The sequence below is a fragment of the Nocardioides sp. genome, from assembly GCA_037045645.1.
Taxonomy (GTDB): Bacteria; Actinomycetota; Actinomycetes; order Propionibacteriales; family Nocardioidaceae; genus Nocardioides.
In genome coordinates, this window is sequence record JBAOIH010000001.1 from 1,200,612 (window position 1) to 1,315,954 (window position 115,343).

Genomic DNA, 115,343 nt, shown 5'->3' on the forward strand with positions numbered 1-115,343 from the left:
GCGAGATCGTGCAGGCGCACGCTGATCTGACGGACTCCGAAGTGGCCCGGGCCCTGCTCGACGACTGGGAGTCCACCATCGCGCGCTTCACGTTGGTGATGCCGCGTGACTACCGACGTGTCCTCGAGGCACGAGCCGAGGCCCTCGCCGAGGGTCTCGACGAAGACCAGGCTGCGGCCCGCATCATGGAGGTGCTTCATGGCTGACCCGAAGGGTTTCCTCAACCACGGTCGCGAGCACGCCGCGCGGCGACCCGTGGACGAGCGCGTACGGGACTGGGACGAGGTCTATCCCGACGGCATCGGCCGTGCGCTGCTGCCGATCATCAACACCCAGGCCTCGCGCTGCATGGACTGCGGCATCCCGTTCTGTCACCAGGGCTGCCCGCTCGGCAACATCATCCCGGAGTGGAACGACCTGGTCTGGCGCGACGACTGGGACGGTGCGATGGATCGCCTGCACGCGACCAACAACTTCCCGGAGTTCACCGGGCGGCTGTGCCCGGCGCCGTGTGAGACCGCCTGCGTGCTGGGCATCAACCAGGACCCGGTGACGATCAAGAACGTCGAGGTGTCGATCATCGACCGCGCCTGGGGTTCGGGATACGTACGCCCGCAGCCCCCGGAGTGGCTCTCCGGCAAGACCGTGGCCGTGATCGGCTCCGGACCTGCCGGTCTCGCAGCCGCACAGCAGCTCACCCGCGCCGGTCACACGGTCGCGGTCTACGAGCGAGCCGACAAGATCGGCGGGCTGCTGCGCTATGGCATCCCGGAGTTCAAGATGGAGAAGAAGCACCTCGACCGGCGCCTGGACCAGATGCGTCGCGAGGGCACGGTCTTTCGAGCCGGCGTCGAGGTGGGCGAGGGCGAGATCACCGGGGACTCTCTGCGGGAACGTTACGACGCGGTCGTGCTGGCGATGGGGTCGACGATCGCGCGCGATCTCCCCGTGCCGGGCCGCGAGTTGTCCGGCATCCACCAGGCGATGGACTTCCTGCCCCAGGCCAACCGGGTCTCGCTCGGCGAACAGGTGGCCGACCAGATCGTGGCGACCGGCAAGCACGTCGTGATCATCGGCGGTGGTGACACCGGTGCCGACTGTCTGGGCACGTCCATCCGGCAAGGGGCGGCGTCGATCACGCAGTTGGAGATCCTGGCGCAGCCGCCCCTCGACCGACCGGCGGGTCAACCGTGGCCGACCTATCCGATGACCTTCCGGATCTCCTCGGCGCACGAGGAAGGGGGGGACCGCATGTACGCGGTGTCGACCCAGGAGTTCGTGGGTGACGACGAGGGACACGTACGCGCGCTGCGCCTGGTCGAGGTGGACGCGAAGTTCCAGCCCGTCGCCGGGACCGAACGCGAGATCCCGGCGGATCTGGTCCTGCTCGCGATGGGCTTCACCGGGCCGCAGACGGCCGGGCTCGTCGACCAACTCGGCGTGGCGCTCGACGAGCGCGGCAACATCGCGCGCGACGGGTCGTACGCCACCGACGTTCAGGGCGTGTTCGCGGCCGGGGACGCCGGTCGGGGTCAGTCGCTGATCGTCTGGGCGATCGCCGAGGGACGTGCGGCTGCCGCGGCTGTGGATGCCTATCTGACCGGCTCGACCGCACTGCCGTCGCCCATCCCACCGACGGCGCGGCCACTGGTGGTGTGAGCCCGGCGCCCCGCCCTGGGCACTTGGATCGTTCCAAGAATGGGCCTAGGGTTGGCGGGTGCGAAGAGCCAAGATCGTCTGCACCCTCGGGCCGGCAGTCGCAACCCCGGACAAGATTCGCGACCTCGTCGATGCGGGCATGAACGTCGCTCGGATGAACATGAGCCACGGCACGCACGACGATCACGACCAGATGTATCGCCTCGTACGCGCAGCCTCGGACGAGAGCGGGCATGGGGTCGGCATCTTCGCGGACCTGCAGGGCCCCAAGATCCGGTTGGAGACCTTCGCCAACGGTCCGGTCGTCTTGCGACCCGGTGCCGAATGGACCATCACCACCCGTGACGTTCCCGGCGACGACGTCCAGTGCGGCACCACGTACAAGGGACTTCCCGGTGACGTCGGCCCCGGCGACCCGATCCTGATCGATGACGGCAAGGTGCGACTGATCGTGCTGGAGGTCGACGAGACCGACGTGCGTACGCAGGTGGTCGTGGGCGGTCGGGTCAGTGACCACAAGGGCATCAATCTCCCCGGAGTGCCCGTCTCGGTCCCGGCGTTGTCTGACAAGGACGTCGAGGACCTGCGTTTCGCCTTGCGGCTGGGCGTCGACTTCATCGCCTTGTCGTTCGTACGCAATGCCACGGATGCGGATGACGTACGCGCGATCATGGCTGAGGAGGGCATCACCGTGCCTGTGATCGCCAAGATCGAGAAGCCGCAGGCATTGGACAACATCGACGCGATCATGGAGGCCTTCGACGGCATCATGGTCGCGCGCGGAGACCTCGGCGTGGAGTGCCCGCTCGAGGACGTGCCGGTGCATCAGAAATTGTTGATCGACAAGGCCCGGGCCAACGCCAAGCCGGTGATCGTCGCGACGCAGATGCTGGAGTCGATGGTGAGCAACCCGGCGCCGACACGTGCCGAAGCCAGCGACGTCGCCAACGCCGTACTCGACGGCGCCGACGCCGTGATGTTGTCGGGCGAGACCAGTGTCGGCGACTACCCGATCATCACGGTCCAGACCATGGCGCGGATCATCGAGTCCACGGAGGACCACGGACTCATGCACATGGCCGCGGTCACCTGGGTGCCCAAGACGCCGGCCGGCGTGGTTGCCAAGGCCGCGGCCGAGGTCGCGACCGCGGTCAAGGCGAAGTACCTGGTCGCGTTTACTCAAAGCGGCGACTCGGCCAGGCGGTTGGCCCGCTATCGCGGCCACATCCCCGTGCTCGCCTTCACCCCGTTGGACAGCACCCGCTCGCAGTTGTCGATGACCTGGGGCGTCGAGACGTTCAAGGTGAAGCCCGCCCAGCACACCGACGACATGGTGCGTCAGGTCGACGAGGCACTGCTGGAGATCGGGCGTCTGGAGGAAGGGGAGACCGTGGTGATCATCGCGGGTACGCCTCCGGGTATCCCCGGTTCGACCAACGCACTGCGGATCCACCAGATCGGCGACGCGATCAACGAGGTCGCTCCCGCCTACCGGCGCGCCTGATTGCGGTGCCCGGTTCCCGTCCCTGATCCCCGACTGCGGCAGGCGCCGCTCGTCCAGGGGGACGTGGGGCATGGACTGACACCATGCCCCACGTCACCGACAGGGGTACCGGGTGTGGGATTCGAACCCACAAGCCCTTTCGGGCAGTGGTGTTTGAGACCACCGCGTATGCCGTTCCGCCAACCCGGCCGGACCGTGGACAACCGTACCCGACGTCCCGATGCGATCGCACCACGTGGTCGCGTTAGCCTTTCGGGGTGACCGATTCAGTTCAGCGCCGTGTCGTGATCGCCGAGGACGAGGCGCTGATCCGGATGGATCTGGCCGAAATGCTCGCCGAGGAGGGGTACGACGTGGTCGGCCAGGCCGGCGACGGTGCCCGGGCGGTGGCGTTGGCGGAAGAACTGCGCCCCGACCTGGTGATCCTCGACGTGAAGATGCCGGTTCTCGACGGGATTGCCGCCGCCGAACAGATCGCCCGTGCGCGGATCGCGCCCGTGGTGATGTTGACCGCGTTCTCCCAACGAGACCTCGTCGAGCGAGCCCGCGACGCCGGCGCGATGGCCTATCTGGTCAAGCCGTTCTCCAAGACCGACGTGGTGCCGGCCATCGAGATGGCCGTAAGCAGGTTCGCCGAGATCGCGGTGCTGGAGGAGGAACTCACCGACCTGAAGGAGTCGCTGGCCACCCGCAAGGTCGTGGACCGGGCCAAGGGAGTGCTCCAGGAGAGCCTCAGCCTGACCGAGCCCGAGGCGTTTCGGTGGATCCAGAAGACCGCGATGGACCTGCGACTGTCGATGCGCCAGGTGGCCGAGGGTGTGGTCGAGCACGGACCGGGTCTGGCGTCGGGTCCGGCTACGCACTGAACCGAAAGCGATAACAGTTACGCAACGGTCGGCGTGACATGCACGCGGTGGTCCAGACGTGTGAAGCATGATTCGGCGTGCTTATTGCACGGGGAACCCCTAGAGGCTTAGGTGTCCCGCAGACGTTTCAACCTTCTCCAACGACTCGTTGGAACAAAACCCGGAGGAATCACCCATGGCTTCAATCTCCAAGTCCGCTCGGTTCGCGGCCGTCTTCGCGGCTGCCAGCCTGGCGCTCACCGCCTGCGGCGGCTCGTCCGACAACGAGGCGGACGGCGACAACGGCAGCGACAACTCGGCCTGCGGCAAGAACATCGCGTTCCTCGGTGCGCTCACCGGTGACGCCGGTGCGCTCGGCCAGAACATGGTCGGTGGCGTGAAGCTGGCGCTGGACGAATACAACAAGGACAACGCCGACTGCAAGATCGGCATCAAGGAGTTCGACTCCCAGGGAAGCCCCGACAAGGCACCCGCGCTCGCCACCCAGATCGTCAACGACGACACCATCATCGGCCTGGTCGGACCGGGCTTCTCCGGCGAGTCCCTGGCCACCGGCAAGACCTTCTTCGAGGCCGGCCTCCCGGTGATCTCCCCGTCGGCCACCAACGTCACCATCACCGAGCAGGGCTGGACCACCTGGCACCGCGTGATCGGCAACGACGCGGCGCAGGGCGCTGCTGACGCCAAGTACCTGATGGAGACCGTGGGCGCCAAGAAGATCTACGTGGTCGACGACGCCCAGGACTACAGCAAGGGTCTTGCCGGTGTGGTCAAGGAAGCGCTGGGCGACACTTCCGCCGGTTCCGACCAGATCCAGGTCGGCCAGACCGACATGTCGGCCGTGGTCACCAAGATCAAGGACTCCGGTGCGGACGCCCTGTTCTACGCGGGCTACTACACCGAGGCCGGTCTGATGGCCAAGCAGCTGCGCCAGGGCGGCTGGGAGGGCACGTTCATGTCCGGTGACGGCTCGCAGGACCCGGCGTTCGTCAAGGCTGCCGGTGCTGCCGCTGCCAACGGTGCCCTGCTGTCTGCCCCGGCCGCCCCGGCCCCGGCTGACTTCAACGACAAGTACAAGGCCGTCAACGGTGCCGACGCGGGTCTGTACTCCACGCAGTCCTACGACGCGGCCAACATCTTCCTCGACGCCGTCTCCGAGGGCGAGGCCGGCGACCCGGAGTCGTTGAACGACTTCATCGGTTCGTACGACTCCGAGGGTGCCAGCGGCCCGGTGTCGTTCGACGACAAGGGTGACATCAACGGCGGCACGATCTACGTGTACGAGGTCAAGGACGGCGCCCTCGACCTGGAGAACCCGACCCCGGTCGAGTGATCTAGCCGAGTGATCTAACCGATCAGAACAACGGGTTGGCCGTGGTGTCCTGCTGGATGCCGCGGCCGACCCCCTGATGAAGGGGACGTCCCTTGGACTTCGCGTTCCTGTTCAACAACTTCGCCGAGTTGACCATCACCGGCCTTGCGATCGGTGGCATCTACGCCCTGGTCGCGCTGGGCTACACGATGGTGTACGGCGTCCTGCAACTCATCAACTTCGCCCACTCCGAAGTGTTCATGTACGGCACCTTCGCGGTGGCGTGGACCTTCGTGTTCTTCGAGGGCACCGCATCTCAGTCCTGGACCCTCGGGCAGGCACTGCCCCTGCTGGCACTCTCGTGCATCGCCGCCATGGCGATGTCGGCGTGTGTGGCGTTGCTCCTGGAGCGGGTGGCGTACCGCCCGCTGCTGGCCCGTGGCGCACCCCGCCTGATCGCGCTGATCTCGGCGATCGGCGCCTCCTTCTCTCTCGCCGAGATGATGGGTCTTCGTGACCGCTTCGCCGGTTGGGTGGGTCTGGATGACAACCTGACCAACTACGTCAGCAAGGCGCGTGACCTCTACTCCAACCCGGTCACGATCAATCCCCAAGGCCTGTTCTCCATCGGCGACTACCAGGTCAACGACGTCGATCTGCTGATCATCTCCGCCGCGCTGATCATGATGGTCTTCCTCGACCAGTTCGTGCGCCGCACCCGTCTCGGCCGCGGTATCCGCGCCACTGCCCAAGACCCCGAGTCGGCATCGCTGATGGGTGTCAACTCGACCCGAGTCATCCAGGTCACCTTCCTCATCGGCGGACTGATGGCCGGTGTCGCGGCCACGCTCTACATGCTCAAGATCGGCTCGACGCGTCAGAACGCCGGGTTCATCCTCGGTGTCAAGGCGTTCACCGCGGCCGTCATGGGCGGCATCGGCAACCTGCGGGGCGCACTGCTCGGCGGTCTGCTGCTCGGCGTGATGGAGAACTACGGCGCGGCCGTCTTCGGCACGCAGTGGAAGGACGTCTTCGCGTTCATCCTCCTGGTCTTCATCCTCCTGGTGCGACCCTCCGGTCTGCTGGGTGAGGCGCTCGGAAAGGCACGCGCATGACCACGTCAGCCACGTATTGGAAGATCGTCCACAAGTGGGACGCAGTGGTGGACCGCTTCAAGGGACTGCCCAAGCCCGCCCAGATGGCGTTGGTCACGCTCTTCGCGCTGTTCTTCTACGCACTGCCGATCATCCGCCCGCCCTTCATCACCACCCAGCAGATCGACTTCGGCGGGGTGCTCTTCTCCTCGGCCGCGTTCGCTCTCGTGGCGCTCGGCCTCAACATCGTGATCGGGTACGCCGGTCTACTCGACCTGGGGTATGTCGGCTTCTACTGCGTGGGTGCGTACACGACCGGGCTGCTCACCTCGTACCACTGGCAATGGCCGTTCTTCCTGGCCCTGCCCATCGCGATCGCCGTCACCATGATCAGCGGTGTGCTTCTGGGTGCCCCGACGCTGCGCGTACGCGGTGACTACCTGGCGATCGTGACGTTGGGCTTCGGCGAGATCATCCGCATCGCCGTGACCAACCTGGAATGGGTCGGCGCGGCAGCGGGTATCAAGAACATCCCGCACCCGCCCAACGTCGGGCCCGCAGCCAAGCCCCCCTTCGATCCAGGCGGGCTCTTCACCATCCCGCACCTGCAATGGGACGGATTGATCCCGTCGATCGACCACAACCGGCCCACCCCGTTCCTGGTGTTCGGGGCCGTGGATGCGGTGCCCTACTACTGGCTGCTTCTGACCGTCATCATCTTGGTCCTGTTCGCGGACAAGCTGGTGAAGAACAGCCGGGTCGGTCGGGCCTGGGAGGCGACCCGCGAGGACGAGGACGCCGCCGAACTCATGGGCGTGCCGACCTTCCGCTTCAAGCTGCTCGCGTTCGCTACGGGTGCTGCCATCGGTGGCCTGTCCGGATCGCTGTATGCCAGCGGCCAGGGTGGCTACATCAACCCCTTGAGCTTCCCGCTGCTGCTGTCGATCCTGTTCGTCGCAGCCGTGATCGTCGGCGGTTCCGGCAACCGCTGGGGTGCCATCTTCGGTGGAGTCCTGGTGGCATACCTGCCCGAACGATTCCGGTCGGTCAACGACTACCGGCTCTTGCTGTTCGGACTCGCGCTGATGCTGCTGGCCATCTGGCGACCGCAAGGACTCTTGCCGCCTCGTCGGACGCGTCGGGTCAACGAGCTGAAACAGGAGATCGAGGCACTCGAAGAGGGCGAACTAGACGCAGAGGAGTTGGCCGACTCGTCGGTCGCGACCTCGAAGAAGGACGGAGCCGGCGATGTCTGAGCCGACCAAGATCTTGGAACTGGACAACGTCGTGATGAGGTTCGGTGGCCTGACGGCCCTGAGCGAGGTCGCCTTCGACATCCGCGAGGGTGAGATCCTCGGGTTGATCGGGCCCAACGGTGCCGGGAAGACCACCTGCTTCAACGTGATGACGGGTGTGTATCAGGCCACTTCGGGCCAGGTGCGCTTCATGGGCGAGCCGCTGGGCAAGCGCAAGCGGCACCAGATCACCCAGCTGGGCATTGCGCGTACGTTCCAGAACATTCGGCTTTTCCCGTCCATGACGGCGTTGGAGAACGTGCTGGTCGGGGCCGACGCGCACAGCAAGGTCGGGATCCTCAACTCGCTGTTCCGCACCCCGCGGCACCGCAAGACCGAGGCCGAGGCCCAGGCGATCGCACGTGAACTCCTGGAGTTCGTGGGCGTGGCCAAGCATGCCGACGAGTTGGCGGCCAACCTGTCGTACGGCGACCAGCGCCGCCTGGAGATCGCGCGCGCGATGGCGACGCGACCCAAGTTGCTGTGCCTGGACGAACCCGCAGCCGGCTTCAACCCTGCCGAGAAGGAAAAGCTCATGGAGCTGATCCGCAAGGTACGTGACCAGGGCATGACGGTGCTGCTGATCGAGCACGACATGCGATTGGTGATGGGAGTCACCGACCGGATCGTCGTGCTGGAATTCGGCAAGCAGATCGCTGAGGGCACTCCGGCGGAGATCCGTGACAACCCTGCCGTGATCGCGGCCTACCTCGGAGTGGAGGAGCCCGATGCTTCTTGAGATCGAAGGGCTGTGCGTCAACTACGGCCACATCGAGGCGATCCGCGACATCACGTTCGGCGTGGAGGAAGGCCAGATCGTCAGTCTGATCGGGGCCAATGGTGCTGGCAAGACCACCACCTTGAAGACCATCTCCGGGCTGCGCAAGGTGCGGGAGGGCAAGATCGTCTTCGACGGCACGGACATCACCCACATGAAACCCGAGGCCCGGGTGAAGTTGGGTCTGTCGCAGTCGCCGGAAGGTCGCGGCGTGTTCCCGGGCATGACGGTGCGCGAGAACCTGGACATGGGGGCGTACGTCCGCAAGGACAAGGCCGCTATCGCCCAGGATCTCGATCGGGTGTTGGGACTCTTCCCGCGCCTTGAGGAACGGATCGCTCAGGTGGCCGGCACCTTGTCGGGAGGCGAGCAGCAGATGGTGGCGATGGGCCGTGCGCTCATGGCCCGCCCGCGCGTCGTCCTGCTCGACGAGCCGTCCATGGGTCTGGCGCCCAAACTGATCGCGCAGATCTTCGACATCATCACCGAGATCAACGAGCAGGGCACGACCGTGCTGCTGGTCGAGCAGAATGCTGCGCAGGCTCTCAAGCGGGCTGACACGGCGTACGTCCTGGAGACCGGCGAGATCGTCCGATCCGGCACGGGCGCCGAGTTGGCGGGCGACCCTTCGGTCAAGGCTGCCTACCTCGGTGGAGACCTCTGACCTCGACCTGCCCGGCACCGACATTCGGCCCAGGGTCCGTACGACTTTGGTCACCGTTTGGGAGTAGCCTGATTCCTCGCTGCCCCGATTCGTGGCAGCGAGGTGCAGAGAAGGAGGGTGGCTGTGGCTCGTGTCCAGGTGTCTCGTCGCGATGCAACGCTCGACGACGTCGCGGTGCTGTCGCAGATCTGGGCCGGTGCGGTGCGCTCGGGCGACCCCTCCAGCGTCCAGTCGGACATGGCAGGCGTGCTGCGGCGCGTCGCCGCCGCCCCTGACGAGCGGATCGTCGTGGCCGAGATCGACGGCCACGTCGTCGGCGCGGTCCATCTGCAGGCCACCACGTTGACGGCAATCAACGTCGAGCCGGTCGTACGCATCGTGTCGCCGCACGTCTTGGCGCGTTATCGCCGACTCGGCATCGGCTACGCGCTGATGGAGGCGGGCGTGATCTGGGCCGAAGAACTCGGCATCGCGCACGTGGGCAGTGCCGCAGAATCGAGTGGTCGAGAGGCCAACCGCTTCATGGCTCGGCTCTCGCTCGCGCCGATGGCGATGCTGCGCGTCGCGCCCACGTCGGCCATCCGCGCGCGCCTGGACGCGCGTCGACCGGTCCACGGCAACGAGGCGGCATTGTCGCGTCACATCGAACGCGTCCTGGCTTCTCGGCGTACCCGCCGCGAACAGGTGCGTGCACAGGGCTGATCTCGGCCTCTCGAAACCCGCGTTCCGTGGTGGGTGGCTCGTTCCTGCGGCGGCGCCTCGAAACCACGTTTGCGGGGGCGGTGGCGGGTCGTTCCGGTGGTTGAGGAGCCGCCGAGGGCGGCGTCTCGAATCAAGGTCTCGTGCGTTGTGGCCGGTGGTTGAGGAGCCGCCAGTGGCGGCGTCTCGAATCAAGGTCTCGTGCGTTGTGGCCGGTGGTTGAGGAGCCGCCAGTGGCGGCGTCTCGAAACCATGCCGTCGCTCAGTCCCGCTGCGTCGGCAGCAGCGCGCAGGTGATGCGCGACGTGCAGAGCCGGCGGCCTTCCTCGTCGCTGATCACGACGTCCCAGGTCGCCATCTTGCGACCCACGTGCAGTGGCGTGGCCACCCCCGTGACGGTGCCGGCCGTGGCGGAGCGGTGATGGGTGGCGTTGATGTCGACGCCGACCGCGAACCGGTCCGGCCAGGCGTGCAACTGTGACCCGAGAGATCCCAGCGACTCCGCGAGGACGACGGACGCGCCGCCGTGCAGCAGGCCGTACGGCTGGGTATTGCCCTCGACGGGCATCGTGCCGACGACGCGGTCCTTGGAGACCTCGGTCAGTTGTACGCCCATCCGTTCGTTGAGCGCTCCCATGTGGTCGGACATCTGGCTGAGGAAGTCGTCGAGGGTTGCGGCGTCGTCGGTCATGGGCCACATTCTGCTGTCCGTGCCGCCGACTAGAGTCGCCGGGGTGAGCACTCCCGCCAAGTCACGCCTGCTGCTCCTCGACGGGCACTCCCTGGCCTACCGCGCCTTCTTCGCGCTGCCCGTGGACAACTTCTCCACCGCGACGGGCCAGCACACCAACGCCGTCTACGGCTTCACCTCGATGCTGGTCAACGTGTTGCGTGATGAGCAGCCCACCCACGTCGGCGTGGCGTTCGACCGCAGCCGCCAGACCTTCCGGCTGGCCGAATACTCCGAATACAAGGCCAAGCGCAACAAGACGCCCGACGAGTTCAAGTCGCAACTGCCGTTGATCCAACAGATGCTCGACGCCTTCGCGATCCGGCACCTCGATCTGGAGGGCTATGAGGCCGACGACATCATCGCCACCCTGACCGCCCGCGCCGAGGAGGACGGCTTGGAGGTGCTGATCCTCACCGGCGATCGTGACTCGTTGCAGTTGGTGTCGCCCGACGTCACCGTGCTCTATCCCACCCGAGGTGTCTCCGAGTTGGCCCGGATGACCCCGGCCGCAGTGGAGGAGAAATACGGTGTGCCGCCCGGTCGCTACCCCGAACTCGCTGCGCTCGTGGGAGAGGATTCCGACAACCTCCCCGGCATCCCCGGGGTCGGCCCCAAGACGGCCGCCAAGTGGCTCCAGCAGTACGACGGCCTCGACAACCTGATCACCCGCGCCGACGAGGTGGGCGGCAAGGCAGGCGACAACCTGCGTAGGCACCTGGCCGACGTGATGCGCAACCGGCGCCTCAACGCGCTGGTGCGCGACCTCGCGCTCGAAATCTCCCCGGCCGACCTCGGTCGCTCCGAGTGGCAGCGCCAGGAGGCGCTCGAGCTGCTCGACCTGCTGGAGTTCCGCGGCGAACTGCGCACCCGGATCTTCGACGTGATCGACCCGACCCCCGAGGAGCCGATCGACGAGTCCGGCTTCGGCCTGGACACGACCCGACTGGCACCCGGAGACCTGGCCGGCTGGCTCGACCAGCATGCCCAGGGACGTACGGGTGTCGCCGTGCAGGGCAGTTGGCGAGCCGGCACCGGCGAGGTGCGTTCGGTCGCGCTCGCTGCGGCCGATGACGCGGCGGCGTGGTTCGACGCGACCGAGATGAGCCCGGATGACGATGCGGCCTTCCTGACCTGGTTGGGCGATCCGGATCGCCCCAAGGTGATGCACGACGCCAAGGGACCGAGCCTGGCATTGGAGGCCCGCGGCTGGACCGTCCGCGGTCTGGTTAGCGACACGGCGCTGGCTGCTTACCTCGTGCAGCCGGACCAGCGGTCGTACGACCTGGCGGACCTGACGTTGCGCTATCTCAAGCGCGAGCTCAAGCAGGACTCGGGTGACGCCGACCAGGGCGAGTTGCTCTTCGACGACGACTCCGCGAGCGGGGCGGCCGAAACGGCGATGCTGCACGCTCGCGCGACGCTCGATCTGGCGCAGGCACTCGACGAGGCCGTCGAGCAGCAAGGCGGCACCCAACTGCTTGCCGAGGTCGAGTTGCCGCTGATCGACGCACTCGTCGACATGGAGCAGGCGGGGATCGCGGTCGACGTGGACTACTTGGAGGCGCTGGCCTCGGAATTCGACCAAGGCGTTCGGGACGCGGCGCAGGATGCGTACGAGGTGATCGGTCGCGAGATCAACCTGGGCTCGCCCAAGCAACTGCAGACGGTGCTCTTCGACGAACTCGCGATGCCCAAGACCAAGCGCACCAAGACCGGCTACACCACCGACGCCGACGCGCTGCAGGGGCTGCTGGAGAAGACCGAGCACCCGTTCCTGCAGCACCTGCTGCGCCATCGCGACGTGATCCGGCTGCGACAGACCGTGGAGGGACTGCTGAAGACCGTGGCGTCGGATGGCCGCATCCACACCACGTTCAATCAGATGATCGCCGCCACCGGCCGGCTGTCCAGCACCGACCCCAATCTGCAGAACATCCCGATCCGCACCAGTGCCGGTCGCCGGATCCGCGAAGCCTTCGTCGTCGGCCCCGGACACGACAGCCTGATGACGGCCGACTACAGCCAGATCGAGATGCGGATCATGGCGCACCTGTCGGGTGACGAACAGCTGATCGAGGCGTTCCGGTCCGGTCAGGACTTCCACTCGATCACGGCCGCCAAGGTCTTCGAGGTGCCCGCCGACCAGGTCGGTGTCGAAGAACGCGCCAAGATCAAGGCGATGAACTACGGCCTGGCGTATGGCTTGTCGGCGTTCGGGCTGTCGCAGCAATTGCGGATCGAACCGTCCGAAGCGCGCGTCTTGATGGACGACTACTTCGAGACCTTCGGCGGCATCCGTGACTACCTCGCCGGAGTGGTGGACGAGGCTCGCCGCTCGGGTTTCACCGAGACGATCTTGGGGCGTCGGCGTTATCTGCCCGACCTGACCAGCGACAACCGCCAGCGCCGCGAGATGGCCGAACGGATGGCCCTCAACGCGCCCATCCAGGGCTCGGCCGCCGACCTGATCAAGGTGGCCATGCTCGGCGTCGACGCCGGCATCGCCGAGAGCGGTCTCGCCTCTCGGATGTTGTTGCAGGTGCACGACGAACTCGTCTTCGAGGTCGCACCCGGTGAGCGCGAGGCGCTGGAGGCATTGGTGCGCGATCGGATGGGCGCGGCGGCCGACCTGACCGTGCCCCTCGACGTGTCGGTCGGCTTCGGCGGCTCGTGGCATGAGGCCGCACACTGAGCTCGGCCATTTCGGGGGTTGAGCGGACCACGGTCCGCTCAACCCCCGGCGAGCCGGGTGCTGAGCGGACAATCTGGGTGCTTAGTGGCGGTCATCTGAGCCCGGGTGGCCTTAGGGTGTTTCGTGGTGCCACCTGGTGACACCTGCAACCACCGGAAGGATCTGCGGGCTACGCCAGGCTCAGGGCGGAGGCCTCCTGAGCGGTGCGCAGGGTTGCCCCCTCCCGACGGATCAGTGAGATCCCGAGCAACACCATGAGCAGCAGCGCCTCGATGAGCGCCACGCCGCGTACGAGCGAGCCCAGGCTGCTCACTTGCGTGGCCAGCGCGCAGATCGCTGCGACCGTGAGCCAGAAGAGCCACACGGTGGCACGCAGTTGCCGGGCGACCACGTGATAGACCATCAACTGCAACATCGCCAGCAGCGTGCCGATGGTGGCGAACCACGGCAGCAGGGCCCTGATCTCCACGAACTCCTGGCCGCCCGCGAAGACCAGCACCAGGTCGGGCAGCAGCCAGGTCCCTGCGATCGCCGCGCCACCGACCGCGCCGACGGCCGCCAGTGCCTGCAGGTGCACCCTGCTGCCGTCCTCGGTTCGCGCCATCGACGGGAAGGCGAGCACGACGATGAAAGACGGGAGGAACATCACCATCTTCGCCACGATCGCGCCGCCCGCATAGAGGCCGGCCGTGTGGGCATCGAAGGTTGCGCGCGCCAGCAGCACGTCGACGGTCGACAACAGGAAGAACACGACCAGGGCGTGGGAGTTGTGCATGATCTCGGACAACATCCCGAGTTCGGTGGTGGCGACCTCGGGGTCCTCACCGATGGTGGCGGTACGCACCTGGGTCGTCGTACGCAGGACCAGCGAACCGACCAGCACCGGAACCCAGGCGGCGACAGCTACGCCTGCCATGCTCATCACCGCAGTGGGGGACAAGGCGATGAAGGCTGCGCCGATGACGAGTCGCGGGATCCCGGTCGCCAGATAGACCAACGCCAACCCCGACCAGTGCCGACCGCCTTGCAGCACTCCGGCCTGGCCTCCGACGACGGTCAACGGCGCCACCGCGAACCCGACCAGCAGGACGGCGACCGGGTCGCCGATACGCAGGAAGCGATCGGCAAGCGGGATCACGGCGCAGCAGAGCGCGAAGACCAACAGCGCACACCACCATGACAGTGCGTGCACCTTGTGTTCGAGGTGTCGCCGTTCGGCGGTCGCCGCCGCGACATGGCGCGCCGCGGTTGCCTGTAGGCCCAGCGACAACACGCTGGCCACGGTGAACATGCCCATCAGGCTGGCCGTGATGCCGTACTCGCGTGGTCCGAGAAGATAGACCGCGACGAACGTGAATCCGTACGTCGTCACGTTCATGACGACCATCGCCAACGCCACCCCCGCGCTACCGCGAAGCGACGCCAGCAGCGTCGAGGGGCGCGGGCTCATCGGGCCACCCTAAGTCAAGGATCAGTAGGGATCAGCACTGTCGTGGTGCCCGAGTCGCCGCGCGAGCGCACGAAGGCGCAACCGCAGCAGCACCTTGACGATCAGGTTGCGGCCGAACCACGAGAGCTCCGCCCAGCACCCGACGCCGGTCTCGCCAGCCGGGGCGGCGCAATTCGAGGCGCGCGAGGCTTCCCGTGCGGTCGAGGTAGGTGAGTTCGCCAGACAGCAGCAGCGCGCGCAGCAAAGCCAAGGTGACGCCGAGCGAGGAGAACGCGTCGTGAACCAGGATCCGGTCGCCGGGGCGCAGCCAGGCGGCCCACCGCAGGTCGTCCAGACATGACCAATAGTCGTGCTTGCCGTCGACATAGACCAGTCGCACCGGCTGCGCCCAATCGTCGCGTGCCGCCCGGCTCGTTGCTACGCGTACGTCCACCATCTCTTCGACCCCAGCAGCCGCGAGGTGCCCACGCATGCGCGTCTCGGTGTCGCCTCGGCCATAGCGCCAGTCGCTGCCGAAAGGGTCGATCGCGGTGACGCTCGCCCCCGACGCGCCCAGCACCACCGTGGAGCGGCCCAGGTGGCTGCCGATCTCGACCACGCGCCCCGGGGCGATGCGTCTGGCCTCGTCGAAGAGCACCCGCGCCTGTGCGGGCGTGAGCCACCCGTCGATCGATTCGGCGTGCCTGAACGCCTCGACGAACTCGGCGTCGGCGTGGGTCACTATGGTCCTCGGGTGGCGCGGCCGCGGCGGCCGGATCGTCTGGTGGTCACCAGCATAGGGAGGAGCAGGCGTGTCTGCTGCTCGTGGTCGCCTCTGGCCGGCCGACCTCGCCGCCGCGCTCGCCGTGCTGGTGTTGAGCTGGCCGATGTGGACCGCGCGTGGGTACGGGTTGGCGCGCGACCTGGTCTTCACGCCCGAACGGCCGTGGACACTTGAGACACTCGGGCTGGGTGTGGCCCTGCCGCGGGCGGTGCCGCTGGACTCCTTCCTCGTCGCATTCACCTCCACGGTGGGGGGTGAGGTCGCCTTCCGCGCGTGTGTGGCGGGCGTCCTGTTCGCGGCGGGCTTGGGTGCCTCGCGAGCGCTGTCCACGTTGCTGCCGCAGGCTCCGACGGTGGCCCGCGTCAGCGTGGCCGTCCTTGCCGTGTGGAATCCCATGGTCGTCGAACGTCTCGCGATGGGGCAGTGGGCGCTGCTTGCCGGCTACGCCGCGCTGTGGTGGCTGCTGCCCTCGTGGTGTCGGGTGTGGGCGGGTGCGAGCCGGCGTACGGACTGGGGGGTGATCTGCGCCGGCAGCGCGCTGGCCTCACTGACGCCGACCGGTGGCTGCGTGGTGACTCTGGTGGCCTTGACCGGGGCATTCGTGCATCGTCGTCGGGCCTCCTGGCTCGCCTTCGGAGTCGCCGCGCTCGCTCAGGCTCCCTGGGTGTCGGCGTCGCTCCTGGGGGGACATGCGCTGACAAGTGACGCATTGGGCCTGGAGGCCTTCTCCGCGCGCGGAGGTTCCGTCGCCGAGATCGCGTCGCTCGTCGCGGGGGGTGGCATCTGGAACTCCGTCACCGTCCCCGGCAGTCACGAAGGCGCCTATGCGGTCGTGGGTGCGCTGTGCTGCCTGGGCGCCCTGATCTGGAGCGCGCGTTGGTTGTGGCACGAGGTGCCGGCTCTCGTCCTCGCCGCCGGACTGGGCGTGCTGCTGGCGGTGCTGCCACTGCTGCCGGGCGGTGACGCGCTGTTGGCGTACGCACTCGAAACCATCCCGGGAGCCGGCCTGCTGCGCGACAGCCAGAAGTGGCTGATCCCGTATGTCGTGGTGCTCGGACTGGCGTGGGGACGTGCCTGCTCGACAGTGTTGACCCGGCTTCGCGATATCGAGATCGCTCCGATCCTCGCCGGGGTCGCCGTCACGTTGCCGGTGCTGGTCCTGCCCGATGCCGCGAGTGCGACCTGGGAGGTGACCCGTCCGGTCACGTTCCCGCCGGATCTGGCGCAGGCCGTCGAGCGCCTCGACGCGACACCCGGGGACTCGGGCGCAGTGGTGACGCTGCCGTGGGCTTCCTACCGCCGGTTCGACTGGGGACTCGATCTCAGTGCCCCCGACCCGGTCGCACGATGGAGTGCGCATCCGACGGTGGTATCCGATGCCCTGGCAACCCGTGGCGGTGAGGTCGCCGGGGAGGACCCGCGTACGGCTGAGATCGGCGCCGCCTTGGCAGGACCTGCCGCCGGGCTTGGGGCCCGACTGGCACGACTGGGAGTCGGGTGGGTCCTGGTCTATCGCGACGCCGAACCCGGCGAGGACGTGGATCTGGCTGAATTGGAGATGATCCAGGAGGGGGAGTCGACCCAGCTGTGGCGAGTGCGTGAGGCAGCGGTTCCTCCCCAGGATGCGCCTGGTGGCCGGGTCGCAATGGTGGCACTTGCTCACGGCATCTGGGCGTTGCTTGCCCTGCTCGGGCTAGCCGCAGTGGTGCTTCGTCCACGACGCGCCTCGGATTTGTGAGCAATCGGCTTACCTGCTGGTAGCATCTGCGCGTCCACGACTTATAGGGGAGTCTGCATGTTCGGTTTCAACGCGGGTGCCGTTGCTGCACCGGTGATCGGCGCGGGTCTGGCGTTCCTTGCCATGTTCGGCCTGGTTTCTAGCCAGACGGCCCCCCCGGACAAGAACCCTGCCGCTGAGCGCCCGCTGGTCTACGGCGACTGATCGAGGCCGGCAACGGCCTCGAAGCGTTCGACCGCGCGGTCCCATGTGAAGGTCCGGGCATGTGCCCGGGCCTTTTCGGCGTGCTCTGACCCGGGGCCGGTCGTCAAGATCTCCCGGACGCGGTCACGCAGTTCCGGATAACTGTCGACGAGCCACCCGGTCTCACCGTCCACGATCGATTCTCGCGGCCCTCCGGCCGCGCGATACGCGATTGCCGGGGTACCGACCTGGGCGGCTTCCATGATCGCCAGGCACCACCCTTCTTTCACCGACGGCACCACCAACAGCCAGGCGCCGGCCAGCAGGTCGCTGCGCTGCTGTTGGCTGACGTGGCCGTGGCAGGTGGCGTACGACTGGGCGCCCCGCCGCGCGATGTGTGCCTGGATCTGCTCTGCCCACCAGCCGTCGCCGATGACGTCCAGGACGAGATCGGGGAACTCGCGGCGCAACTCGACCGTGAGGTCCACCGCCTCCTCGATCCGCTTGTGGGGTACGAGTCGAGCCAGCACCGCCAGCCGCGGTGACGGCGAGCGTGGCGTCAGCGGAGCCGGTGCCGGTGCCGTGCCGTTGTGCACCACGTGCAGGCGCTCCGGTGCGAAACCGAGGCTGACCAGGTCGTCTCGGCTCGCGCCGGAGACGGTCACCACAGGAGTACGTCGATACAGCCTCGGCACGATCCAGGACTCGACGAACCACCCCAGCCGCCCGCCGAGGCCGGGATAGATGATGCGCCACTGCTCGCGGTGCACATGGTGGATCAGCCCGATCACCCGCGGGTGCGGCAACAGGGGCGTTGCGAAGGGCAGCGCATTGATCACGTCGAGCACCACGTCCAGGCGACGGCCCTGCCGCCAGGCCCACAGCAGCGCGCGCGGATAGACGGTCAGGCGCCCACCCATTCGCCGGATCTCGAAGCCGTCGCGACGTTCGAGCCGGGCGGCGTCGCCGTGGCGTGCGCAGACCAGCGTGACCTGATGGCCACGCTCTGCCAGACCTGACGCCAGCGACTCGACATAGACCTCGCTGCCGCCGCCGTCGGGGTGGGTGAGGTCGCGCCATGACAAGATCGCGACCCGAGATGTTGTCACGGCAGTGCGATGTCGTTGTCGGCCGCGAGTGCGGGGCACAACGTCGGCGCGACGCCGACTCCGGGGCGTACGGACACGAGCGTCTGCTCGTCGACTCCCGCCTCGGTCCACGGACTGGTGAACGTCCGGTGCTGCACCAGCCAGTCGTCGGACCATTCCTGGGCCGGCAGGTAGCCGACGAAACCGCCCGGTGCCGAGGAGAGTTCCAGCACGCCCAGGGAAGGCTCACCGCGCAAGCCGACCCGCATCACCTGTTCGGGTGCGGGCTGGAAGGGGGCGCCGTTGATGCGGCCGTCCTCGTTGGCGAACACCAGCCAGGCGAATCCGTCGCGACGCGTACGCAAGAGCACCTCGCGCTGCTCGGGACCGTCTGACTCGAAGAGCAGCGTCTCGCCATCCTTCAAGGGATCGGGGAAGCGCACCTCCAGCACCTGGTTGCGCTGCTCCACGACCGACCACGCCTCATCCTCGCGCCCGGTGCCGAGGTAGAGGGCATCGCAGTCGCCCACGATCAGCAGTTCGTCGGCACGGCCGGTCTCGGGAAGTTCCTCGGCGGTCGTGATGATGCGCGACAGGCCACTCTCCCGACCGCCGCTGATGTCGTTTTGCCACGACACATAACGGGCCAGTTTCTCGCCCTGATACTGCGTCGCGGCTTCGGTGAGTCCGACCGCGCTGTTGGCGACCATGCCGAAGGCGACGCCCGCCGCCACGACGCCACCGAGGCCGACCGCGCGGGCGCGAGAACGGCGCGCCAGCGGCGCGACCCAGGCCCAGAGCGCGATCAGCGTCCCCAGGGCCAGGGCGGGCACGAACTCACTGGTGTAGCGGTAGGCGAAGTAGCCGTACGCCATCACGCCGCCGGTCATCAGGAAACCGGCCAGCGCGGGAGCACGCAGTGACCGCAGTGCCTCACCGCGCGGATGCGAGCCGGTCGGACGCAAGATCACCGGCAGCGCGGTGAGAGCGAGCAGCAAGAACAGCGGCATGAACATGGTGACGCTGCCGGTGCGATAGGCCTGGTCGATGAAGGCGCCGTATCCGTCGGGGGCGTGGGCGGGCAGCGTGATCCACGGGAAGTAGTCCACGAACCTGATCCCGAGACCGAAGTACGCCACCAGTGCGGGCACGAAGAACTGCAGTCCGGTGATCGAACCACCGTTGACGCGCAAGGCCTCTCGGCGGTGCTCGTTGACCTCGGTCCAGACCTGGTTCTCCAGCGGGAACATGAAGGGGTGACCGAACTTCATCATGTTCACCGCGATTCCGGCGGCCAGGGGGATCAACGCGGCCGCCAGCGCCCAGGGGGCCCAGGAGCGCAGGTGCGTGTTCGTGCGTCCCCACCGCATCCACGCGGCGAGCAGCAGCACTGCCAGGCAGACGCCCCAGCCCCCGGTCGTACGCGTCCAGGCAGCGCCGAGCGCGCAGGCGCCGAGCCAGGCGAAATGCCTGGGGTCGGGCTCGCGGACGACTCGGATCATCCAGTACATCGCGGCGACCACGAGCGCGCTCTGCCACAGGTAGACCTCGTGATAGACCCAGGGCAGGGCGGCGTCGAAGGTCAAGACGGTGCCGCCGGTCAGTCCGGCGATGATCAAGAAGGCCAGCGCAGCGTCGGTGCGGGTGACCGGCTCGTCACCTCGCAACAGGTCGCGGATCAGCCAGCACAGCCGCGAGACGAAGACCGCCAGCACCAGCCAGGCCAAGAACATCGACGTCACCGTCAGTTGGCCGTTGAATTGATCGGTCACGAGCAGCATCGGGATCCGCAGTAGCGCCGGGAACGGCCCGAAATACATGTACGTGTGGCCGTCGGGCTGGACGAATCCTTCGATGCTCAGTGAGCCGTCGGGCACCCAGAGATGGCCGTCGAGGAACGCCTTGGCCTGGGTCTCGAAGAAATTGGCCGCATACCCGATCGCGGTCGGACTGCGTCCGACGTCTCGGGTGTAGTTGAGCAGCGCGCCGACGAAGACGAGTCCACCGAGCAACGCGCCGCCCACACTGCTCAGGGTGATCAGCCGTGGGGGCGTCTGGCTGGAGCTCAAATGCGCTCCAGCCGGTAGAGGAACTGATAGCCGAACATGGTCGGCCATACCTGGGTCGCGCCGCGATCGGCCACCCCGATACCGCGAGCGATCTTGCTCAGCGCGGTCTGGCCGCCTCGATCCAAGACGTCGACGGGGGAACCTACGACGTCGCGTTCGGCGATGTGCAGACCGCACGAGTTGACCAGGCGCTCGAAGGTGCGACGGGTGAAGAACCGGACGTGGGTGTGGTCGAGCGGTCCGCGCTGGTCGTAGTCGAAGCGCCCGAGTGCCACCTTCCCGCGCGGATACCAGTGCGCGAAGTTCGGCACCGAGACCAGGATCTCGCCGTCGTCACGCAGGTGGTCGCGAAGGTCGCGCAGCAGCAGTTCGGGGTCGACGACGTGCTCGAGGATGTCGCCGGCCACGATCAGGTCGTACGTCCCGGTGCCGTCGGGCAGGCCGTGGGTCAGGTCGGCCTCGAGGAACCCGTCGAGCAGGCGGGTGGCGTCGGGGTGGGCGATCAGGTCGATGCCGTCGACATGGTGACCGAGTTGCTTGGCCAGGGCGCCGAAGTGGCCGTCGGAGCACCCCACGTCGAGCACCCGACCCGACTTGGCCTGCCCCAGCCAGTGCAGCAACTTGCCGTGTGAGGAGTGCGGCGACGGCTTGATCTCGTACGGATTCACGTCCGCGGCCATCGTCGACCCGCTCGGACCGGTGCCGAAGCCCATCCGCTTGGCTTTGAAGCGCAGCACGTCGGCGGTGACGTCCTTGGCGTACTTCAAGCCGTTGACGTGGCAGATCTCGTCGCCGTAGTAGGTGGGGATCGGCACCTCCAGGATCCGCTGTCCTGCCCCATGCAGACCCAAGATGATCTCGGTGTCGAAGTCGAAGTCGTTGCTGAACGAGTCCAGCTCGATTGCGCGAAGCGCGTCGACCCGGTAGGCGCGATAGCCGCTGTGCCACTCGCTGAGCGTCAGTCCGACCAGACGGTTCTGCATCGTGGACAGGATGCGGTTGCCGACGTACTTGTACAGCGGCATCCCGCCTTCGCGGGCGCGCCCCTGCTCCATCATCCGCGAGCCGAAGACGGCGTCGGCACGTCCCTCGACCAGTGGCTGGACCAACGTCTCGATGACCTCGGGGGCGTACTGGCCGTCGCCGTGCAGCAGCACGACCACGTCGAGTCCGTGCTCCATCGCCCAGTGATAACCGGCCTTCTGGTTGCCGCCGTAGCCGAGATTCTCCGGGTGCTTGACCACGGTGATCGGAAGTTGCGAACCGGAGCGGTACGCGAGCCCGATCTCGTAGGTGTCGTCGCTGCTGGCGTCGTCGCAGACCATGATGTGGTCGACGGTCTGCGCGAAGCTGGCCGGCAGCCGATCGAGGGTCGCGGCGAGCGTGGACGCGGCGTTGTACGCGACCACGAGTACGCCGACTCGCGGGGCGCCGGACACGGCAGATGACACGAAGACTTACCTCCCTGAAGGCGCCGGCCCATGTTCCCCCGCGCGCCCGGAGCATCGTACGCGATGCCTGTGGCTCACGTAGGATTCGCTCCATGACTTCGTCCCCGGCAGCCGAGAGCACAGCCCGCTCCACCCTCGTGGACTACGACCGGCTCACCGCTGACCTCGATCGCAAGCGCGCGGAGTACGCGGCGGCGCAGCCGTTTCCCCACATGGTCTTCGACGACGTGCTCTTCCCCGAGGTGTTCCAACAGGCGTCGGGGGAGTTCCCCGGCATCAAGGACGAGTTCTGGAAGGGCTACCTGCACGTCAACGAGACGAAGTACTCCAACACCGTGCCCGACAGTTGGGGGCCGGAACTCCAGGCCGTCGCACGCGAATTGTGCTCCGACCGCTTCGTGAAGTTCCTCGGTGACCTGACCGGGATCGACAACATGATGGCCGACTGGTCGATGGACGGCGGGGGCCTGCACCAGACGTTGCGTGGCGGACACCTCAACATCCACGCGGACTTCTCGACGCACCACGACCACGAGGATTGGGCTCGCCGGGTCAACATCCTGCTCTACCTCAACCGCGAGTGGCACGACGACTGGGGCGGCAAGTTGGAGTTGTGGGACAAGGACATGACCGCCTGCCAGGGCACCGTGACACCGGCGGGCAACCGGATGCTGGTCTTCACCACCACGCTCGACAGTTTCCACGGCCACCCCGACGGGCTCACCTGCCCGCCGGAGGAGGCCCGTCGCTCGATGGCGCTGTACTACTTCACCCAGGAGCAGCAGGCCGTACGCCGCTCCACCAACTACCGCGCTCGGCCGCAGGACGGCATGAAGAAGGTCGCGATCGGCGCCGATCGGATCGCCGTCGACGTGTACGACCGGATGAAGCGCAAGCTGGGTGTCAGCGACGAGAGCGTGCAGAAGGTGCTCGCTCGCGTCGACAAGTTGCGTCGCCGCAAGGGCTGACCCTTCAGCGGCGCGGGTCTCCCGCGCCGTCCGGGGGCACCTCGGCGGTGAGATCCTCGGCGTCCAACTCCAAGTAGTCGTCGTCGGAGGCCGCGGCCTTCGTGCGCTTCGCGCGCGCTGCCTTGAGCCGACCCGTCGCGAGCGTGCGCAGACCCGGCAGCAGCCCGGCCGAGAACACCGACCACGAGTCCGAGGACAACCACTTCACGAGCGGTCGCTCGATAAGCCGCTGCACGATCAGCGCCAGCACCGCCATGACCAGGTAGCCCACGATCACGCGGGTCGTGTCGGACCAGTCGGGGTAGTTGCGCGAGATGTACCAGAACACCGGGTAGTGCCACACGTACAGCGCGAAGGAGTACTCGCCCAGCCGCACCAGCCACCGGTTGGTGAGCAGCCCATTGATCAGCATCGGTGGCTCACCGAGCGCGATCATGGCGACCAAGGCGGCCAACAGCACGGCGAGCACCAGACTCCAGATGGTGAAGAAGCCGGTCTTGTTCACACCCCACATCAGCGGGATCAGCGCCACGAAACAGGCCAGGGCGATCTCTCGCGCGTACGGGCGAAGGCGCTCCAGCCACGGCATCGCCACGGCTGCTGCGGCTCCCCACAGCAGCCCGTCGGCGCGGGTGTGGATGCGGATCAGGGCGGCTGACTCGGACTCGGTCACGAAGACATCGCGGCGGAAGATGTAGACCACGATCGCGGCTGCGGTGAACAGCACGAACAGGGGAACTCGCCGACCACGGAGCAAAAAGACGGCCAGCGCGATCATGCCCACGACCCAGATGTCGGTGCAGACGTACCAGAGATGGCCCAGGTCGGGGCGCGCGAAGAAGGCCTGCTCGCGCAGATAGCCGTTCCAGGTGTAGGTCACGATGTGCCAGGCAGATGCGCGGGTATCGCTTTGCCGGTAGGTCTCCATGTTGGCGTCAATGGCGGTGAGCACCAGCACGAAGATGACCAGGGGATAGACCTGGCCGGAGATCCGGATCCAGCGGCGGACGAAGAAGATCGCCGGGCGTACCTGACCACGTGATTCGACCTCGCGCAGCAGCGCCCGCGTGGCCAAGAAACCGCCGATGGCGAAGAAGTACGCCACCGCATAGTTGCCACTGGTCATCAGGACCCGACCAGGACCCTCGTCGGGCATCTGCGTCAACACCCACGTATGCGAGAGCACGACCAGCGCGATCGCGATGCCCCTCAACCCGTCGAGCGCAAGCAGCCTGGGCCGAGTGGCTGGAGCAGCCGAAGTGGTCGTGGAACTCATGGGCGCACTCTAGAACGACGCGTGTCACAAGGTTGCTACTCGTGCGTCAAGGTGCTGCTACTGTTCGCGCACGCGCACCACATACTGGGAGGTCAGCAGTGCGGAAGTTGGGTATGTTCCTCGGGTTGCTCGGGGGATTCCTCGTCATGCTCGCCCTGTTGGCGAAGTTCTATGCGACCGATCAGTTGATGAAGACGCCGCTAAACGTCGACACCACCACTCGTCTGTCCGGTGAGGCGGCTCTCGGCAGCGATGCACCGATGCCGGTCAAGGTCACCAGCATCACCCGCACCGACTCGGAGAAGTCCACGGACAAGGTAGTCGTCTGGACCAACTCGTCGTGCGTCGTGCGTGACGAGGGCGATGTTCCCGACTGTGTCTCGGCCGACGACCCGCAGGACCGGTTGATCACCGCCAGCGAGGATGATTTCGCCTCCGACCGGATCACCGGCATGGCCGTCAATGATCCGAAACTGGTCCCGGCCAGTGCCGGCGAGAAGTCCGGACTGGTCAACAAGTGGCCCTTCAACTCGGAGAAGAAGACCTACCCCTACTGGGACGCCAGCGTGGGCGAGGCGGTTGACGCCAAGTTCGACGGCGAGGCCACGATGGACGGGTTGAAGGTCTACAAGTACAAGGTCACCGTCGACAAGGCGCCGATCGAAGTGACCGACGGCGTGAACGGCTTCTACACCACCGAGAAGATCATCACGGTGGAGCCGCTGACCGGCTCGATCATCAACCAGCAGGAGCACCAGGTCCGCGTCGACACCGAGGGCAACAACTTCATCACCCTCGACATCGCGTTCACCGATGACCAGTTGAAGACCAGCCTCAAGGACACCAAGGCCAACGTCTCCAGCCTCAACATCATCCGCCAGAAGGTCCCGCTCTTCGGGCTGATCCTGGGCATCCCCGCGTTGCTGGCCGGTGTCTTCTTGGCGACGCGCCGCAAGGACGAGGATGACGACTACGACGAGACGGATGTGTGAGCGACTCCGCTCACCCTCCTCGCTCGGCCCTCACCGCTCTGCGTGAGCGGGGGAGTCGCAGCACCTGGATCCGCAACTGGCGAGCGTGGCTGCCTGCAGCCATGCTCGCCGTTGCTGTGCTGGCGCAGGGCATCTTCTTGGGTCGCATCGCCAACACGCTCTACTTCTTGTGGGGCGATGACGATGACTTCCTGCTGGAGCGCGGCACCGTCACCGGTGTCGACAAGGGTTGGTGGGCCCCGCACGACGACCACTGGTCGACCGGCACGATCCTGATCTACCGGGCCTTGTTCGCGGTGTTCGGCCTACGGACCTACCTGCCCTACGGTCTGGTGCCGATCCTGATGCACCTGGCGCTGGGTGTCGTGTTGTATCTGCTGCTCGTACGCCTGGGGACGGCCCGCTGGCAGGCGTTGGGCCCCGCTCTGATCGTGGTCACGCTCGGCGCGGGTGGCGGCGCCATCTTGTGGAGCGTCACGATGGGCAGCATCGGTGCCGTCCTGCTGGGCTTCCTCGCGGTCTATGTCGCCGCCGGGCGTGACACGGTCGACTCCGCGCTGCGTCCGATGTGGATCCTCCTGGTCATCGCCTTGACCCTGTCAGGGGTCGGCATCACAGCGGTCGCGTTCGCCACCGCGTTCGCCACCTTCCGCTGGGGGTGGCGCGCGGGGGCACGCGTCATGTCCGTGCCGCTGGTCATCTTCGTGGTGTGGTTCGTCTTCTTCGGCTGGGGCGGAGTCAAGGAGAAACTCGACACCTGGGCGTACGCCGACGTGCCCGACATGCTGGCCGAGGCGATGACGACGCATCTGCAGCGACTCTTCGTCTTCCCCGGTTCGGGGTTGGTCGCGCTGCTGGTGCTGGTGGGCGTGGTGTTGTTCGTACGCGAAACACCATGGCCGCTGCGGCAATTAGGACTTGCGGGCGTGCTGACCGCGTTCTTCCAGATCACGCTCGCCGGCATCACTCGCCCCTCGTTCGGGATCAGCAACTTCGAGTTGTCGCGCTACGGCTACTTCACCTGCGTCTTCCTGGCGCCGGCGATGGCGATCCTGATCGGGCTGATCTGGCCGCGGATCGCGCAACCGCGCTGGGTGGCGGCGGTGCTGGCCGTGTGGTTGCTCGCCGCGATCATGATCAACGGCCAGCGCCTCTTCCACCAGGAGCAGTCCACCCGGGAACTGATCTCCGGGCAGAACCCCGGCCTGCTCAAGGGCATCCGCAAGGCGGCCCAGCAGGGCCAGCCCGTGCTCACCCAAGCCGGCTGCGACTTCTTGACCTTCCGGTTCCGAGCCGATCTCATCGCCCGCGAAGAGATGTGGTCCAAGCTGCCCGCAGGCGAGCCCACCGAGCAGGACCTGGTCAACGCCGAAGGGTGGTACTTCGTCGGCGTCGACCAGGAGCAGCAACTCCCGGTCGAGATGGCGCCCCGCCTGGAGTTCGGCGACGGATGGAGCCGCGACACCAGGCTCAAGAAGGGCTGCGCCACGTACAAGGCACTGGGGGACAAGCCCGAGCTGGCACTGGCGGCGTACGGCGCGGGCGCGCAGACCGGCATCCTCGGCCCGACCGCAAAGATGACCACGGTGCTGGAGCGCGACGGTGTAGTGGGCCCTTCGCGTGATTGGGAAGTCGATCCACGCACCACGACGTTCGTCGGCACGTCCGCGCACGAGGCGACCTTGCGCGTCACCCTGCACGCGCCAGGTGACTACTACATCTGCACCTGAGTCAGCCGCGCGCCAGATCGGCGACGTAGATCGCCGATCCCGGCGTCAGGAGCCCGCGCGTACGCGACCAGCCGCCCCAGTCCCGGTCGAGCGCCTCCGGCCATTCGGGTTCCACGAGATCACGCAGCAGGAACCCCGCCGCGGCGAGAGCGCGTACCCAATCGCCGAGGGTGCGGTGATGCTCGACGTACGACACCAGGCCGGTCGCCTCATCGACCTCGACATAGGGATTGCGGTCCCAATAGGACTGGCTCGCCGTCAGACCCTCCTCGCCCGGGTCGTCGGGGAACATCCAGCGCGTCGGGTGGGTGATGGAGAAGGCGAAGCGTCCTCCTGGTGTGAGCACGCGCGCGACCTCACGTACGAGCGCGTCGGCGTCGGCGACGAACTGCAGTGCGCCGAACGCGGAGAAGACGACGTCGAAGGCGTCCTCGGCGAATGGAAGTTGCGCCGCGGTGCCCAGCACGGCGGGCACCGTCACGCTCGTGGCGTCGTCGAGTCGCAGACTGTGCTGGAGTTGGCGATGCGACAAGTCGAGCCCGACGGCGAAGGCACCGCGCGCGGTCAACCAGCGGGCGCACTGCCCCGCGCCGGAGCCGATCTCCAAGATGCTGCGACCGCGTGGGTCACCCAGGACGCCCAGGTCGTCCTCGCGAGTCCCCTCGGGTCCCCACAGGAAGCCGACATCGCCGAGGAACTCGCCGTGCGTGGACTGGTATTCGTCGGCGTAACGATCCCAGTCGGGGCCGTTGGCGCGACGTGACTCGTCTTCGGACACGGGACGACGCTCGACCCTGAGAGCCGGCTGCTCTTGCACGGACCGAACCTACTCGGTCGAGGATCGATGCCCCCTACGATGTGCGCATGTCGATCAGCGCACCCGACCACACCGCCACGCTCGGGCAGTCGGAGGTCCAGGCTTTTGCGAGTGCGTTCGAGCAGATGTCCACCACCATCGAGCAGGCGCTGCTCGGCAAACGTACGGTGATCAGGCTCGCGCTGACATGCCTGATGAGCGAGGGCCACCTGCTGCTCGAAGACCTGCCCGGCACCGGAAAAACCATGCTGGCGCGCGCCATGGCCCGCGCGGTCGAGGGCTCGCACGCGCGCATCCAGTTCACCCCGGATCTGCTGCCCTCCGACGTCACCGGCGTCACCGTCTATGACCAACACCGCGGCTCGTTCGACTTCCACCCCGGTCCGATCTTCCACAACCTGGTGCTCGCCGACGAGATCAACCGCGCGTCACCCAAGACACAGGCCGCGCTGCTGGAGGTGATGGAGGAGGGCCATGTCACGGTCGACGGCGTCACGCATGACGTCGAACCCCCGTTCATGGTCATCGCCACGCAGAACCCCGTGGAACAGGCCGGCACCTACAAGTTGCCCGAGGCCCAACTCGACCGCTTCCTGATGAAGACGGCGGTCGGGCATCCCAACGCGGAGTCGACGGAGGAGTTGCTGCTCAACTCCGGACTGCGGGATCGGGCCTCGATGATCCAGCCCGTCGCCACGACCGGCGACATCTTGGCGTTGCGGGGACTGGCGGCGCGGGTCCACCTCGACCCGGCGATCGCGACGTACGTGCGCAAGCTCGCAGAGGCATCCCGCGAGTTGCAGGATCTCAAGCTCGGCCTGTCCGCGCGCGGCTGCTTGGCGATGATCCGGGTCGCGAAGACCTGGGCGATCGCCGACGGACGCAACCACGTCGTGCCCGACGACATCCAGTCGTTGGCTCACCCGGTGTTGTGCCACCGACTGCTGCTCGACGGCCATGCTCAGTTCACCGGGGTGACCATCGACGACGTGATCGACCGCCTCCTCGACAGCGTGACGCCCCCGACCACGCGCGCATGACCTCACTTCGCCGGTTCTTCGGCGCGATCACACCGCTCGCCTGGAGCACCTTCGCTCTCGGCGTGGGCTGTCTGGTCGTGTCCAGGTGGATCGGGTCGTCGGTCTTCGGCGCGTTGGGCGCCTCGGTGTTGCTCGTGCTGGTCCTCTCGGCGGCGCTGGTCCTGCTGCCCACCCGCGCCGACGTCCGAGTCGTGATGCGCCCCTATCGAGCCGTCGTGGGCGCAGGTTCCTGGGCGCACGTGGACGTACGCAACCGGGGTGCGCTGCCGATGGCCCAACCGATCGTGCATCTGCCGGCGTTCGGGCGGATCTATCGCCGCGTGCTGAGCCACCTTCCCCGTGGCGGGGCGACTCAGGTCGAGATCGAGGTCCCGGGTGCGCGGCGCGGCGTACACGAGATCGGGCCCGCCGAGGTCCTGCGCCAAGACCCGCTCGGGCTGTTTCGACGCGTCTGCGGCGAGGCCGCCTCGGTGGAGTTCTACGTACGCCCGCGCACGGTGCGCGTGGAAAGCCTGGGCGTCGGGCAGGCCAGCGATCTGGAGGGCGTGGTCAGTGACGAGATCTCGATGAGCGACCTGTCGTTCCACGCGTTGCGCGAATACGTCCCGGGCGACGACCTGCGTCATGTCCACTGGCGCTCGTCGGCGAAGGCCGACCGGCTGCTCGTACGCCAGTATCACGACACGCGACGCAGCCAGATCACGCTGCTGGTCGACACCGAACGTGCGGCCTACCGGCGCGGTCGCGAGTTCGAGCTGGCTCTGTCGATGGCGGCCTCGTTGGCCACGCGTGCGGCCACCGACGACCTGGAGGTCTCGTTCCACTGCGGCAAGGAGCACCTGCGCAACAGCACCGCCGAAGCGGTCCTGGACGCGACCTGCCGCGCCGAACCCGGCGCCGCTGCCCTCGAAGAGTTGGTCTTCCGCGCACACGCGGAGGCGCAGGGCGCCGATCCGGGACTCCTGGTGTTGATGACCGGGTCTCGTCGGCTGACCGAGGACGCCAGCCGGCTGCTGAGCAACTTCTCCTCGCAGGCTCGCATCCTGCTGTTGCGTGCCGAGGCCGACGGCATGCCGGGACTGCTCAACATCGGCACCCTGGTCGAGGGCCGCATCAGCGACCTCGACCAACTGCCGCGCGTGATGGACCAGTTCCTGTGGGGGCCCGCGTGAGTACGGGCGTACGCGCACCACAAGTCGGTCAGCCTCAACTGCGCGGGATCGGCGCCGACATGCTGGCGGTCTGCGCGATCGGGATCTTGGCCCTGCTGCCACTGTGGACGACCTTCGCCGAGTACGCCTGGTTCGTCGTGGGCGTCACCGCGGTCGTCGTCGGCGCCTTCCTGGTCGGGCAGTGGCGAGCGCGGTCGTGGCCGGTCTGGGCGCTGCCCTTTGCGGGCATCGCGGCGTACGTCGTCTCGGCCCAGGCGTTCGTCTCCCGTCACGAGGGGCTGGGGCGGCTGATCATCGACGACCGTTCGTGGCGCGCCCTCGTGCGTGGCTCCGTGGACTCCTGGGCCCTGGTGTACGAGACCCTGCCGCGCGTCGACGCCACCGGCAAGGTGCTTCTGGTCCCTCTCATCCTGGGCCTGGTGCCGGCGTTCGTGTCGGCTGCGCTTGCCTGCTACACCCGCAGCGCCCTCCTGCCCGTGACGCCGCTGCTCGCGGGCATGGCCGTCGCGCTGACGTTGGGCCGAGGGGACACCGAGTTGGTATGGGTGGGGCTCGCGGTCGCCGCGATAGCTCTGCTGTGGAGCGCGGACCGCAACGCCCGCAACGACAGAGCCACCTCGCGCTCGCGGATCACCTTCCTGGCCCGTGCGTTCCTGGCGCTCCTCGCGTTGGGCGGCGGCTCCGTGCTGCACGGCGTCGCGCTCGGCGGCGCCGAGCCGACGCTGCTGCGTGAGACCGTTGCCAAGGGCCTCGACACCAGCCCCGTACCCACCTTGCTCGACGGGTTTCGGCGCTATCGACCGCAGGACCCTGCGATCCTCGACAACGTCAACAAGGCCGAACTCTTGCGGGTCAGCGACGGCGCTCAGGGGATGCGACTGCGTTTCGCGGCGCTGGACTGGTATGACGGCAACAACTGGCGGCCCAACCCCGACACCTCCCCGTCGGAGTCGCAGGATCGCTATCTGAAGATGGGCCACAAGCTCGACAACCCGGCGTCCGGCCGTCTAGCCATGGTCCAGGTCGAGATCGGTGACGGCTACCGCGGCAACTGGGTGCCGCTGGCGGGTCAATTGCAGGAGTTGGGCTTCTATACGACCTTCGACCGGATCTACTACAACGTCGCGACCGGCACCGCGGTGCTGCGCCGCTGGGTGAAGCCGGGGGAGAGTTACTACTTCGTCTCGCGGATGGCCGATGCGACCCTCAAGCCCTCGATGAAGGCCGCCCAAGACGTCGATCCTGATCTCTACGAGCGCGCGGGCTTCGTCGATCCGCTGGCGCAGGGCTTCCTGAAGGCCACCGGCACCCCCATGGAGGCGTTCTTCGCGGCAGCGGAGAAGCTTAAACGGGAGGGGGCCTATAGCGACGGCGCGTTCGGCTGGGAGACCCGTTTCCTGCCTGGGCACGGTGCCGAGCGACTCGGAACCCTGTTTCTCGACGCACCGCAGGTGGTGGGCAACGACGAGCAGTACGCCGCCGCGCTCGCCCTGCTGGGCATCCGGATGAAGATCCCCACGCGCGTGGTCGTGGGTGCGGTCGTGCCCGACCACCGGGTCGTCACCGGCGCCGACGTGCGTGCCTGGGTCGAGGTGCAACTGGCCGACGGCACCTGGCGCACTATGCCAACCGAACGGTTCCTGGGCACCAAGGAGCCCAAGCCGACCGACCCGCCGAAGACCCGACGCGGCACGTTGATGCCCAAGAAGGGTGAGATCAAGCGGCAGCAGGAGATCCGGCAGGAACGCAAGGAGAAGGAGCAGAAGCCGGAGAAGATCACCGTCGACCTCACGGACGAGCAGACACAGTGGTGGCCGTACGCGCTCGCCCTGCTGGCCCTGCTCGCCGGGGTGCCGCTGGCCAAGCTGGTCAGGCGCCGACGCAGGCGCACCGACCGGCGTACTCCCTATCGCTTCGCCCGCGGCTGGCAGGAGTTGATCGACACCGGCCGAGACCTGGGCCATGACATCCCCAAGACGCACAGTCGACCACGCCAGGCTGAGGCGTTGGGCCAGCCCCGGGCCCTGGCCGTGCTGGCCGACGAGGGGACGTTCGGTGATCGTGAACCGACGGAGGAGGAAGCCACCCGTTTCTGGGAGGAGATCGCCTCCCTGCAACGCGAACTGCGTACGAAGGCGCCGTGGTGGCACACGATCCTGGGCTGGCTCAACCCGACCAGCTTCTGGCGACGCTGACCCCGGCACCCCCGATTGGCCGCTGACTGCCCACCCGCGTAGGCTGGCGCTCGCGCGAAGAGTCTGCCCCGTCCCGACATGGAGTGGACCACGAGCTCGCTATCACGCGGCGACACCCTTTCAGGTCCGCAGCGCAGCACCACCGGTAGTGAAACCGGCTCCTCGCGTGCCCGCACAACTTCTATCCATCCGAAGGTTCCCACACACCTCATGACGAGCACGTACGCATTCCCGGACACCGACGCCCCGCAGGTAGCGGTCAACGACATCGGGTCCGAAGAGGACTTCCTCGCGGCGATCGACGCCACCATCAAATACTTCAACGACGGCGACATCGTCGACGGCACCATCGTCAAGGTGGACCGTGACGAGGTCCTCCTCGACATCGGCTACAAGACCGAGGGCGTCATCCCCTCGCGCGAGCTGTCCATCAAGCACGACGTCGACCCCAACGAGGTCGTCAAGGTCGGCGACCAGGTCGAAGCCCTCGTTCTCCAGAAGGAGGACAAGGAAGGCCGCCTCATCCTGTCCAAGAAGCGTGCGCAGTACGAGCGCGCCTGGGGCACGATCGAGAAGGTCAAGGAAGAGGACGGCGTCGTCGAGGGCACCGTGATCGAGGTCGTCAAGGGCGGCCTGATCCTGGACATCGGCCTGCGCGGCTTCCTGCCCGCGTCCCTGGTCGAGATGCGCCGCGTGCGCGACCTGCAGCCGTACGTCGGCCAGACGCTCGAGGCCAAGATCATCGAGCTCGACAAGAACCGCAACAACGTCGTGCTGTCGCGTCGCTCGTGGCTCGAGCAGACCCAGTCCGAGGTCCGTCACGGATTCCTCACCCAGTTGCAGAAGGGCCAGATCCGCAAGGGTGTCGTGTCCTCCATCGTCAACTTCGGTGCCTTCGTGGACCTCGGTGGCGTCGACGGCCTCGTGCACGTCTCGGAGCTGTCCTGGAAGCACATCGACCACCCCAACGAGGTCGTCAACGTCGGTGACGAGGTCACCGTCGAGGTGCTGGACGTCGACATGGACCGCGAGCGCGTCTCGCTGTCGCTGAAGGCGACCCAGGAAGACCCGTGGCAGCACTTCGCTCGCACCCACCAGATCGGTCAGATCGTGCCGGGCAAGGTCACCAAGCTGGTGCCCTTCGGTGCCTTCGTCCGCGTCGAGGAGGGCATCGAGGGTCTGGTGCACATCTCCGAGCTCGCCGAGCGTCACGTCGAGATCCCCGAGCAGGTCGTCCAGGTCAACGACGACGTCATGGTCAAGATCATCGACATCGACCTGGAGCGTCGCCGGATCTCCTTGTCGCTCAAGCAGGCCAACGAGACCGCCACCGCCTCGGACGTCGAGGAGTTCGACCCGACGCTCTATGGCATGGCGGCGACCTACGACGAGCAGGGCAACTACATCTACCCCGAGGGCTTCGACCCCGACACGGGTGAGTGGCTCGAGGGCTTCGAGGACCAGCGCGCCGCGTGGGAAGAGCAGTACGCCCAGGCGCACGCCCGCTGGGAGGCGCACGTCAAGCAGCAGGAAGAGGCCAAGCAGGCCGAGGTCGAGGCCGGCGAAGCTACGTCCTACTCCTCGGAGGCTCCGGCTGCCGACTCCGGTTCGCTGGCGTCCGACGAGGCCCTGCAGGCCCTGCGCGACAAGCTCACCGGCGGCAACTGAGCGACTCGGGTTCACCGAGCCCGCCCACAGCCGAGCACACCATGAGAAGAGCCTGTCCGGATTCGTCCGGGCGGGCTCTTCTCGTTCTGCTGGCCGCACTGCTCCTGATCACGACCGGTTGCGGAACCAAGGAGGAGCCCACCCGCGTCATGCTGGTGGGTGACTCGCTCACCCAAGGCCGGGTCGGGGACTGGACCTGGCGCTATTGGGCCTGGCAGGAACTCGAGCGCGACGACGCCAACGTCGACTTCGTCGGGCCGACCCGCGGGCTCTACGAGTTGGCCACCCAGGACTACGACAAGCCCGGCTACCGCGACTCCGACTTCGACCAGGACCACGCCTCGCGCTGGGGAGCGTCCTACCAGGATCTCGGGCGTACGATCGGGTCGCTGGCCGAAGAGTTCGAGCCGGATGTGATCGTCGACCTGCTCGGGACCAACGACCTCGGCTGGTGGGGTCGTTCGGTGGCAGCGACCGAGACCGAGGCGCGTACCTTCATCGAATCGGCTCGCAAGTCGGCTCCCGAGACCGACATCGTCTTGCTGCACCTGGTCAACGACAGCGAGAAGGCCCGGGCCTTCAATGCACGCCTCGACGCGATCGCGACCGAGCTCGACCAGCCCGACAGCCGGGTGATCATCGCCGACATCGGCGGCTACTTCGAAGCCGAGGACGTCTACGACGGGCTGCATCCCACGGAGTCGGGGGAGCGACGGATTGCGCGCGCCGTGGTCGAGGCATTGGACGAACTGCACGACTAGCGGTCTAGACCGCTGCGGTGTCCTCGGCAAAAATATCTGCGTTCTTGCGCACCGTGACCTAACGCGCGTTCCATCTCTACGAATGCCATTCGGGTCGGCCAGGGGAGAGCGTCCATGAAATCCAACGTCAGACACTTCCGGGCAGCGCACCTGCACGTGCTGGCTGCAGTCTTCGCACTGGTCGCCACGATGCTCGTCTTCACGGCCGCCAGCAGTTCGCAAGCCACGCCAGGCGGACCGAGCGCAGCCGCAGCCTCGTTGAGTCTGAAGGCGCAGGCCGGCAACGCGCGCCCAGGCAAGGCGGTGATCACCGGACGGGTGACCAGTCGCTCTGGCAAGCCATTGGGCGGCGTGACCGTCGTGGCGTACGGCACCCGCAAAGGGGCGCAACACTGGTCCGAGAAAGTCGCCGCCGCCACGGATGCCCAGGGCAATTACCGCCTGACCGGCTTGCAGAGCGGGTCGTACGAGATCCGCTTCACTGACGGCACCTAAGGCGAAGAACTGCGGCCGCAGGGCCGGTCGGCGCGAGTCGGCTGGCCCTCCCGGCCGCAGTTCTTCGCGAATTCAGGGGTGGCCGAGGTCCGTACGCCGCACCTTCCCGGTCGCCGTCCGGGGCAGATCGGGGACGAACAGATAGTCCTTGGGGCGCTTGGCTGGCGCGAGATGCGTACGCGCGTACGAGCGCAGCGACTCCTCGCTGACGTCCCCGACCACTGCAGCACACACGCGTTGCCCCCACTCGGGATCCGGGGTGCCGAAGACCGCGATGTCGACGAGCCCCGGGACCTCGTGGAGCACCTGCTCCACTTCGAGGGGATAGACGTTGACCCCGCCGGAGATGATCAGGTCGACGCGGCGACCGTCGAGCCAGACATACCCGTCCTCGTCGATCCGGCCGAGGTCTCCGACGGTGAATGCCGAGCCGCGCCAGGCGTCAGCGGTCTTCTCGGGCGCGTTCCAATAGCGAAACCGTGCGTGTTCGGGCACCTCGCACCACAGATGGCCGTCCCCGTCGACCGTCATCGACCGCCCGGGGCGAGCGCGTCCTACGGTGCCGGGGCGCTCCAGCCATTCCTCGGACCTGCAGGCGGTGAACTGCCCTTCGGTCGAACCGTAGAACTCCCAGGTCGAGCCCGCGGGGAATCGCTCGATCAGCCGCGCCTTGACCGCGACCGGGCACGGCGCACCGGCATGTGCCACCAGCCGGAAAGACGAAAGATCGGGCCAGCCCACCTCGTCCCAATGGGCGAACAGACGCTGGAGATGAGTCGGCACCACGAACATCGTGGTCGGGCGTTCGCGCACGATCGCGTCGGTCAGTCGTACGACGTCGAAGGGACCCGGCACCACCAGCCGCCCACCGGCCAACAGCGTGCCCATCGCAAACCGCAACGGCGCGGAGTGGTGCAGGGGGCTCACCACGAGATTCACGTCGGTCGCGCAGAACTCCCACAGGTCGCGCTCTTCGGTCACCAACGCGGTCGCGTGGTCCTCGGACAGCAACCCCGAGAAGACTGCCTTGGGTCGGCCGGTCGTACCGCTGGTGACGTGCATCGGTCGGCCGCGGGGGAGCAGGTCGCGGCGACTGGCGACGAGGCCATCGAGTTCGACCGGGTCCGTCACGACGTGAACCGGATCGACGTCCGCCAGGATCGCGTCGCGTTCGTACGCCGTGAGCTTGGGGTCCAGCGGCACCGGAAAGACACCGCAGTCCAGGAGAGCCAGGCAGGCTTGCGCGTACGTCGCGCTCCCGGGCACCAACAGCGCGACCCGATCGCCCGGGTGCAGACTCGGCAAACTCACGCGGGCTAGTATCCCCGGCGTGCGGAAGCGGATCGGACTCACCGGTGGCATCGCGTCCGGCAAGAGCACGGTCTCGAAACTCTTGTCCGACCTCGGTGCGGTGATCATCGACTCCGACCAACTGGCCCGCGACGTGGTCGCGAGGGGTACGCCGGGCCTGGCCCAGGTGGTGGAGGCGTTCGGACCCGTGGTGCTGACGGCCGAGGGTGACCTCGATCGACCGGCGGTAGGTGCGCTCGTGTTCCGCGACGAGCAGGCCCGGCGACGGTTGGAAGCGATCATTCATCCGCTCGTACGCGAACTCAGCGCCGAGATCGAAGCCGAGGCGCCCGCCCACGCTCTGATCGTCCACGACATCCCCCTGCTGGCCGAAGCCGGGATGGCCGAGGCTTTCGATGCCGTGGTCGTGGTCGACACCCCGACCGAGCAGCAGATCCAGCGGATGGTCCACGACCGCGGCTGGAGCGTCGACGAGGCGCTGGCCCGGATCGCCGCCCAGGCGACGCGCGAGCAGCGGCTGGCGATCGCGACCCATGTCATCGAGAACTCCGGCACACTGGATGAGCTCGCCGCGCGCGTACGCGCAGTCTGGTCCGAGCTGGCGCCTACTTCATGAGGGGACGTCACTCGGGAGGCCGCGCACCGCGCAGCCGATTGCCCCTGGTCTTGGGCCTGGTCCTGCTGCTCGGCTTCGGCTTGCTGCTGGCGTGGCCGACGATCAGTGGGTCGGGCGCGAGCGGTGAGAGTACGAGATCGGCAGAGCCAACCCACGACGCAGCACGAACCCCCGAAGAACCCTCCGAGACTTCTGAGCCGTCGGTGGATCGCGACGAGGTGCTCTCCTGGGGCCCGACGGTCGGTGAACTGGCGGACGCGCAGGCACTCGTCAAGACCTGGACGCCCGAGCAGTTGGCCGGCCAGGTGATCGTCGGGCGCTATGCCGGCTCCGACCCCAGCATCCCTGCGCAACTGGTCGAGGACCTGCACCTGGCCGGGGTCAGCGTCACCAACGGCAACGTCGTTGACGACGCGCAGGTGCGCGCCACCACGGTAGCCGTCAGCGCCGCGATGAAAGCCGACGGGCGTGACTTCCCGGCCGTCCTCGGAGTCGACCAGGAGGGTGGTTCCGTCGAGCATCTGCGCGGCATCGCCACCGTCTTCCCGGCGTACGTCTATGCCGGTGCCGGCGTCGCGCGTGATCGCGAGGCCGGCGCGAAGATCGTCGATCGAGCGGCGTTCACCACGGGTCTCGAACTTCGAGACTTCGGCTTTACCTGGGTCTTCGCGCCCGTGGGTGACGTGACCATCGGCGACGCCGACGTGACCATCGGGACCCGGTCGCCATCGGAGGACCCGGAGGTCGCAGCCGCCACGGTCGCGGCGTCGGTCGAGGGCTTCAATCGAGCGGGCATCGTCTCGACGACCAAGCACTTCCCCGGCCACGGCCAGGTGACCGCCGATTCGCACGAACAGTTGCCGGTCCTGGAGTCCTCGCTCCAGGAGATCCGCGACCATGACCTGCCACCTTTCGAGGCAGCGATCGCCGCAAAGGCTCCCTCGATCATGACCGCTCACGTGGACGTCGAGGCGATCGCGCCGGGGCGGGCGGGAAGCATGGACGAGCGGATGTACGACTTCCTACGCGACGACCTCGGCTTCGAGGGAGTCACGATCACCGACTCCCTCGGCATGGGGGGTGCGCTCTCAGAGCCGTTCCCGGCGGTCAACGCGCTCAACGCCGGCGCCGACCTGTTGCTGATGCCGGTCGACACCGCCCAGACACATCGCACGCTGACCGCGGCGATCAAGGACGGCCGGGTCACCCGGGAACGGGTGGAGGAGGCGGCTGCCAAAGTGATCGCCGTGCAGCGGTGGCAGGCACGTATCGCCCGGTCGACGCCGGTGCCCGACGACGTGACCGAGCAGGCGCAGGCTGCCGCCCAAGCACTCACCGTCGGCCCCTAACATTGGTCCGTGACCCACTCGCCCTTGTCGCAACTGTCCGCGGACGACCTGGCCGGCCTGCGCGCCGACCTCGACCAGCGCTATACGGACTTGAAGAACCGCGGTCTCAAACTCGACCTCACCCGAGGCAAGCCCTCTGCTGCGCAACTCGATCTGTCCGACGAGTTGTTGTCACTGCCCCGGGGATTCCTGGATGCGTCCGGGACCGACGTACGCAACTACGGCGGGCTCGAAGGCCTGCGCGAGCTTCGCGAGATGTTCGCGGATCTGTTGTGGGTCGAGCCGGAGCAGGTCGTCGCGGGCGGCAACTCGTCGTTGTCGATGATGCGGGACTGCCTGGTCGACCTGCTGCTCTTCGGCGGCGTCGACAGCGAGCGACCGTGGAGCCGTGAAGAGTCGCTGAAGTTCATCTGCCCCGTGCCCGGATACGATCGCCACTTCGCCTTGCTGGCCGAACTCGGCATCGAGATGGTGACGGTGCCCATGCACGACGACGGGCCTGACGTCGCGGCCTGCGCTGCCCTGGCCAAGGACGACCCGAGCATCAAGGGGATCTGGGTGGTGCCGACGTACGCCAACCCCAGCGGCGCCGTGGTCTCGCAGGAGGTCGCCTCCCAACTCGTGGCGATGCCTACGGCCGCGCCCGACTTCAAGATCTTCTGGGACAACGCCTACGGCCTGCACCACTTGACCGAGGAGGAGGCCAAGAGCGCGGACGTCATCACGCTCGCGTCGGCTGCCGGGCACCCGCACCGCCCGCTGATGTTCGCCTCGACCTCGAAGATCACCTACGCCGGTGCGGGTGTCGGTTTCCTCGCCGCCTCGGTGGAGCAGATCGCGTGGTATCTCCAGCATCTCGGCAAGGGCTCCATCGGCCCCGACAAGGTCAACCACCTGCGCCACGTGCAGTTCTTCGGCACACCCGACGGCGTCCGCCAGCACATGCGCAAGCACCGCGAGATCATCGCGCCCAAGTTCGACGCGGTCGACGCGGTGCTCAGCGGTCGCCTGGGCGGCATGGAAGTCGCGACCTGGAACAAGCCCGCGGGCGGATACTTCGTGAACCTCGACGTGGTGCCCGGAACGGCCTCGCGAGTGGTCGAACTCGCTAAGGCAGCGGGCATCGCCTTGACCCCGGCCGGGGCTTCGTTCCCGTACGGGCGCGACCCCGAGGACCAGAACATCCGGCTCGCGCCGACCATGCCGCCCGTGGACGAGGTCACCGCAGCCATGGACGGCCTGGCGACATGCGTACTCCTCGCGGCGGTCGAGAAACTCGGAGGCTGAAGCAGGAATTCAGAAGACCTGCCGAAGCGGTGACCCATGGGTTGGTCACTTTCGCTCCGGCAGGTCTTCGGAAGGCGCAGGTCATGTGGGGTGACCCGCGCGGGCCTCGTGGCTCGGTCCACCTCCGGCGGTGGCGCTTTGCTCAAGCAGCGAGGTCGGGGTCTCCCAAGCGGCGCAACTTCTGCAGCGCTTCGCGCTCGAGCTGTCGTACGCGCTCTGCCGAGATGCCGTGCTTGACGCCGATGTCGGCGAGCTTGTGCTGGCGGCCGTCGACCAGGCCATAGCGCGCCCGGATGATGTCGGCGGCCCGCTCGTCGAGCTGGCCGACCAGGCTGTCGAGTCGCTCGCGCGCCTCGACCGAGAGCACCGTCGCGTCGGGACCGGGCGCGCTCTCCTGGGCCATCAAGTCGCCCAGCGAGGTGTCCCCGTCCTCGTCGACGGGGGTGTCGAGCGAGACGTGATCGCGTCCCCAGGCGAGCAGGTCGAGCACGCGCTCGACCTCCATGCCCAACTCGGTCGCGATCTCCTCGGGCTCCGGGTCACGGCCGAGCTGACGCTCCAGGGTGCGTCGCGCGCTGCTGACCTGGTTGAGCTCCTCGACCACGTGCACAGGCAGGCGTACGACTCGGGCCTGCTGGGCGATGCCGCGCGTGATGGCCTGACGGACCCACCAGGTCGCGTACGTGGAGAACTTGTAGCCCTTGGTGTAGTCGAACTTCTCGACTGCACGGATCAGCCCGGTATTGCCCTCCTGGATCAGGTCGAGCATCGGCATCGCGGAGCGGCCGTACTTGCGCGCGATCGACACGACCAGGCGCAGGTTGGATTCGATGAACGTGTCGACGGCCTTGCGGCCCTCTTCGGCCAGCCACTCAAGCTCCTCCTGGGTGGCACGGCCCGGGGCACCGCCCTTGCGGCGACCGACGCGGCCTTCGCGCAGCAGGTGTTCGGCCATCAGGCCGGCTTCGATCGTCTTGGAGAGTTCGACCTCGAGAGCCGCGTCCAGCAATGGGTTGCGGGCGATCTCGTCGAGGTAGAGACCGACGCTGTCGCGACCTTCGATCTCGCGGGTGGTCGGTCGCGTGGCGGTGGTGGTCATCAGGGCCCTCCTCCTGCATGCCCGGCCCGAGCCGGGGAAGTACTACGGATAGTGACAACGTCGAAAGCGTGCAGGTTGTTCCGCCGCTCACTTCGTCGTCACCCGAGAAGACGTGTGGGAAACCCCCAGAGTTGCCGCACGGCAGGAATCTCAGGGAACTCTTGGATTCACCCCGGACAGGCCCATCCGCTCCAGGATCCAGGCCAGCGTCCGAGCCCGGTCGTGCCAGGACTTGTAGCGCCCACTCACCCCACCGTGACCGGCGGACATCTCCGTACGCAAGAGGAAGTCGCGCCTGCCGACAGCAGTCGCGCGCAGCCTGGCGATCCACTTGGCAGGTTCGACGTAGAGGACGCGGGTGTCGTGCAGCGACGTCTCGGCCAGGATCGGCGGGTAGTCGAGCGAAGCCACGTTGTCGTAGGGCGCATAGCTCGCGATCAGGTCGTACGCCTCGACGTCGTCGGTGGGGTTGCCCCATTCCTCGTATTCGGTGATGGTCAAAGGCAACGTCGGATCGAGCATCGACGTGAGCGTGTCGACGAACGGCACCTGGGCGACCAGGCCGCCACACAGGTCGGGTGCGAGGTTGGCGACCGCACCGATCAGCAGTCCGCCCGCCGACCCACCTTCGGCCACGAGGTGCTCGCGCGTGGTCCACCCGGTCTCGACCAGATGCTCGCCGCAGGCGATGAAGTCGGTGAAGGTATGGGATTTGTGCGCGAGTTTGCCGTCGTCGTACCACCGGCGACCCATTTCCCCGCCGCCTCGGATGTGAGCGATCGCGAAGGCCCCGCCGCGGTCGAGCAGGGACAGCCGCGCCACCGAGAAGTAGGGATCGATCGAGGCCTCGTACGCGCCGTAGCCGTAGAGCAGCAGCGGCACCGGACGTGCCTGTGCTCGGGCATCTCGATGACAGACCAGCGAGATCGGCACCTGCTCACCGTCCGGGGCGGTAGCCCACAGGCGATGCTGCTCGTACGCGTCGGGGTCGTAGTCACCCAGCACTGGCGACTGTTTGCGCAGCGTCAGCGAGCGGTCGCGCACGTCGTAGTCGTAGATCGACGGCGGCGTTGCCATGGTCGTGTAGCCCAAACGGACGATCGGTTGGTGAAAGTCGGGGCTCCCGCCCGAACCGATCGTGTAGACCTCGTCCTCGAACGCGACCAGATAGTCCTCGCCCAGAGCGTCCTCGCCCAGAGCGTCGTCGGCCAGCTCGATAATGCGCAACTGGGTCAGTCCGGCGCTGCGCTGGTGGATCACCAGGTGACCGGCGAACGCGTCGACGTCCTCAAGGCGCACCGTGGGGTCGTACGCCACCAGGGGAGTCCAGTCGGCCCGAGGCGTCGGCAGGCAGGCAGTGCGCCCGATCTCGAAGTCGGCTCCCGCACTGTTGTGTAGCACCAAGAAGACGTCATCGCCGCCGATGACAGCGTGTTCGAGGGAGTATTCGACGCCCTCGCTGCGCGGCTCGAAGACCCGCCAGCCCTCGTCTGGCGCATCCTGGTCGAGGAAGCGATATTCCGACGTGGTCTTGGAGCCCGCGGCGATCACCAGGAAGCGGTTGCTGCGCGTACGGCCGACGCCGACCCAGAAGCGACCGTCCGGCTCGTGGAACACCAACTCGTCCTCGGATGCAGCGGTGCCGAGCACGTGTCTCCAGACCTTGTCGCTGCGCCAGGAGTCGTCGACGGTCGTGTAGTAGCACGACCCGTCGCGCGCCCAGGTGACTCCGCCCAGCACGCCGGTAATGGTGTCGTCGAGGAGTTCGCCCGTCTGGAGCTGTGTGAAACGGACGGTGAAGCGTTCATCACCGGTCGTGTCGGTGGAGTACGCCAGGATCCTTCCGTCCAGGCTCAGAGACGAGCCGCCCATCGAGAAGAACTCGTGCCCCTCCGCTAGTTCGTTGAGATCGAGCAGCACCTCCTCGCCCGGCAGCGCGGGCCGGTCGGGGGCGGCGTCCTCCGCCGGCGACGGCGGGGTCCAGTCGTCCGGGTCGGTGACCGGCACCCGGCATGAGGCGCCGTATTCCTTGCCCTCGAAGGAGCGTGAATACCACCAGTAGCCGCGGTTGCGCACCGGGACGGAGAGGTCGGTCTCCTGGGTGCGGGCCTTGATCTCGTCGAAGATCCGCCCCCGCAGGTCGGCCAGGTGGGCGGTGCGTTCCTCGGTGTACACGTTCTCGGCTTCGAGGTAGGCCAACACGGCGGGATCGTCCTTGGCGCGCAACCAGTCGTACGCGTCGATGCGCTCGCGACCGTGATGGGTGGTGGTGACGGGCTTCGGCTCGGCGACGGGAGGCTGCACGCCGGTGACGTTAGCGTGCTCTCTGTGGAGCCTGGATCTCAGCGGGTAGACCTCAACGCCGACCTCGGCGAGGAGATCACCGACGACGCCGCGCTCCTGCAGGTCGTGACGTCGGCCAATGTCGCGTGCGGCGCCCACGCGGGCACGGTGAGCATCATGCGAACGGTCTGCGCCTTGGCGGTCGAGCGCGGAGTCGCGATCGGTGCGCAGGTGTCCTATGTCGATCGCGAGAACTTCGGCCGGGTCGCGCGCGACGTGGCCCCGGACGTGCTGCGCGAGCAGATCGCCGACCAGGTCGAGATGCTCTCAGCCCTGGCGGTGCAAGCCGGGGGAGCGGTGGCGTACGTCAAACCACACGGCGCGCTGTATCACCGGGTGGCGCGAGATCCGGACCAGGCGGCGGCGGTGCTGGCGGGTTCGGGCCTGTTGCCGGTGTTGGGCATGCCGGGGGCTCGGATCCTGAGCCTGGCGCGCGAACAGGGACGAGTCACCCGGCTGGAAGGCTTTCCCGACAGGGCGTACGACGGCCACGGCGGGCTGGTGTCGCGCGATCAGCCGGGCGCGGTGATCAGCGTTGCCGAGGAGATCGTCGGGCAGGCGCTGCGACTGGCGGGCCGGGTCGACTCTTTGTGCGTACACGGTGACAATCCCGGGGCGGTGGAGCATGCTCGGCTCATTCGCGACGCGCTGACCTCGCGGGGTATCGGTCTGGAGACGTGCTGGTGACACCCCTCGTGTGGCGACCGGCCGGACCCGACGCTGTCCTGCTCGAAGTGGACGACACGGCGAGTGCGCTCGCGCTCGCGCGCGGGCTGCGTACGTCCGGAGCGGCACGTGACGTCGTCTCTGGTGCCAGGACCGTCCTGTTATCGGGGTTGTTGCTCTCGCGTGAGGAGATCGGCGCACTGGCGGAGGCTGGCGCCGCGTCGACCGATTGGCCATCACCTGCCCCTCTGGAGCGGATCGAGGTGGTGTGGGACGGCGCCGATCTGGACTGGGTGGCGCACCGATGGGGCCTCACCGTTCAAGCCGCGATCGCCCGCTTGGAGAGTGTGGAACTGGTGAGTGCCTTCTGCGGATTTGCTCCCGGCTTCGCCTACCTCTCCGGACTCGCGGACGGGTGGGCAGTGCCGCGGCTGGCGCGACCGCGCACCAAGGTGCCGGCCGGCTCCGTCGCGGTGGCCGACCGGTGGTGCGGGATCTATCCACGCTCATCGCCTGGCGGCTGGAGACTCCTTGGGCACACGACCGCCGTCTTGTGGGACGCGGACCGCTCCACCCCGGCGTTGTTGGCCCCCGGCACCCGGGTACGACTGTGCGGGGCGTCGTGATCACTGTCCTTGCCACCGGGCTGCTGACGACCGTCCAGGACCTGGGGCGCCACGGCTACGCGCATCTGGGTGTCCCCACGGCCGGACCGGTCGACGCGCCCGCCGCAGCACTGGCCAACCGCCTGGTCGGCAACGCCGAGACCGCCGCCCTGCTGGAGACGACGCTTGGTGGCCTGCGGTTCCGCGTCGACCGCGCGGTCACGGTGGCGGTCACCGGAGCCCCCTGCGCGGTGCAGGTCGACGGCAGAGCGCGCGCCAACGCCCTGCCGATCACACTGCCTGCCGGGGTCGAGGTCTCGCTCGGCACGCCCACGTCGGGGATGCGTTCGTACGTTGCCTTCGCCGGCGGGATCGTCGTGCCAGCCGTGCTCGGCTCACGCGCCACCGACACGCTCTCGTGGACCGGGCCACCGGTGCCGCAACCCGGAACCCGGCTGCCCCTCGGCCCGTCCGGGCATCCCCGCGCCGTCGACGCGGCGCCGCTCTCGGTGCCCAAGTTCGCCCGCCTTCACCCCGGCCCGCGCGAAGGCTGGTGTGTCGACCCGATCGGCGCACTCGTGACGGGGACGTACGTCGTGTCGCACGACTCTGATCGGATCGGGGTCCGCCTCGACGGTCCGGCGCTCGTACGTGCCCACACTCGTGAACTGGCCAGCGAGGGAGTGATCCTGGGCGGCATCCAGGTGCCTCCCGACGGACACCCGCTGATCTTCCTGCACGACCATCCCGTCACCGGCGGCTACCCGGTCGTCGCGGTGGTGGATCCACGAGACCTGGCACTGTGCGCGCAGACTCGGCCGGGTGAGCGGCTGTTATTCGCCCGGGCCTGACTCGTCCTTCCACGCGAACAGATGCAGGCTCGGATCCTCGACCGGGAACGAGCGGACCGGGCCGGGTGGGGTGTCTCGGGTCTCGAAACGTACGGTCACGACGCCTCGACCGGAGCCCCAGACCCAGCCGCGGCCGTGCTCGTCGTGCACCACATCCACGCCAGGCGCCCAGGTCACGAGGCGTCGCGGCAACTCGACGGGCTCGGGCTCCTCCTCGGGGGCCTGCTCGTCGGCGAAGAGTTCCTCCTGGATCCAGTCGGCCAGTCCGGACACCCCGACCCCGAGGAGGCGTACCCCTCCCGAGGTGTCGACGTCCGCCAGGAGGGTGCGCGCCTGGCGGGCGATCACCGGGCCGTGGTCGGTGGGAGCGGGCAGGGTGACCGAACGGCTCAAGGTGGTGAAGTCGTGCAGACGCACCTTCAAGGTCACGGTGCGCCCCGACAGCGCACTCTTGCGCAGCCGCCCTGCCACCTGCTCGGCCTGTCGCGTCAGCAGGCCCTCCATCACGCGACGGTCGGTCAGATCCGTCTCATAGGTGCCTTCGACGCTGACGGACTTGGTCTCGCGTTCGGGCACCACGGGGCGGTCGTCGCGCGCGTGCGCGAGTTGGTGCAGGCCGTGGCCGTGGGCGTTGCCGAGCAGGCGTACGAGTTCCTGCTCGCTGACCGCCTGGAGGTCGTCCACGTGGTGCAGTCCGGCCCGGCGCAGGCGCTCCACTGTTGCGGGTCCGACGCCTGGGATCACGCTGACGTGCATCGGGCGCAGGAGGTCCAACTCCGTGCCGGGCTCCACCACGACCAGACCGTCGGGCTTCTCCAGTTCGCTGGCGACCTTGGCCAGGAACTTCGAACTCGCCAGTCCGACCGACGCGGTGAGTCCGCCGGTGATCCGGGACACGTCGGCGCGGACCTGGTCGGCCAACGCACGTACGGTCGCGGTCGACAGGTCGGGCAGGTCGGCACCTTCCAGGTCGACGAACGCCTCGTCCAGCGAGAGTGGCTCGACCAAAGGCGAGATCGAGCGCAGCAGGCCCATCACGAGTTCGCTGGTCTCGCGGTAGGCGTGGAAGCGCCCGGTCAGGTACGCGGCATGCGGACAGCGTGAGCGAGCCTCCCGGGTCGACATCGCCGAGCGCACCCCGTAGTGGCGGGCTTCGTAGGACGCGGTGGCCACGACACCTCGGCCTCCGACACCGCCGACGACGACCGGCTTGCCACGCAGCGAGGGCTTGTCTCGCTGTTCCACGGCGGCGAAGAAGGCATCGAGGTCCAGGTGCATCACCGACGCCTGCGACCTCACGGGTCGAAACTAGCCGCAATTCGCCACTTGTCGTCCACAGGCGCGACCTCGCGCCACGTTATGCACAGGGCCGTCGCTCCCAGGCGGATAACGTCCGTGGGCCGGGCAAGCCTCGGCTCATGATCAATTCACTCACTGTCCGCACTCCCGAAGACGTCCTGGCGCTGATCCCGATGACCCTCGGGTTCGCGCCGCAAGAATCGTTGATCCTGCTGTCCTTGCGGGGGCCGGATTCCTTCCACGCACGGATCACCCTGCCGGACCTGAGCGTTCCCAACTCCGGCCCGCCCACAGAGTTCGTCCAGGCGCTCGTGGGTCCGGTCCTGCAGCACGGCCTGATCGAGGTCATCCTGGTGGCGATCACGTCCAGACCTGGGGCCGGGGAGTCGTGTGTCCTGGCCGTGGGGAGGGCACTGGAGTCGCACGGCGTACTCGTCCGGGATTCCCTGCTTGCCGACGGTCAGCACTGGTGGCCGCTGTCGGTCGACCACGGGCGCGGGTCTGCGCGACGCTACGACCTCTCCGACCACCCGTTCCACGCCGCAGCCGTGCTTCGCGGAAAGGTCATTCACGCGTCACGCGAGGAGATGGAGCAGACCCTTTCTCCGGATCCGCAGCGGATGGAGGTCGTCGATGCCAAGTTGGCGTCACGAGTCGATTCGATCCAGAACACGGCGCAGGTCGCGCTCGAGCACTGGAGTCTCGCGCTGGTCGCTGAGTGCACCGCCCGACGTCGGGTGCCCACGCCAGAGGAGGTCGCCCGACTCCTCCTCGCGTTGCGTGACCTGCGGATCCGCGACGCCGCACTCGTACGCTTGACACGCGCCGATGCGCGCGACCAGGTCGACTTCTGGCGCCATGTCGCCACCAGCGCGCCACCCGAGGTGCGCGCAGCACCCGCTGCCCTGACCGGGTTCGCGGCGTGGCTCAATGGCGATGGCGCCCTGGCCTGGGCAGCGGTGAAGGTCGCCGAGCAGGCAGAGTCGGGCTACTCGCTGGCTGTGCTACTCACCGACGCTCTCGAGCATGCGATCAATCCGTCCGTCTGGGATGACCTGCGCACCCAGGGGCTGCCCGCGCAGCCGGCCTGAGCAGGTCGCCGTTCGGGGCGGCTCGACCGCACTGAGACGAGGGCTGGCGTACGCGTGAGAGCACTAGGGTGCATGCATGGGAGAAGAAGTCGACGCCCAGCAGTTCACTCGCGCTGACCGAACCCGCCACCGGGAGAAGGTGCGACGGTGTCTCGATGTCTTCGCGCGGATGTTGCGCGAAAGTCGATTCGACACCGACGACCCGATGACCGGACTCGAGGTCGAACTCAACCTCGTCGACGACGCGGGTGACCCGGCGCTGAAGAACGCCGAGGCGCTCGAGGCGATCGCCTCACCGGCCTTCCAGACCGAGTTGGGGCAGTTCAACATCGAGATGAATGCGGAGCCGGCCAAACTGAGAGAGGGCGGGCTGACCACTTTCGAAGACAGCCTCAGACAGAGCCTCAATCATGCCGAGGAACGCTCGGCCGAGGTGGGGGCACACCTGGTGATGATCGGGATCCTCCCGACCCTGGCCGAGGGACATATGGCGCCGTCGAGCATCAGTGCGAATCCACGCTACAAGTTGCTCAGCGAGCAGATCCTGAATGCGCGCGGGGAGGACATCGAGATCTCGATCAGCGGGACAGACCGGCTCCAGGCCACGGCCGACTCGATCCTTCCGGAAGCGGCCTGCACGTCCACTCAGTTCCACGTGCAGACCTCGCCCGAGGACTTTGCCGACTATTGGAACGCTTCGCAGGTCATCGCCGGGGTCCAGGTCGCGCTGGCGGCGAATGCCCCCTACCTGCTCGGCAAGCAGTTGTGGCGTGAGACGCGGATCCCGCTGTTCGAGCAGGCCGCGGACACCCGCAGCGAGGAACTCAAGGCTCAGGGCGTACGCCCTCGGGTGTGGTTCGGCGAACGCTGGATCACTTCGGTGTTCGACCTCTTCGAGGAGAACGTGCGCTACTTCCCAGCGTTGCTGCCCATCACCGACGAGGAGGATCCCCTCGAGGTGTTGGAATCCGGCGGCACCCCGCAGTTGCATGAGTTGCGGCTGCACAACGGCACCATCTATCGCTGGAACCGACCGGTGTACGACATTTCCGACGGTGTCCCGCACCTTCGCGTCGAGAACCGCATCCTCGCGGCCGGCCCGACTTGTGTCGACATGATTGCCAACGCGGCGTTCTATTTCGGCCTGGTGCGTGCGCTTGCCGAGGGGGAGCGGCCGGTCTGGTCGCAGATGTCATTCAGCGCCGCGGAGGAGAACTTCCATGTCGCCGCGCAACAGGGCATCGAGGCCCAGTTGTATTGGCCGGGCATCGGTCAGGTGCGCGCCACAGAACTGGTGCTGCGCAGGCTGCTGCCGCTGGCGCACGAGGGCCTGGAGAAGTGGGGCGCCACTGCCCAGGAGCGAGATCGCTACCTGGGAGTCATCGAGCAACGCTGCCTGACCGGGAAGAACGGGGCAGAGTGGTTCGTGGACAAGATGGCCACCCACACAGACCTGGAGACCTACGACGCTCTGCGTGCGACCTTGGAGGAATACCGCCAGAACATGCATACCAACGAGCCGGTGCACACCTGGGCCTGACTCACGCGCGTAGCCGTCGCCATCGCCGACCGTCACCACTGGCCAGGTGCGTCCATGAGTGGCGGGTCACCACGAAGAACTCACACCGGCGAGATACCTCCCGCGAGGCCATCAGCGTGGCCGCCGCCCAGGCAGCGTCCAGGGACGTCGGAACCTGTTCCCCCGGCCGGGTCAGCCACACGGCGACCGACTCCTCGTCGCCGAGGGCCAGCAGGAGTCCGACGAGCACGTCGGTACGGCTGGCGAGGTCATGCAGCGGGTGTTCGGCGGGTGCGCTGAGCCAGGTATGCGCGGGGTGTCCCACGCTGACCACGGCGGGGGCCCGACGACGCCCGGCGAGGTAGGCCGCCCGAACCCGGGCGTGCCACGCCGACCTGCTGGGCCAGTGATAGATCCGCCGTTTCATGTGTCCACCCTGCCCGCAGCACCGGCGACGGCGTTTCGTTCTCCACAACCTCCCCGGCGAGGCGTGGCTTCGGCTAGGTTTGACGAGAGGCCAGACCGGCTCAGGACCAGGAGGAGTTCACATGGGAGCGATCGTTGTCGGCTATGTCGCCAAGCCCGAGGGTGAGGCTGCCTTGGCCCGCGGCATCGAGGAGGCCAAGCTGCGCAACTCCAAGCTCATCGTGGCCAACAGCCACCGGGGTGGGACCTCCTTCGACGGTGGGGCGTCTACGGCAGCCGATGCCGAGATGGAACGGGTCGAGTCTCAGCTCAAGGCTTCCGGCGTCGAATACGAAGTGCGCCAACTCGTCCGCGGCTTCGAGCCCAGTGAGGACTTGATCGCGCTGGCCGACGCCGGTGAGGCCGACCTGATCGTCATCGGCCTGCGTCGGCGATCACCGGTCGGCAAGCTGATTCTGGGTTCCAACGCGCAGCGGATTCTGCTCGACGCCGAGTGTCCCGTGCTCGCAGTCAAGGCCTGAACCGAGCGCTGACCTCACGACCTGTGCTGGGTGGGCGCGAGCCTGCCGAACGTTCGCGTACCGCGATGTTCGAACCGTTGGGCAGGCGTGGCATGATTGCGACGCGGCTCTTGACGTCACCGGGCCCTGCCGCGCCCCAAAGTCCTCACGAGAGGTGTTCGTGACTTCGCACGTGCGCACAGAACTTCCCGCCTCGGCGCTGCAGCACCAGGCAATCGAGGGGCTTCTTGCCCTAGGAGCCGAGAAGGGCTCACTCACTCCGGCGCAGTTGCGCGCGGCTGCCGACGAGGCCCAGTTGGCACCTCGCCAACTGCGTGCGTTGATGGACCTCGTGACTGCGCAGGGCATCGAGGTTGCGCTGCCGCCGGGAGACGAGCGCGCCGTGGCCGCGACGAGCGCCAAGAAGGCCGCGGCGACCACCAAGGCGACCACCGCCAAGAAGGCCCCGGCCGCGAAGGCCCCGGCCGCGAAGGCCCCGGCCGCGAAGGCTCCGGCCAAGAAGGCTCCGGCCAAGGCTGCCGCTGAGTCGGCGCCGGCGGCGAAGAAGGCAGCGGAGAAGAAGGCAGCGGCGAACGCCACCGCTACTCCGGCCAAGAAGGCCCCGGCGAAGAAAGCCCCGGCCAAGAAAGCCCCGGCCAAGAAGACCGCTGCTGCCGAACCAGCCGTGGACGAGGCCACCGTGCAGGTGGGCCCGGACGGCAAGAAGGTGCTGCCCGACATCCCCGACGAGCAGTTCGAGAAGGACGTCAAGGCCGATCCGACGATCAAGGAGGACGAGAAGGAGGCCTCCTTCATCGTCTCCGCGAGCGACGACACCGGCGAGCCCGAGCAGCAGGTCATGGTCGCCGGCGCGACCGCCGACCCGGTCAAGGACTACTTGAAGCAGATCGGCAAGGTGCCGCTGCTCAACGCCGAACTCGAGGTCGAGCTGGCCACCCGGATCGAGGCCGGCCTGTTCGCCGAGGAGAAGATCGGCAAGGGCGGCAAGATCGCGGCCAAGACGCTCGAAGAGTACGAGTGGATCGCCGAGGACGGCCGCCGCGCCAAGAACCACCTGCTCGAAGCCAACCTGCGCCTCGTGGTCTCGCTGGCCAAGCGTTACACCGGTCGCGGCATGCTCTTTCTCGACCTGATCCAGGAGGGCAATCTCGGCCTGATCCGTGCGGTCGAGAAGTTCGACTACACCAAGGGCTACAAGTTCTCGACGTACGCCACCTGGTGGATTCGTCAGGCCATCACCCGTGCGATGGCCGACCAGGCACGCACCATCCGCATCCCGGTCCACATGGTCGAGGTGATCAACAAGCTGGCCCGCGTGCAGCGCCAGATGCTGCAAGACCTGGGTCGCGAGCCCACGCCGGAGGAGTTGGCCAAGGAACTCGACATGACCCCTGAGAAGGTCATCGAGGTGCAGAAGTACGGTCGCGAGCCGATCTCGCTGCACACCCCGTTGGGCGAGGACGGCGACTCGGAATTCGGGGACCTGATCGAGGACTCCGAGGCGATCGTGCCCGCCGATGCGGTGTCGTTCACCCTGCTGCAGGAGCAACTGCACGCCGTACTCGACACCTTGTCGGAGCGTGAAGCGGGAGTGGTCAGCATGCGCTTCGGGCTGACCGACGGACAGCCGAAGACTCTCGACGAGATCGGCAAGGTCTACGGCGTCACCCGCGAGCGGATCCGCCAGATCGAGTCCAAGACGATGTCGAAGTTGCGCCACCCGAGCCGCTCTCAAGTCCTGCGCGACTACCTGGACTAAAGGCAGACCATGTCGCGACTCGTGGCCGCCCTGCTCTGTGCAGTGGCGGCCACGAACGCGTGTGGGGGAGAGACCCCGGAGAGCAACACGCCGGCGCCGTCCTCCTCGCCGAGCGCACGGGGCTCGGTCGCGACGTCGGACCCGTCTCCTGACTCGCCCCCGTCCGAGGCTTCGACGAGCCCACCGGCGGCGGTCCGATCCGAGGACTTCGATGCGGGAGTGGCGTACGCACTGGTGCGGACGCTGGCGGTCGAGATCGGCCCACGTGAGGCGACGAGTCCGGCGTACGACCGCGCGGCCGAGTTGGTGAGTCGGCGCCTCTCACGTGCGGGGTACGCCGTGCGCCGCCAGCAGGTGCGAGTCCCGGCCGGGAACTCGTGGGGCGTGCCGGTGCCGGCTGGTCACAGCGAGAATGTCATCGCAGAGCCGCCCGGGTTCGACCCGGATAGGCCGTACCTGGTTGTGGGGGCGCATCTCGACACCGTGCCGACGGCACCGGGGGCCGAGGACAACGCGTCGGGCATCGGGGTGCTCGTGGCGGCTGCCGAAGCGGTGGTTGCCGCGCGTACTCGTCTGCCGGTCGTCTGGGTCGCCTTCGGCGCAGAGGAACCCCGTGGCGCGGGTGACGAGGCGCATCACTACGGTTCACGCGCCTATGTCGGCGCGCTCGTCGGTCTGCAACGCGACTCGGTACGCGCCATGGTCTCGCTCGATCGCGTCGGTGTGGGCAACGCGGTGCCGGTGGGTTCGGCCGGCGAGACCGACCCCGTGCAGCGTCGCCTGCTAAGGCTGGCGGACCGGATCGGGGTGTCGGCCGCGGCCGAGAGTGGTCAGCGCAGCAGCGACCATTGGTCCTTCGTGCGCGCCGGATTGCCGGGCGTACGTCTGGGCGGCACGTCGTACGCGGGCTATCACTCCGCTGAGGACCTGCCGCACGTGGTCAGCAGGGCTCAGCTCGATCGCGTCGGTCGACTGCTGCTGGCCTGGCTGCGCTGACCCGGTCGGTCTTGGTCAACGCAGGCCCGCGCCCGTGGCGAACCAACCCCGGCTGTGCCGACGGACGTCGCCCAAGATGCGAGCGCGGTCCGGCCCGGTCGCGATCCGCGGGGCGAATCGTTCATCGAGGAGATAGGGAGTCAGACGGACGCCGCGCAGTCGGGCACCGGTGAATGTCGCGGTCAAGGTGATGCCCTCCATGGTCTGCGACATGAAATCCATGTCGAAGACGAGGTTGCCCAGCGAATGTGCCAACACCGCGTGCCCAGAGGACTCGATGCCTTGCACCCAGTGCGGATGCCCGCCCACGACCAGATCCGCACCGGCAGCGATGAGCCGGCGCCCGACCACGCGTTGGATCGGCTCCGCCGAGTGGGTGTATTGCGTGCCCCAATGCGGCAGCACCAGCACGATGTCGGCGCGTCGGTCGAGGCGTCGGACGAGCCGCACCATGTGCCGCAGGTCGCCTCGATGCAGCGGGCCGGTGCGCGGTGGCATCCGTACGGACAGGGCACCGGGGGAGTTCGCAGTCGCACGCGGCGTCTCCCCTATGGCGTTGAAGCCGGTGATGCCGACCCGCACACCCTTGACCGTGACGATCACCGGTCGACTCGCGCTGCGTAGGTCGCGACCGGCCCCGAAGGCGCGTACGGGCCCCTTGTCGAATGCGTCGACCGTGTCCATCAGGGCTCGGCGGCCGTAGTCGCCGGTGTGATTGTTGGCGAGCGAGACGACATCGATCCCCACGTCAGCCAGGCCGTCGATGGCGGAGGCAGGCACCGCGAACGAGTCGCCACCCTGGGTCGGGGTGCCGCGGGTGGACAGTGTGCTCTCCAGGTTGCCGATGGTCAGATCTGCCGAGCGCAGGTGTCTGGCCATGGGGCGCAACGCCGCGACGGGGTCGTCACCGGAGACGGCCGCGACGCCGCGGCCCAGCATGATGTCGCCGACGACCCGCAGGGTGATCCGCGGTGGAGGGGTGGGGGACTTCTCCGGTGCTGCCTGGGTGCTCGCACGTGCGGGGGAGGTGGTCTGGGGAGGATCCTCGACGGCGGGCGCAGCAGAGGGAGCACTCGCGACCAACCCGACGCACAGCGCGCAGAGCAGCAGACCGTACGCCTGACCTCGGTGCACGTGTTCGCGCAGCACCGACATCGCAAGCAGCACCGTCACCGCTGGATACAACGAGGTGATCACCGCGGTGATGCTCAGCATCCCGCTATGGGTGGCGAAGAGGAACGCCACGGTCGCAGCCGTCGCCAGGGTGCCCGCGACGACCCCGAAGAGACTGGCTGCGTCTCGCGGAATCCAGGCGGAGCCTACGATCTGGGCGACCGCCACTATGGCGAGGCCGGCCACGGCCTGGTTGAGCGCCAGGGGCAGCAGGCCCGCGTCCTCACCGATGCGTGAGAGGAAGACGAACAGCAGGCCGAAACCCGTGCCTGCCAGGAGCCCGTCCACGACCGCCGTACCGGTCGACTCCGTGACGGTCTCGGAGTCGACCGGCTCACGCGAGACCAGCCAGATCGCCGGAACTGCGACCGCCATGCCGACCCAGGCCAGCGCCGTGGGTCGCTCGCCCAAGGCGAAGCCGACGACGATCGGGATCAGCGCGGCGCTCACGCCCGAGAGCGGCGCGACCACGCCCATCCTCCCCGAGGCGAGGCCTCGGTAGAGGAAGGCGGTTCCGACGCCGTTGGCGACACCGGCGGCCACGCCCCAGGCGTGATCGGCCGTCGTCGGGTCGCCGCCCAGCACCAGCGCCACCGCGAGGAGTCCGACGGAGCCGACGAGTTGCGCGACGAATGCCACAGACCAGGCGGACGTACGCCGGGCGCCGACGCCGCCGCAGAAGTCACCGAGACCGTAGGCGAAGGCGGCAGACAGGGCGAGGAGGACGGCGGTCATCAGTGGGAGTTCATCGCACGAGGACGACGCCGATGATCCAGGTGACAGTGGCGAGCACCGCGAAGATCAGTTCGATCAGGATGCTCACGCCCACAGCCTTGAGCGCGGCCTTGGTGGATGGCCACGCCTGTTCAGCGCCGACACGCACCCGCTCGGCGACATAGACGCCGAGCGGGAACCCGACGAACAGGCCCACGACCGGGATGACGAAGAAGCCGGCGATCGCGAAGATCGCGCCGATCAGCAGCGTCTTGTTCGGTACGGCTGCCTTCATGGCGCGCCCCGGGATCAGGAACTTCACGACGGTGCCGATGACCAACAGTGCGAGGCCAAGGCCCATCACGGTCCACCCCGTGGCGGTCTGGACTTCGAGTGCCCAGGCGATCAGAGCCGCGCCGATCAGGACCGTGCCGGGCAGCACCGGGACGATGATGCCGACGATGCCGACCAGGATGGCAAGGCCGACACCGAGGTCCGTGAGAGTCACGCTGCACACCCTCCCATACGCACCCCCGGAGCAGCGTGAGGCACAAATGCGTCCGGCCCCGGAGATTTCCGGGGCCGGGAAGCGTTGGCCGAAGGTCCGGCCAGGATGGGGATCAGCTCTCGGGCTGACCCGCCAACTTGTGCGTCTCGTCGTGCACGCGGATCGCGACCTGGCGCAACTTGTCGCCGTGCTCGCGGGCGTGGTGGGCGCAGAAGAGCAACTCGGCTCCGGCGTCGAGTTCGACGCGCAGGTAGGCCTGGGCTCCGCAACGGTCGCAACGGTCGCCCGCGTTGAGGGCTGCTGCGCTTGGGGCAACTGCAGTGGTCACGTCGGCCTCACTTTCATCTCGTTCTGTCGTCCACAACGTAGTCCTCGGGTCAAAGATTCCCTCCCCGACCCTCGTGTGCTGTGCTGCGAGCCACAAGGTGCTCATCCAATCACGTCGAAGGTTCCCCGCCATGTGTTTTCCACACCCCGGGACCCGTCGTCGCCTCCTGGTCCGTTCACGGTAGGCCAGCGATGTCATCGCAGCGCGCTGGCGCATGTCGGGCGTGTCGCGTGCCGTACGCAGTTCCGTGGCCGCCCACGGGTAGATTCGGAGCCTGTTCCACACGTCTGCACCGCACGCGGTTTCACCTGGGAGTTTCGTCATCGCCGACAACAGCTATAACGCCGCCCATCTGCTGGTTCTGGAGGGTCTGGAGGCCGTACGCAAGCGGCCGGGCATGTACATCGGTTCGACGGACACCCGCGGCCTGATGCACTGCGTCTGGGAGATCATCGACAACGGCGTGGACGAGGCGCTCGCGGGTTCGGCGGACCGGGTCGAGGTGATCGTGCACGCGGACGACTCGATCGAGGTGCACGACAACGGCCGAGGCATCCCGACCGACAAAGAACCCAAGACCGGACTTCCGGGCGTGGAGGTCGTGGCGACGAAACTGCACGCGGGCGGCAAGTTCGGTGGTGGCTCCTATGTCGCGACCGGTGGTCTGCACGGGGTCGGGCTCTCGGTCGTCAACGCGCTGTCCGCACGGATGGATATCGACGTCGAACGTTCGCCCGCGGTGCAGGGCATCTCGTTTCGGCGCGGTGTCTCGGGAGTGTTCGCAGGGGAGGGGCCGGCGGCAGACTTCGAAGCGCGAAACGGCCTGTCGCGCAAGGGCGCACGGGTCGCCAAGACGCGCTCGGGGACCCGGGTGCGGTTCTGGCCCGATCGACAGATCTTCACCAAGGACGCCAAGATCGAGATCGAAGGACTGTTGGGACGCGCTCGGCAGACCTCGTTCATCGTGCCGGGTCTGGAGATCGTGATCCGCGACGAACGCGGTCCGGAGGTCTTCGAGGAGTCATTTCGACACGCGGGTGGCATCGCCGAGTTCGTGGAGTTCCTCGCCCACGACGAGCCGGTGACCGACATCGTGCGCCTGCAAGGCAACGACACCTTCGCCGAGACGGTCCCCGTGCTGGACGCCGAGGGGCAGATGACGCCTCAGGAGGTCGAGCGCGAACTGTCGGTGGATGTCGCGGTGCGATGGGGCAGCGGCTACGACACCGAGTTGCGTTCGTTCGTGAACGTGATCGCGACGCCGAAGGGCGGCACTCACGTCGCGGGCTTCGAGGCCGCACTCACCAAGACGTTCAACGACGCGATGCGGGCCAGCAAGGCCCTCAAAGCCGGTGATTCCGATGTCATCAAGGACGACGTCCTGGAGGGGTTGACGGCGGTCGTCACCGTACGTCTGGCGGAGCCGCAGTTCGAGGGTCAGACCAAGGAGATCCTGGGCACGCCCGCCGTACGAGCAGGCGTACGCAAGGTGGTCGCAGGTGAACTCAAGGGCTTCCTCACCTCCACCAAGCGGGCCGAGAAGGCGCAAGCCAAACTGCTGATGGAGAAGGTGGCAGGTGCTGCCAAGACGCGGTTGGCCGCACGTCAGCACCGGGAGACGCAGCGCCGCAAGAACGCGCTGGAGTCGTCGTCGCTGCCCTCGAAGCTGGCCGACTGTCGCTCGACCGACACCGATCGGTCCGAACTGTTCATCGTCGAGGGGGACTCGGCGTTGGGCACGGCGAAGTTGGCGCGCGACTCCGAGTATCAGGCGCTGCTGCCGATCCGAGGCAAGATCCTCAACGTCCAGAAGGCGTCGGTCGGCGACATGCTCAAGAACGTCGAATGTGCCTCGATCATCCAGGTCGTCGGCGCTGGCTCGGGTCGTACGTTCGATGTCGACGCCGCCCGCTACGGCCGGGTTATCTTCATGGCCGATGCCGACTCCGACGGCGCGCACATCCGCTGCCTGCTGGCCACACTGTTCTTCAAGTACATGCCGGACCTGGTGGCCGCCGGTCGGGTGTTCTCGGCTGTGCCGCCGCTGCATCGCATCGAACTGATCAACCCCAAGAAGGGGATGGACAAGTACGTCTACACCTACTCAGACGACGAGTTGCAGCGTCGACTGGCCGAGTTGAAGCGCAAGAACCAGCGCTGGAAGGACCCCATCCAGCGTTATAAGGGACTGGGGGAGATGGATGCCGACCAGTTGGCCGAGACGACCATGGATCCGCGCCAGCGCACCCTGCGCCGGCTGACGGTCGATGACGGAGCCGCGGCGGCCGAGGTGTTCGAACTGCTGATGGGCTCGGAAGTAGCGCCACGCAAGGAGTTCATCGTGCAGGGTGCCTACGAGGTCGACATGGAGTCGTTGGACGCCTGACCGGAGTCGTGGGCGACGAACACGTCGTTGCGCACGGAGCGCACCCGGGGCTGTCGGTGCTGCCGGTGCTGTCGGGGCTGTCGGGGCTCAGGCGTGCTCGGTGAGGAGCCCCGTGTCCACGTCGTAGAGGAACCCGCCCACGGTGGCACGACCGCTGATGAGGGGGTGGGTGCTGACCTTGCGTACATCATCGGTGAGCGTCTGGAGTTGGTCGTCGACCACGTCGAAGGGCTGCCAGGAGGCATCGACACCTGCCGACTCGGAGACTCGCTGACGCAGTTGTGCCTCGGTCGAACTGGCCATGGCGCAGCGGGTGTGCGGCACGATCAGGATGCGATCCACTCCCAGGAGGTGAACGGCCAGGACCAGCGCCTCGAAGGCCTGGGGAGTGACGCGACCACCCGGGTTGCGAAACATCTTGGCGTCGCCGTGTTGGAGGCCGAGCATCCGGAGCGGATCGATCCGCGAGTCCATGCAGGTCACGATGGCGACGCCCGCGTGGGCTACGCCGTCGAAGTCACCGCCCGTGAACGTCGCGGCGTACTCCCGGTTTGCTTCGAGCAGGTCGTCGAACGCTGACATGTCTGCAAATTTAGCCCGTCGCGTCGAGCGACCGGCGACGGACCCTGCCGGTGTCAGGGTTCGATCTCGCGGCGCTGGATTGCGCGTACCTCGTCCACCAGGATGGTCGAGAGGGCGGGACTGGTTTCGCGATGCGACCACGCGGTGTCGAGGAGCGCGTCGAACATCTCAGGAGTCGCCTGCGAGCGCTTCTGGAACCCTTCGATCTGGGCGATCAGGGCGGCGGCCAGATCGGGTTCGAGTTCGCGGTGACTCCAGGCGAGTTCCTTGACGTCGGACAACCGCGAGCGCAGCGCGCGCTGACGGGCCTGCGCGGCGCGGAACGTGACGAGGATCGTTGCCACGAGACCCACCGCGACCAGCCCGAGCGAGAGCGGGATCAAGTACGCCACGTCGAGGATTCTCTCAGACGCACCGTCAACCGCCCGCGCGCAGCACCTGGGACGTCGACACTCCCTTGGTGTCGGCGTGCCGGAAGACGATCAGGGCCAGCACACCGGCGATCAGCGCGCAGCCGGCCGCGCCGAGGAACACGGTCTGCTCCTGGGCGATGCCCGCGACCTTGAGCATGCGGGTGAACTCGTCGCACTTGCTCTTGCCGTCGCACACCTCGCGTACGGGCGGGATGTCGCCCTGCTCGGCGTAGTAGCGGCGCAGCCCGAGGGTGGTGAGAGCAGAGATTCCGACCAACATGCCCACCATCCGCGCGACCACGACCAAGGCGGTGGACACCCCGTGGACGTCTGCTCGGGTGGCGGCCAGGACTGCGGCGTTGACCGGGGCGAGCGCCAGCCCGAAGCCCAGGCCGCCGAGGACCAGCGCGATGTTCGCGCTCGGCTCGTGCAGGGACTCCAGGCCCCACCTGCTCATCAACAAGAAGCCAGCCGCCGCGCACACCATGCCGACACAGGTGATCACGCCCGCGCTGAGACGGCGAGTCAGATAGCCACCCAGCACTGCCCCGACCGGCAAGGCGACCAGGAAGCGTACGAGCACCAGCGCGGCCATCAACTGGGAGTCCGGGTAGATCGTGGTGCGGGCGAAGAGGGGAATGTCGATCAGGGCCGCGATCAGGGCCGCACCGATGAAGAAGGACACCACCATTGAGCCCCACGCGGCGGTCTCGCGCAGGGCGTCGTGGGGGATCAGCGGGTTGGCGGTGCGAGCCAGGTGCCAGGCCAGCAGTCCGCTGGCGATCGCCGCGACGGCCAGGTAGTACAGACCCTTGTCGCTGAACACCTCGATCTTGGGGTCGGCTGTCGCGAAGGCCAAGATCACGCCACTCAGCGCGGCCGCGAGCAGGAGTGCACCGAGAAGGTCGGCGTCACGCGCGGAGCGAGACCACGCGCGCAGGTCGACCAAGGGGTGACGCGCGGTCGAACATCGCACCAGGAACAGCACGGCGCAGGCGATGGCGACCGCGCCGACCGGCGTCAGCCAACGGCCGTCGCCGACGAACGGGATGAAGATCTGACCCCACGTGATGTCTCGCACGATCGGTGCGGGTCGCACCATCACCAGCGCCGCAGCGGAGACGGCGAGCCCGGCCAGGAGGAGTCCGACCAGGTCGAAGTGGCCTCGATGGCGCTCGACCGACGCGGAACCCTCGACCGATGGTGGGTGCTCGGACGGCGTGGCTTCGCGTGCCGAGAGCATTCGGATCGCCGCCGCCAGCACCAGTCCGACGGCCACGTTGATCAAGAAGATGGCCGGCCAGGGCGCAACGGCGAGCACCAACGCTCCGAAGAGCGGGCCGATCACCGAGCCGAGTTCCTGGACGGCCGACACGATGCCCAGGGGGACACCGCGACGCTGCACCGGGTAGATGTCGGCGACCAGAGCCAGCGTCGCCGGCACGAGCCCGCCACCCCCGAGCCCTTGCAGGAAGCGACCCACGACCATGCTGGACATGTCGTACGCGAGTGCGGTGAGCAGCGAGCCGACGGCGAAGATCACCAGAGCCGCCACCAGCACGGGGACCCGACCTCGCAGATCGGCGATCCGACCGATCAGCGGCAACATCGCCACATAGCCGAGCAGGAACCCGGAGATGATCGGCGCGGCGCGCTGCAGTTCGGCGATCGGGATCCCGGCGCTGGCCATCATGTCGGGCAGCGCCAGGACGACGACATAGGTGTCGGCTGCGGCGAACGCGACCGCGATGGAGGCCGCTGTCAGCAGCGCTCGGGCGCTGCGATGGGGCGACTCGGTGTCGGTCGCGGTCACGACGGGGTCACTTCGCGCCGGCTGGCTTCTCGATCGATTTGGTCGTGCCGTAGTCCTCGAACTCCACGACGTAGGTCATCGGGTCGGACTTGGCATAGAAGACACCCTTGAACGTGGCTTCACGCAACTCGCCCTCGTCGGTGATCAGATAACTGGCCGCGAAGTCCTGGCCCGCTGCGGAGGGGATCACCTTATTCATCGCCGCACCCGGCACGGTGCCGGTGAAGGTGGTGAGGACCTCCTTGTTGTTGACACCGCCTCGTACGCTCTTGCCTTCCTTGACCTCCTGGGTCGCGGGGAGCAGCGACGAGAAGCCGTTGGAGGCAGAGATCAGGGCGGCCGGATCGGGAGCGCCGTACTCCTTCGGGTTCACCGCCTGGTAGCCGCTGGTGAAGGGCAACTGGGCATAGACGACGCCGCCGGTGGACACGACGGGCACGTCGACCAGGAGTCCGCCGTACTTCACGCTGAGGTCGCCCTCGAAGGCGGGTGCGTTGGTCACGATGCCGGTGGCCTTGTTGATCCCGTTCTCGACGCTGTCCGGCAGGCCGGGAGTGCTGAGCGTGATCTTGAGTCCGCTCGTGTCGTCGAGGGTCTGCTGAGCTTCGGCGAGCCGGGCCGCGGGGTCGGCATCGGCGTCGTCGCCGCTCTTGCAGCCGGTCGTCGCGCCGAGCGCGAGTACGAGAAGGGCCGCCGCGCCGGCCCGCCGAAGGCCCGGGGTGATCTGCATGGCGTCAGCCTTCCACAGACTCGGTCGAACCGAGGCAGGACAAAGCAGCGACGGGTCCCGCGATCGCCGCGATCGGTTGGCTCCCCGGCAGGCCGGATCCGTCTCGACGACCGTCCGGTGCAGGCAGTTCCACCGGTGAGCCACTGCTCGCGGCGGCTCGGGCCGGGGCGGTGCCCGCCCACGCCGTCAGCGAGAGCGTCCTCGCCCTTGAGGAAGCGGTGGCACCGCACTCCGCCCGTGGCGCGCCCCTTGCCCGGATACTGCGAGAACGCGGTGACCTTCACGGCGCCGGGCTCGGTGCCCGGCAGGGCGGTGGAGGATCCCGACGCCGTCACCACGACCGCGTCGACACCGTGGTCGAGTGCGCCGAACCACAGGACCCGCGCGTCAGCTCCCAACTTGATGCCGGCCATACCGCCCCCCAAACGCCCCTGCGGGCGTACGGATGAGGCACCGAAGTGCAGCAACTGTGCGTCGGAGGTGATGAAGCACAACTCCTCCGCCCCGGTGGCGAGTTCGACGGCGCCGACGACCTCGTCGCCGTCCTTGAGCCCGATCACGTCCCACTCGTCGCGGTTGAGCACCTCGGGGTTGACGCGCTTGACCACGCCGGCGCGGGTGCCGAGCGCCAGGCCGGGACCATCCGTGCGCAGCGAGGTCAATGCCAGGATCCGCTCGCCGGGGTCGAGGGACAGGATCTCGGTCGCGAGGATGCCACCGGCCAGGTGCGGATCGTTGGCCGATGCCGGAAGTACGGCGGTGATGTCGAGGGCCTGGAACCTGCGGATCCGACCCGCCGACGTGATCGCGCCCAGGTCGGAGCGGGCGGTCGTACGCACCGCGGAGACCACGACATCGTGCTTGGCCCGGCCGCCGCCCTGACCGGGCGCCTCGACACCCGACGTACGGGCGAGCAGGCCGGACGACGACAGGTAGACGAAGCACGGATCGTCCGCGATCTCGAGGGGTGTCGCCGCCGTGACCGCAGCAGTCCCGGCAGATTCGAGGAGCACCGTGCGCCTCGGGGTCCCGAACGTCTTGGCCACCTCGTCTAGCTCGTCGGCGACGACCTTGCGCAGCAGGGCGTCGTCGGCCAGGATCGCGTCCAGAGCCTCGATCGTGGCCTCGAGTTCGGCCTTCTCCTTGTCGAGCTCGATCTTGCTGAACTTCGTCAGCCGTCGCAGCGCGAGGTCGAGGATGTATTCGGCCTGGATGTCGCTGAGGTCGAACACCGCGATCAGGCGCTGTTTGGCCTCGGCGGCATTGTCCGAAGACCGGATCAACTGGATCACCTCGTCGATATCGAGGATCGCCAGCAGGAGGCCTTCGACGAGGTGCAACCGGTCCGCGGCTTTCGTACGCCGAAACACCGTGCGGCGGCGCACCACGTCGAGGCGGTGGCGCAAGAAGACGTCGAGCACCTCCAGCAAACCCAGGGTGTGGGGCTGCCCGTCCACGAGCGCGACGCAGTTGATGCTGAACGAGTCCTCCATCGGCGTCTGCTTGTAGAGCTGCTCCAGCAGGGCCTCGGGGTGGAAACTGTTCTTGACCTCGATGACCAGGTGCAGGCCCTTCTCGCGGTCGGTCAGGTCCTTGATGTCGCTGATGCCCTGGATCTTCTTGGCCTGCACCAGGGTCTTGATCCGCTCGATCACCCGCTCGGTGCCGACGCCGTAGGGCAACTCGGTCACCACGATGCCCTTGCGGCGACCCACCGTCTCGACGCGAGCACTCGAACGCATCCGGAAGGTGCCGCGGCCGGTGTCGTACGCGTCGCGGACGCCGTCGAGCCCGATGATCTTGCCGCCCGTGGGCAGATCTGGGCCGGGGATGAATCGCATGAGGTCGTCCACGGTCGCCTTCGGGTGGCGCAGCAGATGCTTGAGACCTTGCACGACCTCGATCAGGTTGTGCGGGGCGATGTTGGTGGCCATCCCGACCGCGATCCCGGTCGTACCGTTGACGATCAGGTTGGGGATGGCCGCGGGCAGCACGGTCGGCTCGTATTCGCGGCTGTCGTAGTTGGGCTTGAAGTCGATGGTGTCCTCGTCGATCGACGCGGTCATCGCGACCGCCGGGTGGTCCATCCGACATTCGGTGTAGCGCATCGCGGCGGGCGAGTCGTCGGGGGAGCCGAAGTTGCCGTGACCGTCGATCATGGGCAGCCGCATCGACCACGGCTGGGCCAGGCGTACGAGCGCGTCATAGATGGCACCGTCGCCATGCGGGTGTAGTCGACCCATCACCTCACCGACGACGCGGGCGCTCTTCACGTGGCCGCGATCGGGGCGCAGGCCCATGTCGTTCATCGTGTAGAGGATCCGCCGCTGGACCGGTTTCAGGCCGTCGCGGGCATCGGGGAGTGCACGTGAGTAGATGACCGAATAGGCGTACTCCAGGAACGAGGACTGCATCTCGTCTCGGATGTCGGTATCGAGGATGTGCTCCTCGAAGTCGTCCGGGGGAGGAGCCTTGGTGGTGCGTCGAGCCATGCCGACCATTGTCTACGGACGCCCCGACACCGTTGCGCGCGACACCCGCCAGGCATGGATACGCTGATCGCATGACGAGTCCCGAGGGTGGCGACGACCTGGTAGAGACACCTCGGCACTGGGAGGCCGACGTCTTGCTGCGCGACGGCGGCGTCGCGCATATCCGCCCCATCCGGCCCGACGACGAAGCACTCCTCGTCGCCATGTACGCCCGGGTGTCCGACCGTTCGAAGTACTTCCGCTTCTTCGCGCCGATGCCTGAACTCTCCGCCAAGGATCGCTACCGTTTCACCCACGTGGACCACCGCGAACGGGTGGCCCTGATCATGCTGCTGGGCGGCGAGATGATCGGGGTCGGGCGTTATGAGCAGGTGACGCCGGGCGAGGCCGAGGTGGCGTTCCTGGTCCAGGACTCCCATCAGGGCCGAGGGATCGGCCAGTTGCTGCTCGAGCACCTCGCCCAAGCGGGCCGTGAGCGTGGGATGGAACGCTTCGTCGCCGAGGTGTTGCCCGAGAACCAGGCGATGATCCGGACCTTCAAGGATGCCGGCTATTCGGTGACCAGTGGTTTCGGGGACGGCGTGATCTCGTTGGAGTTCTCGATCGATCCGACCGACACCGCGATCGGGGTGATGGAGCAGCGCGAGCACCGCGCCGACGCGGCGTCGCTGGACCGCTTCGTGAACGCGCGCTCCGTGGCCGTCATCGGCGCGAGCCGGAGGGCGGACTCGGTTGGGCAGGCCCTCGTACGCAACCTGGTGCTGGGGGACTACACCGGTGAGGTGTACGTGGTGAATCCGTCGGCGACGCCGGTGTCGGGGCTGCCCGCGTACGCCACCGTCGCCGACATCCCCGGTCACGTCGATGTCGCGGTCGTCGCGGTGCCGGCCGAGAACGTGCAGGACGTCGTGCTCGACTGTGCCGCCAAGGGTGTGCACGGGCTGATCGTGATCTCGTCGGGCTTCGCCGAGACCGGCGAGGAGGGCCGGCAACGCCAGCGCCGTCTGGTCGGCCTCGCGCGGTCGTACGGTCTGCGGTTGATCGGTCCCAACTGCCTCGGCCTGATCAACACCGCTGTCGAGTCGCGGCTCAACGCCTCGCTCTCGCCGATCATGCCGCCTCGTGGTCGGGCAGGCTTCTTCTGCCAGTCGGGGGCGTTGGGCAGCGCGATCCTCCAACGGGTCTACGACCGCGGGCTCGGTCTTTCGACCTTCGTCAGCGCGGGCAACCGCGCCGACCTGTCGGGCAACGACCTCTTGCAGTATTGGGAGGACGATGAGGCGACCGAGGTCGTCCTGCTCTACCTGGAGTCCATCGGCAACCCCCGCAAGTTCTCGCGGATCGCGCGTCGTGTGTCGCGGCGCAAGCCGATCATCGCGGTGCGATCTGGACGTACGACCCAGGGCGTGCCGATGGGTCACGCCGTCCGCAAGATCGCGGCCCCGGCGGCGGCAGTGGACGCGATGTTTCGTCAGGCGGGCGTGATCCAGGTCAACACGCTGAGTGAGATGTTCGACGTCGCTCAGTTGGTCGCACACCAGCCGTTGCCGCGGGGCAGGCGGGTCGCGATCGTCGGGAACTCCGACGCGATCGCGCTGCTCGCGACCGACGCCGCCTCGGAGGCGGGCCTGGTGGTGAACAAGTCTGTCCTGCTCGGGCCCAGCGCTGGTGCGGAAGAGTTCGAGGACGCGCTCGACTCGATGATCGACGATCCCGAAGTGGATGCTGTCGTGGCGATCTACATCCCGGCCGTCAACGTGTCGGGTGGTGACGTCGCCAACGTGTTGGCGGCCGTGGGTGAACAGTCCGACAAGCCGTTGGTCTCGACGTTCCTCGGCTCGCAAGGCATCCCCGAACTGCTGCGCGTGCCGGACGTGGCAGGGCACACGGCTGGGCGCGGATCCGTGCCGTCCTACCAAGGTGTCGAGGCCGCCGTCACGCGCGCTGGCTCGCGTCGTCGACTATGCCGTGTGGCTGCGGAACCCGGCCGACACCGCGCACGAGCCCGATGAGACCGTCGACCCGGCCGCTGCGCGCCGGATGATCAACGAGGTGCTGTCGACGGCGCACGAGGGTCGTGATCTGACCACCGACGAGTGCCGAGCATTGCTTGCGACCTACGACATCGCGCTCTGGGACACGCTCGCCGTGGCCACCCTCGACGAGGCATTGGCGGCGGGGGAACAACTCGGCTGGGAGGACGTCGTACTCAAGGCGACGCACGAGCGACTGCGCAACCGTCCCGACCTGGCCCATGTCTGGCGCAACATCGACTCACCCGCGGAGATGGAGACCGCATGGTCGACCCTGACCGAGATCATCACCGAGGCGGAATCGGCGGGATTCGTCGTGCAGAAGACCGCGCCACCGGGAGTGCCGGTCGCCATCACCACGCTCGAGGACCCGCTTTTCGGGCCGGTGGTGTCGTTCTCCATCTCGGGGCCGTTGACCGAGTTGTTGGCGGACAAGTCCTATCGGATCCCGCCACTGTCGAGCCAGGATGCCGCCGACATGGTGCGCGAGATCAAGTCGTCGCCGTTGCTCTTCGGCTATCGCGGCTCCGAGGTCGTCGACGTCACCGAGGCCGAACGGCTGATCACGCAGGTGGCTCGACTGCAGCACGACCTGCCACAGGTTCGCTCACTCGAACTTGCGTTGGTGCAGGTGGGTGCGGAGGGGGCGGCCGTCCTCAACGCCCGGGTCCGGGTCGAGCCGGTGGTCGATCCACGCTCCGACTGGTTCGTACGCCGCCTGACCACTCCGATCGGCGACACGCTCCCCAACTGACCCCACCCGAGGGGGGAGAGGGCTGGTCCGTCGCGGGCGCGTGCGTGACACACTGCCAGGCATGGCCGCCGCTTCCACTTCAGAGCCCCTGGACCGTACGACCGACCTCCGCGCAGCCATCGATCGCACCGGTTACTACCCGGAGGTGGTCGCCGACGGAGTCGGCTCGGCCATCGGCGGCGAGGTCGTGGCGTCGTACTTCGTCCATCACGAGCCGACCTTCGATCGCGACGAGGTGCGGCGGCACCAATCGGTGATCGTGCTGACGCCCTCGCGGCTGATCTTGGCGCACACCGACGAGCATGCGGGCGACGACCTGCTGCCGGAGCCTTATACGTCGACGACGACCGAGGCGATCGCCTTGTCCTCGGTGCGTTCGGTGGTGGTGACCCGGATGACGACCAACCCGGTCAAGGGCGCGTCGCGGTCTGCCGAAGCGGTGATGACCATCTCGTGGGGTGGGGTCTCGCGCGTCGACCTCGAACCAGCCGGTTGTTCGGATCCCGAATGCGCGGCCGATCACGGTTACACCGGCACGTTGGCCGGTGATGACTTCACGCTGCGAATCTCCGCGGCGGCCGACGGCGCGGACGCAGTCGCGTCGTTGCTCGGTTTCGCGGACGCGCTGGCCGCGCGGACCCGAGGCCGATGACGTTCGTCGAGCCGGCGTACGGCTCTCACACGCTCGCCGACGTGCTGCCCGCGGTTGGGCGTGCACTCGGGGCGTCGGTCGGGTCCTCGGCCGAGAGCGCATCGGCGCGCCTCGACCTGCCGCCTGCCCCGTCGTACGTCGTCCTCCTCGTCGACGGACTCGGCAGCGAACTGCTGCGGCGCTATGCCCATGCGGCGCCCTACCTGTCCAGCCTGCTCGACGCCTCCGCGCCGCTGACCTGTGGCGTGCCGTCGACGACGGCCGTCAGCCTGACCTCCCTGGGGACCGGGCTGCCCCCGGGAGCGCACGGGTTGGTCGGATTCACCTCACGGGTGCCGGGGACGGATCGGCTGCTGAACGCGTTGCAGTGGGACTCGCGCGTCGATCCGCAGGAGTGGCAGCCGCACGACACGGTCTTCATGGCGTTGCGGGCGGCCGGAGTGACGACCACGACGATCAACAAACGCGAGTTCCATAACAGCGGCCTGACGGTCGCGTCGCAACGAGGGGCCGCGTACGTCGGGGCGGACCGCGTCGGTGAACGGATCGCAGCCACGGTTGCGGCCTCCTCCCAGCGTGGCTCGCTGTGTTATGTCTACGAGCCCGACCTCGACTGGACCGGTCACCGCTTCGGCGTGGCCTCGACGCCGTGGCTGCAGCAACTCGCGATGGTCGATGCCGAGGCCGAGCAACTGCGAGAGTCCCTGCCGGACTCGACTCGGCTCGTCGTCGTGGCCGACCACGGCATGGTGGACTCGCCCGCGTCGGCTCGACTGGACGTCGATGCGGTGCCTGAACTGCGAGACGGCATCGCCGTCTTCGGAGGCGAAGCCCGGTTCCGGCACCTGTACTGCCGCGCTGGTGCTGCCGACGACGTGCTCGCGACGTGGCGCTCGATCGTGGGCGAGCGAGCATCCGTACTGACCCGGGACGAGGCGATCGGCCGCGGCTGGTTCGGCGCCGTCGACCCGCTGGTGCTGCCCCGGCTGGGCGACGTGGTCGTGGCCGCGCACGACGATTTCGGGGTGTTCTCGTCTGCTGACTTCCCCTACGAGACACGACTGGTGGGGCTGCACGGCTCCTTGACGCCCGACGAGATGAACATCCCTCTGTTGGTGGGGTGAAGCGTCGGGCACCCGCGTGGGTCGGCCCGGGGTTCATGTCACGATGCGTACATGAGCGAGTCTGTGACCCCGGTGGAGGACTATCTGCGAGACCTGCCGGAGGACCGCGCCGCAGTGCTGCGGCACCTCCGCGACGTGGTCTACGAGGCCTATCCCACGGTCACCGAGAAGGTCAGCTATGGGATGCCCACCTTCGTGGTGGACGGCCATGCGATCGGTGGCTTCTTGAGCCACCAGGGCTTCATGAGCTGGTATCCGCACAGTGGCACCACCCTGTCGACGGTGGCCGAGCAGACCCAGGGACGCAAGCAGACCAAGAGTGCGTTGCATTTCACCGTCGACGATCCACTGCCAGACGATCTCGTACGTGATCTTCTCGCGACCCGTGCCGCTGAGTGGAGCTGATCACCCGGCAGTCCGAACTCAACGGCCAGGGAGACGCAACTCAACGGGTAGGGAGGGGGAACTCAACCGAAGGGGAGCGGCTCCGGGGCCAGACTGACCGCCTTGGCCCGGGCGGCCGTGAGCCGCCGGCGGTGGTGTTGGCGGCACAGCACCTCGTACGCCACCTCGGCCGGGGGACCGTCGGGACCGTCGACGTCGCCGACCACGATCACCTCACCCTCCACGACCATCACGCCGTCCTCCGTACGCGCGTTGTGGGTGGCCCGTTTGCCGCACCAGCACAGCGCCTCGACCTGGAGCACGTTCATCCGGTCGGCCAGCTCGACCAGGCGTGCCGAGCCGGGGAACAACACGGACCGGAAGTCGGTGAGGATGCCGAAGGCGAACACGTCGAGTTGCAGTTCGTCGACGATCTTGGCGAGTTGGTCGATCTGCTCGCAGGTGTAGAACTGCGCCTCGTCGCAGATCAGATAGTCGAGGCGACCGCCCTGGGTGAGCTCGAGGACGACGTACTTCCAGAAGTCGAAGTCCTCAGTGACCTCAAGCGCGTCGTGGGTGAGCCCGAGACGGCTTGAGATGGTCGCCTCACCCGCGCGGTCGTGAGTCGTGAAGATCCGTCCCACCAGCCCGCGTGCGGCATGGTTGTGGTTGGTCTGGAGGGCGAGCGTGCTCTTGCCCGAGTCCATCGTGCCGGTGAAGAAGTGCAACTCAGCCATCGTGCGCCGATCTTTTCACACCTTCGGCGGTCGGCACGCACAGACTAGGTTGCGCCTGTGAGCAGAGCTCTTGATCGACGTGGCGCAACTGCATCGGTGCAGTGAGGACGTCACGATCCTCGACGTGCGGTATCGCCTGGGCGGACCGCCGGGCGCAGCCGAGTTCGCGGCCGGGCATATCCCAGGCGCGTCGTATGTGGACCTCGATCGTGATCTGGCCGACCCACCCGGCGTGGGCGGTCGCCACCCGCTGCCTGACACCCTCGGCTTCGAAGCCGCGGCACGCGGTTGGGGCGTGGGCCAGGACCGTCCCGTGGTGGTCTATGACGACTGGGGGAGCCGAGCAGCGGCCAGGGCGTGGTGGTTGTTGCGCTTCCACGGGCATCCGGACGTACGGGTGCTCGACGGCGGTTGGTCCGCGTGGAGACTGTCGGGTGGAGCCGTGGAGCCCGGCGACTCGGCGAAACCTGTCGAGGGGGACTTCCGGGCGCGCCCTGGAGCCATGCCCGTGGTCGAGGCGGATGCCGTGCCGGCGGTGAGTGTGCTGGTGGATGCGCGAGCACCCGAGCGCTTCCGCGGGGCGGAGGAACCCGTGGATCCGGTCGCCGGCCATATTCCGGGCGCTGTCAACGTGCCGACCGGCCTCAACCTGGACGAGTCCGGCCGGTTCCAGGACCCCGAACGTCTCCGCGCGGTCTATGCCCGGGTGGGCGCCGTGGAGGGGGCGGATGTCGCGGCGTACTGCGGTTCCGGGGTCACGGCCGCCCACGACGTGTTGGCGATGGAACTCGCAGGCGTACGCGCTGCCCTCTATCCCGGGAGTTGGTCGGGTTGGATCACCGATCCCCGACGGCCGGTGGAGCGAGGCTGAACCAGCCTGTTGTCGGGTCAGTCCTTGTTCGGCCCGCTGCCGAACATGATCTCGTCCCAACTCGGCACCGAGGCGCGTGCGCCCTTGCGACGCGGCCGAGGTGCGGGCTCCGGCCCAGAATCAGGCCCAGAATCGAGCCCAGAATCGAGCCCAGAGTCAGGAGCAGCCGTGTCCGGCGTGGGCGCGTCAGTCTCCGCGCCCTGGTCGCGCCGTACGGGAATGTCGGTCACCGCGGCGGCACCGTCGACGCGCTCGTCCTCCTCCGCCCGCGAGAAGACGGCGTCGAAGAAGGAGCCGCCCTGCTCGCGGTCGGCGGGTTCGTCGCGGCGTACGGTCTCGCGGATCCGCGCGGCGGTGTCGCTCAGGTCGGCGGTAGCCGCGACGTCGTCTCGGGAGTCGCTCTCACGACGAGTGTCAGCGGGCGGCGGGGCGGGCGGCTCCTCGCTGACCAACTGGATCGCGTCATCGCCCAGCGCGCCGATTGCGCCGCCCAGCGGGAGTTCGTCCTCGGAGACGACAGCCGCGAGCCGGCGTTCGCTCCTGGCCGACTTGCTGGTCGCAGCGGGCTTGGTCTCCTCACCCAACAGCCAGCGTGCATCGTCGTTGTCGGCGGTCACGAAGTTGCCCGGCGCATCGAAGGTGAACCTCGCGGTGCCCTTGCGTTTGCCCGCGTGGATCTCACCGGTGAGGGTCCAACGACCGTCCTCGCGCCGGAAGGAATCCCAGCGGACTGAATCGGAGGTGAGGTTGAGGTCGCTGAGGTGGGTGGCGACGGTGTCGCCGAGCGTACGCGCGGTGCCCGTCGAGCCGGTGCCGGTCGAACCGGCGGCGTCGCTGCGACGGCGTACGGACGCGCGCTGCGCGCGCTCGGCGATGTGCTCGCGTTCGGCGAGCACCGGAGCCGCGAACGGCATGATCTTCTCCACGGTGGTCTGTGCCGCCGCGGCGACCGCCTCGGGTGTCTCTCCGGCGCGGATCCGCATCTGGATGTCGCGGGGGCGAAGTGCGCTTTCCATGTGAATCTCCAGCTGACCGAGTCGGGTGTGGTCACCGCGCAGCGCGGCGCGAAGCGATGCGTTGGCATCGAGGGTGAATTCTGCTCCGGCGTCATCGACCAGGAGCAAGCGTCTGCCGTCCCCACTCAGCCCGACGAGCGTGAGGTGGACCATAAGGAGGACGGCTCCTGATTCGGATGACGGGTGTCGAAGAGCACGCTGACGTGCCGATTCCTGATTGACGTGAGCCTACGCCAGCGCGCCGTGTCGATCCGGTGCGGCTCGCGGGAGGGCCTGGGCGACGAGGGCAGCGAAGCAGGCGCCGGCGATCGTCACGAGGAATGCCGAGTTTGCGCCGTGCGCGTCGATGATGACGCCTGCCAGCGTTGCCCCCGGCGCGACCCCGGCCACGATGCCGGTGTGGACCAGCGCCATGCCTTCGGTCAGGCGAGCTGACGGGACGCGCTGCTCGGTCAAGGTGAGCACCGCGATCATCGTGGGGGCGATGCCGAACCCGGCGATGAGCAGGGCCAACCCCATCGGGGGCAGCGAGGACAAGAACGGCATCGGCAACATCACCAGGATCAGCGCAACTGCGCCGACCTTGACGCGGAACTCAGGCCCTCGGCGCCACCGGATCGCTCCTGAGATCACACCGGCGCACAAGGAGCCCAGCGCCCAGAGCGCGAGCAGATAGCCGGAGGCGCCCTTGTTGCCCTGTTCTTCGGCAAACGCGACCGCGGCCACTTCGGCTGAGCCGAAGAAGGACCCCAGCATCAGGGAGACCAGAGTCAGCGGGATCAGGGTGCCCCACGGCAACGCGGGGCGGGGCCCGCTTTGGTCTTGGTGTACGCCGGGAACAGGCTGGGTGGAGCGCTGTGCCGCGAGCAGTAGTGTGCCGAGCAGGCCCGCCACGATCGCCGTACCGAGTCCGGCTAGTGGATGCACCGACGTTGCCAGCACCGTGACCAGGATCGGCCCGAGGATGAAGACGACCTCGTCGAAGACGCCTTCGAGTGCGTACGCGGTCTGGATCTGGTGCGGGTTGTCGAGCACGTGGGACCAGCGTGCGCGGATGCAGGTGCCGAGGGGCGGGAAGGTCAGCCCGCCCACAGCGGCGCAGGCAAAGACGACCCACAGCGGAGACTCCTGCCAGACGGCGGCGATCAGCCCACCCATCGCCAGCGAGCAGGCCGTGACGGTGATCGAGAGAACCTTGTCCTGCCCGAGCGCGTCCATCAGCCGTCCGATCGGGACGGCTCCTGCGGCGTTGGCGATCAGATAGGTCGCACTGATCGCGCCCGCGAGGCCGTACGACCCGGTCACTTCGGAGACCAGCAGCACGATGCCAAGGCCGAACATGGCCATCGGCAGCCGCGCCACCAGGCCGGTTGTCGAGAACTTCGCCGCACCCGTGGTGGAGAGGACGTGGCGGTAGTTCGCGAGCATGTGGGAACTCCTACCATGACGAGCATGGCGACACCTGATCCGCGACCGTACGACGCGCTTCTATTGGTCTCCTTCGGAGGCCCGGAGCAGACCGAGGACGTAGTGCCGTTCCTGGAGAACGTCACCCGGGGTCGCGGGATTCCGCGAGAACGACTGGAGCAGGTCGGAGAGCACTATTTCCACTTCGGTGGGAAGTCTCCGATCAATGACCAGAACCGAGCATTCCTGGCGGCGATCCGGGAGGATTTCGCGGCGGCCGGACTTGATCTGCCGCTCTATTGGGGCAACCGCAACTGGGACCCCTACCTTGCTGACACGATCGAGCAGATGCGCGCGGACGGCGTCACGCGCGCGGCCTGCTTCCTGACGTCGGCCTACTCGTCGTATTCGGGATGCCGCCAATATCGCGAGAACCTCTTCGAGGCGACCGCCCGCGTCGAGGGCGCGCCCAGGCTCGACCGCTTGCGGGCGTACTGCAACCACCCCGGATTCCTGGAGCCCTTCGTCTCCTCGACCCTTGCCGCGCTTGGAGAACTTCCCGAGGAGCTGCGCGACGAGGCTCATCTGGTGTTCGTCACCCATTCGATCCCCGACTCGATGAACGACGGCAGCGGCCCGGAAGGTGGCGCGTACGTCCGTCAACACCGCGACGCGGTCCGCGTCGTGGCGCAGCGAGTCCGCGACGAGTCGGGCGTACGCCGTCTCGATCACCTGGTCTATTGCTCGCGCTCTGGCGACCCGCGGATGCCCTGGCTGGAACCTGACGTGAACGATCACCTGGAGGCCCTGGCGGGCGGGGGTGTCCGCGCGGTGGTCATCATCCCGATCGGATTCGTCTCCGATCACATGGAGGTCGTGTGGGACCTCGACACTGAGGCGATCGCGACCGCCGAGCGTCTCGGCATCGTCGCGCGGCGGGCCGGGACCCCCGGCGTGGACCCACGCTTCGTGGCAGTCGTACGAGACCTGCTGCTGGAGCGCGCGGCCACCGAGCGGGGCGAGTCGCCCGAACGCTCGGCCGTAGGCGACCTCGGGGCCTATCCCGACCTTTGTCGTCCCGGCTGCTGCCCCAACCCGCGCGCGGACCTGCCTACGTTGGGTCAGTGCGAGGCGTCGGAGTGAACCCCGCCGATCCCGGCGAACTGCTCGCCTTGGCGAGGGACGTGGCACAACAGGCCGCGGTCTTCGTCGCCGAGCAGCGTACGCGTCCGGTCGAGGTCGCCGACACCAAGTCTTCGCCGATCGACATCGTCACGGCCGTCGACACCGCGACCGAAGCGATGATCCGGCGCCTGCTGCTCACGGCACGTCCAGGCGATGGCTTCTTGGGCGAGGAGGGTGGTGTCGAGTCCGGGGAGTCCGGCGTGACCTGGATCGTCGACCCGATCGACGGCACCGTGAACTATCTCTACGACCTCCCGCAGTACGCCGTCTCGATCGCCGCCCACCAGGGCGAACAGGTCGTTGCAGGGGTCGTCGTCAACGCCGCGACAGGGCAGACGTACGAGGCAACGCTCGGCGGTGGCGCCCGCTGCGATGGGCGTGACTTGGCGGTCAGCGAGGTGGGCCCGCTGTCGATGCGCCTGATCGCGACCGGCTTCGGCTACAGCCAGGACCTGCGTCAGGTGCAGGCGTCGGCGATCGCTCGTCTCCTGCCGCTCGTACGCGACATCCGCCGACTCGGGTCGTGTGCGTTGGATCTGTGTCTGCTCGCCAAGGGCGTCTTCGACGGCTACTTCGAGGAAGGTGTGCACGACTGGGACCACGCGGCGGCCGGACTCGTGGTGCGTGAAGCCGGCGGCAGGACCCTGCTCACCACGGGCCGCGGCGGTCAGGACCTGCTGATCGCCGGCCCCGCGAACGGCTTCGACGACCTCGTCGACGCACTGGTCGAGGCGGGCGCGCTGCCCGCCCACGCCGTGGCGACGGAATAGGAAACTGCCCGGATCTGTTGCGTGCTGGACAGCGTGCGGCGAGCCCCCCGTGCACAGACCGCGGGTGATGGTGCACAATCTGGCGCGCTGGCCCGGCAGAAGACGCTTTTCAGGAGACTTGTTATGGCTACCGATTACGACGCCCCTCGCAAGACCGAGGAAGAGCAGAACGAAGAGAGCATCGAAGAGCTCAAGGCGCGCCGGCATGACAAGAATTCCGGCAAGGTGGACGAGGACGAGGCCGAGGCGGCCGAGTCATTCGAGCTCCCCGGCGCCGACCTCTCCCACGAGGAACTCGCGGTCGAGGTGAAGCCCAAGCAGGAGGACGAGTTCACCTGCATGAGCTGCTTCCTGGTGCACCACCGCAGTCAACTGGCAGACGAGAAGAAGCTCATCTGCCGCGACTGCATCTGAGGCCTGATCAGGACGTCGCGGGCTCTGCGGAGTCCTTGTCCTGGGAGTCCTTCTTGAGTTCGGCCGGCAGGTGTCCGGTGGACTTCTCGTAATAGCGCGCCGCCTTGCGCGTGGCCATCATCCGCGCGATCGCGATCAAGGTGCCCGACAGGGCCGCCCACGCGACCGCCTCCCAGACGTCCACATCCGGGTCCGCCGGATTCGCCGGAGGATTCTTGCCGGTGGCCATCCGCCACGACGTGTTCACGCCCTTCTTGGCGACCGCGGCCGCACCGAGGGCAGCCGCCATCGAGAAGATGGTCCAGATCTTGGAACTCGAACCTGCCATGTGTCGCTGACCTCCTGAAGGAATGCGAATGGAGAAACCCTAACCACAGCCTCGCGGCGAGGTCAGGGGCGAGTAGGGGCTTTCGCCTCGGTGATCGCGGCTGCCAGGCGGTCGGGACGTCGAGTATTGATCAACCAATAGGGCGTGGGATCGGCCGGGTCCTCCAGCGGGATCCGCACCGCACGCTTGAGGTAGGGGCGCAGCAGGAAGTACGCCCGCGCATCAGCGTCGCGTCCGGCTGCCAACCGAGCCTCGTGCGCGTCCAAGGTTTCGGGCTCGCCGAGGAAGCGGACCTCGATGCGGGCCTGACCGGCACTCAGCACACCGTCCGCGACCCGGACACGCGCAGCGCCGTACGCCAAGAACAGCGCGCTCAACAGGGCCAGGGCGATCGCGCTGACGACCCAGGCGGCCGTGAGGGGCATGGCCACGATGACCGCCAGCCACAGGCTCGCGACCAGCATCGTGCCCTGGACCCACCACCGCAGGGGGACGGAGAGCCGCTCGTCGTAGGTCACGGCCGTCATCGTAGGTCGCGGTGTCGCGGTGGTATGCGGGTAGGGTCGATCAACGTGCCTGACAGCGTGACCGCCGCGGATCTGCAGATCCTGGTCCGGCGACTCGATCCAGACCTGCCGTTGCCGTCGTACGCCCATCCCGGTGACGCGGGTGCAGACCTGGTGACGACGATCGATATCGATCTGGCTCCCGGCGAGCGGGCTCTGATTCCGACGGGTATCGCGATTGCTTTGCCGGAGGGCTACGTGGCGCTGATCCATCCGCGTTCGGGCTTGGCGGCGCGACACGGAATCTCGATCGTGAACACGCCGGGAACCGTGGACGCGGGCTATCGGGGCGAGATCAAGGTGCTGCTGATCAACCATGACCGCACGGAGTCGGTGCAGTTGAGTCGTGGTGATCGGATCGCGCAGTTGGTGATCCAACGTTTCGAACGCGCCGCGTTCATCGCCGTGGACGACCTGCCGGACTCGTCGCGAGGTGCGGGCGGATACGGTTCTACGGGCGGGTTCGAGTCGGCGTAGCCGATCGCCCGCAACAGAGTTTGAGGAGAAGAGCAGTGAAGTTCCGTCGCAAGTCCGCCCCCGCATCGGCCGAGCCGGAGGCTCCCGCGGTCACCACCGCCGACGAGTTGAAGGGTGGCCCGCACGACAGTGCGGATGTGCACCTGGAGGAGGGGTCGTACGCCGACCTCGGCTCGCTGTGGATCCTGCCGCCCGAGGGGCGCGAGGTGCAGTTGCGTGTCGACGAGAACACCGGGGCCGTGGAGTCGATCATGGTGATCGGACCGGACGGTGCGCTGGAGTTGCGCGCCTTCGCGGCACCCCGATCCGGCGACCTCTGGGACGACGTCCGGCCGGAGATCGTGGCCGACATCGAGAGCCGTGGTGGTGAGTCCGCCGAACAGGAAGGCCCGCACGGGACCGAGTTGAACGTGCGACTCCAGGTCCAACTCCCCGACGGTCGCGTGGGCGAGCAGCGCTCACGGATGCTGGGCATCAACGGTCCGCGTTGGTTCCTGCGCGCGTCGTTCCTCGGTGCGCCCGCCATGGACGAGACCGCGGCGCAGGACTGGCTCGCGGTGCTCGACAACGTGATCGTGCACCGCGGCAAGGAGGCGATGCCGGTCGGCGAGGCGTTGCCGGTCGTCCTTCCCGACTCCGCGCGCCCGACATCCTGACGCAAGGCAACTACGATTCCGCCATGCCGACCAAGAGCCGCCTGCGCGCGACGATCAGCCGGTGGGCCAACAGCGCCGAACAGCACGACCGTGACCTGCGCATGGACCATCAGGACGGCGGCAACACGCCCGTGGCGCTGGCCCAGGACAGAGTGCCGGTCCAGATCCAGGGCACGCTGCGCACAGTCACGTTGCGCCCGCGAGGTGGCGTGCCCGCACTCGAAGCCGAGTTGTACGACGGGACGGGCGCCATCACGTTGGTCTGGCTCGGCCGTCGACGGATCGCGGGGATCGTGCCCGGGCGCGCCATCCGCGTGCGAGGGCGGATCGGCGTCCAGCACCGCGCGCGGGTGATCTTCAACCCCCGCTACGAGCTCGTCTCGTGACGTCGCAGCCCGAATCCGCACCCATCGTCGACACCGTCGAGGCGCTGGTCCGCAAGCAACTCTCCCAGGCACTCGGGGGTCGCCGCGGCATGCTCGAAGCGGCCGTCCCCACCGTGCTGTTCACGGCGACCTGGCTGACGACCAAGCACCTCAACCTGGCCCTCGGGATCTCCCTCGGTGCTGCCCTCGTCCTGCTCGCGGTTCGGTTGGTGCAGCGCTCGTCGGCGCAGTTCGTGCTGAATGCCGTCTTCGGGATCGGCATCGGCTGGGCCTTCGTCGCGATGTCGGCGCGAGGTGGCGCGAGTGCGGACGAGCAAGCCCTGGCGTACTTCCTGCCCGGCATCCTCTACAACGCCGGTTACGCCGTGCTGATGGCGATCAGTTGTCTGACCACCTGGCCGCTGGTGGGGTTCATGGTCGGCAGTGTCACCGGCGATCCGACCGCCTGGCATGAGGACCGACCGGTCGTACGCCTGTGTACCAAGTTGACCTGGCTGCTCGCCGTGCCGTGCTTGCTGCGAGTGGCGCTGCAGGCGCCGCTGTGGCTGGCCGGCAAGCGAGAGGTGATCGATCCGGACACCGTCGTGGCACTGCTCGGCACCTTGAAGATCGCGCTGGGGTGGCCACTGCAACTCGCGACGCTGGCCGCCATGGTGTGGCTGCTGGGACGCAACCACACGCCGATCACGCCTCGGGTGGTGACTCCGGTCGAGCCGGCCTGATCAGCCGCGCGGAGACAAGACCGCTTGCAGTTGGTCCTCGACCTCGGCGGGTACCACGAACAGCAGTTCGTCCCCGGACTCCAACGGTTGTTCCGCGTCGGGAACGTAGACCTGCCCGTCGCGCAGGATCGTGACCAGCGCGCAGTTCTCGGGGAAGGGGATCAAACCGGCCGGCTTGCCGACGTGCGGCGACTCGGCCGGGAAGGGTGATCTCGACCAGGTTGGCGTTTCCTTGGCTGAAGGTGAACAGGCGGACCAGGTCGCCGACCGTGACGGCCTCCTCGACCAGCGCCGCCATGATCCGCGGCGTCGACACGTTGACGTCGACGCCCCATGCCTCGGTGAAGAGCCACTCGTTGTTGGGGTGGTTGACCCGACCGACGGTGCGGGGGACCCCGAACTCGGTCTTGGCGAGCAACGAGGTGACCAGGTTGGCCTTGTCGTCGCCGGTGGCGGCAATGACCACGTCGCACCGGTCTAGGCGGGCCTCCTCCAGCGAGGAGAGTTCGCAGGAGTCGGCGAGCAGCCATTCGGCATCCGGCACCCGGTCGGGCTTGATGGCCGTGGCGTTCTTGTCGATGAGCAGGACGGAATGTCCGTTGAGGATCAACTCGCGGGCGATGGAGCGACCGACCGCTCCGGCACCGGCAATGGCGACTCGCATCAGGCCTCCTCGGGTCCGGCGGCGATGACGTCGTAGGTGTGTACGGCAGTCTCCTCGCGCATCACCAGGTGCATGAGGTCGCCTTCTTGGAGCACGGTGTCGCGGTTGGGCAGCATGCCCTCGCCGAGACGGTCGATCCACGCGATCCGACTGCGACTCTGCTCCTGGAAGTGGATGGTGCGGTGCCCGACCCAGTTCTCGGGACAGGGCACCTGATCGACGCGAATCGTCCCGGACGGATCGCGGAAGTCCGGCTCGGCGCCCGCGGGCAGGATGCGACGCAGGATCTGATCCGAGGTCCAGCGCACCGTGGCGACGGTGGTGATTCCCAGGCGTTGGTAGACCTCTGCCCGGCCGGGGTCGTAGATACGTGCGACCACCTGCTGCAGGCCGAATGTCTCGCGCGCCACGCGCGCCGCGATGATGTTGGAGTTATCTCCGTTGGACACGGCCGCGAACGCGTCCGCGCGCCGGATCCCGGCCTTCTCCAACACCGACTGGTCGAAGCCATATCCGGTGACCTTGTCGCCGTTGAACGTGGGACCGAGTCGGCGGAACGAATCGGGCTCGCTGTCGATCACCGAGACGGTGTGATTGCGGTCCTCCAGACTGCGAGCGAGATTCGAACCGACGCGGCCGCAGCCCATGATCACGACGTGCACGCTGAAACGTTATCCCAGTCCGTGTGTGGGAAGCGCCGGTGAGGGTCTAATCTCGTCTGCCGTGGGTGTCGGCGATGTTTCCAAGCGGATCCTGTTAGGCCGCAAGCTTCGCAACGAGCAGTTGGGGGAGACGCTTCTGCCGAAGCGGATCGCGCTACCGGTCTTCGCCAGTGACGCGCTCTCGTCGGTCGCGTACGCCCCCGACGAAGTCTTCATCATGCTGTCCGTGGCGGGCGCCTCTGCGTACGCGTTCTCCTGGAAGATCGGCCTCGCGGTCGCGCTGGTGATGCTCACGGTCGTGGCGTCGTACCGCCAGAACGTGCATGCCTACCCCAGCGGTGGCGGCGACTACGAGGTCGCCACGGTCAACCTCGGTGAGACGGCCGGGGTCACGGTCGCCTCGGCGTTGCTGGTCGACTACGTGCTGACCGTCGCGGTGTCGATCTCGTCCGGGGTTCAGAACGCCGCGGCGGCGATCCCCTCGCTGATCGGACACGAGGCGACGGTCGCCATCGTCTTGGTGTTGCTGCTCGCCGCGATGAACCTTCGAGGCGTACGCGAGAGTGGCAGCTTCTTCGCCATCCCGACATACGGCTTCATGATCGGTGTGCTCGGCATGTCCGCCGTGGGTGCCTTCCAATACTTCACCGGCCACCTCGGAAAGGTCGAGAGCGCGCAATGGCAGATCGTGCCGACGCCGGGGTTCGGCGAAAACGAGATCACCCAGATCGCGCTGGTCTTCTTGTTGGCGCGGGCCTTCTCGTCCGGGTGTGCCGCCCTGACGGGAGTCGAGGCGATCTCCAACGGCGTGCCTGCGTTCAAACGGCCCAAGTCCAAGAACGCCGCGACGACCCTGCTCCTGCTGGGCAGCATCGCGATCACGATGTTGATGAGCATCATCCTGCTCGCGCGCGAGATGGGGCTTCGCTACGTCGACCCGCACGAGCTGGAGCGATTGCGCGACGCCAACGGCAACCCGATGCCCGAGGGTTTCGACCAGCACCCCGTGATGGCCCAACTGTCGAAGGCGGTCTTCGCGGACTTCCCGCCCGGCTTCTACTTCGTCGTGGCCATGACCGGCATCATCTTGGTGCTGGCCGCCAACACCGCGTTCAACGGCTTCCCGGTGCTCGGCTCGATCCTGGCCAAGGACGGCTTCGCCCCCCGGTCGCTGGCGTCGCGCGGTGACCGGTTGGCGTACAGCAACGGCATCCTCTTCCTGGCCGTGATGGCGATCATCCTCATCTATGCCTTCGACGCCCAGACCACCAAACTGATCCAGCTCTACATCATCGGAGTCTTCGTCTCCTTCACCCTCAGCCAACTTGGCATGATCCGGCACTGGACCCGGAACCTGCGATCGGTGAACGATCCGGCCGAGCGCGCCCGGATGCTGCGCTCGCGGGCGATCAATGCCTTCGGTCTGGGCATGACCAGCGTGGTGCTGGTGATCGTGCTGCTCACGAAGTTCCTGGCCGGAGCGTGGATCGCGATCCTCGCGATGATCGTCTTCTTCGCGATCATGAAAGCCATCCGGCGTCACTATGACGCCGTCGAACTCGAGTTGGCCGCAGACGAGCAGGACAAGGTGCTGCCGACGCGCGTACATGCGATCGTCCTGGTCTCCAAGTTGCACAAGCCGACGCTGCGGGCCCTGGCCTTCGCCAAGGCAGCGCGCCCCAACATCTTGGAGGGCGTCTACGTCTCCATCGATCAAGGCCAGACCGATCGGCTGCTGGAGGAATGGGACGACCGGAACATCGACGTGCCGCTCAAGGTGCTCTACTCGCCCTATCGCGAGGTCGTACGCCCGATCGTGGACTACGCCTCGGAGATCAGGAAGGCGAGCCCTCGCGGGGTGGTCGCCGTCTACATCCCGGAGTACGTCGTGGGGCGCTGGTGGGAGCAGTTGCTGCACAACCAGACGGCTCTGCGGCTGAAGACTCGGCTGCTGTTCACGCCCGGCGTGATGATGATTTCGGTGCCCTACCAGTTGGCCTCGTCGGTGCTCGCGCACGAGCGCGAACTCAACGCCGACACGCGTGCGCGCGCGGGCGATCTGCGTCGCGGGCGGGTCGTGGATGACGAGGGCCAGACCGCGACCTGGCGGGGTCAGGACTGAGCGTGGCGCGACGCAACCGTCCTCGGCGGCCACGGGGTGCCTCCGCAGTCGGGCAGCGTTTCGAGGTCGTGGTCGGCCCGGTGGCGCACGGTGGCCACTGCGTCGCCCGCGTCGAGGAGTCACAAGATTCCGTCGAGGGGTCACGAACGCTTCGAGACCGCGTGGTCTTCGTACGCCATGCGCTGCCGGGTGAGCGTGCGGTCGTGGAGATCACCGAAGGCACCGAACGCGATCGATTCTGGCGAGGTAACGCGGTCGAGATCCTGGAGCCGTCCGCCGCGCGCGTGAGCGCGCCGTGTGAGTACGCCGGGCCGGGCGGGTGCGGCGGTTGCGATCTGCAGCATGTGTCGCGCTCGGGTCAACTCGACTGGAAGACGATGGTCGTACGCGAGCAACTGGTTCGCTTGGCTGGCATGTCGGCCGACGATCCGCTCGTCACTGGCTTGACCGTGCAGACCGTGGGGCCAGACGACGGCCTGCGGTGGCGCAGTCGGACCAGGTTTGTGCACTTGGGCCAAGGCAGGCTCGGGCTGCGCGCGTACCGGTCCCATCAGGTCGTCGAGGTGGATGACTGCCTGATCACCGCTGAGCCGATGGTGGGTGCAGGCCGTGAGGTGGAGACGGTCACCGCAGCCGGGCGTACGCACGAATTCACCCGCGCCCTCGACGGGTTCTGGCAGCCACACGTGGAAGCCCCCCGAGTGTTGGTCGAGGCCGTAGTCGAGATGCTGGGTCCCAAACTCGGGGAGTCGGTGCTCGATCTCTACGGGGGAGTCGGGCTGTTCGCGCGGTTCCTGGGCGACGAGGTCGGGCCGGATGCCCGAGTCGTATTGATCGAGGGCGATCGGATCGCCGCCGGACACGCGCGCGGCAACCTCGCACGGGGTGCTGCCGGGAGTACGTCCGTCGCAGCCGGTGACGTGGAGCAGGTGCTCGGCCAACGTTATGACGAGCCCTTCGACATCGTCGTGCTCGATCCGCCGCGCACCGGGGCCAAACGAGCGGTGGTCGAGCAGGTGGTGGACCGCGCGCCGCGTGCGGTGGCGTACGTCGCCTGTGATCCAGCTGCGCTCGCGCGTGATCTCAAGTCTTTCGCCGAACTCGGCTATGTCACCCGGGAGATCCGGGCGTACGACCTCTTCCCGATGACGCACCACGTGGAATGCATCGCCTTGCTGACGCGGTAACTCGTTCACCCAACCCTTGACTTATCGAAAAACGATATTATCGTTCTTCGTGACATCGAGTTTCGATAAGGAGCGGGGATCATGAACGCAGCAGCAAGGACCTCGAAGAAGCGGACGTCTGATCCGTTCGCCTTCGATCGCACCGACCTCATTGGGGTTCGGATCCTGGCCGGACTCGCAGCCGTGGTCGTCCCACTGGGCGCTCTCGTGGTGCCAGCAGTCACGTGGCTCTCGGGTGACGCATTGAGTCGTACGGTGTCATGGCTCGACACCGCGCCGCCGAAGATCGCCGCCCTGAGTGAGGGTGCGACGGGGGAGTATGTCGACTCCGGCACGATCACGCTGCAGGACGCCTCGCCCAGTACCTGGCTCTGGCACCTGCTGCCCGGCATCGTCGTGACTGCGGCCACGGTCGTCATGTGCCTGCTGGTCTGGCGCCTGGTCGGGTTGATGCTCTCGCCCACTCCGTTCGGAGGTCGCACGGTCACCCTGCTGCGGCGGATGGCGGCAGTGCTGACGCTGGCTCCCGTCCTCACGTTCGTGGCCAACAGTGCGGCTGACTCGGCCGTGCGAAGCGCGGGGATGGACGGCCATGGTGGCTTCTGGATGGACATCGCGCCCGGCGCGACGCTGACGTACGCCGGCTTCATCGCGGCCGGAATGTTGATCGCGGCGATCAGCCAGGCATTCCTGCGCGGCGGGCAACTCCAAGACGATGTGGACGGGCTGGTCTGACGTGCCTGTCGAAGAGCCGCACCGCATCGTGTGTCGTCTGGACGAACTGCTCGCCGAGCGCGGCATGACCGTGACCGCGCTCGCCGACACGATCGGCGTCACGAACGTCAACCTCAGCGTGCTCAAGAACCAGCGCGCCAAGGCGATCAGGTTCTCCACGCTTACGGCGATCTGCGACGCACTCGGTTGCCAGCCGGGCGACTTGTTCGTCGTGGAGACTGACTGAGGGACGCTGGCTGAGGGACACTGGCTGAGGGACACTGGCTGGGAGACACTGGCTGACATGGACAGCGAGATTCGGCGTTATCGCACCGGGACCAGTGAGGTCGTCCTCGATCTCACCCACGACTGCGCCGAGTTCGTCTCCGATCGCGGTGACGGCCTGCTGCACGTGTTCGTCCCGCATGCCACCGCGGGGGTTGCGATCCTCGAAACCGGGGCTGGCTCCGATGACGACTTGCTGGCAGCACTTGAGGACCTGTTGCCGCGCGACGGTCGATGGCGCCACCGGCACGGTACGCCGGGCCACGGCCGCGATCATGTGCTCCCGGCGCTGATCTCGCCGTACGCCACCATCCCCGTCATCGGTGGACGTCTCGCGCTCGGCACCTGGCAGAGCATCTGCCTGGTCGACACCAACGTCGACAACCCTGAACGCGAGGTGCGGCTGTCGTTCCTCACGAGCGGCTGACCTACTTGATCGTCACGTCGCTCTTCACCCCGCACGCGGGACGCGACTTCCACGGCTCCTCCAGGCAAGCGCCGTCCACGATCTCTCGCCCGTTCAGACGCGAGGGCAGGCGGCTGCTGAGGTCGTACGAGACCCCGACGTCGCTGCACGACATCGCGCGTACGGTCTCGTGCACCGTGACCACCACCTGCGTCGCCGACTCGTCGAAGCTCAGGTCCGCGCCGTCGCGACATTCGCTGCCCGTGTAGCTGACCGTGACGTCTCGACCGTCGATGGTGATCGAGCCCCAAGGGGTCGGCGTCCGACCCCACGAACTCAGCACCCACCAGCCGGCGAGAGCAACCGCGGCAATAGCAAGGAAGATGACCAGACGTCGAAGCACGGCTTGATCGTGGCAGCGAAAGGCAGGCTCAGCCGAAGACCCGAACCAATGATGTCAAGACGTTATCTGAGCATCCGCCGGGCCAACTCGACGTGGAACCGCGCCGCCAACGTCAGGTCGTCGACGTGCACCCGTTCGTCGGCGTTGTGGTAGCCCTCGTCGATGACGTGCGCCGGAGTGTGCCGGAAGGGTGAGAAGCCGTACGCCTCGCAGTCCGACCGCGCCGCCCTGAGATAGGACGAGTCGGTGTAGCCCGGGCACAACAACGGCAACAACGAGGCGCCCGGATCCTGTTCGGCCATTACGTCGGCAGCCACTCGTGCCAAGGCGCCGTCGACCGGCGACGCGCTTCCGGGCACGATCTCCTCGGGAAACTCGAGGTCGTACGGCCCCTCGCCCAGCCGATCGCGTACGACTCGCTCCACCTCGGCGCGCGTGGCCCCCGGGAGGATCCGGCAGTCGAGCTCGACCCAGGCTCGCGCAGGCATCACGTTGCGAGCCGGCGAACCGTGCAACACGGTCGGCGCCATCGTGGTGCCCACCAGCGGCGGCAGGCTGTGCTCCAGCGCCGGGTGCAGGGCACTTGCGGCGGCCAGGTCCGCGTCGAGGTCGCCCATCGGCCGCCCAAGCAGTGCCTCCAAGGACGCAGCCAGCAGAGGAGAGGGCTCGGGTGCTGCCAGCCCTTGGCCGATCCGCGTGATCAGGTCGCCCAGCAATGGCACCGCGTTGTTGCCGATCGTGGGCATCGAGGCGTGACCGGCTTCGCCGACCGCGACGACACGAGCAGGCAGTGTCCCCTTCTCGCCGACCGCGAGAGTCAGCATCGCACGGCCGTCGGAGAGTTCGAGCCGCTGTCCTCCGCCTTCGTTGATGGCGTACGCCGGAGCGAAGTCGGGCCGCTGTTCCAGCAGCCACCTCATGCCGACGTCGGCGTTGCCGTCCTCCTCGTCGGCGACCATCACCAGCCACAGATCGGCGGAAGGAACGAAGCCGGATCGCGCCAATTCGGCCATGGCGACGCAGCGTGCGGCCACCTCGTTCTTCATGTCGACCGCACCGCGACCGAAGAGGAATCCGTCGTCGTCGACCACGCCCGCGAAGGGCGGATGCGACCAGTCGCGAGCGTCGGCGGGGACCACGTCGAGGTGGCCGACGAAGGCCAGTGACCCCTCGCGAGACCGACCCGGCAGTCTGGCCAGCAGATTGGCGCGCGCGGGATCACGGGCGACGAGTTCGCACTCGACTCCGACACCTTCGAGATAGTCGGCCAGGTATTCGGCGGCCGCGGTCTCGTTGCCGTTGGTCGTGTCGATCCTGATCAGGCCGCGGGCAAGGTCGAGGACTTCGTCAGCGAGGTGGCTCATGGCGCTCCTTAGCGTGGATCGGGCGGCACCATTCTCATCCGTGCCGGCACACCTCGCTGCGCTCGGCGTACCATGCCGGCTCAGCCCTTGGTCGAGCCGAGGGTCAGACCACTCACGAACTGCTTCTGGAGCACGAAGAACACGATCAGAACCGGGAGCGCGACCAGGATCGACCCGGCAGCCAGCAGGTTGTAATCGGTGAAGAACTGCCCACGCAGGTTGCCCAGCGCCGCCTGCATCGGGAACTTGTCGCTGCGTCCCACCAGGAGTGTCGTCGCCCAGAAGAACTCGTTGTAGATCCAGGTCACCTGCAGCGTCGCCAAGGCGGCCAGCGCCGGACGTACGAGCGGCATCGTGATCTGCCAGTACTGCCGGAAGACCGAAGCGCCGTCCAACTGCGCCGACTCGTAGATCTCCATCGGCAGGGTCTTCATGTAGTTGGACAACACGAACGTGCAGAAACCGAGCTGGAACGCCACGTTGATCAAGATCAGCCCCAGGTAGGACCCCAGCAGGTTGCCGGTGTCGCTGATCCACAGCGGCATCGGGATCATCCGATACAGCCGGAAGACCGGGATCAACAGAGCCTGCGGAGGCAGCAGGTTGGCGGCCAGGAAGATGCCCAGCAGCGTGAGGTTGAACCGGTACGAGAACCGCGCCAGGACGAAGCCCATCAGCGACGCCAGGAAGATCGTCAAGATCACCGCCGGCAAGGTGATGATCAACGAGTTGACGAAGTAGTGCCCGAAGTTTCCGCGCTGCCAGGCGTTGACGTAGTTCTCGGCAGTCCAGCCGCCGAAGGACAGGTAGCCGTTTGCCTGGGTGTAGCTGTAGTCGCGAAACGAGTTGAGCATCGCCCACAGCAGGGGGAACAGCCAGGCCAAGGCCAGCAGCGCCATCGCGATCGTGGCGATGCGCCCTCTGGGCTTGTTGAGTACGCCGCCCTCCATCCGCTCGGGCTGCTTGCCAGCGGGTGCCTCCACCAGGTCGCTCACTGCCGCTCCTCCTTGAACACGATCCGCAGATAGATCGTGATGAAGACCGACGAGATCAGCATCATGATCACCGACAGGGCCGATCCGAAGCCGACCCGCGACGCCTCACCCACCACGTTCTGGGTGACCAACGCCGCGATGACCTCCAAACCGTTGCGGCCCTGATTGACGATCCAGACCAGGTCGAAGGCGCGCAACGCCTCGATCACCACGATCACCAGCACGATCAGGTTGATCGGACGCATCATCGGGAAGATGACGTGAAAGAAGGTCTTGACCTCCCCGGCGCCATCGACAGCCGCCGCCTCGCGCATCGTGGCGTCGATGCCTTTCAACCCGGCCAGGTAGATCAACATGATGTAGCCGGTGTGCCTCCAGGCGGTCGCGACCAGGACGGCCCACAGGTTGATGCTCGGGTCGCCGTACCAATCGATCTCAGTGCCCATCACCTGGTTGAGCAGGCCTTGGTCGCGGCTGTAGAAGAGCTGCCAGATGAAGCCGACCAGCGCCAGGGACAAGACGACCGGCAGATAGAACGCGGTCTGATAGAAGCGACTGCCGATCATGTTGCGGTCCAAGATGACCGCGAGGAAGATCCCCAACACGGTGGGACCGACGAACAAGAACGCCAGCCAGATCAGGCCGTGCTGGACCGCAGGCCAGAACGGGGGATAGATCGAGACGATGTCCTCGTAGTTGCGGGTGCCGACCCACTGGATCGTGTCGAATCCACCCAGGCCGCTCCAGTTGGCGAAGGAGAGCACCACGCTGCCGATGGCGGGGATCCAGACGAGGCCGACCACCAGAATCGTCGGAATCAGGACGAACAGGATGACCGTCAGGCGGTCGGCCGCCCCGAGCCTGCGTTGGGATCGGGGCGCCGAACCTGCCCGTTCGGCCTCGTCTTCGGAGATGACTGTCTGCGACATGACCGGCTCCGGCTCAGCTGCCGAAGATGGAGACCTTTTGCTCTTGGATGCTCTTGCAGACACCGTCGATGTCCTTGGGATCCTTCAAGAAGGTCTGGATCGCAGGAATCATCACTGTCGAGGCGAAGTCGGCGCGGGTGTCTCGGTCCATGAACTGCGCGATGTTCTCAGCCGAACCGACCAGGTCCACCGACTTCTTCTGCAGCGCGGAGTAATTGTCGGTCGCGGCGTTCTCGTTGGCCGCGATCGCGGGGACCTTGGTCGAGTTCATCGCGTCCGCGGCCTCGGTGGTGCCCAGCCACTTCATCATGTCCAGGGCGCCGTCGGCGTTCTTGGTCGCCGCCGAGACACACCATCCGTCGATAGGAGCGTCGATGGCGCCTGCGCCGATGGCACTGTCGAGCTCGGGGAAGTTGAACATGTCGATGTCATTGACCTGGTCGGGCACCGCATCGATGACGAAGGTGCCGAGCAGGTACATCCCGCACTCGCCCTTGCCCATCGAGGTAGCCGCTTCCTGCCAGGTGCGGCCCAACGGGTCGGGCTGGTTGAACTCGAGTAGGCCGGCCCAGGTGTCGAAGACGTTCTTGACCTCCTTGGAGTCCCAGGCCTCCTCGCCCTTCATCAGGTTCATGTGGAAGTCGAAGCCGTTGATCCGCATGTTCAAGATGTCGAACGTGCCCATTGCCGGCCAGCCGTCCTTGTCGCCGAAGGCCCACGGGGTGATCCCGTCCTTCTTCATCTGCGACATCAGTGTCTTGAACTCGTCGAAGGTGGCCGGGGGTGCGTAGCCCTTCTGGTCCCAGACCTTCTTGTTGTAGAAGACCGCCCAGGGGTAATACTCACGCGGCACGAAGTACTGCTTGCCGTCGCTGGCGGTCGCGGCCGCCTTGAACGAGTCGTTGAGGCCGTCGATGGGCCACGCGTCGGAGACGTCGCGGATCAGGCCGGACTGCGCGAACTGATCCATCCGGAAACCGGCGAACCAGGTGAAGACGTCGTCGGGGTTGCCCTGGAGGTAGGAGTTGGCCTGCTCCTGGAAGGTGTTGTGGTCGACGGCGTTGATGGCGACCTTGGTGCCGCTCTTCTTGATGTAGGCGTCGACGATCGCCTTCTCGCGGTCGTACGCAGGCCCGGATCCGGCGGCTTCGTTGAGGCCGACCTTCAAGGAACCACCTCCCGAGCCTTCGCCGCTGTCGCCGCCGCAGGCGGCCAGCAGGCTGCTGGAGCTAAGCGCCAGCCCCGCGATGCCGGCCCCGCGCAGGAGCGAACGCCGCGTGGCGCGCATGGTGACGAGCGCCGAACCCGGAATCGGCTGAGGAGTAAGGGGGCTGGGAGTGGTCACGACATGTCCTCCTGGTATGCGGAGAGTGAACAGAAACAAACACTGTTTGCATCGAACCGCGTGGGCCCGGTCACTGTCAAGCACTTCCATGCGACGGCAATATCAACAATTTCAGGCACTTTGTCATGGGTGAGAATGTTGACTTCCGGGTCGATCCGGAGGGACATTGTGGCGCATGAACATCCCTGCTCTTGCCTACGGTGGCGACTACAACCCCGAGCAGTGGCCTCGTGAGGTGTGGGCCGAGGACCACGTCCTGATGCAGCAGTCGCACGTCAATCTCGCGACGGTCGGCGTCTTCTCCTGGGCGCACCTTCAGCCCAATCCCGACACGTTCACCTTCGAGTGGCTCGACGACGTCATCGAGGGGTTGCACCGTGCCGGAGTGGCGGTCGACCTGGCCACGGCGACCGCCTCGCCGCCGCCGTGGCTGAGTCGAGCGCACCCCGAGATGCTCCCCGTCACCGCCGACGGCCGAACGTTGTGGCCAGGTGGCCGCCAGCACTACTGCCCGCATTCGCCGGTCTACCGCGACGCGGCCCAGACGCTGTGTCGAGCGATGGGGGAGCGGTACGGATCTCATCCGAGCGTCGTGCTGTGGCACGTGTCGAACGAGATCGGCTGTCACAACGCGTTGTGCTATTGCGACGTGAGCGCAGCGGCGTTCCGCACCTGGTTGCGCGAACGCTATGGCGACCTCGACACGCTGAACCAGGCATGGGGTACGGCGTTCTGGAGTCAGCGCTATTTCGACTGGGAGGAGATTCTGCCGCCCCGAATCGCGCCCAACTTCCCCAATCCGACGCACCAGTTGGACTTCCGGCGATTCTCCTCCGACACGTTGTTGGAGTTGTTCGTGATGGAGCGCGACATCCTGCACGAGGTGAGCCCGGGGGTGCCGGTGACCACCAACTTCATGGTCATGCGGCACACCGAGCACATGGACTACTTCCGCTGGGGTCGCGAACTCGACATCGTGTCCAACGATCACTACCAGATGGCCCACGAATCCCAGCCTTGGCGCGAACTGGCCTTCTCGGCCGACAAGACGCGCGGCACCGCGGGCGGCAAGCCCTGGCTGCTGATGGAGACCTCGACCTCGGCGGTGAACTGGCAGCCGCGCAACGTGGCCAAAACTCCGGGTGAGTTGCTCCGCGCGAGCATGCAGCACGTGGGACGCGGCGCGGACGGGATGTTGTTCTTCCAGTGGCGCGCATCCAAGGCCGGTGCGGAGAAATACCACGCAGGCCTGGTGCCGCACGCCGGCACCGACACCCGGCTGTGGCGCGAAGTCTGCGAACTGGGAGCGGTGCTCGGGCGGCTCAGGGAGGTTGCCGGGGCCACCACCGCGAACCGCGCCGCGATCCTGGTGGACTATCAGGCCCGCTGGGCCGCCGAACTCGACTCGCACCCCTCGACCGACGTGGCGTACCTCGACCAGCCCGAGGCCTACCATGCGGCCCTGACCGACCTGGGGCTCGGTGTCGATGTCGTCCATCCCAGCGCCGATCTGTCCGGCTACGACCTCGTGGTCGTCCCGACGCTCTATCTGGTCACCGACGCCGACGCGGCCAACATCGCCGCCGTCGCCGAACGCGGCGGCACCGTCGTGGTCACCTACTTCTCCGGCATCGTCGACGAGTCCGACCACATCAGACTCGGCGGCTACCCCGGCGCCTTTCGCGAACTTCTCGGCATCCGGATCGAGGAGTTCACGCCACTGCGTGAGGGCGAATGCGTCACCCTCGACGACGGCGCGATCGGCACGGTGTGGACCGACGATCTGCAACTTGTCGGAGCAGAGGCGGTGTCGTCATACGTCGACGGGCCGGTCCCTGGCAAAGCAGCCGTCACCCGACACCAGGTCGGCGACGGCTCGGCGTGGTACGTCGCCACCAGACTCGACACAGCGGCGATGGGCACGTTGATGACTCGAATCGTCGCTGACGCTGAGGTGGAGCCGGTCGTCGCGACCACGCCAGGTGTCGAGGTCGTACGCCGGGTCGGGCCCGGAGGGTCCTGGCTGTTCGTGATCAACCACACCGACGAGGTCGCCTCGGTGGCATCATCTGGCCACGATCTGATCTCGGATGCGCCGTACGAGGGTCAGGTTCCGGCAGGAGGTGTCGCGGTGATCCGCGAGGAGGCGGGCCTGGCGCGATGATGCTGGCTTCGCAGCGCAGGACCCAGATTCTGGCCGACTTGGACGAGCACGGCACCGTCCGAGTCAGTGACCTGTGCGCGAAGCTGGGCGTCTCCGACATGACGATCCGGCGTGACCTCACCGCGATGCAGCGCGCCGGACTCTTGGAGAAGGTGCACGGTGGCGCGCGGACGCTCACCAACCCGCTCGCGCGTGAGCGCCCCACGGCGGAGCCCGAGTTCGCCGCCAAGGCCGCGCGCAATCTGATGGAGAAGGAAGCTATCGCGGCGCGCGCCGTCGAACTCGTGGCCCCAGGGATGGCGATCGCGGTGTCGGCGGGCACGACTACCCATGCGCTCGCGCGCTATCTGGCCGACGTCCCCGGCCTGACGGTGGTGACCAACTCCGTGTGGGTCAGCGACGTCTTGCACGAGCGGGCGCGCCACAGCATCAACACGCTGCTGACCGGTGGAATGCGTACGCCCTCCGACGCCCTCGTCGGTCCGCTGGCCGCGGCCGCCGTCGAGTCGTTGCACCTGGATCTGGCGTTCCTCGGGGTGCACGGACTGCACCCCGAGGCGGGGTGTTCGACCCCCAATCTCCTGGAAGCCGAGATCAATCGGGCCATGGTGCATGCCGCTCGCCAACTCGTCGTCGTCGCCGACTCCTCGAAATGGGGGGTCGTAGGCCTGTCGTCGATGGCCTCGCTGGATGACATCGACGTCCTGGTCACCGATGACGGCTTTCCCGAGCGCGACCGCGAGGTCGTCGAAGAACGCGTGGGTGACGTGATCGTCTGCGACACCGCCGCGGTGGGCTGAGCCGCGACCGGCCCGAAGGCGGCTGCCAGACCACGCCGTGTGTTATCTTGATATCAAGAGACTTTGCCGCACGCTAAGGGTCGCCTCACTACCCCGGGTGACCGTCACGACGGCAAGATGGACGATGAACCCCTGAGACGAGGAGACGGTATGGCCAGCCAGGACAGCTTCGGCGCGAAGAGCGCCTTGAAGGTCGGCGACAAGGACTACGAGATCTACCGCCTCGACGCGGTCAAGGGCGAGGGCCTCGATGTCGAGAGCCTGCCCTTCAGCCTCAAGGTGCTGCTGGAGAACCTGCTGCGCACCGAAGACGGCGCCGACATCACCGCCGACCACATCAAGGCGATCGCCGGCTGGGACGCCGATGCCGAGCCGGATCAGGAGATCCAGTTCACGCCTGCTCGCGTGATCATGCAGGACTTCACCGGTGTTCCGTGCGTCGTCGACCTGGCCACGATGCGTGAGGCGATGGCCGACCTTGGGGGCGACGCCACCAAGATCAACCCGCTTGCCCCGGCCGAGATGGTCATCGACCACTCCGTGATCGCCGATGTCTTCGGCACCGCCGACGCCTTCGAGCGCAACGTCGAGATCGAGTACGAGCGCAACCGCGAGCGCTACCAGTTCCTGCGTTGGGGCCAGACGGCGTTCGACGACTTCAAGGTCGTCCCGCCGGGCACCGGCATCGTGCACCAGGTCAACATCGAGCACCTCGCCCGCGTGGTCTTCGACAAGGACGGCGTGGCGTACCCCGACACCTGCGTCGGCACCGACTCCCACACCACCATGGTCAACGGCATCGGCGTCGTCGGCTGGGGCGTGGGCGGCATCGAGGCCGAGGCCGCCATGCTCGGCCAGCCGGTCAGCATGCTGATCCCGCGCGTCGTCGGCTTCAAGCTCAGCGGCGAGCTCCCCGAGGGCTCGACCGCGACCGACCTCGTGCTCACGATCACCGAGATGCTGCGTAAGCACGGGGTCGTGGGCAAGTTCGTCGAGTTCTACGGCGAGGGCGTCTCCGCGTTGCCGCTGGCCAACCGCGCCACGATCGGCAACATGAGCCCGGAGTTCGGCTCGACCATCGCGGTGTTCCCGATCGACGCGCAGACGATCGACTACCTCAAGCTCACCGGCCGCAGCGACGAGCAGCTCGCGCTCGTCGAGGCGTACGCCAAGGAGCAGGGTCTGTGGCACGACCCGGCGGCCGAACCGCGCTACTCCGAGAAGCTCGAACTCGATGTCTCGACCGTGGTGCCGAGCCTCGCCGGACCGAAACGTCCGCAGGACCGCGTCGAGGTCAGCAAGGCCGCCGACGAGTTCGCGAAGGCACTGGCCGACTACACCGACAACCCCGAGGCGAGCGCGACCGCCGAGATCGACGGCGCCAGCCATGAGATCAAGCACGGGCACGTCACCATCGCGGCGATCACCAGTTGCACCAACACCTCCAACCCGAGCGTGATGATCGGGGCGGCGCTGTTGGCCAAGAAGGCGGTCGAGAAGGGTCTGCAGCGCAAGCCCTGGGTCAAGACCACCCTGGCGCCGGGCTCCAAGGTGGTGTCCGATTACTACGAGAAGGCCGGCCTGACGCCGTACCTCGACAAGCTGGGTTTCAACCTCGTCGGCTATGGCTGCACCACCTGCATCGGCAACTCCGGCCCGATCATCCCCGAGGTGTCGAAGGCCGTGAACGAAGCCGACCTGGCCGTGACCAGCGTGCTCTCGGGCAACCGCAACTTCGAGGGTCGGATCAACCCCGACATCAAGATGAACTACCTCGCGTCACCGCCGCTCGTGGTGGCGTACGCCCTCGCCGGCTCGATGACCGTCGACCTGTTCGACGACCCGCTGGGGCAAGACACGGATGGCAACGACGTGTTCCTCAAGGACATCTGGCCGTCTCCGCAGGAGATCGAGGAGACCATCGCGAGCGCGATCACCTCGGAGATGTTCGCCGGTGACTACGCCGACGTGTTCTCCGGTGATGAGCGGTGGAAGTCCTTGCCGACCCCAGAAGGGGACACCTTCGCGTGGGACGAGGACTCCACGTACGTCCGCAAGGCGCCCTACTTCGACGGCATGCCGGAGAACCCGGAGCCGGTCGAGGACATCGCCGGTGCGCGGGTGCTGCTCAAGCTCGGCGACTCGGTGACCACCGACCACATCAGCCCCGCGGGTGCGATCAAGGCTGACAGCCCGGCCGGTCGTTATCTCTCCGAGCACGGTGTCGAGCGGCGCGACTTCAACTCGTACGGCTCGCGTCGTGGCAACCACGAGGTGATGATCCGCGGCACCTTCGCCAACATCCGCCTGCGCAACCAGCTTGCGCCGGGCACCGAGGGTGGTGTCACGCGCGACTTCACCGCCGAGGGCGAGGTGACCAGCGTCTTCGAGGCCAGCGAGCACTACCAGGCCGCAGGCATCCCGTTGGTCGTGTTGGCGGGCAAGGAGTACGGCTCGGGTTCTTCGCGTGACTGGGCTGCCAAGGGCACCGCGCTGCTCGGCGTGCAGGCCGTGATCGCGGAGTCGTACGAACGCATCCACCGCTCCAACCTGATCGGGATGGGTGTCATCCCGCTGCAGTTCCCGGCAGGCGAGACGGCTGAATCGCTCGGCTTGACCGGCGAGGAGGAGTTCTCGATCTCCGGCATCACGGCGCTCAACGACGGCACGACGCCCAAGACGGTGAAGGTGAAGGCTGGCAACGTGGAGTTCGACGCGGTCGTACGCATCGACACCCCCGGTGAGGCCAACTACTACCGCAACGGCGGGATCATGCAGTACGTGCTGCGCAACCTGTTGAAGGGCTGACCGAGCAAGATCGCACCAGGCGGGTCGAAGGGACCTCACGGGGACACAGCGCCGCGGGAGCCGAGGAATCGGATCACCTTCGACCCGCCTTCGTGCGGGCAGGGCCGGTCGTGTGCTCGCTGCTAGCGTGCGAGCGTGACTGTGATCGCGTGCGCCCGATGAACGCCTTGAACCTGCGGGTTGCGACGCCGAGCGATGACGACCAGATCCGCGAGGTCGTTCGCGCCGCGTTCGGTGACGAGGGCGAGACGATCGTACGGATCCTGGGCGATCTCGAGATCGGGGGTTTGACCCGTGCCTCGATCGTGGCCGAGGCTGACGGGCAGATCGTGGGCCACGTCGGGTTGAGTCATGCCTGGCTCGACACTCGCCAGGGCCCCCGCGACGTCTGGCTGCTCAGCCCGCTGTCCACGGTGCCCTCTCGGGAACGCCAGGGCATCGGCACCGCCCTGATTGCGCAGGCGCTGACGTTCGCCGAGGCGGGTGGAGTGCCGCTGGTGTTCCTGGAGGGTTCACCCGACTTCTACGGCGCACGCGGCTTCGAGTCGGCAGCGGCTCTGGGCTTTCGCCCTCCCTCGCTGCGGATCCCGAAGGCGGCCTTCCAGGTCGCCGTGCTGCCCGCGTGGGATGAGGCGGTCGGGACGCTGGTCTACCCCGACGTCTGGTGGCGCCACGGCGCCGTCGGCCTGCAGGATCCGCTGCTCGCCGATCAAGAGGAGAGGTACGGGTCGTGGCATGAGTGACTTCCTGGAGCGGGCTCGACGCCACGCGGACGCCGAAGGGCGGCTGCCGATCGGCGGCATGGCCCAGTGGGAGGTGTTTCCGTACGAGGTAGACGGTCTGCGCGCGCGTCCCCTGACCGAGTATGAAGTGCCTGAGCCCGATCGCACCCGCACACCCGAGGCCTGCGGCACCTGCAAGGCGCTGGCTCGCGACGACCTTGTCCTGTTCGTCGGCGAAAGGCTTGCGGTGATCAGGCCTGGCGGCTGCAACCTGCCCTTCGTGGCCAACGTGGTCTCGCGCCGGCACGAGACATTCGACGACCTCGACGAGTCCAGCGACACCGAACTCGGTCGGCTGGTCCGGCGTACCTATCAGGCGCTGAAGGCGCTGGACGACATCGGCAACGTCCACGTCAACAAGTGGGAGAACGGCGGGGGACACCTTTCGGTGTCGTTGCTCGCCCGACCGCTGGGTGTGCTCCAATTGCGCGGCTCCAATCTGGCCGCCTGGACCGACATGCTGCCCCCTACCCCGGAAGTTCAGCTGGCGGCACATGCGGAAACGGTGCGAGCCTTGTTGAAAGACCAGGCTCGATGACGACCAGAGGAAACGGATCGGCCACCACGCAGTGGATCGTGCTGGGGCTGGCCGCGGTGTTGGCTCTGCTGGGGGTGACCGGCGCGGTGGTGATGATGCTTCGACAGGCGCCGGAAGGCACTCTGCATTCGGTGCGCGAGTTCGAATTCACCGACACCACCCATCAGTCCGGCCCGATTGACTATCCGAACTTGCCGCCTGCGGGTGGACCGCATGCGCAGCGCTGGTGGGACTGCGGGGTCTTCGACGATCCGATCCCGAGCGAGAACGCCGTGCACTCACTTGAGCACGGCACGGTGTGGCTGACCTATCGCCCGGGGTTCCTGGACGCACGCGAGATCGACGAGTTGTCCTCGCAACTGCCCAGCAAACAGATCATCTCGCCTCTGCCGGAGCAGGACGATGACCTGGTCGTCACTGTGTGGGGTCGTCAGTTGGTCCTGAACGGCCCCGACGATCCTGCCTTGGCGACCTTCCTTGCCGAGTATGCCGACGGCCACACGTCGCCTGAGCCCTTTGCCTCGTGCGAGGGCGGGCTGACCGAACCCGGACCTGACGGCGATGCGGCCTAAGACTCACAACTTCGCCACGTAGCGGCGTCCACGCAGTGCTTCCTCGACCAGACCAACCTCACGGCGTAGCCCCAGCAGGCGAGCGTCCTCGCTTCGCAAGCACTCCAGCGCCGCGTCGATGACGTCATAACCGGCCAGGTCACGCAGGTCCGATCGCGCCTCACTGAGTCCGCGCCGACAGGCCGCCTGTGACGCCTCGACATGCAGCACGGCGAAGCGCGCGAGCACCAGGATGTGGCGGCGCAGTCCGGCGTACGAGCGGTATTCCGGCGGGCAGATGTCGAAGAGCCAGTTGACCGCGGTGCGCTCCCAGTCGGGGGCGTCGGGAGGGCGTACGGCGCTGGGCCATCCGGGCGGCGCGAAGGCAGTCATCCACCCAGTATATCGAACAGACGTTCGAGAAATGGATTTTGCTCTTCCCTTGAGCGCGTGAGAGGGCCAAAGTCAGTCCATGCGGAAATCACCGACCGTCCTACCCGTCCCCGCGCACGGAGCCGAGGACGTACTGGTCCTCGACGGCTGCGTCTACACCGGCACCGAGGACGGCAGCATCTGGCGGATCGATCCCCGCCGCCCCGGTGCCAGCCGAGTCGGGCACACCGCCGGGCGCCCTCTCGGCATCGAGGCGTACGGCGATGACCTGCTGATCTGCGACGCCCACCGCGGACTGTTGCTGATGGCGCCTGGCACCGGCTCGATCACCGCGGTGGCGTCGAGCGTCGACGGCGTGCCAATGCGCTTTTGCAACAACGCGGCGGTGGCCGAGGACAGCACTATCTATTTCACCGATTCGTCGGCCCACTTCGGCATCCAGCAGTGGAAGGACGACTTCGTCCAGGACACGCGTACGGGCCGACTGCTGCGCCGCGACGCGGACGGGAACATCGCCGTCCTGCATACGGGCTTGGCATTCGCCAACGGCGTCGCGCTGGCCGCCGACGAGTCGTACGTCGCCTTCGCCGAGACGAGAGGACGGCGTATCGGTCGACATTGGCTGACGGGGGAGCGGACTGGACGCCGCGACGATCTGGTGACCGACCTGCCCGGCTACCCCGACAACATCGCCCGAGGTTCGGACGGGCTGGTCTGGATCACGATCGCCTCGCCGACCGACCCCGTGGTGGAGCGACTTGGCACCGCGCCGTTGGCCGTACGCAAGGCAGTCACCCGGATCCCCGAGGCGCTCCAGCCCAAACCCAAACGCACGGTGCGCGTGCAGGCGTACGACGACGGTGGCCGACTCGTCCACGACCTCGACCTGCCCGCCGACGGATACCACATGGCGACCGGGGTCCGTGAGGACGAGGGCCGGGTCTGGCTGGGCAGCCTCCACGAGCCGGCGGTCGCCTATGTGGACCTGCCCTGACATGCGGCATCTTCGTCTCGTGGTGACTCGTCGGTAGACTTTCGCGCCATGGGCCAACTTGCGTCGATCACCGGTCCACGCGATCTGCGTGGGCTCTCCGGCGACCAGTTGACGGCACTTGCCGCCGAGATCCGCGACACCCTGGTCACCACCGTCGCTCGCACAGGTGGACACCTGGGACCGAACCTCGGCGTGGTCGAATTGACCCTGGCCATCCACCGGGTCTTCGACTCCCCTCGGGATCGAATCGTGCTCGACACCGGCCACCAGTCCTATGTCCACAAACTGCTCACCGGCCGCTATCAGGACTTCTCCACCTTGCGTCAAGAGGGCGGCGTCAGCGGCTATCCCAGCCAAGCCGAATCCGAGCACGACATCGTCGAGAACTCCCACGCGTCGACCGCGTTGTCGTACGCCGACGGCCTGGCCAAGGCGTACGCCGTGCGCGGCGAGGACCGCCACGTCGTGGCCGTGATCGGTGACGGCGCGCTCACCGGCGGCATGGCCTGGGAGGCGCTCAACAACATCGCGATCGCCAAGGACAGCCGCCTGGTGATCGTGGTCAACGACAACGAACGGTCCTACACGCCGACCATCGGCGGTCTGGCCACGGCGCTGACGACGCTGCGCACCAACCCGCGCTATGAGCAGGTGCTCGACACGGTCAAGCGCCGCCTGAACGCGGTGCCCGGGGTCGGACCCGCGGCCTATGACGCGCTGCACGCCATGAAGAAGGGCATGAAGGACGCGCTCGCGCCGCAGGGCCTCTTCGAGGACCTCGGCCTGAAGTACGTCGGTCCGGTCGACGGCCACGACCTTGCCGCGATGGAGCAGGTGCTCACCCAGGCCAAGCGCTTCAACGGCCCCGTGATCGTGCACGCGTTGACCAAGAAGGGCTTCGGGTACGACGCCGCGATGCTCCACGAGGCCGACCAGTTCCACAGCCCCAGGCCTTTCGACATCGAGACGGGTGAGGAGTTCCCGACCGGTCGGATCTGGACCGACGTCTTCGCCGAGGAGATGGTGGCGATCGGTCGTCGTCGACCAGACGTCGTGGCCATCACCGCCGCGATGATGCACCCCGTCGGCCTGCACCACTTCCAGGCCGCGTTCCCACGCCGTACGTTCGACGTCGGCATCGCCGAGCAGCACGCGGCCACGTCCGCAGCCGGGCTCGCCATGGGTGGACTGCACCCGGTGGTGGCGATCTATGCGACGTTCCTCAACCGTGCCTTCGACCAGGTGCTGATGGATGTCGCGCTGCACAAGTGCGGTGTGACGTTCGTGCTCGACCGTGCCGGTGTGACCGGTGACGACGGGGCGAGCCACAACGGCATGTGGGACATGTCGATCATGCAGGTCGTTCCCGGTCTTCGGATCGCCGCGCCGCGTGATGCCGCGCGGCTTCGCGAACTGCTCGGCGAGGCGGTCGAAGTCGCCGATGCGCCGACGGTCGTACGGTTCCCCAAGGGGCCGCCGCCCGAGGACATCGAGGCCGTGAGCAAGGCGGGTGGCTGCGACGTGCTGATGCGGCAGGGCACCAAGGACGTGCTGCTCGTCGGGGTCGGTTCGATGGCCGAGACCGCCGTTGATGTCGGACAGCGGTTGGCCGACCAGGGCATCGGGTGCACCGTCGTCGACCCGCGCTGGGTCAAGCCGGTCGACCCCGCGCTGGTCGATCTCGCCCGCGACCACCGCCTGGTCGTGCACCTGGAGGACAACGGCATCGCCGGGGGCTGTGGTGCGGCGCTGCTGCAGACCCTCAACGCCGAGGACGTCACCACTCCCGTACGCCTGCACGGTGTCCCACAGGAGTTCTTGGACCACGCCAAGCGCGCGGCGATCCTGGAACGCATCGGTCTGACCGCGCAGTCGATCGCCCGTGGCATCGTCGAAGAACTGGCCACCGCCGGGGTCGAAACCGGTCAGCCTGTCCGCAGTTGAGGGGCCGGCCTGGCGCACCGATTGGTAACCCCTAAAGTCAGCGGAATGGACGTCTTCCGCACCAAATCGATCGAACACTCCCTGGCGGATACCGAAGACCCGGAGTTCAAACTCAAGCGCAGCCTGACCGCGCTGGACCTCACGCTTTTCGGTATCGGCGTGATCATCGGTGCGGGCATCTTCACGCTGACCGGCAAGGTGGCCCACGCGTACGCCGGTCCTGCCGTGGTGTTCTCCTTCGTGATCGCCGCGTTGTGCTGCGCACTGGCGGCACTGTGCTACGCCGAGTTCGCCTCGACCGTGCCGGTCTCCGGCTCGGCCTACACGTTCTCGTACGCCACCATGGGCGAGTTGATCGCGTGGATCATCGGCTGGGATCTGATCTTGGAGTTGCTCCTGGGCGCCTCGGTCGTGGCGCAGGGCTGGGCGTCGTACTTCGAACTGTTCCTGAGCGAGATCGGCATCACCTGGCCCGAGCACCTGGGCTATGGCGACACCTTCAACCTGGCTGCCTTCCTGCTGGTCGTCGTCCTCACGATCCTCGTGGCGGTCGGCATCAAGGAGTCGATGCGCGTCAATCTGGTCCTGGTCGCGATCAAGCTCTTCATCGTGCTCTTCGTGATCTTCGCCGGCCTGGCCTACATCAACACCGACAACTACACGCCCTTCGTGCCGAAGTCCGAACCCGGTCAGACCGCGAACGGCTGGCTGCACACTCCGCTCCTGCAGATCGTCACCGGAGCCCCGAGCGTCTTCGGAGTGGCAGGCGTGATGTTCGCGGCCTCGTTGGTCTTCTTCGCCTATATCGGCTTCGACGTGGTCGCCACCACGGCCGAGGAGGCGGCCAACCCGCAGAAGGACCTGCCCAAGGGCATCATCTGGTCGCTGGTGATCTGCACGATCCTCTATATGGCCGTCGCGCTGGTCATCACCGGGATGGTCAACTACAAGGACATCAACCCCGATGCGGCCCTCGCTTCAGCCTTCGTGGATCAGGGCAAGGACGGGTACGCCACCTTGATCTCCACCGGTGCCGTGGCCGGTCTGACCACGGTGGTGATGACGCTGATCATCGGCGCCACGCGGGTGCTGTTCGCGATGAGCCGCGACGGGCTGCTCCCGGTCCGTTTCGGACACGTGAACGCCAAGACCGGCACCCCGGTGGCGATCACGCTGGTGATCGGCACGCTGGTGGCGCTGGTGGCGTCCCTGACACCGATCGGCAAGCTCGAAGAGATGGTCAATATCGGGACGCTCTCGGCGTTCGCGCTGGTCTCGATCGCGGTCCCGATCCTGCGCAAGCGTCGCCCCGACCTGGAGCGCTCGTTCCGGGTGCCGTTGTCACCGTGGCTGCCCTGGGCGTCGGCGGCGATCTGCGTCTTCTTGATGTTGAACCTCACGGCCGAGACCTGGCTGCGATTCCTGATCTGGATGGCTCTGGGCTTCTTGATCTACTTCCTCTTCGGTTACCGCCACAGCCGCGTCGGCAAGGGGGAGGGGATCCCGGCTCACGACTACTCGGTCGGCTGAGTCCCAGGTTCGTCGCGCTCCGAGCGCCACTAGGCTGGGCGGGTGAGTAATCGCCTCGTGCACATCGTCGACGACGTCCCCGCGCTGGACGATCTGCCCGATCTGTCCCTGATTGTTGCGCTGCACGGATTCCTCGACGCGGGCAATGCCGCCAACGCCGCCTGTGACCACCTGGAGAGCGTCTCGGACGGTCACCACGACTCCGGCAAGGTCGTCGCGACCTTCGATGTGGACCAGTTGCACGACTATCGCGCGCGCCGGCCCGCGATGACCTTCAGCCGCGACCACTACGAGGACTACGACGCCCCGCGTCTGGTCTGCCGACTGCAACGCGACACGGCCGGCACCCCCTACCTGTTGTTGCGCGGCCCCGAGCCGGACAACCGCTGGGAGGGCTTTTGCGAAGCCGTACGCGAGGTCGTACGCCGCTTCGACGTGACTCGCGTGGTCAGCATCGGCGCGGTGCCGATGGCCGTCCCGCACACCCGCCCGATCGCGATCACCCCGCACGGCAACCGCCCCGAGTTGATCACCACCCCCTCGCCGTGGCAGAGCGAGTTGCGCATCCCGTCCAGCGCACAGGCGTTGCTCGAATTGCGGCTGGGGGACTGGGGGCACGATGCACTCGGCTATGTCGCGCACGTCCCGCACTACCTGGCGCAACTCGACTATCCGGTGGCGGCATTGGCGCTGGTCGAGCATCTCGAACGCGGTGCCCGCCTGACCGTGGATCTGAGTGACCTGCGCGCTGTCGGCGAGGAACGCGAGGCCGAGATCGCGCGCTATCTGGCGGCCAACGAGGAGGTGGAGGAGGTCGTACGCGCCTTGGAACAGCAGTACGACACCTTCCGCGAGGCCGAGGAGTCGGGTCGCAGTCTGCTCGCCAGCGACGAACCGTTGCCGACCGGGGACGAGATCGGGCGTCAGTTCGAGCAGTTCCTGGCTGGCCTCGAAGAGCCGGGTGACGCCACCGACGACTCCTGGGAGCGCTGATGTCGGGCTCTGCGGCCGAACTGCTGGCGCTGCTCGACCTCGAAACGCTGGACACCAACCTCTTCCGCGGTCGGCAACCGCAGACCGACCGTCAGCGGGTCTTCGGTGGCCAGGTGGCCGCGCAGGCGCTGGTGGCGGGCGTACGCACGGTCGACCCGGCGTACACCGTCCACTCGCTGCACTCGTACTTCCTGCGCCCCGGCGACCACGCGGTGCCGATCATCTACGACGTGGACCCGTTGCGTGACGGGCGTTCGTTCGCCACCCGCCGCGTGGTGGCGCGCCAACACGGACGGCCGATCTATTACCAGACCGCCAACTTCCAAAAGGTCGAGGTAGGGCTCGACCACCAGGAGCCGATGCCGGACGTACGTCCGCCCGAACAGTCGGTCGACATCAGCAGTCTGGTGCGCCAACGCGGCCCGGGAGAGGCTGCGGAGTTCGCGCGCGAATGGGGCGGTCTCGACGTGCGCTACGTCGGCACCTCCAGACTCGGGCTGCCCGAGGACCCGGCACATCCCGCGCGGGTCCAGGTGTGGATCCGGGTCAATGGCGACCTGGGGGACGATCCGCTGCACCACCAGGCGGCGTTCACCTACGCCAGCGATCTCACCTTGCTGGGGGCGAGTCTGGTGCCGCACGACCTCTACATCTCGTCCCCGGGCGTGCGCGCCGCGTCGCTGGACCACACCATCTGGTTCCACCGTCCCTTCCGCCCCGACCGGTGGTGGCTCTACGACCAGGTCTCGCCGACTGCGGTCAGTGGGCGTGGTCTGGCGCTGGCCAGGGTGTTCAGCCAGGACGGGATCCTGGTCGCCACGGTCGCGCAAGAGGGCTTGATCCGAGTAGTCGACTAGCATTACAACGCTGTTATTCGTGACAAGACACGCCGTCATGTGGTTTATTTCTGTGACTTTTGTGGCGTGAGTGCACCTGCGTGACTGATGAGAACGCGCACCGGCCCCGATGAGCGAAGCGGAAGGGTGTGCGAATGCGGGAGCGAGCGTGGGCTCGAAGGGCATGGCTCGGTGCGGTGCTGGCGCTGGCCGCATCCTCGTGGGCGATGCCGCAGGCGGTGGCAGGGGAGATCGCTGCCAAGAGGCGGATCGCGGGCTTCTATCAGATGCCGTTCCCGTGTGCGGAGTCGTGGACCGGCAGTACCCGGCGTGGTCATTCCCCCAGCGGATGGTCGATCGACTGGAACCGTCCCGGCGACGTCGACGACCTCGTGGTGGCATCGGCTCCCGGCACGGTCAGGGTCGCCAACGCCACCAGCCGCCGCGGATACGGCTACTACGTCGAGATCTCCCATGCGGGCGGAGAATCAACCCTGTACGCACACCTCAACTCCGTCGCCGTCACCGCGGGACAATATGTCGACCAAGGCACCGTCCTCGGCACGGTCGGAGCCACCGGCAACGCCACCGGCGCGCACCTGCACTATGAGCAGCGTACGAGAGCCGGCGTCGCCCCGGCCGTGTTCGCCGGGCGTGCTTTCAGCTATGGCAGCACCCAGACGTCCAGCAACTGCGTCGACGTCCCCTTCGCGGCCAACTTCGAGGGCAGCGCCGCCGCCGAGGCTCGGGTTCTTCCGCCGCAAAGGCCGTTTCCAGGTGCGTACGAGTGCCGGCAGGGTGCGCTATGTCTTCGGCGGCACCGGTGACCAGCCCGTCGTGGGTGACTGGGACGGTGATGGCCTGGCCAACGTCGGAGTGCGAAGGGGAGTGGAGGGCCTGTTCTATCTCAGCACGCCGCAGGGCGGTCGGGTCATCCCTCTCGGAGTGCCCAGTGATCGACCGATCGCGGGCGATTGGAACGGCGACGGCCGCTTCGATGTGGGTGTGCACCGAGGCTCGACCGGCCAGTTCTTCCTGCGCGCCGAAGACGGCACCCTCACCACGGTGTCGCTCGGGGACGCCGATGACATGGCGGTGACCGGCGACTGGAACGGCGATGGCATCACCGATCTGGGGGTCTTCGACCCGGGCACAGCCACCTTCACGCTGCGGCTCAACCACGGGGGAAGTGACTGGTTCGCCTACGTCTCCTACGGTGCTGCGGGAGACCTGCCGGTCGTCGGGGACTGGGACGGAAACGGCGTCACCGACCTCGGTGTCTGGAGACCGCGAGAGGCCCGACTGCATCAGCGGATCGCGCCCTCTCCGCGCGCCCCGCTGCGGCGCGAGCGCGTACTCCCGCTCGGGGAGCCGCGCCCGACGCTATAACGCGTTCACGCAGGAACGCGTTCACGCAGGGGTCGCGATGCCGACCAGATGCGGTGCGCCGTCCCTCGGGTTGGCCAGGGCGAACGCGAGATCGGCTCCGTCGCGACGCTGGCCGAAACCGACGGTGCCGGGCAGCAGGATCGGCTTCTTGAAGGCCACGTCCACCTGGACCGCGTCGGGCAGCCTGTTCTCGACGGCTGCCACGCAGCGCGCCAGGCTCCACATGCCGTGGGCGATCTGACGCGGGAAGCCCAGCGCCTTCGCGGTGAGCGGATAGAGGTGGATCGGGTTGTGATCACCCGATACCGCGGCGTACGACCGTCCGAGGTCGGCCGGGAGTTGCCACTGGATCGTGGCCTCGGGGGCCTCGGGCACGGCCAGGCCCGCCGGGGCACTATCGTCGCCGCGACCAAGGCGCAGATAGGTCGACGTCGACTCCCACACCGTCTCGTCCTCGGACTGCACGCTGGCGTGGAAGTCCACCATCCGGCCCTTGGCGTGAGCGCGCTCCGGGCCGGTCCGGACGGTCACGTTGAGACGCTCGTGCAGGCCGATCGGTCGCGTCGCCTTGATGGAGTTCTCCAGATGCACCGTGCCGATGGCCGGATAGGGGAAGTCCGGGCTCGTCATGATCGCCATGTGCAGAGGGAACGCCAGCATGTGCGGATAGGTCAGCGGCAGCGTCTCCTTGCGAGGGAACTCGCACACCCGGGCGTACGCCGCGACGTGCTGGGGATCGACCGCGACCTTGGGCCGCGTGAAGGCCAAGCCCTCCGGGCCGTCCCCGGTCTTGCGGATCCCGGGCAGTTGGTTGACCAGCGGCAGTGAGGGCAGGGCCGCCCGGAGGAGTCCGGCAAGCCCGGACACGCCGCCTTCGAACACGGTGGGTTCGGTCATGCTCACGCTCCCAGCATCATCTGGCCGCACACCCGCACCACGTTGCCCGTGACTGCGCTGGAGGCCGGGTTGGCGTACCACGCGATCGTCTCGGCGACGTCGACAGGCTGACCTCCCTGGCTCATCGCGTTCAGGCGGCGCCCGACCTCGCGGGTGGCGAAGGGCACAGCCGCGGTCATCTTGGTCTCGATGAAGCCCGGGGCGACTGCGTTGATCGTGATCCCGTCCGCGAGGTCGCCGGCGAGCGCGTCGACCAGGCCGATCACTCCGGCCTTGGACGCGGCGTAGTTGGTCTGTCCCACGTTGCCCGCGATGCCAGCGATCGAGGCCACACCGACAATCGAGCCGTTGGCGTTGACGAGGCCCTGATCGAGGAGTTCGCGGGTGATCAGTTCCGGCGCGGTGAGGTTGACCGCGATCACGGAGTCCCACCGCGCCTCGTCCATGTTGGCCAACTTCTTGTCGCGGGTGATGCCCGCGTTGTGTACCACGACATCGACCCCGCCGTGCTTGTGCTTCACGTGCTGAGCGATCCGCTGGGGCGCGTCCTTCGCCGTGATGTCGAGCGTGAGGTGGTCGCCGTCGAGTTCGGTCATCAGGTCGAGCAGCTCGCTGGCCGCCTGGGGTACGTCGATGCCGAGCACGGTGGCGCCGTCGCGGTGCAGCACTCGGGCGATCTGCTCGCCGATGCCGCGCGAGGCGCCCGTCACGAGGGCGACCTTGCCGGCCAGCGGCTGGTGCCAGTCCGCGACCGTGGGTGCCTTCGGGGTCTGCGCGCCGACCCGGATCACCTGGCCGGAGACGTACGCCGACTTGGGGGACAGCAAGAACGCCAGCGTGCTCGTGGCGGCGCCCTCGGCGCCGGGCGCGACGTAGACCAACTGCGCCGTGGTGCCGCGTCCGGCCTCCTTGCCCAGCGAGCGGGTGAAGCCTTCGAGCGCGCGCTGGGCGATCCGCTCGGAACCGGCGACCAGCTCGGGTGGGGTGCCTAGTACGACGAGGCGTGAGCACGGTTCGAGGCTGCGCATCAGGGGCGTGAAGAAGTCGCGCAGGCCCGCGAGGTCACCGCTGGAGGTGAAGGACGTGGCGTCGAAGACCAGGCCCTTGAACTTGGTGGGCTCGTCAGCGGTGAGCGCGTCGTGCGGCGCCGCGTCCGAGGCGATGCCGAGGGTGTCGAGCAGCCCGGGCAGGGACTCGGCCAGACGGCCGGTGCCACCGAGTCCGACGATGCCGTCGACCAGCGGGTCGCCCGCGGTGTAGCGATCCAGTGGCATCGGGTTGGGGAGGCCGAGGTTCTTGACGAGGAGCTTGCCGAGGGCCGAGCCGGTGAAGTCTGCGTAGAAGTCGCTCATGGTGTGGTGCACGTCCTTTTGTCGTTTGCTACTCACGGGTAATGATAGGTCCCATGGAATCCAAGACCCGACGCGTGGCCGTCCTCGGCGGCAACCGCACCCCCTTCGCCCGCTCCAACGGCGCCTATGCCGACGCTTCGAACCAGGAGATGCTTACCGCGGCCCTCGACGGCCTCGCGGCTCGTTTCGACCTGGCCGGTGAGCGGATCGGCGAGGTCAACGCGGGCGCGGTGCTCAAGCACGCGCGCGACTTCAACCTCACGCGTGAGTCCGTTCTCGGCTCTCGGCTCAGCCCCGAGACCCCGGCGGTCGATATCCAACAGGCTTGCGGGACCGGGTTGCAGGCGACCATCCAGATCGCCAACAAGATCGCGCTCGGCGTGATCGACTCCGGGATCGCCGGCGGCACCGACACGACCTCCGACGCCCCCGTCGCGATCAGCGACCGGCTGCGCAAGAAGCTGATGAAGGTCAACACCGCACGCGACACCGCCGCACGCCTGAAGGCACTGGGCAACATCCGGCCCGGCGACATCGGCCTGGAGATCCCGCAGAACGGGGAACCGCGTACGAAACTCTCCATGGGTGAGCACGCCGCCCTCACCGCACTGCTGTGGCAGGTCGGTCGAGAAGAGCAGGACGAACTCGCCGCGACGTCGCACCAGAGGCTCGCCGCCTCGTACGAAGCGGGTTTCCACGACGACCTGATCACCCCCTTCCGCGGTCTGGAGCGCGACAACAACCTGCGCCCCGATTCGACCGCAGAGGCGCTGTCGAAGTTGAAGCCGGTCTTCGGCAAGGGCTCGGCGGCGACGATGACCGCCGGCAACTCCACGCCGCTGACCGACGGCGCCTCCACCGTCCTCCTCGGGTCCGAGGACTGGGCCAAGGAGCGCGGCATCGAGCCGCTGGCGTACTTCGTCGACGGCGAGACGGCTGCAGTCGACTACGTCCACGGCGACGAGGGCCTGCTGATGGCCCCGGCGTACGCGGTGCCGCGGATGCTGGCTCGCAACGGGCTGTCGCTGCAGGACTTCGACTACTACGAGATCCACGAGGCATTCGCCTCGCAGGTGCTCTCCACGCTCAAGGCCTGGGAGGACCCGGTGTTCTGCCAGGAGCGCCTGGGCCTGGATTCACCCTTGGGCGCCGTCGACCGATCCAAGCTCAACGTCTGCGGTTCGTCGCTGGCGGCGGGGCACCCGTTCGCCGCCACCGGCGGTCGCATCGTTGCGGTGCTCGCCAAACTGCTCGCCGAACGCGGCTCCGGTCGCGGCCTGATCTCGGTCTGTGCGGCCGGCGGCCAGGGCGTCGTCGCCATCCTCGAGCGCTGAGCGCAGTGTCGTTGCGCCGGCTCTCAGTTGTCCTCGAAAGGACGGGTGAAGGCCAGCGCGACGGCCACGAGGTGGCGGCGCACGTCATCAGCGGTCAGGGGTCCGATTTCGGGCAGTTTCTCGTGACCCGATTTGACCAGGATGCCGACGCGAGCCAACTGCACGGCGCCCAACCCGCTCGCGTAGAGCAGGTTGGCTGTCAGGGTCGTGTCCTTGATGAAGAACTCGCCCCGTGCGACGCCATGGTCCAAGGTGTCGATCACCGTCTGGAGTGCTTCGGCGATCGAGACACCGAGCTTGAACATCACGTGCTCGGAGATCTCCCCGAACAGTTCCTCGCCTGTGCGGCGCATCAAGGTGAGCGCGCAGTCGACGAAGGCGGGGTAGGCCAGCGAGTAGTCGACGAACGCGTCGGTCAGCGCCTGGACCTTCTCGTACGGGTCGTCGCTGGTGCTCGAGGCCGCCTCCAAAGCGGCGCGCAGTTCTCCGAGGTAGCCGCACAAGGTCAAGGCGAAGTGAACCGCCCCGGCATGTCCGGAGAGCTGATTCGTTGGAAGGATCACTCTCATGGCACGTCCCTCGAGGTACCCGACCGAGCTGCGTGAGCGCGCAGTGCGGATGGTGATGGAGTCCAGGCGGGACTATCCGCACGAGTCCGCCGTGATCAGGTCGGTCGCGGCGAAGCTGGGCATCACCTCTACTGAATCGCTGCGTAAGTGGCTGCGGCAGGCCGAGATCGACGGCGGTGTCCGCGTCGGCAAGTCCAGCGAGGAGATCGCTGAGATCAAGGCGTTGAAGAAAGAGGTCGCCGAACTGCGGCGGGCGAACGAGATCTTGAAGAGCGCTTCGGCTTTCTTCGCGGCGGAGCTCGACCGCCCCAACAGGTTCTGATCGACTACATCGAGGACCACAAGGTGGAGTTCGGGGTCGAGCCGATCTGCCGCGTGCTCAGTGAGCACGGGATCAAGATCGCTCCGTCCACCTACTACGAGGCTCGCTCACGCCGGCCTTCCAAGCAGCAGATCCGCGACGCGGAGCTGGTCGAGATCATGGTCGCCGAGCGCAACCGGCAGAAGCTGGTCGCGCGGTTTGGTGCACGCAAGATGTGGCTGCACCTGCGCGGACGGGGCCATGACGTCGCTCGATGCACCGTCGAGCGGCTCTACCGTGAACAACGCTGGGTCGGGGCGCTACGTCTGAAGAAGTTCCGGACCACCATCGGCGACCCGGCCGCCGAGCGACCACTGGACCTGGTCGATCGGCAGTTCTGGGCGAGCAGGCCCAACCAGCTATGGGTCGCCGACTTCACATATGTCGCGACCTGGTCAGGCACTGTCTACGTCGCCTTCATCTTCGACGTCTTCAGCCGTCGGATCGTGGGCTGGCGGGCCGCCACGCGGATGACGACCGACCTGGTGCTCGACACCCTTGAGCATGCGATCTGGACCCGCCAGCAGGCCGGTGTCACCGACCTTTCCGGCCTCATCCATCACACCGATGCAGGGTCTCAATACGTCAGCTTTGCCTTCACCCAGCGCCTCGTCGACGAGGGGGTCGACCCCTCAGTCGGGTCTGTTGGCGATGCCTATGACAACGCCCTCGCCGAGTCCCAGATCGGGCTCTACAAAGCCGAACTCATACGTCCTGAAGGTCCCTGGCGCGGCGTCGAACACGTCGAACTAGAGACCCTGAACTGGGTCGACTTCTTCAACAACGAGCGCCCTCACGAGGCGCTCTCCGACCTCACGCCCATGGCGGCCGAGGAACTGCACTACGCTGCAAGAAACGAGCTCACGCCAACCGGCTGAGCCACCAAACCCAGCCTCCGGACTCGCCGGGGCGGTTCAAAGAGTTCTTCCTTGCCGGTGAAGTGGCGATAGACCAGGGCGCGGTTGATGCCGACCTCGTTGGCGATGTCCTCGATCTGAGCCTCACCCATGCCACGTTGGTCGAAAAGGCGGCGAGTCGCATCGAGTAGCGCGCGTTCGCGCTCCTTGCGTCGGGTCGCCGCAGCGACTCTTCGACCATCAGTAGGAGGAGGCATGTCGGCAATCGTAGCGATCCACGTCACATGCGTGTCACATGTGTGACAACACTTCGGTCAATTCAGGAGAAGTGCGCCTTCACTTCAGCCAGGGTGTCGGCCTCGTCCGCGCTCTTGTCATACCGGTAGCCCACGACGCGCGCGAACCGCAACGCGATGCCGCCGGGGTAGCGCGTCGAGGTCTGGATCCCGTCCAGGGCGATCTCGACCACCTGCTCCGGACGCACGTGCACCACATAACTGTCGTGCATGGCCCCGGGGTCGAGTGCCAGCTCGGTGAACCGCTCGGTCTGCCACGCCAGCATCTCGTCGGTCATGCCCTTGAACGTCTTTCCGACCGTCGCAAAGCCACTCGCCGAGTGTGGATCGCGGGCTCCGAGGTGGATGTTGGAGAGCAGGCCCGTGCGCCGACCACTGCCCCATTCGACCGCCAGCACGACCAGGTCGAAGGTGTGCACCGGTTTGACCTTGACCCAGGCGGCGCCGCGGCGACTGGCGGCGTAGGGCGCGTTCAGGTTCTTCACGACGACACCCTCGTGACCGTCGCGCAGTGCCGCCGCCGCGAACTCCTCGGCAGCGACCGGATCCGCCGTGACGAGTCTGGGTACGCGCAGCGGCTCGGGCACCACATCGGCCAACGCGGCAGCGCGTACGCTCGCGGGCTCGTCGAGCAGGTCGGTGCCGTCCACGTGCAGGAGGTCGAAGAAGTAGGGGAGCAGCGCGTGCTCGCCAGGTGTCGCGCTCGCCTGGGCTGAGAGTGCCGCGGTCTCCTGGAAGGGACGGGGACGCCCCTGATCGGTCAGCGCGAGCGCCTCGCCGTCGAGGATCAGTCGGTGAGGGGCTAGCGAGCGTACGGCGGCCACCACCTCCGGCACCCGCGCGGTGATGTCATCGAGGCTGCGGGTGGCGACGAGCACGTCATCACCGTCCTTGTGCACCTGCACGCGGATGCCGTCGAGCTTGACGTCGATCGCGACCTCACCGCCGCCGGCCTTGGCCATCGCGGTCGAGACGTCGGAGGCCGCCGAGGCCAACATCGGCAGGACCGGAGTGCCGACCGACAAGCCGATCTGCTCCAGAGCCGCCGCGCCTCCCGTGGCAGCAGCCTGCGCGATCTCGACGGTGCCGCCCGCGAGCATGGCGGCCCGTCGGACGAGAGCCAACGGGATCGTCAGCGCCTGCGCGAGCCCCTCCTGGACCAACGAATCCAGCGCACCTTGGCGGACGGCCCCGGTAATGACCCCGCGCAACCAGGACTGTTCGTCGACGGTCGCGGCACCGAAGAGGGCGGCCATCGCGTCGTTTCGAGCACGCTGTGAGCCCGGCCCGCTGAGCTGCGCGATCGAGTCGAACGCCTCGTGTACGGCCGACACCGTGAGGCTGGGCTCGACCGCCGCAGGTGCTTCCAGGCTGGCGCCGCGCCAGCCGACACCCGTACGACGCTGGCGCAGCGAGCCCGCCAGGAAGGACGCCACGACCGCGATCTCCGTCGGTGCCGAGGCGCGCAACGTGTCGGCGATCAGCGCGGCCTTCTCCTTGCGTGATCGGGTCGCCGCCAGCGCGGCGCTGGTGTCGACGACTCGGGAGAGCAGCACGATCAGGGCAACCAGCGGAAGTCGGGACTACGTTTCTCCAGGAACGCCTGGCGCCCTTCCGCCGGGTCGGCACTGGACTCCAAGACGTGATGCCAGTGCTCGTTGAGTGCCTCGGGCACCGCCCCGTACGCCCCGATGGCCTCGATCTGTGCCTTCGAGCCGACTTGGGTGAGCAGGGAGCGTTGGGTCAATGTGGCGAGGAGTTCGTCGAGGCGCGCCTGGGCAGCGTCGGCCGGGAGCAGTTCGTCGATCAGGCCGATCCGGAGGGCGCGGGTGGCCTCGATGATCTCACCGGTGAACAGCAGATGTTTGGCCGCAGACGGGCCGATGAGTCGGGTCACCCGCTCCAAAGCGTACGCCGGGTAGAGGATGCCCAGTCGTGCCGGAGTGATCCCGAAGACCGAGCCCTCCGCGGCGATCCGCAGGTCGCAGCAGCTTGCCAGTTCGGCGCCGCCGCCGATGCAGGAGCCGGTGATGTAGGCGACCGTGGGTTTGGGGAAGGTCGCCAGCCCTTCGTCGGCGTGCCGGTTCGCCACGTGGTACTCCCGCAGCGACATCTCGCCCAGGCCGCCGATGTCGGCACCGGCGCAGAAGTGATCACCGACTCCTCGCAAGACCAGCACGCGTACGGCATCGTTGTCGGCGAGGTCGTGGGCGATGTCCCCGATCCCACGCCACATCGCGTTGGTGACGGCATTGCGTTTTGCCGGGCGATTGAGCCAGAGCGTGGCCACCCCGTCGCGGATCTCAACTTTGAGTTCGGTGTCATCGGTCACGGACAGCATTGTGTCCGACGGGTCGGCCAGGTGCCCGATCGTGGGTCAACGGCCGATCTGGGTGCGTACCTCGAACAACTCGGGGAAGAAGGTCAGGTCGAGGGCACGACGCAAGAAGTCGACCCCGCTTGAGCCGCCCGTCCCCGTCTTGTAACCGATCGTGCGCTGGACGACCTGCAGGTGCCGGAAGCGCCACTGCTGGAAGTTGTCCTCCACGTCGACGAGCTCCTCGCACGTCTCGTAGACGCCCCAGTGCTGGGCAGGCTCGGCGTAGACCGAGGCGAAGACGTCGACCAGGTCGGGGTTGCAGGTGTACGGCTGGCTGAAGTCGCGCTTCAGTACCGCCGACGGGATGGCATACCCGCGCCGGGACAGATAGGCGAGGAACTCGTCGTAGAGCGAAGGTTCGTGCAACAAGGTGGCCAGACGATGCTGGTTGTCGGGCTCGTGGGCGAACACCTTAACCATGTCGGCGTTCTTGTTGCCGAGCAGGAACTCGACCTCGCGATATTGGGCGGACTGGAAACCGGACGAGGTCGCCAGGAACGGGCGAAGTTCGGCGTACTCCGAGGGTGTCATCGTCGCCAGCACCGACCACTGGTCGGTCAGCGAGTGCTGAATGTGCTTGACCCGGGCCAGCCGTTTGAGGGCCGGCGAGAACTCGTCGATGGCGATCAATGCACGCGCCGAACGGATCTCGTGGACCATCAGTTTGAGCCAGAGCTCGGAGGTCTGATGCTGGATGATGAAGAGCAACTCGTCGTGCAGTGGGGGATCGGATTGGGGGTGCTGGGCCGACAGCAGCCGGTCCAGGCACAGGTAGTCGCCGTACGACATCGACGCGGTGAAGTCGCGTTGGATGCCCTCTTCGAGGTCGCGCTTGCTCTTCTCGTCCGCCACCCCGCCACGGTAGCCGGTCGGTTCGTCTACCGTCGCGACCATGGAGAAGGTGCGACGCTGGCGGCCGGACTGGCCGTGCCCGGTGGCGCGCATCGTGACCCAGCAACGTCGCGGGACAGGTGACCCGACCTTCCGCGTCGAGGCATCCGGCGCGTTGCGGCGTGGACTGCGTACGCCGGTCGGCACCGCGGCGTTGAAGATCACCGTCGAGAGCACCGAGGTGGTCGGCACGGCCTGGGGCGATGGCGCCGAGTGGGCGCTCGACGCGTTGCCCGCTCTCTGCGGTGCGCTCGACGACCCGAGCGGCTTCACCCCGCACCACGAGGCGGTCGCCCAAGGATGGCGAAGGCATCCCCATCTGCGGCTCGGCCGCACCGGCCTGGTGATGGAAGCCCTGGTGCCGAGCATCCTGGAGCAGAAAGTCACCGGCAAACAGGCATTCGGCGCGTTCCGGCAGTTGGTCACCCGTCACGGCGAGCGCGCCCCCGGTCCGTACGCGGACCTCTTCGTCCAGCCGTCGCCTCAAGCCATTGCGCAGATCCCGTCCTGGGAGTGGCTCAAACTCCAGGTCGACCCGGTGCGGTCGAAGACACTGGTGGGCGCCTGCCGGCGCGCCGTCGCGTTGGAGCGGGTCGCCGTGCTGGAGGATGCCGAGGAGGTCGATCGCCGGTTGCGCTCGTTGCCGGGCATCGGCGTGTGGACGGCCGCCGAAGTACGTCAACGTGCCCTCGGGGACGCCGACGCGGTCAGTTTCGGGGACTACCACCTGGCCCACCACGTGGGCTGGGCACTGTTCGGCCACGACATCGACGACACCCGACTGGCCGAGGTGCTGGAGTGTTATCGGCCTCAGCGCGGGCGTGCGGCCACGATGGCAGTGCTGGGGGGACAGGCTCGGCCGCGGCGAGGTCCACGGATGAGCGTGCCGACACACCTGCCGACGTGGTGAAGCACCTCGGTTCAGAGCAGTGGACGCAGCGGGCCGAGCACCAGTTCGGTGAACTTGCGGTGCAGGTCGCGCGCCTCCCACTCGCTGACCCCCAACTCCAGACAGTTGGTCTCGTCGGTGCGGAAGATGTCCTCCATCTTCGCCGCCATGCTCGTGTCGATGATCTCCATGTTGATCTCGTAGTTGC

General features: G+C 67.4%; 108 protein-coding genes, 1 tRNA gene, 2 pseudogenes and 1 other annotated feature (2 of these 112 cut by a window edge). Of the genes and pseudogenes, 68 read left to right on the top strand and 43 right to left on the bottom strand.

The window, feature by feature from the left end; translation table 11 throughout:
- The 3 genes in view from gltB to pyk are tightly spaced (at most 58 nt apart) and all read left to right on the top strand, a layout consistent with a single transcriptional unit that may run on beyond the window.
- A protein-coding gene (gene gltB, locus V9G04_05915) for a glutamate synthase large subunit (protein ID MEI2712830.1) crosses the window boundary here: on the top strand, positions 1-206 show its final stretch. Its footprint begins 4,366 nt before the window's first position; 206 of the gene's 4,572 nt are visible here — the last part of the coding sequence; its start codon lies off the left edge, out of view; its stop codon occupies positions 204-206.
- Positions 199-1,659: a glutamate synthase subunit beta gene (locus V9G04_05920; protein ID MEI2712831.1), complete on the top strand. Its 1,461-nt coding sequence runs from the start codon at positions 199-201 to the stop codon at positions 1,657-1,659. The genes gltB and V9G04_05920 overlap by 8 nt, the downstream gene beginning before the upstream one ends.
- Positions 1,660-1,717: 58 nt before the next feature.
- Positions 1,718-3,163: a pyruvate kinase gene (pyk, locus tag V9G04_05925; protein ID MEI2712832.1), complete on the top strand. Its 1,446-nt coding sequence runs from the start codon at positions 1,718-1,720 to the stop codon at positions 3,161-3,163.
- Positions 3,164-3,269: 106 nt separating this feature from the next.
- On the opposite strand, the gene V9G04_05930 is transcribed toward pyk, so the two are convergent.
- Positions 3,270-3,352: transfer RNA gene (locus tag V9G04_05930), tRNA-Leu, on the bottom strand.
- 68 nt (positions 3,353-3,420) lie between these two features.
- Between V9G04_05930 and V9G04_05935 the strand changes: the two genes are divergently transcribed.
- The 7 genes from V9G04_05935 (at position 3,421) to V9G04_05965 (ending at position 9,874) form a co-directional block, all read left to right on the top strand.
- Complete coding sequence (locus V9G04_05935; GenBank protein ID MEI2712833.1) at positions 3,421-4,029, top strand: response regulator; 609 nt, start codon at positions 3,421-3,423, stop codon at positions 4,027-4,029.
- A 175-nt stretch (positions 4,030-4,204) separates the two neighbouring features.
- The gene (locus V9G04_05940) at positions 4,205-5,362 is read left to right on the top strand and encodes a branched-chain amino acid ABC transporter substrate-binding protein (GenBank protein MEI2712834.1); all 1,158 of its coding nucleotides are present in this window, start codon (positions 4,205-4,207) and stop codon (positions 5,360-5,362) included.
- Between the two features lie 92 nt (positions 5,363-5,454).
- Complete coding sequence (locus V9G04_05945; protein ID MEI2712835.1) at positions 5,455-6,456, top strand: branched-chain amino acid ABC transporter permease; 1,002 nt, start codon at positions 5,455-5,457, stop codon at positions 6,454-6,456.
- The gene (locus V9G04_05950; GenBank protein MEI2712836.1) at positions 6,453-7,691 is read left to right on the top strand and encodes a branched-chain amino acid ABC transporter permease; all 1,239 of its coding nucleotides are present in this window, start codon (positions 6,453-6,455) and stop codon (positions 7,689-7,691) included. The genes V9G04_05945 and V9G04_05950 overlap by 4 nt, the downstream gene beginning before the upstream one ends.
- Complete coding sequence (locus tag V9G04_05955; GenBank protein ID MEI2712837.1) at positions 7,684-8,469, top strand: ABC transporter ATP-binding protein; 786 nt, start codon at positions 7,684-7,686, stop codon at positions 8,467-8,469. The genes V9G04_05950 and V9G04_05955 overlap by 8 nt, the downstream gene beginning before the upstream one ends.
- Positions 8,459-9,172, top strand: coding sequence for an ABC transporter ATP-binding protein (locus V9G04_05960; protein MEI2712838.1), 714 nt, complete (start codon positions 8,459-8,461; stop codon positions 9,170-9,172). The genes V9G04_05955 and V9G04_05960 overlap by 11 nt, the downstream gene beginning before the upstream one ends.
- A 123-nt stretch (positions 9,173-9,295) precedes the next feature.
- A complete protein-coding gene (locus tag V9G04_05965; GenBank protein MEI2712839.1) occupies positions 9,296-9,874 on the top strand; it encodes a GNAT family N-acetyltransferase in 579 nt (192 codons plus the stop codon).
- Between the two features lie 259 nt (positions 9,875-10,133).
- Here the strand turns inward: V9G04_05965 and V9G04_05970 are convergent, their stop codons facing one another.
- On the bottom strand, positions 10,134-10,562 hold the full coding sequence (locus V9G04_05970) for a hotdog fold thioesterase (protein ID MEI2712840.1): 429 nt from the start codon (positions 10,560-10,562) through the stop codon (positions 10,134-10,136).
- Between V9G04_05970 and polA the strand changes: the two genes are divergently transcribed.
- Complete coding sequence (polA, locus tag V9G04_05975) at positions 10,561-13,296, top strand: DNA polymerase I (GenBank protein ID MEI2712841.1); 2,736 nt, start codon at positions 10,561-10,563, stop codon at positions 13,294-13,296. The genes V9G04_05970 and polA overlap by 2 nt on opposite strands.
- Positions 13,297-13,465: 169 nt before the next feature.
- On the opposite strand, the gene V9G04_05980 is transcribed toward polA, so the two are convergent.
- Both V9G04_05980 and V9G04_05985 read right to left on the bottom strand, forming a co-directional pair.
- Positions 13,466-14,746: a polysaccharide biosynthesis protein gene (locus V9G04_05980; GenBank protein MEI2712842.1), complete on the bottom strand. Its 1,281-nt coding sequence runs from the start codon at positions 14,744-14,746 to the stop codon at positions 13,466-13,468.
- Positions 14,747-14,777: 31 nt separating this feature from the next.
- Positions 14,778-15,467: a class I SAM-dependent methyltransferase gene (locus V9G04_05985; protein MEI2712843.1), complete on the bottom strand. Its 690-nt coding sequence runs from the start codon at positions 15,465-15,467 to the stop codon at positions 14,778-14,780.
- Positions 15,468-15,537: 70 nt separating this feature from the next.
- Here V9G04_05985 and V9G04_05990 point away from each other — a divergent pair, with 70 nt between their 5' ends.
- Together V9G04_05990 and V9G04_05995 are read left to right on the top strand one after the other, a co-directional pair.
- Complete coding sequence (locus tag V9G04_05990; GenBank protein MEI2712844.1) at positions 15,538-17,247, top strand: hypothetical protein; 1,710 nt, start codon at positions 15,538-15,540, stop codon at positions 17,245-17,247.
- A 57-nt stretch (positions 17,248-17,304) separates the two neighbouring features.
- Positions 17,305-17,451: a hypothetical protein gene (locus V9G04_05995; protein MEI2712845.1), complete on the top strand. Its 147-nt coding sequence runs from the start codon at positions 17,305-17,307 to the stop codon at positions 17,449-17,451.
- Here the strand turns inward: V9G04_05995 and V9G04_06000 are convergent.
- From V9G04_06000 to V9G04_06010, 3 genes are read right to left on the bottom strand one after another with little or no spacing between them, the layout of a single operon-like run.
- On the bottom strand, positions 17,439-18,515 hold the full coding sequence (locus V9G04_06000; GenBank protein MEI2712846.1) for a glycosyltransferase family 4 protein: 1,077 nt from the start codon (positions 18,513-18,515) through the stop codon (positions 17,439-17,441). The genes V9G04_05995 and V9G04_06000 overlap by 13 nt on opposite strands.
- Positions 18,516-18,535: 20 nt before the next feature.
- On the bottom strand, positions 18,536-20,587 hold the full coding sequence (locus V9G04_06005) for a hypothetical protein (GenBank protein ID MEI2712847.1): 2,052 nt from the start codon (positions 20,585-20,587) through the stop codon (positions 18,536-18,538).
- A complete protein-coding gene (locus V9G04_06010) occupies positions 20,584-22,038 on the bottom strand; it encodes a bifunctional glycosyltransferase/class I SAM-dependent methyltransferase (GenBank protein ID MEI2712848.1) in 1,455 nt (484 codons plus the stop codon). The genes V9G04_06005 and V9G04_06010 overlap by 4 nt, the downstream gene beginning before the upstream one ends.
- Positions 22,039-22,130: 92 nt before the next feature.
- Between V9G04_06010 and V9G04_06015 the strand changes: the two genes are divergently transcribed.
- The gene (locus V9G04_06015) at positions 22,131-23,006 is read left to right on the top strand and encodes a 2OG-Fe(II) oxygenase (protein ID MEI2712849.1); all 876 of its coding nucleotides are present in this window, start codon (positions 22,131-22,133) and stop codon (positions 23,004-23,006) included.
- A 4-nt stretch (positions 23,007-23,010) separates the two neighbouring features.
- On the opposite strand, the gene V9G04_06020 is transcribed toward V9G04_06015, so the two are convergent.
- Complete coding sequence (locus tag V9G04_06020; GenBank protein ID MEI2712850.1) at positions 23,011-24,282, bottom strand: acyltransferase; 1,272 nt, start codon at positions 24,280-24,282, stop codon at positions 23,011-23,013.
- A gap of 98 nt (positions 24,283-24,380) precedes the next feature.
- Here V9G04_06020 and V9G04_06025 point away from each other — a divergent pair, with 98 nt between their 5' ends.
- The gene (locus V9G04_06025; protein ID MEI2712851.1) at positions 24,381-25,274 is read left to right on the top strand and encodes a DUF3068 domain-containing protein; all 894 of its coding nucleotides are present in this window, start codon (positions 24,381-24,383) and stop codon (positions 25,272-25,274) included.
- Positions 25,271-27,004, top strand: a complete 1,734-nt coding sequence (locus V9G04_06030; protein ID MEI2712852.1) for a hypothetical protein — start codon at positions 25,271-25,273, stop codon at positions 27,002-27,004. Before V9G04_06025 ends, V9G04_06030 begins: the two co-directional genes overlap by 4 nt.
- Before the next feature lies 1 nt (position 27,005).
- Here the strand turns inward: V9G04_06030 and V9G04_06035 are convergent, their stop codons facing one another.
- Positions 27,006-27,782, bottom strand: coding sequence for a class I SAM-dependent methyltransferase (locus V9G04_06035; protein ID MEI2712853.1), 777 nt, complete (start codon positions 27,780-27,782; stop codon positions 27,006-27,008).
- An 86-nt stretch (positions 27,783-27,868) separates the two neighbouring features.
- Here V9G04_06035 and V9G04_06040 point away from each other — a divergent pair, with 86 nt between their 5' ends.
- From V9G04_06040 to V9G04_06065, 6 genes are all read left to right on the top strand, one after another.
- Positions 27,869-28,861, top strand: coding sequence for a MoxR family ATPase (locus V9G04_06040; protein ID MEI2712854.1), 993 nt, complete (start codon positions 27,869-27,871; stop codon positions 28,859-28,861).
- The gene (locus V9G04_06045; GenBank protein ID MEI2712855.1) at positions 28,858-30,033 is read left to right on the top strand and encodes a DUF58 domain-containing protein; all 1,176 of its coding nucleotides are present in this window, start codon (positions 28,858-28,860) and stop codon (positions 30,031-30,033) included. Before V9G04_06040 ends, V9G04_06045 begins: the two co-directional genes overlap by 4 nt.
- Positions 30,030-32,228 carry a transglutaminaseTgpA domain-containing protein gene (locus tag V9G04_06050; protein MEI2712856.1) on the top strand — a complete coding sequence of 733 codons (2,199 nt, stop codon included), beginning with the start codon at positions 30,030-30,032 and terminating at the stop codon, positions 32,226-32,228. Before V9G04_06045 ends, V9G04_06050 begins: the two co-directional genes overlap by 4 nt.
- 210 nt (positions 32,229-32,438) lie before the next feature.
- Positions 32,439-33,896, top strand: a complete 1,458-nt coding sequence (gene rpsA, locus V9G04_06055) for a 30S ribosomal protein S1 (GenBank protein ID MEI2712857.1) — start codon at positions 32,439-32,441, stop codon at positions 33,894-33,896.
- A 149-nt stretch (positions 33,897-34,045) separates the two neighbouring features.
- Positions 34,046-34,657 carry a GDSL-type esterase/lipase family protein gene (locus tag V9G04_06060; protein ID MEI2712858.1) on the top strand — a complete coding sequence of 204 codons (612 nt, stop codon included), beginning with the start codon at positions 34,046-34,048 and terminating at the stop codon, positions 34,655-34,657.
- 114 nt (positions 34,658-34,771) lie between these two features.
- Positions 34,772-35,152, top strand: a complete 381-nt coding sequence (locus V9G04_06065) for a carboxypeptidase regulatory-like domain-containing protein (protein ID MEI2712859.1) — start codon at positions 34,772-34,774, stop codon at positions 35,150-35,152.
- A gap of 72 nt (positions 35,153-35,224) precedes the next feature.
- Here the strand turns inward: V9G04_06065 and V9G04_06070 are convergent, their stop codons facing one another.
- Positions 35,225-36,463, bottom strand: coding sequence for an AMP-binding protein (locus V9G04_06070; protein MEI2712860.1), 1,239 nt, complete (start codon positions 36,461-36,463; stop codon positions 35,225-35,227).
- Positions 36,464-36,482: 19 nt separating this feature from the next.
- On the opposite strand from V9G04_06070, the gene coaE reads away from it, so the two are divergent.
- From coaE to V9G04_06085, 3 genes are read left to right on the top strand one after another with little or no spacing between them, the layout of a single operon-like run.
- Positions 36,483-37,079: a dephospho-CoA kinase gene (gene coaE / locus V9G04_06075; GenBank protein ID MEI2712861.1), complete on the top strand. Its 597-nt coding sequence runs from the start codon at positions 36,483-36,485 to the stop codon at positions 37,077-37,079.
- Positions 37,076-38,428: a glycoside hydrolase family 3 N-terminal domain-containing protein gene (locus V9G04_06080; GenBank protein ID MEI2712862.1), complete on the top strand. Its 1,353-nt coding sequence runs from the start codon at positions 37,076-37,078 to the stop codon at positions 38,426-38,428. Before coaE ends, V9G04_06080 begins: the two co-directional genes overlap by 4 nt.
- Before the next feature lie 9 nt (positions 38,429-38,437).
- A complete protein-coding gene (locus V9G04_06085; protein MEI2712863.1) occupies positions 38,438-39,715 on the top strand; it encodes an aminotransferase class I/II-fold pyridoxal phosphate-dependent enzyme in 1,278 nt (425 codons plus the stop codon).
- A 142-nt stretch (positions 39,716-39,857) separates the two neighbouring features.
- Here V9G04_06085 and V9G04_06090 read toward each other — a convergent pair whose 3' ends face one another.
- On the bottom strand, positions 39,858-40,814 hold the full coding sequence (locus tag V9G04_06090; protein MEI2712864.1) for a sigma-70 family RNA polymerase sigma factor: 957 nt from the start codon (positions 40,812-40,814) through the stop codon (positions 39,858-39,860).
- 150 nt (positions 40,815-40,964) lie between these two features.
- Positions 40,965-43,118 carry a S9 family peptidase gene (locus tag V9G04_06095; GenBank protein MEI2712865.1) on the bottom strand — a complete coding sequence of 718 codons (2,154 nt, stop codon included), beginning with the start codon at positions 43,116-43,118 and terminating at the stop codon, positions 40,965-40,967.
- A gap of 24 nt (positions 43,119-43,142) precedes the next feature.
- On the opposite strand from V9G04_06095, the gene V9G04_06100 reads away from it, so the two are divergent.
- From V9G04_06100 to V9G04_06110, 3 genes are read left to right on the top strand one after another with little or no spacing between them, the layout of a single operon-like run.
- Complete coding sequence (locus V9G04_06100; GenBank protein ID MEI2712866.1) at positions 43,143-43,844, top strand: 5-oxoprolinase subunit PxpA; 702 nt, start codon at positions 43,143-43,145, stop codon at positions 43,842-43,844.
- Positions 43,835-44,449: a carboxyltransferase domain-containing protein gene (locus V9G04_06105; GenBank protein ID MEI2712867.1), complete on the top strand. Its 615-nt coding sequence runs from the start codon at positions 43,835-43,837 to the stop codon at positions 44,447-44,449. The genes V9G04_06100 and V9G04_06105 overlap by 10 nt, the downstream gene beginning before the upstream one ends.
- A complete protein-coding gene (locus V9G04_06110; GenBank protein ID MEI2712868.1) occupies positions 44,446-45,279 on the top strand; it encodes a biotin-dependent carboxyltransferase family protein in 834 nt (277 codons plus the stop codon). The genes V9G04_06105 and V9G04_06110 overlap by 4 nt, the downstream gene beginning before the upstream one ends.
- Here V9G04_06110 and V9G04_06115 read toward each other — a convergent pair.
- On the bottom strand, positions 45,262-46,578 hold the full coding sequence (locus V9G04_06115; protein ID MEI2712869.1) for a DNA polymerase IV: 1,317 nt from the start codon (positions 46,576-46,578) through the stop codon (positions 45,262-45,264). The two genes, V9G04_06110 and V9G04_06115, sit on opposite strands and share 18 nt — an antisense overlap.
- 119 nt (positions 46,579-46,697) lie before the next feature.
- Here V9G04_06115 and V9G04_06120 point away from each other — a divergent pair, with 119 nt between their 5' ends.
- Together V9G04_06120 and V9G04_06125 are read left to right on the top strand one after the other, a co-directional pair.
- The gene (locus tag V9G04_06120) at positions 46,698-47,669 is read left to right on the top strand and encodes a DUF4192 domain-containing protein (protein ID MEI2712870.1); all 972 of its coding nucleotides are present in this window, start codon (positions 46,698-46,700) and stop codon (positions 47,667-47,669) included.
- A gap of 76 nt (positions 47,670-47,745) precedes the next feature.
- On the top strand, positions 47,746-49,209 hold the full coding sequence (locus V9G04_06125; GenBank protein MEI2712871.1) for a glutamate--cysteine ligase: 1,464 nt from the start codon (positions 47,746-47,748) through the stop codon (positions 49,207-49,209).
- Position 49,210: 1 nt separating this feature from the next.
- Here V9G04_06125 and V9G04_06130 read toward each other — a convergent pair whose 3' ends face one another.
- Entirely contained in the window at positions 49,211-49,615 is a 405-nt protein-coding gene (locus V9G04_06130; protein ID MEI2712872.1) for a hypothetical protein, read from the bottom strand.
- A gap of 121 nt (positions 49,616-49,736) precedes the next feature.
- Here V9G04_06130 and V9G04_06135 point away from each other — a divergent pair, with 121 nt between their 5' ends.
- The 3 genes from V9G04_06135 to V9G04_06145 all read left to right on the top strand — a co-directional run bounded on the left by V9G04_06135 (position 49,737) and on the right by V9G04_06145 (position 52,890).
- A complete protein-coding gene (locus V9G04_06135; GenBank protein MEI2712873.1) occupies positions 49,737-50,135 on the top strand; it encodes a universal stress protein in 399 nt (132 codons plus the stop codon).
- A 154-nt stretch (positions 50,136-50,289) separates the two neighbouring features.
- Positions 50,290-51,894 carry an RNA polymerase sigma factor gene (locus tag V9G04_06140; GenBank protein ID MEI2712874.1) on the top strand — a complete coding sequence of 535 codons (1,605 nt, stop codon included), beginning with the start codon at positions 50,290-50,292 and terminating at the stop codon, positions 51,892-51,894.
- Positions 51,895-51,903: 9 nt separating this feature from the next.
- Positions 51,904-52,890, top strand: coding sequence for a M28 family peptidase (locus V9G04_06145; GenBank protein MEI2712875.1), 987 nt, complete (start codon positions 51,904-51,906; stop codon positions 52,888-52,890).
- 15 nt (positions 52,891-52,905) lie between these two features.
- On the opposite strand, the gene V9G04_06150 is transcribed toward V9G04_06145, so the two are convergent.
- From V9G04_06150 to V9G04_06160, 3 genes are all read right to left on the bottom strand, one after another.
- A complete protein-coding gene (locus tag V9G04_06150; GenBank protein MEI2712876.1) occupies positions 52,906-54,798 on the bottom strand; it encodes a CapA family protein in 1,893 nt (630 codons plus the stop codon).
- A 10-nt stretch (positions 54,799-54,808) separates the two neighbouring features.
- Positions 54,809-55,285 carry a DUF456 domain-containing protein gene (locus tag V9G04_06155; GenBank protein ID MEI2712877.1) on the bottom strand — a complete coding sequence of 159 codons (477 nt, stop codon included), beginning with the start codon at positions 55,283-55,285 and terminating at the stop codon, positions 54,809-54,811.
- Between the two features lie 112 nt (positions 55,286-55,397).
- Entirely contained in the window at positions 55,398-55,613 is a 216-nt protein-coding gene (locus tag V9G04_06160; protein ID MEI2712878.1) for a hypothetical protein, read from the bottom strand.
- A gap of 322 nt (positions 55,614-55,935) precedes the next feature.
- Here V9G04_06160 and V9G04_06165 point away from each other — a divergent pair, with 322 nt between their 5' ends.
- Positions 55,936-57,999 (top strand): DNA topoisomerase IV subunit B, encoded by a 2,064-nt coding sequence (locus tag V9G04_06165; protein MEI2712879.1) that lies wholly within the window; start codon positions 55,936-55,938, stop codon positions 57,997-57,999.
- A gap of 87 nt (positions 58,000-58,086) precedes the next feature.
- On the opposite strand, the gene V9G04_06170 is transcribed toward V9G04_06165, so the two are convergent.
- The 5 genes and pseudogenes from V9G04_06170 to V9G04_06190 all read right to left on the bottom strand — a co-directional run bounded on the left by V9G04_06170 (position 58,087) and on the right by V9G04_06190 (position 64,029).
- Positions 58,087-58,581 (bottom strand): carbonic anhydrase, encoded by a 495-nt coding sequence (locus V9G04_06170; GenBank protein MEI2712880.1) that lies wholly within the window; start codon positions 58,579-58,581, stop codon positions 58,087-58,089.
- Positions 58,582-58,634: 53 nt separating this feature from the next.
- Positions 58,635-58,973: a hypothetical protein gene (locus tag V9G04_06175; GenBank protein ID MEI2712881.1), complete on the bottom strand. Its 339-nt coding sequence runs from the start codon at positions 58,971-58,973 to the stop codon at positions 58,635-58,637.
- 25 nt (positions 58,974-58,998) lie between these two features.
- The gene (locus tag V9G04_06180) at positions 58,999-60,807 is read right to left on the bottom strand and encodes an MFS transporter (protein MEI2712882.1); all 1,809 of its coding nucleotides are present in this window, start codon (positions 60,805-60,807) and stop codon (positions 58,999-59,001) included.
- Positions 60,808-60,814: 7 nt separating this feature from the next.
- Positions 60,815-61,537 carry an LppX_LprAFG lipoprotein gene (locus tag V9G04_06185; GenBank protein ID MEI2712883.1) on the bottom strand — a complete coding sequence of 241 codons (723 nt, stop codon included), beginning with the start codon at positions 61,535-61,537 and terminating at the stop codon, positions 60,815-60,817.
- Positions 61,538-61,541: 4 nt separating this feature from the next.
- Positions 61,542-64,029: pseudogene (locus tag V9G04_06190) on the bottom strand (DNA topoisomerase IV subunit A).
- A gap of 71 nt (positions 64,030-64,100) precedes the next feature.
- On the opposite strand from V9G04_06190, the gene V9G04_06195 reads away from it, so the two are divergent.
- From V9G04_06195 to V9G04_06215, 5 genes are all read left to right on the top strand, one after another.
- Positions 64,101-66,041: a GNAT family N-acetyltransferase gene (locus V9G04_06195; protein ID MEI2712884.1), complete on the top strand. Its 1,941-nt coding sequence runs from the start codon at positions 64,101-64,103 to the stop codon at positions 66,039-66,041.
- Positions 65,998-66,816: an acetate--CoA ligase family protein gene (locus tag V9G04_06200; GenBank protein MEI2712885.1), complete on the top strand. Its 819-nt coding sequence runs from the start codon at positions 65,998-66,000 to the stop codon at positions 66,814-66,816. Before V9G04_06195 ends, V9G04_06200 begins: the two co-directional genes overlap by 44 nt.
- Before the next feature lie 61 nt (positions 66,817-66,877).
- Positions 66,878-67,468: a DUF5998 family protein gene (locus V9G04_06205; protein ID MEI2712886.1), complete on the top strand. Its 591-nt coding sequence runs from the start codon at positions 66,878-66,880 to the stop codon at positions 67,466-67,468.
- Positions 67,465-68,592, top strand: coding sequence for a nucleotide pyrophosphatase/phosphodiesterase family protein (locus tag V9G04_06210; protein ID MEI2712887.1), 1,128 nt, complete (start codon positions 67,465-67,467; stop codon positions 68,590-68,592). Before V9G04_06205 ends, V9G04_06210 begins: the two co-directional genes overlap by 4 nt.
- 51 nt (positions 68,593-68,643) lie before the next feature.
- The gene (locus tag V9G04_06215; GenBank protein ID MEI2712888.1) at positions 68,644-68,997 is read left to right on the top strand and encodes a DUF1801 domain-containing protein; all 354 of its coding nucleotides are present in this window, start codon (positions 68,644-68,646) and stop codon (positions 68,995-68,997) included.
- A 62-nt stretch (positions 68,998-69,059) separates the two neighbouring features.
- On the opposite strand, the gene V9G04_06220 is transcribed toward V9G04_06215, so the two are convergent.
- On the bottom strand, positions 69,060-69,713 hold the full coding sequence (locus V9G04_06220) for a thymidine kinase (protein MEI2712889.1): 654 nt from the start codon (positions 69,711-69,713) through the stop codon (positions 69,060-69,062).
- A 79-nt stretch (positions 69,714-69,792) separates the two neighbouring features.
- On the opposite strand from V9G04_06220, the gene V9G04_06225 reads away from it, so the two are divergent.
- On the top strand, positions 69,793-70,584 hold the full coding sequence (locus V9G04_06225; protein MEI2712890.1) for a sulfurtransferase: 792 nt from the start codon (positions 69,793-69,795) through the stop codon (positions 70,582-70,584).
- Positions 70,585-70,601: 17 nt separating this feature from the next.
- On the opposite strand, the gene sepH is transcribed toward V9G04_06225, so the two are convergent.
- Both sepH and V9G04_06235 read right to left on the bottom strand, forming a co-directional pair.
- The gene (sepH, locus tag V9G04_06230; GenBank protein ID MEI2712891.1) at positions 70,602-71,753 is read right to left on the bottom strand and encodes a septation protein SepH; all 1,152 of its coding nucleotides are present in this window, start codon (positions 71,751-71,753) and stop codon (positions 70,602-70,604) included.
- 75 nt (positions 71,754-71,828) lie between these two features.
- Positions 71,829-73,028 carry an MFS transporter gene (locus V9G04_06235; GenBank protein ID MEI2712892.1) on the bottom strand — a complete coding sequence of 400 codons (1,200 nt, stop codon included), beginning with the start codon at positions 73,026-73,028 and terminating at the stop codon, positions 71,829-71,831.
- A 24-nt stretch (positions 73,029-73,052) separates the two neighbouring features.
- Between V9G04_06235 and V9G04_06240 the strand changes: the two genes are divergently transcribed.
- The 3 genes from V9G04_06240 (at position 73,053) to V9G04_06250 (ending at position 75,376) form a co-directional block, all read left to right on the top strand.
- Positions 73,053-74,150, top strand: coding sequence for a ferrochelatase (locus V9G04_06240; GenBank protein MEI2712893.1), 1,098 nt, complete (start codon positions 73,053-73,055; stop codon positions 74,148-74,150).
- On the top strand, positions 74,147-74,962 hold the full coding sequence (locus tag V9G04_06245; protein ID MEI2712894.1) for an inositol monophosphatase family protein: 816 nt from the start codon (positions 74,147-74,149) through the stop codon (positions 74,960-74,962). Before V9G04_06240 ends, V9G04_06245 begins: the two co-directional genes overlap by 4 nt.
- A gap of 123 nt (positions 74,963-75,085) precedes the next feature.
- The gene (locus V9G04_06250) at positions 75,086-75,376 is read left to right on the top strand and encodes a DUF4193 domain-containing protein (GenBank protein ID MEI2712895.1); all 291 of its coding nucleotides are present in this window, start codon (positions 75,086-75,088) and stop codon (positions 75,374-75,376) included.
- 7 nt (positions 75,377-75,383) lie between these two features.
- On the opposite strand, the gene V9G04_06255 is transcribed toward V9G04_06250, so the two are convergent.
- Together V9G04_06255 and V9G04_06260 are read right to left on the bottom strand one after the other, a co-directional pair.
- The gene (locus V9G04_06255; protein MEI2712896.1) at positions 75,384-75,704 is read right to left on the bottom strand and encodes a DUF4235 domain-containing protein; all 321 of its coding nucleotides are present in this window, start codon (positions 75,702-75,704) and stop codon (positions 75,384-75,386) included.
- Positions 75,705-75,766: 62 nt separating this feature from the next.
- Entirely contained in the window at positions 75,767-76,231 is a 465-nt protein-coding gene (locus V9G04_06260) for a DUF3093 domain-containing protein (protein MEI2712897.1), read from the bottom strand.
- A 45-nt stretch (positions 76,232-76,276) separates the two neighbouring features.
- Here V9G04_06260 and dut point away from each other — a divergent pair, with 45 nt between their 5' ends.
- The 4 genes from dut (at position 76,277) to V9G04_06280 (ending at position 78,511) form a co-directional block, all read left to right on the top strand.
- The gene (gene dut, locus V9G04_06265; protein ID MEI2712898.1) at positions 76,277-76,747 is read left to right on the top strand and encodes a dUTP diphosphatase; all 471 of its coding nucleotides are present in this window, start codon (positions 76,277-76,279) and stop codon (positions 76,745-76,747) included.
- Positions 76,748-76,782: 35 nt separating this feature from the next.
- Positions 76,783-77,403 (top strand): DUF3710 domain-containing protein, encoded by a 621-nt coding sequence (locus V9G04_06270; GenBank protein ID MEI2712899.1) that lies wholly within the window; start codon positions 76,783-76,785, stop codon positions 77,401-77,403.
- 101 nt (positions 77,404-77,504) lie between these two features.
- Positions 77,505-77,789: an OB-fold nucleic acid binding domain-containing protein gene (locus tag V9G04_06275; protein ID MEI2712900.1), complete on the top strand. Its 285-nt coding sequence runs from the start codon at positions 77,505-77,507 to the stop codon at positions 77,787-77,789.
- On the top strand, positions 77,786-78,511 hold the full coding sequence (locus tag V9G04_06280; protein MEI2712901.1) for a DUF3159 domain-containing protein: 726 nt from the start codon (positions 77,786-77,788) through the stop codon (positions 78,509-78,511). Before V9G04_06275 ends, V9G04_06280 begins: the two co-directional genes overlap by 4 nt.
- Here the strand turns inward: V9G04_06280 and V9G04_06285 are convergent.
- Both V9G04_06285 and V9G04_06290 read right to left on the bottom strand, forming a co-directional pair.
- A pseudogene (locus V9G04_06285) lies at positions 78,512-79,175 on the bottom strand (TrkA family potassium uptake protein).
- Positions 79,175-79,837, bottom strand: a complete 663-nt coding sequence (locus tag V9G04_06290; protein MEI2712902.1) for a TrkA family potassium uptake protein — start codon at positions 79,835-79,837, stop codon at positions 79,175-79,177. Before V9G04_06290 ends, V9G04_06285 begins: the two are co-directional and overlap by 1 nt.
- A 61-nt stretch (positions 79,838-79,898) precedes the next feature.
- Between V9G04_06290 and V9G04_06295 the strand changes: the two genes are divergently transcribed.
- From V9G04_06295 to V9G04_06315, 5 genes are all read left to right on the top strand, one after another.
- Positions 79,899-81,959 (top strand): APC family permease, encoded by a 2,061-nt coding sequence (locus tag V9G04_06295; protein ID MEI2712903.1) that lies wholly within the window; start codon positions 79,899-79,901, stop codon positions 81,957-81,959.
- 2 nt (positions 81,960-81,961) lie between these two features.
- On the top strand, positions 81,962-83,146 hold the full coding sequence (locus V9G04_06300) for a TRAM domain-containing protein (GenBank protein MEI2712904.1): 1,185 nt from the start codon (positions 81,962-81,964) through the stop codon (positions 83,144-83,146).
- Positions 83,147-83,227: 81 nt separating this feature from the next.
- Positions 83,228-83,881, top strand: a complete 654-nt coding sequence (locus V9G04_06305; GenBank protein MEI2712905.1) for a hypothetical protein — start codon at positions 83,228-83,230, stop codon at positions 83,879-83,881.
- 1 nt (position 83,882) lies between these two features.
- Positions 83,883-84,107, top strand: coding sequence for a helix-turn-helix transcriptional regulator (locus tag V9G04_06310; protein ID MEI2712906.1), 225 nt, complete (start codon positions 83,883-83,885; stop codon positions 84,105-84,107).
- 57 nt (positions 84,108-84,164) lie between these two features.
- On the top strand, positions 84,165-84,572 hold the full coding sequence (locus V9G04_06315) for a YjbQ family protein (protein MEI2712907.1): 408 nt from the start codon (positions 84,165-84,167) through the stop codon (positions 84,570-84,572).
- 1 nt (position 84,573) lies between these two features.
- Here the strand turns inward: V9G04_06315 and V9G04_06320 are convergent, their stop codons facing one another.
- From V9G04_06320 to V9G04_06340, 5 genes are all read right to left on the bottom strand, one after another.
- Positions 84,574-84,954 carry a hypothetical protein gene (locus tag V9G04_06320; protein MEI2712908.1) on the bottom strand — a complete coding sequence of 127 codons (381 nt, stop codon included), beginning with the start codon at positions 84,952-84,954 and terminating at the stop codon, positions 84,574-84,576.
- Between the two features lie 62 nt (positions 84,955-85,016).
- Positions 85,017-86,318, bottom strand: coding sequence for a M20/M25/M40 family metallo-hydrolase (locus V9G04_06325; GenBank protein MEI2712909.1), 1,302 nt, complete (start codon positions 86,316-86,318; stop codon positions 85,017-85,019).
- An 80-nt stretch (positions 86,319-86,398) separates the two neighbouring features.
- The gene (locus V9G04_06330) at positions 86,399-87,313 is read right to left on the bottom strand and encodes a carbohydrate ABC transporter permease (protein MEI2712910.1); all 915 of its coding nucleotides are present in this window, start codon (positions 87,311-87,313) and stop codon (positions 86,399-86,401) included.
- Positions 87,310-88,242 (bottom strand): sugar ABC transporter permease, encoded by a 933-nt coding sequence (locus V9G04_06335; protein MEI2712911.1) that lies wholly within the window; start codon positions 88,240-88,242, stop codon positions 87,310-87,312. The genes V9G04_06330 and V9G04_06335 overlap by 4 nt, the downstream gene beginning before the upstream one ends.
- 13 nt (positions 88,243-88,255) lie before the next feature.
- Entirely contained in the window at positions 88,256-89,587 is a 1,332-nt protein-coding gene (locus tag V9G04_06340; GenBank protein MEI2712912.1) for a hypothetical protein, read from the bottom strand.
- Positions 89,588-89,762: 175 nt separating this feature from the next.
- Between V9G04_06340 and V9G04_06345 the strand changes: the two genes are divergently transcribed.
- From V9G04_06345 to V9G04_06370, 6 genes are all read left to right on the top strand, one after another.
- On the top strand, positions 89,763-91,751 hold the full coding sequence (locus tag V9G04_06345) for a beta-galactosidase (GenBank protein MEI2712913.1): 1,989 nt from the start codon (positions 89,763-89,765) through the stop codon (positions 91,749-91,751).
- Positions 91,748-92,551, top strand: a complete 804-nt coding sequence (locus tag V9G04_06350) for a DeoR/GlpR family DNA-binding transcription regulator (protein ID MEI2712914.1) — start codon at positions 91,748-91,750, stop codon at positions 92,549-92,551. Before V9G04_06345 ends, V9G04_06350 begins: the two co-directional genes overlap by 4 nt.
- A gap of 150 nt (positions 92,552-92,701) precedes the next feature.
- Positions 92,702-95,359, top strand: coding sequence for an aconitate hydratase AcnA (gene acnA / locus V9G04_06355; protein ID MEI2712915.1), 2,658 nt, complete (start codon positions 92,702-92,704; stop codon positions 95,357-95,359).
- A gap of 158 nt (positions 95,360-95,517) precedes the next feature.
- Positions 95,518-96,102 carry an N-acetyltransferase gene (locus tag V9G04_06360; GenBank protein MEI2712916.1) on the top strand — a complete coding sequence of 195 codons (585 nt, stop codon included), beginning with the start codon at positions 95,518-95,520 and terminating at the stop codon, positions 96,100-96,102.
- A complete protein-coding gene (locus tag V9G04_06365; GenBank protein ID MEI2712917.1) occupies positions 96,095-96,679 on the top strand; it encodes a hypothetical protein in 585 nt (194 codons plus the stop codon). The genes V9G04_06360 and V9G04_06365 overlap by 8 nt, the downstream gene beginning before the upstream one ends.
- Positions 96,676-97,251 carry a DUF3105 domain-containing protein gene (locus V9G04_06370; GenBank protein MEI2712918.1) on the top strand — a complete coding sequence of 192 codons (576 nt, stop codon included), beginning with the start codon at positions 96,676-96,678 and terminating at the stop codon, positions 97,249-97,251. The genes V9G04_06365 and V9G04_06370 overlap by 4 nt, the downstream gene beginning before the upstream one ends.
- A 3-nt stretch (positions 97,252-97,254) precedes the next feature.
- Here V9G04_06370 and V9G04_06375 read toward each other — a convergent pair whose 3' ends face one another.
- Positions 97,255-97,623, bottom strand: a complete 369-nt coding sequence (locus tag V9G04_06375; GenBank protein MEI2712919.1) for a hypothetical protein — start codon at positions 97,621-97,623, stop codon at positions 97,255-97,257.
- A gap of 79 nt (positions 97,624-97,702) precedes the next feature.
- Between V9G04_06375 and V9G04_06380 the strand changes: the two genes are divergently transcribed.
- The 7 genes from V9G04_06380 (at position 97,703) to V9G04_06410 (ending at position 105,309) form a co-directional block, all read left to right on the top strand.
- Complete coding sequence (locus V9G04_06380) at positions 97,703-98,617, top strand: SMP-30/gluconolactonase/LRE family protein (GenBank protein ID MEI2712920.1); 915 nt, start codon at positions 97,703-97,705, stop codon at positions 98,615-98,617.
- 48 nt (positions 98,618-98,665) lie between these two features.
- Positions 98,666-100,561 carry a 1-deoxy-D-xylulose-5-phosphate synthase gene (dxs, locus tag V9G04_06385; GenBank protein ID MEI2712921.1) on the top strand — a complete coding sequence of 632 codons (1,896 nt, stop codon included), beginning with the start codon at positions 98,666-98,668 and terminating at the stop codon, positions 100,559-100,561.
- Positions 100,562-100,606: 45 nt separating this feature from the next.
- Complete coding sequence (locus V9G04_06390) at positions 100,607-102,091, top strand: amino acid permease (protein ID MEI2712922.1); 1,485 nt, start codon at positions 100,607-100,609, stop codon at positions 102,089-102,091.
- Positions 102,092-102,133: 42 nt separating this feature from the next.
- Entirely contained in the window at positions 102,134-103,084 is a 951-nt protein-coding gene (locus V9G04_06395; protein ID MEI2712923.1) for a PAC2 family protein, read from the top strand.
- A complete protein-coding gene (locus V9G04_06400) occupies positions 103,084-103,941 on the top strand; it encodes an acyl-CoA thioesterase II (GenBank protein ID MEI2712924.1) in 858 nt (285 codons plus the stop codon). Before V9G04_06395 ends, V9G04_06400 begins: the two co-directional genes overlap by 1 nt.
- A gap of 134 nt (positions 103,942-104,075) precedes the next feature.
- Positions 104,076-104,747: a M23 family metallopeptidase gene (locus V9G04_06405; GenBank protein ID MEI2712925.1), complete on the top strand. Its 672-nt coding sequence runs from the start codon at positions 104,076-104,078 to the stop codon at positions 104,745-104,747.
- Complete coding sequence (locus tag V9G04_06410; protein MEI2712926.1) at positions 104,698-105,309, top strand: VCBS repeat-containing protein; 612 nt, start codon at positions 104,698-104,700, stop codon at positions 105,307-105,309. Before V9G04_06405 ends, V9G04_06410 begins: the two co-directional genes overlap by 50 nt.
- 21 nt (positions 105,310-105,330) lie before the next feature.
- Here V9G04_06410 and V9G04_06415 read toward each other — a convergent pair whose 3' ends face one another.
- Positions 105,331-106,206 carry a MaoC/PaaZ C-terminal domain-containing protein gene (locus tag V9G04_06415; protein ID MEI2712927.1) on the bottom strand — a complete coding sequence of 292 codons (876 nt, stop codon included), beginning with the start codon at positions 106,204-106,206 and terminating at the stop codon, positions 105,331-105,333.
- Between the two features lie 2 nt (positions 106,207-106,208).
- The gene (locus V9G04_06420; protein MEI2712928.1) at positions 106,209-107,558 is read right to left on the bottom strand and encodes a 3-oxoacyl-ACP reductase; all 1,350 of its coding nucleotides are present in this window, start codon (positions 107,556-107,558) and stop codon (positions 106,209-106,211) included.
- A 53-nt stretch (positions 107,559-107,611) separates the two neighbouring features.
- Here V9G04_06420 and V9G04_06425 point away from each other — a divergent pair, with 53 nt between their 5' ends.
- Complete coding sequence (locus V9G04_06425) at positions 107,612-108,892, top strand: acetyl-CoA C-acetyltransferase (GenBank protein MEI2712929.1); 1,281 nt, start codon at positions 107,612-107,614, stop codon at positions 108,890-108,892.
- Between the two features lie 23 nt (positions 108,893-108,915).
- Here the strand turns inward: V9G04_06425 and V9G04_06430 are convergent, their stop codons facing one another.
- Positions 108,916-109,461 (bottom strand): hypothetical protein, encoded by a 546-nt coding sequence (locus tag V9G04_06430; GenBank protein ID MEI2712930.1) that lies wholly within the window; start codon positions 109,459-109,461, stop codon positions 108,916-108,918.
- Between V9G04_06430 and V9G04_06435 the strand changes: the two genes are divergently transcribed.
- Positions 109,460-110,700 (top strand): IS3 family transposase gene (locus V9G04_06435; GenBank protein MEI2712931.1). Its coding sequence is split into 2 segments (ribosomal slippage): positions 109,460-109,742 and positions 109,742-110,700, totalling 1,242 coding nucleotides; the frame shifts between segments, so codons are not numbered across the junction. The two genes, V9G04_06430 and V9G04_06435, sit on opposite strands and share 2 nt — an antisense overlap.
- Positions 109,741-109,869, top strand: a sequence feature (AL1L pseudoknot). It overlaps the preceding gene by 129 nt.
- Here the strand turns inward: V9G04_06435 and V9G04_06440 are convergent.
- From V9G04_06440 to kynA, 4 genes are all read right to left on the bottom strand, one after another.
- Positions 110,664-110,936 (bottom strand): helix-turn-helix domain-containing protein, encoded by a 273-nt coding sequence (locus V9G04_06440; GenBank protein ID MEI2712932.1) that lies wholly within the window; start codon positions 110,934-110,936, stop codon positions 110,664-110,666. The two genes, V9G04_06435 and V9G04_06440, sit on opposite strands and share 37 nt — an antisense overlap.
- A 62-nt stretch (positions 110,937-110,998) precedes the next feature.
- Complete coding sequence (locus tag V9G04_06445) at positions 110,999-112,531, bottom strand: ATP-dependent DNA ligase (protein MEI2712933.1); 1,533 nt, start codon at positions 112,529-112,531, stop codon at positions 110,999-111,001.
- 2 nt (positions 112,532-112,533) lie between these two features.
- Entirely contained in the window at positions 112,534-113,307 is a 774-nt protein-coding gene (locus tag V9G04_06450; protein ID MEI2712934.1) for an enoyl-CoA hydratase/isomerase family protein, read from the bottom strand.
- 45 nt (positions 113,308-113,352) lie between these two features.
- Positions 113,353-114,207 carry a tryptophan 2,3-dioxygenase gene (kynA, locus tag V9G04_06455; GenBank protein MEI2712935.1) on the bottom strand — a complete coding sequence of 285 codons (855 nt, stop codon included), beginning with the start codon at positions 114,205-114,207 and terminating at the stop codon, positions 113,353-113,355.
- A gap of 40 nt (positions 114,208-114,247) precedes the next feature.
- Here kynA and V9G04_06460 point away from each other — a divergent pair, with 40 nt between their 5' ends.
- Positions 114,248-115,156: a DNA-3-methyladenine glycosylase 2 family protein gene (locus tag V9G04_06460; GenBank protein MEI2712936.1), complete on the top strand. Its 909-nt coding sequence runs from the start codon at positions 114,248-114,250 to the stop codon at positions 115,154-115,156.
- Between the two features lie 11 nt (positions 115,157-115,167).
- On the opposite strand, the gene V9G04_06465 is transcribed toward V9G04_06460, so the two are convergent.
- Positions 115,168-115,343: the final stretch of a phospholipase D-like domain-containing protein gene (locus V9G04_06465; protein ID MEI2712937.1), read on the bottom strand. 661 nt of this gene lie beyond the right edge of the window; only the last 176 of its 837 coding nucleotides appear in the window; its start codon lies beyond the right edge, outside the window — the gene reads right to left on this strand; it ends in the stop codon at positions 115,168-115,170.

Bases quoted from the DNA above. Each gene is read 5' to 3' on its own strand.
- V9G04_06305 (MEI2712905.1), top strand. From the start codon at position 83,228: ATGAACGCAGCAGCAAGGACCTCGAAGAAGCGGACGTCTGATCCGTTC.
- V9G04_06065 (MEI2712859.1), top strand. From the start codon at position 34,772: ATGAAATCCAACGTCAGACACTTCCGGGCAGCGCACCTGCACGTGCTG.
- V9G04_06060 (MEI2712858.1), top strand. From the start codon at position 34,046: ATGCTGGTGGGTGACTCGCTCACCCAAGGCCGGGTCGGGGACTGGACC.
- V9G04_06215 (MEI2712888.1), top strand. From the start codon at position 68,644: ATGAGCGAGTCTGTGACCCCGGTGGAGGACTATCTGCGAGACCTGCCG.
- V9G04_06380 (MEI2712920.1), top strand. From the start codon at position 97,703: ATGCGGAAATCACCGACCGTCCTACCCGTCCCCGCGCACGGAGCCGAG.
- V9G04_06145 (MEI2712875.1), top strand. From the start codon at position 51,904: ATGTCGCGACTCGTGGCCGCCCTGCTCTGTGCAGTGGCGGCCACGAAC.
- V9G04_06415 (MEI2712927.1), bottom strand. From the start codon at position 106,206: ATGACCGAACCCACCGTGTTCGAAGGCGGCGTGTCCGGGCTTGCCGGA.
- V9G04_06250 (MEI2712895.1), top strand. From the start codon at position 75,086: ATGGCTACCGATTACGACGCCCCTCGCAAGACCGAGGAAGAGCAGAAC.
- V9G04_06080 (MEI2712862.1), top strand. From the start codon at position 37,076: ATGAGGGGACGTCACTCGGGAGGCCGCGCACCGCGCAGCCGATTGCCC.
- sepH (MEI2712891.1), bottom strand. From the start codon at position 71,753: ATGGTCCACCTCACGCTCGTCGGGCTGAGTGGGGACGGCAGACGCTTG.
- V9G04_06420 (MEI2712928.1), bottom strand. From the start codon at position 107,558: ATGAGCGACTTCTACGCAGACTTCACCGGCTCGGCCCTCGGCAAGCTC.
- V9G04_06135 (MEI2712873.1), top strand. From the start codon at position 49,737: ATGGGAGCGATCGTTGTCGGCTATGTCGCCAAGCCCGAGGGTGAGGCT.
- V9G04_06430 (MEI2712930.1), bottom strand. From the start codon at position 109,461: ATGAGAGTGATCCTTCCAACGAATCAGCTCTCCGGACATGCCGGGGCG.
- V9G04_06315 (MEI2712907.1), top strand. From the start codon at position 84,165: ATGGACAGCGAGATTCGGCGTTATCGCACCGGGACCAGTGAGGTCGTC.
- V9G04_06220 (MEI2712889.1), bottom strand. From the start codon at position 69,713: ATGGCTGAGTTGCACTTCTTCACCGGCACGATGGACTCGGGCAAGAGC.
- V9G04_06440 (MEI2712932.1), bottom strand. From the start codon at position 110,936: ATGCCTCCTCCTACTGATGGTCGAAGAGTCGCTGCGGCGACCCGACGC.
- V9G04_06335 (MEI2712911.1), bottom strand. From the start codon at position 88,242: ATGTCGCAGACAGTCATCTCCGAAGACGAGGCCGAACGGGCAGGTTCG.
- V9G04_06130 (MEI2712872.1), bottom strand. From the start codon at position 49,615: ATGAAACGGCGGATCTATCACTGGCCCAGCAGGTCGGCGTGGCACGCC.
- V9G04_05970 (MEI2712840.1), bottom strand. From the start codon at position 10,562: ATGACCGACGACGCCGCAACCCTCGACGACTTCCTCAGCCAGATGTCC.
- V9G04_06125 (MEI2712871.1), top strand. From the start codon at position 47,746: ATGGGAGAAGAAGTCGACGCCCAGCAGTTCACTCGCGCTGACCGAACC.
- V9G04_06150 (MEI2712876.1), bottom strand. From the start codon at position 54,798: ATGACCGCCGTCCTCCTCGCCCTGTCTGCCGCCTTCGCCTACGGTCTC.
- V9G04_06045 (MEI2712855.1), top strand. From the start codon at position 28,858: ATGACCTCACTTCGCCGGTTCTTCGGCGCGATCACACCGCTCGCCTGG.
- V9G04_05955 (MEI2712837.1), top strand. From the start codon at position 7,684: ATGTCTGAGCCGACCAAGATCTTGGAACTGGACAACGTCGTGATGAGG.
- V9G04_06360 (MEI2712916.1), top strand. From the start codon at position 95,518: ATGAACGCCTTGAACCTGCGGGTTGCGACGCCGAGCGATGACGACCAG.
- V9G04_06460 (MEI2712936.1), top strand. From the start codon at position 114,248: ATGGAGAAGGTGCGACGCTGGCGGCCGGACTGGCCGTGCCCGGTGGCG.
- V9G04_05950 (MEI2712836.1), top strand. From the start codon at position 6,453: ATGACCACGTCAGCCACGTATTGGAAGATCGTCCACAAGTGGGACGCA.
- V9G04_06195 (MEI2712884.1), top strand. From the start codon at position 64,101: ATGACGAGTCCCGAGGGTGGCGACGACCTGGTAGAGACACCTCGGCAC.
- dxs (MEI2712921.1), top strand. From the start codon at position 98,666: ATGGGCCAACTTGCGTCGATCACCGGTCCACGCGATCTGCGTGGGCTC.
- V9G04_05980 (MEI2712842.1), bottom strand. From the start codon at position 14,746: ATGAGCCCGCGCCCCTCGACGCTGCTGGCGTCGCTTCGCGGTAGCGCG.
- V9G04_06020 (MEI2712850.1), bottom strand. From the start codon at position 24,282: ATGAGTTCCACGACCACTTCGGCTGCTCCAGCCACTCGGCCCAGGCTG.
- V9G04_06275 (MEI2712900.1), top strand. From the start codon at position 77,505: ATGGACCATCAGGACGGCGGCAACACGCCCGTGGCGCTGGCCCAGGAC.
- V9G04_06365 (MEI2712917.1), top strand. From the start codon at position 96,095: ATGAGTGACTTCCTGGAGCGGGCTCGACGCCACGCGGACGCCGAAGGG.
- V9G04_06240 (MEI2712893.1), top strand. From the start codon at position 73,053: ATGGCGACACCTGATCCGCGACCGTACGACGCGCTTCTATTGGTCTCC.
- V9G04_06350 (MEI2712914.1), top strand. From the start codon at position 91,748: ATGATGCTGGCTTCGCAGCGCAGGACCCAGATTCTGGCCGACTTGGAC.
- rpsA (MEI2712857.1), top strand. From the start codon at position 32,439: ATGACGAGCACGTACGCATTCCCGGACACCGACGCCCCGCAGGTAGCG.
- V9G04_05920 (MEI2712831.1), top strand. From the start codon at position 199: ATGGCTGACCCGAAGGGTTTCCTCAACCACGGTCGCGAGCACGCCGCG.
- V9G04_05960 (MEI2712838.1), top strand. From the start codon at position 8,459: ATGCTTCTTGAGATCGAAGGGCTGTGCGTCAACTACGGCCACATCGAG.
- V9G04_06260 (MEI2712897.1), bottom strand. From the start codon at position 76,231: ATGACGGCCGTGACCTACGACGAGCGGCTCTCCGTCCCCCTGCGGTGG.
- V9G04_06210 (MEI2712887.1), top strand. From the start codon at position 67,465: ATGACGTTCGTCGAGCCGGCGTACGGCTCTCACACGCTCGCCGACGTG.
- V9G04_06205 (MEI2712886.1), top strand. From the start codon at position 66,878: ATGGCCGCCGCTTCCACTTCAGAGCCCCTGGACCGTACGACCGACCTC.
- V9G04_06255 (MEI2712896.1), bottom strand. From the start codon at position 75,704: ATGGCAGGTTCGAGTTCCAAGATCTGGACCATCTTCTCGATGGCGGCT.
- V9G04_06405 (MEI2712925.1), top strand. From the start codon at position 104,076: ATGCGGGAGCGAGCGTGGGCTCGAAGGGCATGGCTCGGTGCGGTGCTG.
- V9G04_06170 (MEI2712880.1), bottom strand. From the start codon at position 58,581: ATGTCAGCGTTCGACGACCTGCTCGAAGCAAACCGGGAGTACGCCGCG.
- V9G04_06185 (MEI2712883.1), bottom strand. From the start codon at position 61,537: ATGCAGATCACCCCGGGCCTTCGGCGGGCCGGCGCGGCGGCCCTTCTC.
- V9G04_06370 (MEI2712918.1), top strand. From the start codon at position 96,676: ATGACGACCAGAGGAAACGGATCGGCCACCACGCAGTGGATCGTGCTG.
- V9G04_06235 (MEI2712892.1), bottom strand. From the start codon at position 73,028: ATGCTCGCGAACTACCGCCACGTCCTCTCCACCACGGGTGCGGCGAAG.
- V9G04_06425 (MEI2712929.1), top strand. From the start codon at position 107,612: ATGGAATCCAAGACCCGACGCGTGGCCGTCCTCGGCGGCAACCGCACC.
- V9G04_06040 (MEI2712854.1), top strand. From the start codon at position 27,869: ATGTCGATCAGCGCACCCGACCACACCGCCACGCTCGGGCAGTCGGAG.
- V9G04_05940 (MEI2712834.1), top strand. From the start codon at position 4,205: ATGGCTTCAATCTCCAAGTCCGCTCGGTTCGCGGCCGTCTTCGCGGCT.
- polA (MEI2712841.1), top strand. From the start codon at position 10,561: ATGGGCCACATTCTGCTGTCCGTGCCGCCGACTAGAGTCGCCGGGGTG.
- V9G04_06090 (MEI2712864.1), bottom strand. From the start codon at position 40,814: ATGACCACCACCGCCACGCGACCGACCACCCGCGAGATCGAAGGTCGC.
- V9G04_06345 (MEI2712913.1), top strand. From the start codon at position 89,763: ATGAACATCCCTGCTCTTGCCTACGGTGGCGACTACAACCCCGAGCAG.
- V9G04_06325 (MEI2712909.1), bottom strand. From the start codon at position 86,318: ATGAGCCACCTCGCTGACGAAGTCCTCGACCTTGCCCGCGGCCTGATC.
- V9G04_06120 (MEI2712870.1), top strand. From the start codon at position 46,698: ATGATCAATTCACTCACTGTCCGCACTCCCGAAGACGTCCTGGCGCTG.
- V9G04_05995 (MEI2712845.1), top strand. From the start codon at position 17,305: ATGTTCGGTTTCAACGCGGGTGCCGTTGCTGCACCGGTGATCGGCGCG.
- acnA (MEI2712915.1), top strand. From the start codon at position 92,702: ATGGCCAGCCAGGACAGCTTCGGCGCGAAGAGCGCCTTGAAGGTCGGC.
- V9G04_06375 (MEI2712919.1), bottom strand. From the start codon at position 97,623: ATGACTGCCTTCGCGCCGCCCGGATGGCCCAGCGCCGTACGCCCTCCC.
- V9G04_06015 (MEI2712849.1), top strand. From the start codon at position 22,131: ATGACTTCGTCCCCGGCAGCCGAGAGCACAGCCCGCTCCACCCTCGTG.
- V9G04_06390 (MEI2712922.1), top strand. From the start codon at position 100,607: ATGGACGTCTTCCGCACCAAATCGATCGAACACTCCCTGGCGGATACC.
- V9G04_06400 (MEI2712924.1), top strand. From the start codon at position 103,084: ATGTCGGGCTCTGCGGCCGAACTGCTGGCGCTGCTCGACCTCGAAACG.